The sequence below is a fragment of the Dokdonella koreensis DS-123 genome (assembly GCF_001632775.1).
Lineage (GTDB): Bacteria > Pseudomonadota > Gammaproteobacteria > Xanthomonadales > Rhodanobacteraceae > Dokdonella > Dokdonella koreensis.
The window spans coordinates 2,009,424-2,124,766 of record NZ_CP015249.1 but is presented as its reverse complement, the minus strand read 5'-3'; the positions used below and the strand labels follow the sequence as shown (position 1 = coordinate 2,124,766).

The 115,343-nt window shown below is 70.4% G+C and carries 91 protein-coding genes, 1 tRNA gene, 1 other RNA gene, 2 pseudogenes and 1 CRISPR repeat array (1 of these 96 only partly in view); of the genes and pseudogenes, 48 read left to right on the top strand and 47 right to left on the bottom strand.

The genetic code is table 11. From position 1 onward, the window contains the following. Window positions 1-78 precede the first annotated feature (78 nt). Window positions 79-786, top strand: coding sequence for a DUF3108 domain-containing protein (locus I596_RS08565; RefSeq protein WP_067646454.1), 708 nt, complete (start codon window positions 79-81; stop codon window positions 784-786). A gap of 36 nt (window positions 787-822) precedes the next feature. Here the strand turns inward: I596_RS08565 and zipA are convergent, their stop codons facing one another. The 5 genes from zipA to I596_RS08540 all read right to left on the bottom strand — a co-directional run bounded on the left by zipA (window position 823) and on the right by I596_RS08540 (window position 6,612). Further along, window positions 823-1,578: a cell division protein ZipA gene (zipA, locus tag I596_RS08560; RefSeq protein WP_067646451.1), complete on the bottom strand. Its 756-nt coding sequence runs from the start codon at window positions 1,576-1,578 to the stop codon at window positions 823-825. Window positions 1,579-1,604: 26 nt separating this feature from the next. Beyond that, on the bottom strand, window positions 1,605-5,108 hold the full coding sequence (smc, locus tag I596_RS08555) for a chromosome segregation protein SMC (protein WP_067646448.1): 3,504 nt from the start codon (window positions 5,106-5,108) through the stop codon (window positions 1,605-1,607). Between the two features lie 9 nt (window positions 5,109-5,117). Beyond that, window positions 5,118-5,921: a peptidylprolyl isomerase gene (locus I596_RS08550; protein ID WP_223303964.1), complete on the bottom strand. Its 804-nt coding sequence runs from the start codon at window positions 5,919-5,921 to the stop codon at window positions 5,118-5,120. A 110-nt stretch (window positions 5,922-6,031) separates the two neighbouring features. Next, window positions 6,032-6,316: a BolA family protein gene (locus tag I596_RS08545; RefSeq protein WP_067646442.1), complete on the bottom strand. Its 285-nt coding sequence runs from the start codon at window positions 6,314-6,316 to the stop codon at window positions 6,032-6,034. Further along, entirely contained in the window at window positions 6,313-6,612 is a 300-nt protein-coding gene (locus tag I596_RS08540) for a YciI family protein (protein ID WP_067646439.1), read from the bottom strand. The genes I596_RS08545 and I596_RS08540 overlap by 4 nt, the downstream gene beginning before the upstream one ends. Window positions 6,613-6,997: 385 nt before the next feature. Here I596_RS08540 and I596_RS08535 point away from each other — a divergent pair, with 385 nt between their 5' ends. From I596_RS08535 to I596_RS08525, 3 genes are all read left to right on the top strand, one after another. Continuing rightward, entirely contained in the window at window positions 6,998-7,852 is an 855-nt protein-coding gene (locus I596_RS08535; RefSeq protein WP_067646435.1) for a segregation and condensation protein A, read from the top strand. 73 nt (window positions 7,853-7,925) lie between these two features. Next, the gene (scpB, locus tag I596_RS08530; RefSeq protein WP_067646432.1) at window positions 7,926-8,768 is read left to right on the top strand and encodes an SMC-Scp complex subunit ScpB; all 843 of its coding nucleotides are present in this window, start codon (window positions 7,926-7,928) and stop codon (window positions 8,766-8,768) included. Continuing rightward, window positions 8,765-10,444, top strand: coding sequence for a pseudouridine synthase (locus tag I596_RS08525; protein ID WP_067646428.1), 1,680 nt, complete (start codon window positions 8,765-8,767; stop codon window positions 10,442-10,444). Before scpB ends, I596_RS08525 begins: the two co-directional genes overlap by 4 nt. Window positions 10,445-11,118: 674 nt before the next feature. On the opposite strand, the gene I596_RS08520 is transcribed toward I596_RS08525, so the two are convergent. Further along, a complete protein-coding gene (locus I596_RS08520) occupies window positions 11,119-11,841 on the bottom strand; it encodes a CsgG/HfaB family protein (RefSeq protein WP_067646425.1) in 723 nt (240 codons plus the stop codon). Between the two features lie 289 nt (window positions 11,842-12,130). Between I596_RS08520 and arsC the strand changes: the two genes are divergently transcribed. After that, window positions 12,131-12,481 carry an arsenate reductase (glutaredoxin) gene (gene arsC, locus I596_RS08515; protein WP_067646422.1) on the top strand — a complete coding sequence of 117 codons (351 nt, stop codon included), beginning with the start codon at window positions 12,131-12,133 and terminating at the stop codon, window positions 12,479-12,481. Further along, window positions 12,481-13,392 carry a LysR family transcriptional regulator gene (locus I596_RS08510; RefSeq protein ID WP_067646419.1) on the top strand — a complete coding sequence of 304 codons (912 nt, stop codon included), beginning with the start codon at window positions 12,481-12,483 and terminating at the stop codon, window positions 13,390-13,392. Before arsC ends, I596_RS08510 begins: the two co-directional genes overlap by 1 nt. 174 nt (window positions 13,393-13,566) lie before the next feature. Here the strand turns inward: I596_RS08510 and serS are convergent, their stop codons facing one another. Then, window positions 13,567-14,844, bottom strand: coding sequence for a serine--tRNA ligase (gene serS, locus I596_RS08505; protein ID WP_067646415.1), 1,278 nt, complete (start codon window positions 14,842-14,844; stop codon window positions 13,567-13,569). A gap of 193 nt (window positions 14,845-15,037) precedes the next feature. Between serS and I596_RS08500 the strand changes: the two genes are divergently transcribed. Next, entirely contained in the window at window positions 15,038-18,382 is a 3,345-nt protein-coding gene (locus I596_RS08500; protein ID WP_067646412.1) for a S8 family serine peptidase, read from the top strand. A 178-nt stretch (window positions 18,383-18,560) separates the two neighbouring features. On the opposite strand, the gene dacB is transcribed toward I596_RS08500, so the two are convergent. Together dacB and I596_RS08490 are read right to left on the bottom strand one after the other, a co-directional pair. Then, on the bottom strand, window positions 18,561-20,093 hold the full coding sequence (gene dacB, locus I596_RS08495; RefSeq protein ID WP_067646410.1) for a D-alanyl-D-alanine carboxypeptidase/D-alanyl-D-alanine endopeptidase: 1,533 nt from the start codon (window positions 20,091-20,093) through the stop codon (window positions 18,561-18,563). Beyond that, window positions 20,090-21,432, bottom strand: a pseudogene (locus tag I596_RS08490) (replication-associated recombination protein A). Before I596_RS08490 ends, dacB begins: the two are co-directional and overlap by 4 nt. 80 nt (window positions 21,433-21,512) lie before the next feature. On the opposite strand from I596_RS08490, the gene I596_RS08485 reads away from it, so the two are divergent. Both I596_RS08485 and I596_RS08480 read left to right on the top strand, forming a co-directional pair. Further along, window positions 21,513-22,286, top strand: coding sequence for a CsgG/HfaB family protein (locus tag I596_RS08485; protein WP_083965463.1), 774 nt, complete (start codon window positions 21,513-21,515; stop codon window positions 22,284-22,286). Beyond that, entirely contained in the window at window positions 22,283-23,263 is a 981-nt protein-coding gene (locus I596_RS08480) for a hypothetical protein (RefSeq protein WP_067646407.1), read from the top strand. Before I596_RS08485 ends, I596_RS08480 begins: the two co-directional genes overlap by 4 nt. Window positions 23,264-23,276: 13 nt before the next feature. Here the strand turns inward: I596_RS08480 and I596_RS08475 are convergent, their stop codons facing one another. Then, entirely contained in the window at window positions 23,277-23,690 is a 414-nt protein-coding gene (locus I596_RS08475) for a hypothetical protein (RefSeq protein WP_067646404.1), read from the bottom strand. Window positions 23,691-23,895: 205 nt separating this feature from the next. Here I596_RS08475 and I596_RS08470 point away from each other — a divergent pair, with 205 nt between their 5' ends. Then, the gene (locus tag I596_RS08470) at window positions 23,896-24,354 is read left to right on the top strand and encodes a hypothetical protein (protein ID WP_150132080.1); all 459 of its coding nucleotides are present in this window, start codon (window positions 23,896-23,898) and stop codon (window positions 24,352-24,354) included. Between the two features lie 16 nt (window positions 24,355-24,370). Here the strand turns inward: I596_RS08470 and I596_RS08465 are convergent, their stop codons facing one another. From I596_RS08465 to ald, 4 genes are all read right to left on the bottom strand, one after another. Beyond that, the gene (locus tag I596_RS08465; RefSeq protein ID WP_067646398.1) at window positions 24,371-26,557 is read right to left on the bottom strand and encodes a tetratricopeptide repeat protein; all 2,187 of its coding nucleotides are present in this window, start codon (window positions 26,555-26,557) and stop codon (window positions 24,371-24,373) included. 109 nt (window positions 26,558-26,666) lie between these two features. Continuing rightward, a complete protein-coding gene (lolA, locus tag I596_RS08460; RefSeq protein ID WP_067646395.1) occupies window positions 26,667-27,326 on the bottom strand; it encodes an outer membrane lipoprotein periplasmic chaperone LolA in 660 nt (219 codons plus the stop codon). Between the two features lie 91 nt (window positions 27,327-27,417). After that, window positions 27,418-29,739: a DNA translocase FtsK gene (locus tag I596_RS08455; protein ID WP_067646391.1), complete on the bottom strand. Its 2,322-nt coding sequence runs from the start codon at window positions 29,737-29,739 to the stop codon at window positions 27,418-27,420. 43 nt (window positions 29,740-29,782) lie between these two features. Beyond that, on the bottom strand, window positions 29,783-30,844 hold the full coding sequence (gene ald / locus I596_RS08450) for an alanine dehydrogenase (protein WP_067646387.1): 1,062 nt from the start codon (window positions 30,842-30,844) through the stop codon (window positions 29,783-29,785). A gap of 266 nt (window positions 30,845-31,110) precedes the next feature. On the opposite strand from ald, the gene trxB reads away from it, so the two are divergent. The 4 genes and pseudogenes from trxB (at window position 31,111) to infA (ending at window position 34,291) form a co-directional block, all read left to right on the top strand. Continuing rightward, window positions 31,111-32,073 (top strand): thioredoxin-disulfide reductase, encoded by a 963-nt coding sequence (trxB, locus tag I596_RS08445; protein WP_067646384.1) that lies wholly within the window; start codon window positions 31,111-31,113, stop codon window positions 32,071-32,073. Between the two features lie 29 nt (window positions 32,074-32,102). Continuing rightward, window positions 32,103-33,242: a GNAT family N-acetyltransferase gene (locus I596_RS08440; RefSeq protein WP_067646382.1), complete on the top strand. Its 1,140-nt coding sequence runs from the start codon at window positions 32,103-32,105 to the stop codon at window positions 33,240-33,242. Then, a complete protein-coding gene (aat, locus tag I596_RS08435; protein WP_067646379.1) occupies window positions 33,239-33,970 on the top strand; it encodes a leucyl/phenylalanyl-tRNA--protein transferase in 732 nt (243 codons plus the stop codon). Before I596_RS08440 ends, aat begins: the two co-directional genes overlap by 4 nt. Window positions 33,971-34,073: 103 nt before the next feature. After that, window positions 34,074-34,291 (top strand): annotated as a pseudogene (gene infA, locus I596_RS08430) (translation initiation factor IF-1). Between the two features lie 160 nt (window positions 34,292-34,451). Here infA and I596_RS08425 read toward each other — a convergent pair. Next, a complete protein-coding gene (locus tag I596_RS08425) occupies window positions 34,452-35,228 on the bottom strand; it encodes an AraC family transcriptional regulator (protein ID WP_067646376.1) in 777 nt (258 codons plus the stop codon). Between the two features lie 202 nt (window positions 35,229-35,430). On the opposite strand from I596_RS08425, the gene I596_RS08420 reads away from it, so the two are divergent. After that, on the top strand, window positions 35,431-36,669 hold the full coding sequence (locus I596_RS08420; protein WP_067646372.1) for an MFS transporter: 1,239 nt from the start codon (window positions 35,431-35,433) through the stop codon (window positions 36,667-36,669). Window positions 36,670-36,680: 11 nt separating this feature from the next. Here I596_RS08420 and I596_RS08415 read toward each other — a convergent pair whose 3' ends face one another. The 5 genes from I596_RS08415 to I596_RS08395 all read right to left on the bottom strand — a co-directional run bounded on the left by I596_RS08415 (window position 36,681) and on the right by I596_RS08395 (window position 40,854). After that, on the bottom strand, window positions 36,681-37,583 hold the full coding sequence (locus I596_RS08415) for a DMT family transporter (protein WP_067646369.1): 903 nt from the start codon (window positions 37,581-37,583) through the stop codon (window positions 36,681-36,683). After that, entirely contained in the window at window positions 37,584-38,366 is a 783-nt protein-coding gene (hutG, locus tag I596_RS08410; RefSeq protein WP_067646366.1) for an N-formylglutamate deformylase, read from the bottom strand. It lies immediately after the preceding gene. A 108-nt stretch (window positions 38,367-38,474) separates the two neighbouring features. Beyond that, entirely contained in the window at window positions 38,475-38,789 is a 315-nt protein-coding gene (locus tag I596_RS08405; RefSeq protein WP_067646363.1) for a DUF6587 family protein, read from the bottom strand. Continuing rightward, the gene (gene feoB / locus I596_RS08400; RefSeq protein WP_067646360.1) at window positions 38,786-40,600 is read right to left on the bottom strand and encodes a ferrous iron transport protein B; all 1,815 of its coding nucleotides are present in this window, start codon (window positions 40,598-40,600) and stop codon (window positions 38,786-38,788) included. Before feoB ends, I596_RS08405 begins: the two co-directional genes overlap by 4 nt. Further along, window positions 40,597-40,854, bottom strand: coding sequence for a FeoA family protein (locus tag I596_RS08395; RefSeq protein ID WP_067646357.1), 258 nt, complete (start codon window positions 40,852-40,854; stop codon window positions 40,597-40,599). The genes feoB and I596_RS08395 overlap by 4 nt, the downstream gene beginning before the upstream one ends. A gap of 325 nt (window positions 40,855-41,179) precedes the next feature. On the opposite strand from I596_RS08395, the gene I596_RS08390 reads away from it, so the two are divergent. The 4 genes from I596_RS08390 (at window position 41,180) to ffs (ending at window position 42,795) form a co-directional block, all read left to right on the top strand. Beyond that, window positions 41,180-41,506, top strand: coding sequence for a c-type cytochrome (locus tag I596_RS08390; protein ID WP_083965462.1), 327 nt, complete (start codon window positions 41,180-41,182; stop codon window positions 41,504-41,506). A 29-nt stretch (window positions 41,507-41,535) separates the two neighbouring features. Beyond that, window positions 41,536-41,904, top strand: coding sequence for a c-type cytochrome (locus tag I596_RS08385; RefSeq protein WP_067651637.1), 369 nt, complete (start codon window positions 41,536-41,538; stop codon window positions 41,902-41,904). A gap of 619 nt (window positions 41,905-42,523) precedes the next feature. Continuing rightward, a tRNA-Ser gene (locus I596_RS08380) sits at window positions 42,524-42,613 on the top strand. An 85-nt stretch (window positions 42,614-42,698) separates the two neighbouring features. Continuing rightward, an RNA gene (gene ffs / locus I596_RS08375) (signal recognition particle sRNA small type) lies at window positions 42,699-42,795 on the top strand. 34 nt (window positions 42,796-42,829) lie between these two features. Here ffs and I596_RS08370 read toward each other — a convergent pair. Then, the gene (locus I596_RS08370) at window positions 42,830-43,756 is read right to left on the bottom strand and encodes a LysR family transcriptional regulator (RefSeq protein ID WP_067646354.1); all 927 of its coding nucleotides are present in this window, start codon (window positions 43,754-43,756) and stop codon (window positions 42,830-42,832) included. A gap of 144 nt (window positions 43,757-43,900) precedes the next feature. Here I596_RS08370 and I596_RS08365 point away from each other — a divergent pair, with 144 nt between their 5' ends. Continuing rightward, window positions 43,901-45,073, top strand: coding sequence for an MFS transporter (locus I596_RS08365; RefSeq protein ID WP_067646351.1), 1,173 nt, complete (start codon window positions 43,901-43,903; stop codon window positions 45,071-45,073). Here I596_RS08365 and I596_RS08360 read toward each other — a convergent pair. Both I596_RS08360 and I596_RS08355 read right to left on the bottom strand, forming a co-directional pair. Continuing rightward, the gene (locus I596_RS08360) at window positions 45,070-45,408 is read right to left on the bottom strand and encodes a tRNA-binding protein (RefSeq protein WP_067646348.1); all 339 of its coding nucleotides are present in this window, start codon (window positions 45,406-45,408) and stop codon (window positions 45,070-45,072) included. The two genes, I596_RS08365 and I596_RS08360, sit on opposite strands and share 4 nt — an antisense overlap. Further along, on the bottom strand, window positions 45,405-46,313 hold the full coding sequence (locus I596_RS08355) for a hypothetical protein (protein WP_150132078.1): 909 nt from the start codon (window positions 46,311-46,313) through the stop codon (window positions 45,405-45,407). Before I596_RS08355 ends, I596_RS08360 begins: the two co-directional genes overlap by 4 nt. A gap of 155 nt (window positions 46,314-46,468) precedes the next feature. Between I596_RS08355 and I596_RS08350 the strand changes: the two genes are divergently transcribed. After that, entirely contained in the window at window positions 46,469-46,897 is a 429-nt protein-coding gene (locus I596_RS08350) for a hypothetical protein (protein WP_067646342.1), read from the top strand. A gap of 21 nt (window positions 46,898-46,918) precedes the next feature. On the opposite strand, the gene ftsY is transcribed toward I596_RS08350, so the two are convergent. After that, window positions 46,919-48,025, bottom strand: a complete 1,107-nt coding sequence (ftsY, locus tag I596_RS08345) for a signal recognition particle-docking protein FtsY (RefSeq protein ID WP_083965461.1) — start codon at window positions 48,023-48,025, stop codon at window positions 46,919-46,921. A 52-nt stretch (window positions 48,026-48,077) separates the two neighbouring features. On the opposite strand from ftsY, the gene rsmD reads away from it, so the two are divergent. The 12 genes from rsmD (at window position 48,078) to I596_RS08285 (ending at window position 59,884) form a co-directional block, all read left to right on the top strand. Then, a complete protein-coding gene (rsmD, locus tag I596_RS08340; RefSeq protein WP_067646340.1) occupies window positions 48,078-48,644 on the top strand; it encodes a 16S rRNA (guanine(966)-N(2))-methyltransferase RsmD in 567 nt (188 codons plus the stop codon). A gap of 89 nt (window positions 48,645-48,733) precedes the next feature. Further along, window positions 48,734-49,243 (top strand): pantetheine-phosphate adenylyltransferase, encoded by a 510-nt coding sequence (gene coaD, locus I596_RS08335; RefSeq protein ID WP_067646336.1) that lies wholly within the window; start codon window positions 48,734-48,736, stop codon window positions 49,241-49,243. A gap of 103 nt (window positions 49,244-49,346) precedes the next feature. Continuing rightward, entirely contained in the window at window positions 49,347-49,856 is a 510-nt protein-coding gene (locus I596_RS08330; RefSeq protein WP_067646333.1) for a hypothetical protein, read from the top strand. A 51-nt stretch (window positions 49,857-49,907) separates the two neighbouring features. Beyond that, window positions 49,908-50,165 (top strand): YfhL family 4Fe-4S dicluster ferredoxin, encoded by a 258-nt coding sequence (locus tag I596_RS08325; protein WP_067646330.1) that lies wholly within the window; start codon window positions 49,908-49,910, stop codon window positions 50,163-50,165. After that, a complete protein-coding gene (gene ggt / locus I596_RS08320; RefSeq protein ID WP_067646327.1) occupies window positions 50,162-51,874 on the top strand; it encodes a gamma-glutamyltransferase in 1,713 nt (570 codons plus the stop codon). The genes I596_RS08325 and ggt overlap by 4 nt, the downstream gene beginning before the upstream one ends. An 11-nt stretch (window positions 51,875-51,885) precedes the next feature. Continuing rightward, window positions 51,886-52,755, top strand: coding sequence for an MBL fold metallo-hydrolase (locus I596_RS08315; protein ID WP_067646324.1), 870 nt, complete (start codon window positions 51,886-51,888; stop codon window positions 52,753-52,755). 50 nt (window positions 52,756-52,805) lie between these two features. Next, entirely contained in the window at window positions 52,806-53,330 is a 525-nt protein-coding gene (locus tag I596_RS08310; protein ID WP_083965460.1) for a DUF4920 domain-containing protein, read from the top strand. Between the two features lie 8 nt (window positions 53,331-53,338). Continuing rightward, window positions 53,339-53,995, top strand: a complete 657-nt coding sequence (locus I596_RS08305) for a TMEM43 family protein (protein ID WP_067646318.1) — start codon at window positions 53,339-53,341, stop codon at window positions 53,993-53,995. Further along, window positions 53,992-54,828, top strand: a complete 837-nt coding sequence (locus I596_RS08300; protein ID WP_067646315.1) for a hypothetical protein — start codon at window positions 53,992-53,994, stop codon at window positions 54,826-54,828. Before I596_RS08305 ends, I596_RS08300 begins: the two co-directional genes overlap by 4 nt. Before the next feature lie 268 nt (window positions 54,829-55,096). Then, the gene (locus I596_RS08295) at window positions 55,097-55,984 is read left to right on the top strand and encodes a carbon-nitrogen hydrolase (RefSeq protein WP_067646312.1); all 888 of its coding nucleotides are present in this window, start codon (window positions 55,097-55,099) and stop codon (window positions 55,982-55,984) included. 97 nt (window positions 55,985-56,081) lie between these two features. Next, entirely contained in the window at window positions 56,082-57,242 is a 1,161-nt protein-coding gene (locus tag I596_RS08290) for a TraB/GumN family protein (protein WP_236886345.1), read from the top strand. Continuing rightward, complete coding sequence (locus I596_RS08285) at window positions 57,242-59,884, top strand: DUF349 domain-containing protein (protein WP_067646309.1); 2,643 nt, start codon at window positions 57,242-57,244, stop codon at window positions 59,882-59,884. The genes I596_RS08290 and I596_RS08285 overlap by 1 nt, the downstream gene beginning before the upstream one ends. A 157-nt stretch (window positions 59,885-60,041) precedes the next feature. Here I596_RS08285 and I596_RS08280 read toward each other — a convergent pair whose 3' ends face one another. Beyond that, window positions 60,042-61,184, bottom strand: coding sequence for an NAD-dependent epimerase/dehydratase family protein (locus I596_RS08280; RefSeq protein ID WP_067646306.1), 1,143 nt, complete (start codon window positions 61,182-61,184; stop codon window positions 60,042-60,044). A 304-nt stretch (window positions 61,185-61,488) separates the two neighbouring features. Here I596_RS08280 and I596_RS08275 point away from each other — a divergent pair, with 304 nt between their 5' ends. The 4 genes from I596_RS08275 to I596_RS08260 are packed head-to-tail and all read left to right on the top strand — an operon-like array spanning window position 61,489 to window position 65,341. Then, window positions 61,489-62,913, top strand: coding sequence for an aminotransferase-like domain-containing protein (locus I596_RS08275; RefSeq protein ID WP_067651632.1), 1,425 nt, complete (start codon window positions 61,489-61,491; stop codon window positions 62,911-62,913). Window positions 62,914-62,949: 36 nt separating this feature from the next. Beyond that, the gene (locus I596_RS08270) at window positions 62,950-63,702 is read left to right on the top strand and encodes a c-type cytochrome (RefSeq protein WP_223303938.1); all 753 of its coding nucleotides are present in this window, start codon (window positions 62,950-62,952) and stop codon (window positions 63,700-63,702) included. 16 nt (window positions 63,703-63,718) lie between these two features. Then, window positions 63,719-65,002, top strand: a complete 1,284-nt coding sequence (locus I596_RS08265) for a cytochrome c (RefSeq protein WP_190279017.1) — start codon at window positions 63,719-63,721, stop codon at window positions 65,000-65,002. Between the two features lie 33 nt (window positions 65,003-65,035). Continuing rightward, window positions 65,036-65,341, top strand: coding sequence for a hypothetical protein (locus I596_RS08260; RefSeq protein ID WP_067646300.1), 306 nt, complete (start codon window positions 65,036-65,038; stop codon window positions 65,339-65,341). 111 nt (window positions 65,342-65,452) lie between these two features. Here I596_RS08260 and I596_RS08255 read toward each other — a convergent pair whose 3' ends face one another. From I596_RS08255 to I596_RS08220, 8 genes are all read right to left on the bottom strand, one after another. Beyond that, a complete protein-coding gene (locus I596_RS08255; RefSeq protein WP_150132077.1) occupies window positions 65,453-67,639 on the bottom strand; it encodes a hypothetical protein in 2,187 nt (728 codons plus the stop codon). A 166-nt stretch (window positions 67,640-67,805) separates the two neighbouring features. Then, entirely contained in the window at window positions 67,806-70,967 is a 3,162-nt protein-coding gene (locus I596_RS08250) for an error-prone DNA polymerase (protein ID WP_425478803.1), read from the bottom strand. Beyond that, window positions 70,955-72,370 carry a Y-family DNA polymerase gene (locus I596_RS08245; protein ID WP_067646291.1) on the bottom strand — a complete coding sequence of 472 codons (1,416 nt, stop codon included), beginning with the start codon at window positions 72,368-72,370 and terminating at the stop codon, window positions 70,955-70,957. The genes I596_RS08250 and I596_RS08245 overlap by 13 nt, the downstream gene beginning before the upstream one ends. A 7-nt stretch (window positions 72,371-72,377) precedes the next feature. Then, a complete protein-coding gene (gene imuA, locus I596_RS08240; RefSeq protein ID WP_067646288.1) occupies window positions 72,378-72,995 on the bottom strand; it encodes a translesion DNA synthesis-associated protein ImuA in 618 nt (205 codons plus the stop codon). A 1-nt stretch (window position 72,996) separates the two neighbouring features. After that, window positions 72,997-73,605, bottom strand: coding sequence for a transcriptional repressor LexA (lexA, locus tag I596_RS08235; RefSeq protein WP_223303963.1), 609 nt, complete (start codon window positions 73,603-73,605; stop codon window positions 72,997-72,999). A gap of 229 nt (window positions 73,606-73,834) precedes the next feature. Next, a complete protein-coding gene (locus I596_RS08230) occupies window positions 73,835-76,183 on the bottom strand; it encodes a S8 family serine peptidase (protein ID WP_067646282.1) in 2,349 nt (782 codons plus the stop codon). 417 nt (window positions 76,184-76,600) lie between these two features. Continuing rightward, window positions 76,601-78,604 carry a hypothetical protein gene (locus I596_RS08225; protein ID WP_150132076.1) on the bottom strand — a complete coding sequence of 668 codons (2,004 nt, stop codon included), beginning with the start codon at window positions 78,602-78,604 and terminating at the stop codon, window positions 76,601-76,603. A 124-nt stretch (window positions 78,605-78,728) separates the two neighbouring features. Beyond that, on the bottom strand, window positions 78,729-79,433 hold the full coding sequence (locus tag I596_RS08220) for a TetR/AcrR family transcriptional regulator (RefSeq protein ID WP_083965457.1): 705 nt from the start codon (window positions 79,431-79,433) through the stop codon (window positions 78,729-78,731). Between the two features lie 628 nt (window positions 79,434-80,061). On the opposite strand from I596_RS08220, the gene I596_RS08215 reads away from it, so the two are divergent. The 10 genes from I596_RS08215 (at window position 80,062) to I596_RS08185 (ending at window position 95,916) form a co-directional block, all read left to right on the top strand. Continuing rightward, on the top strand, window positions 80,062-82,932 hold the full coding sequence (locus tag I596_RS08215) for a TonB-dependent receptor (protein WP_067646274.1): 2,871 nt from the start codon (window positions 80,062-80,064) through the stop codon (window positions 82,930-82,932). Window positions 82,933-83,119: 187 nt separating this feature from the next. Next, window positions 83,120-83,677 (top strand): RNA polymerase sigma factor, encoded by a 558-nt coding sequence (locus I596_RS08210; RefSeq protein WP_067646271.1) that lies wholly within the window; start codon window positions 83,120-83,122, stop codon window positions 83,675-83,677. After that, the gene (locus tag I596_RS08205) at window positions 83,674-84,672 is read left to right on the top strand and encodes a FecR family protein (protein ID WP_067646268.1); all 999 of its coding nucleotides are present in this window, start codon (window positions 83,674-83,676) and stop codon (window positions 84,670-84,672) included. The genes I596_RS08210 and I596_RS08205 overlap by 4 nt, the downstream gene beginning before the upstream one ends. A gap of 1,031 nt (window positions 84,673-85,703) precedes the next feature. After that, a complete protein-coding gene (locus I596_RS08200) occupies window positions 85,704-91,499 on the top strand; it encodes a Cys-Gln thioester bond-forming surface protein (protein WP_190279016.1) in 5,796 nt (1,931 codons plus the stop codon). A gap of 231 nt (window positions 91,500-91,730) precedes the next feature. After that, window positions 91,731-92,165 (top strand): hypothetical protein, encoded by a 435-nt coding sequence (locus tag I596_RS18455; protein ID WP_150132075.1) that lies wholly within the window; start codon window positions 91,731-91,733, stop codon window positions 92,163-92,165. Window positions 92,166-92,329: 164 nt separating this feature from the next. Beyond that, a complete protein-coding gene (locus tag I596_RS18750) occupies window positions 92,330-93,130 on the top strand; it encodes a hypothetical protein (protein ID WP_190279015.1) in 801 nt (266 codons plus the stop codon). Further along, the gene (locus I596_RS18065) at window positions 93,015-93,836 is read left to right on the top strand and encodes a M12 family metallo-peptidase (RefSeq protein ID WP_190279014.1); all 822 of its coding nucleotides are present in this window, start codon (window positions 93,015-93,017) and stop codon (window positions 93,834-93,836) included. The genes I596_RS18750 and I596_RS18065 overlap by 116 nt, the downstream gene beginning before the upstream one ends. A 10-nt stretch (window positions 93,837-93,846) precedes the next feature. Next, entirely contained in the window at window positions 93,847-94,491 is a 645-nt protein-coding gene (locus I596_RS08195; RefSeq protein ID WP_150132073.1) for a DUF11 domain-containing protein, read from the top strand. A 211-nt stretch (window positions 94,492-94,702) separates the two neighbouring features. Next, window positions 94,703-95,212, top strand: a complete 510-nt coding sequence (locus tag I596_RS08190) for a hypothetical protein (RefSeq protein WP_150132072.1) — start codon at window positions 94,703-94,705, stop codon at window positions 95,210-95,212. Window positions 95,213-95,292: 80 nt separating this feature from the next. Then, complete coding sequence (locus tag I596_RS08185) at window positions 95,293-95,916, top strand: COG1361 family protein (protein ID WP_150132071.1); 624 nt, start codon at window positions 95,293-95,295, stop codon at window positions 95,914-95,916. A gap of 181 nt (window positions 95,917-96,097) precedes the next feature. Here I596_RS08185 and I596_RS08180 read toward each other — a convergent pair whose 3' ends face one another. From I596_RS08180 to I596_RS08120, 13 genes are all read right to left on the bottom strand, one after another. Further along, entirely contained in the window at window positions 96,098-96,376 is a 279-nt protein-coding gene (locus I596_RS08180; protein WP_067646253.1) for an XAC0095 family protein, read from the bottom strand. Between the two features lie 193 nt (window positions 96,377-96,569). After that, the gene (locus tag I596_RS08175) at window positions 96,570-97,427 is read right to left on the bottom strand and encodes a bile acid:sodium symporter family protein (protein WP_067646250.1); all 858 of its coding nucleotides are present in this window, start codon (window positions 97,425-97,427) and stop codon (window positions 96,570-96,572) included. A gap of 260 nt (window positions 97,428-97,687) precedes the next feature. Further along, window positions 97,688-98,044 carry a hypothetical protein gene (locus I596_RS08170; protein WP_067646248.1) on the bottom strand — a complete coding sequence of 119 codons (357 nt, stop codon included), beginning with the start codon at window positions 98,042-98,044 and terminating at the stop codon, window positions 97,688-97,690. A 653-nt stretch (window positions 98,045-98,697) separates the two neighbouring features. Beyond that, window positions 98,698-100,348: a CRISPR direct-repeat array (repeat unit 28 nt; unit sequence TTTCTGAGCTGCCTGCGCGGCAGTGAGC). Window positions 100,349-100,478: 130 nt separating this feature from the next. Then, window positions 100,479-101,045, bottom strand: a complete 567-nt coding sequence (gene cas6f, locus I596_RS08165) for a type I-F CRISPR-associated endoribonuclease Cas6/Csy4 (RefSeq protein ID WP_067646245.1) — start codon at window positions 101,043-101,045, stop codon at window positions 100,479-100,481. 4 nt (window positions 101,046-101,049) lie between these two features. After that, entirely contained in the window at window positions 101,050-102,087 is a 1,038-nt protein-coding gene (gene csy3, locus I596_RS08160) for a type I-F CRISPR-associated protein Csy3 (protein ID WP_067646242.1), read from the bottom strand. Between the two features lie 26 nt (window positions 102,088-102,113). Further along, window positions 102,114-103,106 (bottom strand): type I-F CRISPR-associated protein Csy2, encoded by a 993-nt coding sequence (gene csy2, locus I596_RS08155; RefSeq protein ID WP_067646239.1) that lies wholly within the window; start codon window positions 103,104-103,106, stop codon window positions 102,114-102,116. Beyond that, window positions 103,103-104,461: a type I-F CRISPR-associated protein Csy1 gene (gene csy1 / locus I596_RS08150; RefSeq protein WP_067646235.1), complete on the bottom strand. Its 1,359-nt coding sequence runs from the start codon at window positions 104,459-104,461 to the stop codon at window positions 103,103-103,105. The genes csy2 and csy1 overlap by 4 nt, the downstream gene beginning before the upstream one ends. An 86-nt stretch (window positions 104,462-104,547) precedes the next feature. Then, on the bottom strand, window positions 104,548-107,928 hold the full coding sequence (gene cas3f, locus I596_RS08145; RefSeq protein ID WP_067646232.1) for a type I-F CRISPR-associated helicase Cas3f: 3,381 nt from the start codon (window positions 107,926-107,928) through the stop codon (window positions 104,548-104,550). Next, window positions 107,925-108,899, bottom strand: coding sequence for a type I-F CRISPR-associated endonuclease Cas1f (gene cas1f, locus I596_RS08140; protein ID WP_067651629.1), 975 nt, complete (start codon window positions 108,897-108,899; stop codon window positions 107,925-107,927). Before cas1f ends, cas3f begins: the two co-directional genes overlap by 4 nt. Before the next feature lie 445 nt (window positions 108,900-109,344). After that, on the bottom strand, window positions 109,345-109,863 hold the full coding sequence (locus tag I596_RS08135) for a hypothetical protein (protein WP_067646229.1): 519 nt from the start codon (window positions 109,861-109,863) through the stop codon (window positions 109,345-109,347). 158 nt (window positions 109,864-110,021) lie between these two features. Next, the gene (locus tag I596_RS08130; protein WP_067646226.1) at window positions 110,022-110,576 is read right to left on the bottom strand and encodes a DUF922 domain-containing Zn-dependent protease; all 555 of its coding nucleotides are present in this window, start codon (window positions 110,574-110,576) and stop codon (window positions 110,022-110,024) included. A gap of 65 nt (window positions 110,577-110,641) precedes the next feature. Then, window positions 110,642-111,916, bottom strand: a complete 1,275-nt coding sequence (locus tag I596_RS08125) for a type II toxin-antitoxin system HipA family toxin (protein ID WP_067646223.1) — start codon at window positions 111,914-111,916, stop codon at window positions 110,642-110,644. Further along, window positions 111,913-112,386 carry a helix-turn-helix domain-containing protein gene (locus I596_RS08120; RefSeq protein WP_067646220.1) on the bottom strand — a complete coding sequence of 158 codons (474 nt, stop codon included), beginning with the start codon at window positions 112,384-112,386 and terminating at the stop codon, window positions 111,913-111,915. The genes I596_RS08125 and I596_RS08120 overlap by 4 nt, the downstream gene beginning before the upstream one ends. 276 nt (window positions 112,387-112,662) lie before the next feature. Between I596_RS08120 and adhP the strand changes: the two genes are divergently transcribed. Continuing rightward, the gene (gene adhP / locus I596_RS08115; protein WP_067646218.1) at window positions 112,663-113,691 is read left to right on the top strand and encodes an alcohol dehydrogenase AdhP; all 1,029 of its coding nucleotides are present in this window, start codon (window positions 112,663-112,665) and stop codon (window positions 113,689-113,691) included. 45 nt (window positions 113,692-113,736) lie between these two features. On the opposite strand, the gene gyrA is transcribed toward adhP, so the two are convergent. Next, window positions 113,737-115,343 carry the 3' portion of a DNA gyrase subunit A gene (gyrA, locus tag I596_RS08110; protein WP_067646215.1) on the bottom strand. Its footprint extends 997 nt past the window's final position, so the window shows 1,607 of its 2,604 coding nt (coding positions 998-2,604); its start codon lies beyond the right edge, outside the window; its stop codon occupies window positions 113,737-113,739.

The following is a 115,343-nucleotide window of genomic DNA, read 5'->3' as shown; positions in this document are numbered from 1 at the left end:
GCAGGCGCCCCGGCAGGCTCCGCGCATCCGTTCAGCTGCGCTCGCGCAGACTGCCGCCCGTCATCTTCGGAGTCCCCCGTGAAACCTCTCTGCCTGATCGCTTCCCTGATCGCCGGATCGGCGCTGGCCGCGCCACCGGCGCCGCCGCTGCAGCCGTTCCACGCCGAGTACAGCGTCTCGCGCAATGGCAGCGAGCTCGGCAGCGCGACCCTGGACCTGGCCGCCGACGGCGATGGCGCCTGGGTGTTCCGCTCGCGTACGCAGGGGACGCAGGGATTGGCCAAGGTGGCCGGCCTGGACGTGACCGAGCAGTCGCGGCTGCGCTGGCGCGACGAGCGCCTGGAAAGCACCGCCTACGAGTACCAGCAGGACGCGCTGTTGAAGAAGCGCACGCGCCGCGGCGCGTTCGACTGGGATCGGGCCGAGGTCCAGATGAGCGACCAGGACGGCGCGAAGCGCTTCCCGCTGCAGGCCGGAACGCTCGACCGCCATGCCGTGACGCTGGCGATCGCCGCCGACCTGGCGCGCGGCACGCAGGCGCTCGACTACCCGGTCGCCGGCATGGACGGGATCGAGACCCTGCACTATGCGCGGCAGGGTGAAGAAGCGGTGCGCGTCCCGGCCGGCGAGTTCCGCGCGGTGCGCGTCACGCGCGAACGCGGACCGCGGGTATCGACCAGCTGGTTCGCTGCGTCCGCCGGCTGGCTGCCGGTGCAGATCGAGCAGAGCGACGGCAAGAAGAACGAGACCATCACGCTGCGGCTGAAGTCGTTCGGCCGCAACTGAGCGCCAGGCCCGGTCCGGGCCGGCAGGCGCCGCCCGCTACCAGCGCGGACGGATCTGGTTGCGCTCCTGCTCGCGGTCCCAGGCACGCAGCTCGTCGCGCAGGTGTGCCACGCGCTGGCGCCCGAGCGCGTTGCGCTGCTCGTCCAGCACCACGCCGCCGAGCAGCTCGGCCAGCCGCTGCGCGGCCGGCAGCATCGCCTCCCAGGCATCGAGCGCGGGCACCGGCCCGGGAAGGGTCATGAACAACGTGATGCCGGGCGTCTGCAACGTGTCGATCTGCGCCATGTCGAAACTGCCCGGGCGGGTCATCTGCGCCATGCTGAAGACCGGCCCCTGCTCCGCCTTGCCGGGCGCGAGGCGATGGAAGATGCCCATGTCGCCGAACTCCAGGCCGGCCTTCTCCGCGGCCACCACCAGGTCGGTTCCTCCGATCGTCCGGTCGGCGCGGGCCGCCACGTACAGCGTCACGATGCGTTCGATCTGGCCTTCCGGCCGCGCGCCGAGCGACGAACGCCGCGGCACGTGCACCGGCTTCTCGCCGGGATCGGCAACGGCGTCGACCGGCATCGGCAGCTCGCCCTGGCTCGGCGCGTGATCGGCGTCGGCCGCTTCGGCGCCGACTTCGCCGAGCACCGGCTCGACCCGCCCTGCCTCGCCGCTGCGCGGTGGCGTGCGCTTGCCCTGTTCCGGCTTGCGCGGCCGTCCGAACAGGTAGATCAGCATGAAGGCGATCACGCCGATCACGCCGATGATCACGCGCAACTCGGTGGCGCTCAAGGCTGTTTGCTCCATCACACCCTCCTCTCGTCGCGGTCCGCTCAGGCGGCTCCGGCCAGCTTCGCCGCTTCGGCCAGGTCGACCTGGACCAGACGCGAAACGCCGGGCTCACGCATGGTAACGCCGCACAACTGGCGAGCCGCTTCCATCGTGCTCTTGTTGTGGGTGACGAAGATGAATTGAACACGCTCGCTCATCTCGCCGACCATGTTCGAGAAGCGGCCGACGTTGGCCTCGTCCAGCGGCGCGTCGACCTCGTCGAGCAGGCAGAACGGCGCCGGATTGAGCCGGAAGATCGAGAACACCAGCGCCACCGCGGTCAGCGCCTTCTCGCCGCCGGACAGCAGCGAGATCGACGTGACGCGCTTGCCGGGCGGACGCGCCATGATCGAGACGCCGGTCGACAGGAGGTCCTCGCCGGTCAGTTCCAGGTAGGCGTGTCCGCCGCCGAACAGGCGCGGGAACAGTTCCTGCACGCCGGCGTTGACGCGCTCGAAGGTCTCGCGGAAGCGCTGGCGGGTTTCCTTGTCGATCTTCTGGATCGCCCCTTCGAGCGTTTCCAGTGCCGATGCCAGGTCCGCCAGCTGCGCGTCGAGGTAGTCCTTGCGCTGCGACTGTTCCTCGTATTCCTGGATCGCCGCCAGGTTGACCGGCTCCAGGCGTGCGATCTTCTGCCCCAGGTCCGCCAGCTCGGTCTGCCACAGCGCCAGGTCGGCCTGCTCGGGCAGGGTCGCGAGGATCTCCTCGATCGCGAACCCGGCCTCGCCGATCGCGGCGACCAGGGCCTGCGCACGGAGCTTGTTCTCCTGCTCGTTGAGCCGCAGGTTGGCCAGTTGCTCGCGCTGCTCGTTGAGCGTCTGCTCGTGCAGGTGCCGCTCCTGCTCGAGGCGCCGCAGCTCGACGTCGCAATCCTCCAGCGCCTTGCGTGCCTCCACCAGCTGGCGGTCCACCAGCAGGCGCTGGTCCAGGTAGGTCTGGCGCTCGGCGTCGAGCTCGGCCATCGGATCGTGGCTGGACTCCAGCTGCGCGGCGATCTCCGCCTTGCGCGCCTCCACCTGCGCCAGCTGTCCGTGCAGGCGCTGCAGCGCCTGCTCGAGCGAGGTGAGCTGCGAGCGCTTGGATTCGATCGACAACGCCAGCTGATGCGCCTGCTCGCGCGCCTCGCGCGCGTTCATGCGTGCTTCCTCGCGCGCCTCCAGCAGGCGCCGGCGCTCGCCGTCCAGCGCCTGGCGCTGCTGTTCCAGATCGCCCATGCGCGACAGCGCGGTCTCGAGGCGGCCGCGCGCCTCGCGTGCCTGCTCGCGGTCGTGGTCGAGCTTGCCGGCCAGCTCGCCCAGTTCGGTCTCGATGCGTCCGATGCGTTCCTGCGCGGTGCCCAGGCGCCCACGCTGGCTTTGCAGCTGCCCGGCCAGCTCGGCCAGGCGCCGGTGCGCTGTGTAGAGCTCGCGCTGGGCGTCGTCGCGCAGCCGCTCGGCCTCGATCCGCGCCAGCTTGCCGTCGTCGAGGCCGGCGGAGGTTTCCTCGATCTGGCGTTCCAGATCCTCCAGGCGCTGCTGCAGCACCTGGATCTCGCGTTCGCGCGCCAGCACGCCGACTTGGGCGCCGCCGCCGCGCGCGATGCGCGCGAAGCCCTGCCCCAGCCACTCGCCCTCCGGCGTGACGATCGATTCGCCGGGCGCCAGCTGCCCGAGCCGTACTCGCGCCGCCGGCAGCGTATCGGCCGTCTGCACGTCGGCCAGGCGCGCCAGCACCGCCGCCGGCCCGCGCACGTGCAGGGCCAGACCCCGCGCGAGGGTCGCCGACGACGTCCCGCCTTCGGCCAGCAGCGTCAGGTCGGCATCGGCCAGCCCGGCCAGCTCGCCGGCGAGCGCCTCGGGCGCCTCGACCAGGACCGCCTCGAGCCAGCCATCGAGCACGGTCTCGACCGCGCGTTCCCAGCCCGGATCGACATCCAGCGCCGCACCGAGCCGGCGCGCGTGGCCGATGCCGGCCTGGTCGAGCCAGTTCTTCAATGCGCCGTCGTGCTCGGCCAGGGCGGCCTGCTGCAAGGCTTCCAGCGATGCCAGCCGGCCGCGCGTCTTCTCCAGCTCGCCGCGGCGCCCGCTCAGCAGCGCCTGCGTGCCGCGCTCGTGCTCGAGCGCCTGCTCGAGCGCCATGCGGCGTTCGTCGAGCGTGCCGGTGAAGGTATCGACCTGCTCGCGCAGGCCGTCATGGTCGTCCTGCAGGCTCTCCAGCACGCGCCCCAGTTCGCCCAGGTCGGCGGCGGCGCGTTCGGACTGCAGCGCCTCGCGGCGCCTGTCCGCTTCCAGGCACTGGCGATCCAGGTAGTCCAGTCGCGTACGTTCGACCTCGGCCGCCTGCGCCGCCTCGGAACTGGAACCGGCGTACGCATCCCATTGGGACTGCCACTGGGTCAGTCGCAGTTCGGCCTCGCGCGCGGCCTCGGCCGTGCCCTCGTCGCTCTCGCGCAGGGCGGCCAGCTGCGGCTCGTGGTCGGACAGGGCGGCCCGCAGGCCCTCGATCTGCTCGACGTCGGCCGCGATGTGCTCGCTGATCTCATCGTGCGCACGCGCGGACTGCTCGCGGGCGCGGCCGAGCTGCTCGGCCATCTCGCGGTTGTGGCGGATCTGCTGCTCGACGCGGGCGATGTCGGCGCCGACGCGGTAGACCTCGCCCTGCACGGCGTTCAGGTGCTCGCTCGCCGCGGAATGCCGCTCGCGGCAGGTCTCGATCTTCGCCTCGCGCTCGCGCTGCCCGGCCAGCAGCCGCTCGATCTCCAGCTCCACCCCGCGCAGCGCACTGGAACGGCCTTCGAGCTCCGCCTGCGCCTCGCGCAGCGTCAGGGCCTTGAGTTCGGCTTCCTTCTTCTTCTGCTCGGTCTTGTATTCCTGCCAGCGTTCCGCGGCCCGTGCCTGGCGCTTGAGGTGCTCGAGCTGCTTGTCGACCTCGTCGCGGACGTCGCGCACGCGGTCGAGGTTCTCGCGCGTCGCCTTGATCCGGCTCTCGGTCTCCTTGCGGCGCTCCTTGTACTTGGAGATGCCGGCCGCCTCTTCCAGGTGGCTACGCAACTGCTCCGGATCGGCCTCGATGATCTGGCTGATCATGCCCTGCTCGATGATCGAGTAGCTGCGCGGCCCGAGGCCGGTGCCGAGGAAGACGTCGGTGATGTCGCGCCGCCGGCAGCGGCCGCCGTTGAGGAAGTACTGCGACTGGCCGTCGCGCGAGACGCTGCGCTTGATCGAGATCTCGTTGTATCCGGCGTACTCGCCCAGCAGCGTGCCGTCGCTGTTGTCGAAGATCAGCTCGACGGTGGCGCTGCCGACCGGCTTGCGGCCGGACGACCCGGAGAAGATCACGTCGGTCAGCGCGTCGCCGCGCAGCCGGCTGGCGGCGCTCTCGCCGAGCACCCAGCGGATCGCGTCGATGATGTTGGACTTGCCGCAGCCGTTCGGACCGACGATGCCGGTCATGTTGGTGGGCAGGTGCAGCGTGGTCGGATCGACGAACGACTTGAATCCGGACAGCTTGATCGCGCTCAGTCGCATCGGTGCGGGTCAGTCCTTCTTTTCGCCTGCGGCGGCGCCGTCCTTGGGTGCGGCCGCATCGGCCGCGGGCGCCGGCTCGGCCGCCTTCGGCGCCTGGCCGACGAGGTCGATCTTGGCTTCCTCGCGCAACTTGGCGAGCCGCTCGTCGACCAGCTGGCCGGCCATGCGCTCGCGGATCGCATCGCGGACGCGCTCGAATGGCGGCGGCACGAACGGCTCGATCTTGTCGACGTGGATCAGGTGCCAGCCGGCCTGGGTCTGGATCGGCACCTTGGTCGTCTCGCCGGCCTTGAGGTCCTGCAGCGCCGCGGCGACCGCCTGCGGCAGCTGCGGCAGGCGCATCTGCGCGAACGACCGCGCCTGCCGGGCCGAGCCGTTGTACTCGTTGAACACGGTGCCGAACGGCTTGCCGGCGACGACCTCGCCCGCGGCCTTGAGCGCTTCCTCTTCGGTGGCGAACACGAGCTGGGTCAGGTCGTAGTTGAACTTGCCGACCTTGGTCAGCTGGTCCTCGTACTCGGCCATCAGGATGCTCGGATCGATCTCGGCGCGGGCACGCAGCGCCAGCACGGACGCGTTGGCGACGGCCTGCAGCCGGCCGATCTCGACCTGGGCGCTGTAGGTGGAATCGGCGGTCAGGTTCTCGCGCTTGGCTTCCTGCGCCAGCAGCACGTACTCGGTCAGCTCCTTGAGCGCCTTCTCGTAGTCCTCGGAGCGGGTCAGGTCGAGCTGGCGCAGCTTGGCGAGCGCATCGAGCAAGGCCTGCGGCACCGGCTGCCCGTTGATGACGACCACGGCCGGCTCCGACGCCATCTGGATCACCGCGTCGGATCCCGACGACGACGAACCGCCGCCGCAAGCGGCCAAGCCGAGTGTGCAGAGAGTCAGGACCAGGAAACGATTGCGGTGTGCAGCAGCAAGCATCAGACCTCCTCGGGAGTTCGCGCGTCGATCGCCAGCGCGTGGATATCGGTTTGCATCAGCGCGCCCAGCGCCGCATATATTGCCCGATGGCGGGCGACCGCACCCTGCCCCGCGAAGACCGGGCTGACGATGCGGACGTGGAAATGACCGCGGCCGTCGCGCGCGCCGGGATGGCCGGCATGGCGATGGCTGTCGTCTCGGATGTCCAGCGCCACCGGCGCCAGCGCGTCGGTCAGGGCATGGCGGATGCGTTCGATGCGGTCGCTGCCGACCGTCGCGGTCACGGCAGCACCTGGCGGAACGGGCGCACGCTCACCTCGCGGTAGACGCCGGCCGCCAGGTACGGGTCGGCGTCGGCCCAGGCCCGGGCCGCAGCCAGATCGGGGAATTCGGCGACGATCAGGCTGCCGGTGAAGCCGGCCGGACCCGGATCGGCGGCGTCGATCGCCGGGAACGGACCCGCCAGCAACAGCCGGCCGGCTTCGTGCAGGGCGGTCAACCGCGCCAGGTGCGCCGGGCGCGCTTCCAGGCGCCGGCCGAGCGAATCGGCGACATCGGTACCGACGATGGCATACCACATGCTGGACAGGATCCTCTTGAAAAACGGGCAACGGCGCCGGGCGCCGGCCCGCGGCGCCACATGGTAGCCGATCGGCACGGGTCGCCATGCATGCGCGGACACTGGACTTGCGACCGGCAACAGCGTAACCTCGCGACAGCCTTCGGGATCGGATGTCGTCTCAAGCATCCGCACCAGCGCCGGACACGGTGCCGATTCGCCCGCTGGCCCATGAGTTCAAGAGCGTTGGCCATCGGCCGGACGAGGGGTCCGGACCGAGGCTGTTGCCGGCCTCGCGCGAACGACACGCCCTCGGGCGATGCCCGCGCCGCGCCGCAACTCGATCGACAGACGGGATCTGTGCTTCGTCCGCGCCGTGAGGCGACGAGGACGCGACGGATCGGGCATGAACATCCAGACAACCGAACCTTCCAGCCAGAACGAGCGCGAGAGCGCGTTCTCACCAGTTCCCCAGCAGCAGGAAATGCCGCTGGCGATCGTCCGCGGCCAGCCGGTGCTGGAGATGCCGCAGGACCTGTACATTCCGCCCGATGCGCTGGAAGTCATCCTGGACGCGTTCGAGGGCCCGCTCGACCTGCTGCTGTACCTGATCCGCCGGCAGAACCTGGACATCCTCGACATCCCGATCGCCGATATCACGCGCCAGTACGTCGACTACATTGAGATGATGCACGAGCTCAAGCTCGAGCTGGCGGCCGAATACCTCGTGATGGCCGCGATCCTGGCCGAGATCAAGTCGCGGCTGCTGCTGCCGCGCCCCCCGGCCGAGGAAGGCATCGAGCTGGACCCGCGCGCCGAACTGGTGCGCCGCCTGCAGGAGTACGAGCGGTTCAAGAAGGCCGCCGAGGACATCGACCGGCTGCCGCGCCTGGAGCGCGACACCGCCGTGGCGGCCGCGTACGTGCCCGACCGCAACGTCATCAAGCTGCCGCCGCCGGTCGAGCTGCGCGAACTGCTGCTGGCGCTCAAGGACGTCATCAAGCGGGCCGAGCTGTTCGGCCACCACGCGATCCAGCGCGAGGCGCTGTCGGTGCGCAACCGCATGAGCGACGTCCTCAACGCGCTCGGCGACGGCGCCTTCCACGCCTTCGACAGCCTCTTCAGCGCCGAGGAGGGGCGCCACGGCATCGTCGTCACGTTCCTGGCGATGCTGGAACTGGCCAAGGAGCGGCTGATCGAGATCCTCCAGGACGAGCCGCTCGCGCCGATCTACGTCAAGTCGCTGGCGACCGCCGATTGAAACCCCCGGCCCGGCGTCCGTCCTCGCGGAATACGCATACCGCTGCGCATGCGCAGCCCACACAACGATATAGATGAACGAACCCGACACTCTCAAACGCATCGTCGAGGCGGCGCTGCTGGCCACCTCGCACCCCCTCTCGGTGGTGCAGCTCGCCGCGCTGTTCAACGAGGGCGAAGCCCCCGGGCACGAGGACCTGGCCCGCGCGATCGAGTCGCTGCAGGCCGACTGCGCCGACCGCGGCGTCGAGCTGGTCGAAGTCAGCTCCGGCTTCCGCTACCAGGTGCGCCAGGACGTCCACCCCTGGATCTCCAGGCTGTGGACCGAGCGGCCGGCCCGCTATACCCGCGCTCTGCTGGAAACGCTGGCGCTGATCGCCTACCGGCAGCCGATCACCCGCGCCGAGATCGAGCAGATCCGCGGCGTCGCGGTGTCCAGTAACATCGTCCGCACGCTCGAGGAACGCGAGTGGATCCGCGTCGTCGGTCATCGCGACGTCCCCGGCCGGCCGGCGCTGTTCGGCACCACGCGCCTGTTCCTGGACTACTTCAACCTCAAGTCGCTGGACGAGCTGCCGCCGCTCAGCGACCTGCACGACATCGACGAGCTCGATCCGCAGCTGGCACTGGCCCCGATCGGCGCGGACGGCCCGCCGCCGCCCGATGCCGCCGCGCTGGCGGCCGCCGCGCAGGATGCGCTGGACGCAGCGGCCGACGACCACGACCCGGCCGGCGACGAAGCCGCGACCGAGCTGGCCGCCGGCCACGACGGTCCGCCGCCGGATGCCGCCCCGGCTGCACCGGTCACGGACGACGACGAGACCCCCCGCTCCTCCGTTCCTTCCGACGCCGGTTCCGACGGCGCCCCCTCCCCGGACGCGCCCGACCGCGCCGACTCTGCAGAGCAGACCGCATGACCACCCCCCGTTCCGTCCTTTCCCTCAAGCGCAACGACTCGACCGCCCCGGCACTCGAAGAGCGCCTGCACAAAGTGCTGGCGACCGCCGGACTCGGCTCGCGCCGCCTGCTTGAGCAGCGCATCGAATCCGGCGAGGTCCAGGTCAACGGCGGCGTCGCGACGCTCGGCTCGGGCGTGCGCATCGGCGACCGCGTCGAGATCGACGGCAAACGCTTCGTCGTCGTCAGCGACAGCGCCGAACAGGCCCAGGTCCTGGTCTACAACAAGCCCGAAGGTGTCGTCATCACGCGTGAGGATCCGGAAGGGCGCCCGACGGTGTTCGAGCAGCTGCCGCGCATCAAGGGCGCGCGCTGGATCGCCGTCGGCCGGCTCGACATCAACACCACCGGCCTGCTGCTGCTGACGACCGACGGCGACCTGGCCAACGCGCTGATGCATCCGCGCTCGGAGCTGGAACGCGAATACATCTGCCGCGTCCACGGCGAAGTGCCCGACGAGGTGATCGAGCGCCTGCGCAGCGGCATCGAGCTGGAGGACGGCCCGGCCCATTTCGACGATGTCGGCGTCATCAGCCGCAGCGGCAGCCATTCCTGGTTCCGCATCGTGATCCGCGAAGGCCGCAACCGCGAAGTGCGCCGCATGTGGGAATCGCAGGGGCTGATGGTCAGCCGCCTCAAGCGGGTCCGCTATGCCAACGTCGAACTGCCGCGCCTGCTCAAGCGCGGCCAGTCCGAGCCGCTCGACGCCCAGGCCGTGCGCAAGCTGCGCGACTCGGCCGGCGCGCCCGAATCGGCACCGCGGCTGACGCTGGCGCCGGTCATCGGCCAGCGCCGCGCGACGACGACCGAGTTCCGGCCGGACCCTAAGACCCAGCAGGCCTGGACCGCCGCCCGCAACGACGAGGCACGCGAGTTCGCCGCGTTCGACCGCATCCGTGACGACGGCTGGCGCGCGCCCTCCGGCAAGCCCGGCAAGAAGCGCCGTCCCGGCGCCGGCCCCGGTGCCGGCCCGCGCGGTCCCGGGGGGCCCGGCGGCCGCAATCCGAATCAACGCGGGCCCGGCGCACGTCCGGGCGGCCCGCGCAGCGGCAAGCCGGCCGGTGCCGGTGCGGGCAAGCCCCGGCGGGCGCCGCACGCGCCGCAGCCGCAGCATGCCAATGCCAATCCCGCCTTCGCCGAACCGGGCATCAATCCGGCCGTGCTGCGCAGCTGGTTCCCGGATGCCGGCAATGGCCCGGGCCGCAAGCCGCGCCGCGGCCCCGGACCGGGCCAGGCCGTACCGCACGGCAGCTTCGGTCATCAGGACGGCGGCAACCGTGGCAGCCGCGACGGCAATCGCGCCGTGGAGCCGCGTGCGGTCGACGGTAACAGCACCGCCTACTGGAACTCGGCGCCCGGCGCTTCGCCGTCGAGCCCGTACGGACGCGGCGCGCCGCGCGGAAAGGGGCGCGACGGCGCCCGCGGCGGCCCGCCGCGGCCCGATGGCGGTGGTCCGCGGCCGCCCGGACGCGGTGCGCGCCCCGGCGGCCCGGGTCCGCGCCCCGCCGGCGGCAATGGTCCACGTCCGGGTGGTGGCAACGGACCGCGCCCCGGTGGCGGCAACAACCGGCCGCGCCCGGGCGGCAATGCCTCGCGCGGCCGTGGTGGTGGCGGCGGCAACCGCGGGCCGCGCTGATCCGGCGCCGCCGGCCGGTAGCGCCCGGCGGCCTCTTATCCCTTAGCGGCCCGCTCGTAAAGTTCTTCGCCCATCGGTAATCGATCGGCTGTCACCCTCATCGTCGCTGTCGTTTCTGCTGTCGCTTTTGCTGTTGCCGTTGGCGCCTAAAGCGAGCCGAGCATCGCAGGACGGCCAGGCCGGAGAGCTGTCCCGTGTCTGAGCGAAGCGAGTTGGGGCAGCGCGCCTGGCTGGCCGAGAAGCGCAGGGGACCGGCGCGGCGCAGCCGTGCCGGCTCGCGCCGGCGACGGCGGTTTTGGTTACTTTTGCCAAGACAAAGAATTTCCTGGAGAAATTCTTGACGTCGCGCAGCGACGGCCCGAAGGGCGGCCGCCAGGGATGGCGGGCCGCAAAAGTGACCCGCGCGCGTAGCGTGCGGAAGCTGTTGCTCTTAGCTTTCGCTGTGGCTCTGATGAGGACGGAAAAGCAAGATCAAGAGCTTTCGTCCGCTGCCCGGCCGAGTCCCTTTTGCGGCAGCCATCCCTGGCCGCCGCCCTCCGATGCTCGGCTTGCTTTAGGGCGAAAAAGCGGAGCCGAAGCCAGAGCGGAGCCGCATGATTTGACGGGTGGTGGAAACCAAAAAAACGGCGGGGGATCGCTCCCCCGCCGTTCGTCCGTCCGCTCCGGAACGCGCCTCAGTCGAGCTTCAGCGCCTTCTTGTTGCTGTCCCGGCGCTTGCGCTCCTTGGCGCCGAACTCGGCCTCGCAGCCGTCCTGCTGGACCATCACGCAATCGAGGTAGTCGGTGATCTCGACCAGGGCCGCACGGATCGCCTTGCCGGCCGGCGTCTTCGACTCGTTCGCCAGCGCACCGCCGAAGCCGCCGCGGAACACGCCGACGCTGATGCCGCCGCCGGAGCTGCGGCCTTCGATCGTGCGCGAGTAGTCGATCTCGCCGGTGGTCGTGTTGACGACGCGGATGTCCACCGCGAGGTAGGCATCGCTCTTCTTGCCGCCGAGCGAGATGCCCTTGAAGCTGACGCCGCCGCCGGTGCTGGCGGTGTTCTCCTCATAGGATGTGACCGTCCCCATGACCAGGTACTCGGCGCCGGTGAGCTTGCCGATCTTGGCGCCGGTCCCCGAGCTGACCCGGCCGGACGCGGCCAGGTTCTGTTCCTCGAGCACCGATTCGAGCTTGGAGCGCTCCACCACGCGGAAGGAGCCGAGCGAGGAAAGCTCGTTGCTCAGCATGCCCGACAGCTCCCAGCCCACCCCGCCCCGCCACCAGCCGGCGCCGGACTCGTTCTTGAACTCGGCCACGCCGATGGACGGCTTGCCGCTGCGACCCTGCGCCAACGCGCCACCTGCCAGAGCGATGCCGCCCAACGCCAGCGCGACACCAAAAATTACTTTCTTCATGACGCCCACTCCCGAACGATGAGATTGCGAACCGTTGATCCCCAGACGGACAGCGCGATCGATCCCCCTGGCGCCCGCTCCGTTGCCCGCCCCGCTGCCTGGCAGCGTGAGCGGCGCGCATTGTAGCAGCGGCGCAGACGCCGACCTAAGCACCAATCGACGCTCGCCACCGGCACCGTTCCGCGGCACCAGTGCCAACCGCGTCACGTTCCGCCCGGCACTGCCGCGCTTGCCTCGACCGCGGTCCTCCCCGCAAAGTGCAGCCTCCGGTCCCGGTTTCCTGTTCCCCATGACGCGCCCGACCCTGTTCCACAATCCCCGCTGCAGCAAGTCCCGGCAGGCGCTGGCGCTGCTGGAGGCGCGCGGCCTCGCGCCGGTCGTCGTCGACTACCTTGCCGCCCCGCCCTCGCCCGCCCGCATCGAGGAGATCCTGGGCCTGCTCGGGATCGGGCCGCGCGAGCTGATGCGGCGCGACGAGCCGGAGTACCGGGCGCTCGGCCTGGACGCCCCCGACCTCGACCGGTCCGCCCTCGTGGCCGCCCTGGCGGCCCATCCGCGCCTGATCCAGCGCCCGATCCTGGTCAACGGCGGCCGGGCCGTGATAGGCCGCCCGCCCGAGGCGATCCTGGAGATCCTCTGATGGACAAGCTGCAGGCGATGCAGTTGTTCGTGCGCGTCGTCGACAGCGGCAGCTTCACCGCTGCCGCCGACCAGATGGACATCTCGCGCGCCCTGGCCAGCAAGCTGGTGCAGACCCTGGAGGAATCGCTCGGCGTGCGCCTGCTCAACCGCACCACGCGCCGGCTGAGCCTCACCGATCCCGGACGCAACTACTACCAGCGCGTCAGCGAGCTGCTGACCCAGCTCGCCGAAGCCGAGGCCGAGGCCGCCGAGCTGCAGGTCGAACCGCGCGGCAAGCTGCGTGTCACGGCGCCGATGTCCTTCGCGATCCGGCATCTGGCGGCGGCGGTGGCCGAGTTCCAGAAGCGCTACCCGTTCATCGAGCTGGACCTCAACCTCAACGACCGCCAGGTCGATCTGGTCGACGAAGGCTACGACCTGGCGATCCGCATCGCCCAGCTGGCCGATTCGCGCCTGGTCGCGCGGCGCATCGCGCCGTGCCATTTCGTCGCCGCCGCCTCGCCCGCCTACCTCGCCACGCACGGCGAGCCCGCCCATCCGTCCGAGCTGGCCGGCCACGAATGCCTGATCTACACGCTGCTGCCGCGCAACAGCGAGTGGTGCTTCGGGCGCAACGGCGAGCAGGTCAGCGTGCGCGTGAAGGGGCGGCTCGGCGTCAACAACGGCGACTTCCTGCTCAATGCCGCGGCCGCGGACCTGGGCATCGTGATCTCGCCGACCTTCATCGCCGCGGACGAGATACGCAGCGGCCGGCTGCGCTGCCTGCTGCCGGAATGGCAGATCGCCCCTTCGGCGATCCATGCCGTCTACCCGCAGGTGCGCAGCCTGCCGCGCAAGACCCGCCTGCTGATCGACTTCCTGGTCGAGCGCTTCGCGCCGGCCCCGTACTGGGACCAGGGCCTGCACTAGCGGGTCGAGAACGGCCTGTCCTGCCCTTCTCCAGGCGCACGGTCGCGGCAATGCCGCGCCACCGGTTGCGCCGATCGACCGCTTGCGCCTTCGACCTGCGGGCGATCCCACCCGGGATCGCGCGCGCCGACGGCGCCGTTTCGCGGGCGTCCGGCGTGCCGGTCCGCCCTTGCGTCAGGCGATGCGCGCGAGGCCGCCCATATACGGATGCAGCACCTCGGGCACCTCGATCGAGCCGTCGGCGTTCTGGTAGTTCTCGACGACCGCGATCAGCGCGCGGCCCACCGCCACGCCCGAGCCGTTGAGCGTGTGCACCAGCTCGGTCTTGCCGCCGTCGGGGTTGCGCCAGCGCGCCAGCATGCGTCGCGCCTGGAAGTCGGTGCAGTTGGAGCACGAGGAGATCTCGCGGTAGGTCTGCTGGCTCGGCAGCCAGACCTCCAGGTCGTAGGTGCGCGCCGCGGCGAAGCCCATGTCGCCGGTGCACAGCAACATGCGACGGTACGGCAGGCCCAGCTTCTCGAGCACCACCTCGGCGCAGCGCGTCATGCGCTCGTGCTCGGCCGCGCTCTCGGCCGGCTTGACGATGCTGACCAGCTCGACCTTCTCGAACTGGTGCTGGCGGATCATGCCGCGCATGTCGCGCCCGCCGGAACCGGCCTCGGCGCGGAAGCACATCGAGTGCGCCGTCATCCGCAGCGGCAGCTCGGCCGCGTCGAGGATGCCGTCGCGCACGGTGTTGGTCAGCGGCACCTCGGCGGTCGGGATCAGGTAGCGCCGGCTGTCGCCGACGGCGGTCGCGAACAGGTCGTCCTCGAACTTCGGCAGCTGGCCGGTGCCCTGCATCGCCTCGGCGTTGACCAGCAGCGGCACGTTGGTCTCGACGTAGCCGTGCTCGCCGCCGTGCAGGTCGAGCATGAACTGCGCGAGCGCCCGGTGCAGCCGCGCCAGTTCCCCGCGCAGCAGCGTGAACCGCGCGCCGGACAGCTTGGCGGCGGTCTCGGCATCGAGCCAGCCCTTGCGCGCGCCCAGCTCGACGTGGTCCTTCACCGGGAAATCGAACACGCGCGGCTCGCCCCAGCGATGCTGCTCGACGTTGCCGGCCTCGTCGGCGCCGTGCGGCACCTCCAGGTCCGGCAGGTTCGGCAGTTGCAGCGCGATTGCGCCCAGGCGCTGCTGCACCTCGGCCAGGCGCTGTTCGTTGTCGCTCAGCTGGCCGGCGATCGCGGCGACCTCGGCCATCAGCGCGGACGCGTCTTCGCCCTTGCCCTTGGCGATGCCGATCGCCTTCGAGCGGGTGTTGCGCAGATTCTGGAGCTCCTGCGTCGCCGACTGCACCGCCTTGCGCTCGCTTTCCAGCGATTCGATGGCGGCGACGTCGAGCGTGTAGCCGCGCGTGGCGAGACGGTCGGCCACGGTGGCGAGCTGGCCACGCAGCAAGGCAGGATCGAGCATGGGGGGTGTCCGGACGGCAGAGGAGTGACGGCCGGCGATTATCGGGCCCGGCACCGGCACCGCGCAAACCGTGCGCCCGCGCACGCCGGCGAGACTCGATCGCCACCGCAGCCGATGGTATGGTCGGGCCGTCCGCGGCGAAGGGATCGGCGACCGCTGGCGATACCGTTTTCCGACTGGGGCTCACCACATCATGCAGACCATTCACGTGACGCGGCTCGCCGCCGCGCTGGGCTTGATTTTGACCACGGCGGCCGCCGCAAGCGCCGCACCCGCCAGCGCGATCGGCGCAGGCCTGGCCGCCGGCACCGTCGCCGGCACCGCCGGCAGCGGCATCATCAGCTTCGGCGACCTGCGCTTCGATCCGCGCCACGGCGTCCCCGGCGACGACGGCAGCTACCGCAGCGAAAGCGATGGCCGCGGCCTGCGTTTCGTGCAGTTCGGCCGTGCGATCCAGGGCCAATGGCTCGACGAGCTGGCCGCCACCGGCATCCGCCCGCTGCAGTACTACCCCGACAACACCTACCTGGTCTGGGCCGAGGCCGCCGCCGTCGCGCGCTTCGCCAGCCATCCGCAGGTGCGCTGGCAGGGCAACTACCTGCCCGCCTGGAAGATCGCGCCGGACCTGGCCAAGCGCAGCGGCGCGATCCGCAACGTCGGCGTGTTCTTCTACAACGACGGCGACGTCGATGCCGTGCTCGCCGCGCTGGGCCAGGCCGGCGCGACGGTGGTCAACCACGGCCCGGCGCAGACCGACGGCGTGTTCCACAACGCCTGGATCGAGGCCGATGCCGCGCAGCTGCAGGCCCTGGCCGCGCTGCCGCAGGTGATCTGGCTGGAGCACGCCAGCCCGGCCGCGATTCTCGACGACGAGATGTCCGACCAGATCAGCGCCCGCAACTACGGCAGCGGCAACGTGCCGGTGACCGGCTACGCGCCCTGGCTCGACCTGATCGGCTATCGCGGCACCGGCGTGACCTGGGCGGTCATCGACTCGGGCGTGGACCTCACGCATCCGGATCTCGCCTCGCGCATCGCCGGCGGCAAGACCTACCCGGGCTGCCCCGCCGGCAACGGTCCCGGCGACGACAACACCAGCGGCGGCCACGGCACGCACGTGGCCGGCATCATCGCCGGCACGGCGGCCACCGGCCTGACCGATGCGCAGGGCTTCCTCTTCGGCCTGGGCATGGCGCCCGGCGTGCGCATCTTCGCGCAGAACCCGATCTGCACCGGCTCGGTGCCCTGGCCGCCGACCGGCGGCTGGCAGGTGCTGTCCAAGGACGCCCTGCTCGGCGGCGCCACCGGCGGCAACGGCAGCTGGACCTCCGGCGAAAGCGGCGGCACCAGCTATACCGCCGCCGCGCGCACCTGGGACCAGATCATCCGCGACGGCAACTTCGACACGCCGGCCGCCGAGCCGTTCGTCATGGTGTTCTCGGCCGGCAACAGCGGCCCCGGCGCCGGCACGCTGACCGCGCCGAAGGCGGCCAAGAACCCGATCGTCACGGCCAGCTCGCGCAACTACCGCGTCGGCGACATCGACGCGATCTCCAGCTTCTCCAGCCGCGGCCCGACCAACGACGGCCGCTTCGGCCCGACCATCGCCACGCCCGGCGAGCAGATCGCCTCGGCCCGTCGCGTCGCCGGCGCTGCGCAATGCGCGACCGCGATCGCCGGCACCAGCAACCAGTACGCCTACTGCTCCGGCACCAGCATGGCCTCGCCGCATGCCGCCGGCGCCGCCGCGCTGCTGACCGAATGGTGGCGCGACACCAACAGCGGCGCGACGCCCAGCCCGGCGATGATCAAGGCCCTGCTGATCAACGGCGCCAAGCCGGTCGGCAGCGCCAGCATCCCGAACACCAGCTTCGGCTGGGGCCGCGTCGACCTGCCCGGCAGCATGGGCCTGGACTACGCCGCCTCGACCTACGTCGACCAGAGCCAGGTGCTGACCTCGGTCGGCCAGTCCTGGCAGGCCATCTACGGCGTGCCCGATACCAGCAAGCCGCTGCGGATCTCGCTGGCCTGGACCGACGCCGCCGCGGCGACCGGCGCCAACCCGGCGCTGGTCAACAACCTCGACCTCGAGGTCGAGACCGGCGGCCAGCTCTACCGCGGCAACGTCATCGCCAACAATGTCTCGACCACCGGCGGTGCGGCCGACACGCGCAACAACACCGAAGGCGTCATCATCGCCAATCCCGGCGGCAGCGTGACCGTGCGCGTGATCGCCACCAATCTGCCCGGCGACGGCGTGCCCGGCGGCTCGGCCACCGACCAGGACTTCGCCCTGGTCTGCCGCAACTGCGCCTACGAGGCCGCCTTCACGCTGACGGCCTCGCCGGCCCAGCAGGCCGTCTGCGCGCCGGCGAACGCGCAGTACGCGATCGACATCGGCTCGATCCTCGGCTACGCCACGCCGGTCGCGCTGTCGGTCAGCGGCCAGCCGGCCGGCACGACCGCCACGTTCTCCCAGCCCAGCGTGACGCCACCGGGCAGCGCGACGCTGACGATCGGCAACACCGGCGCGGCGGCCGCCGGCGGCGCCACGCTGACGATCGCCGCCAGCAACGTCGACCGGACCTCGACCGTCGAACGCGGCCTGCTGATCGCCACGGCGGCGCCCGCCAGCCCGCAGCTGGTCGCGCCGGCCGACCAGGCGGTCGGCCAGACCCTGCTGCCGACGCTGATCTGGCAGGCCAGCCCGCAGGCGGCCGCCTACCGGCTGGAGATCGCCACCGACGCGGCGTTCGGCACGGTGATCCTCGACGAGACCGTCGAGGACACGCAGTACACGCCGGCGGCGGCACTCGCCTCGGCGACGACCTACTACTGGCGGATCACGCCCGACAACGTCTGCGGCACCGGCACGGCATCGGCCGTCTACCGGTTCCGGACGGCGGCGGCGCCGGGACAGTGCGATTTCGACCAGACCACGACGATGCTGTTCGAGGAAGCCTTCACCGCCGGTGCCGGCGGCTTCGTCACGACCGGCGGCAGCGGCGCCTCGAACTGGGCGCTGTCCACGCAACGTCCCAGCCCGCTGTCCGGCGGCAATGCGTTCAAGGCCACCGACGTCGCCACGGTCACCGATCAGCGGCTGACCTCGCCGGTCATCGCGCTGCCGGCCGGCCAGTCGCCGATCACGCTGCGCTACCAGAACTGGCGCGCGCTGGAGCCGGTCGCGGCGACGACGACCTGCTACGACGCCGGCATACTGGAGATCGCGGTCGACGGCGGCGCGTTCACGCAGGTCACCGGGGCACGCCTGATCAACGATCCGTACGTCGCACCGGTCAGCACCAGCTGGGGCAGTCCACTCGCTGGCCTCGACGGCTGGTGCGGCACGCGTGCCTACGCCGATACGCTGATCGATCTCAGCGAATGGGCCGATCGCTCGGTGCAGCTGCGCTGGCGCCTGGGCACCGACCAGTCGGCCGCGGCCGACGCCTGGTACGTCGACGACATCCGCATCGAAGGCTGCAGCAGCCGCGGTGAAGGCATCTTCACCGACGGCTTCGAAGTCCTGCCCTGACCCGCGCGGCCGGCGGCGAGGCTTCGCCGCCGGTTGCCGTCGCCATCGGCAGACGAGCGCGGCCGCCATCGGGCGGCCGCTTTCTCTTTATCGGGCCACGCCGCGGCGGCCCGCCGCTTCGACCGGCCGGCGCCGCGCAGCCTGCCGGTGCGACCCGGCGACGAAACCGCTGCCCCGGCTAGGGCCTTGCCGCGGAACTGCGCTCGTCGAGCGCGGCCAGCGCCAGCACGATGCGGTCGATCTCGCCGCTCGGCCGTGCCGTGGCCGCGTCCCCCGGCGGCTGGTAGTTGTTGAGCAGGATCGCGAACGCCAGCCGTTCGCCGGCGGCGGTGGTCAGGTAGCCGGCCAGGCCGCGAATGCCGTTCATCGCGCCGGTCTTGGCATGGACGCGGCCCTGCGCGGGCGTATCGCGCAGGCGGCCGGCGAGCGAGCCGTCGACGCCCGCCTGCGGCAGCGCCAACCGGAAGGCCGCGCCGTCGGGCGTGTCGCCCCAGCGTTGCAGCAGGGTGGCCAGCGCCGCGGCCGAGGTCAGGTTGCGCCGCGACAGGCCGGCCCCGTCCTCGATCGAAGCCTGCTGCGGTGTGATGCCGAGGCCCGACAAATAACGGCGCAGCGCATCGGCCGCCCGCTGATCGGTGCTGCGGAACGGCAGGGAGTCGGGCTGCAGCGCGCGCACCTTGTCCGCCTCCGCCGCGCCGACCAGCAGGAACAGATTCTGCAGGTACAGGTTCTGCGACACCTTGAGCCCGCGCCGTACCAGGTCGGCCAGCGGCGGCGAGTGCACCTCGGCGATGCGTTGCGGCGCATCGGCGGCCATCGCCACGGTGCGCTCCGGCCAGTAGACGCTGCGCAACCGCCCTTCCAGCGTCACGCCCTGCCGGGCCAGCGCGTCGCGCAGCTGGCCGGCCGCCGTCAGCGCCGGGTCCACCAGCGCCAGGCGGTAGCGCTGCTCGCCCGCATCGGCGGCGATGCTGCCGAACGCCTGCAGCGTGGCCTGTCCCGGTGCGCGGAACAGGCCGACATCGGTGGGCCGCCCGCGGGCGACCGTCAGCAGGCGATTGGCCAGGTCCGGCGCCGAGCCGGGCGGCTCGAAGCGCAGGCCGGCCATCGCCCCGACCTGCGGCGCCGGCCGGATGCGGACCGTCACCAGGTTCTCGTCCACGCTGAGCGCCGCCGCGGGCATGCCGAACCAGCTCTGCAGGTCCGCCGCTTCCCAGCCGGCGCCGAACAGCGGCGCCGCGAAGCGCGTGGCATCGCCGATCAGGTCGCCGTGCACGCGGGTAACGCCGCGCCGGCGCAGCGCGATCGCCAGCCGGTCGGCCCAGGACACGTCCGCATCGGCGCCGAGCGCCGGATCGCCGTAGCCGTAGAGGACCAGGTCGCCGTGCAGTTCACCGTCGCGAGCCGGTGCCGCCGTCGCGAACAGCGTCGTCGGTATCCGGTAGTCGCCGCCGAATGTCGCCAGCGCCAGCGCCGCGGTGTAGAGCTTGGCCGTCGAGGCCGGTACCAGCAGGCGCTCGGCCTGGTGGGCATAGACCGTGCGGCCGCTGTCGATCGACACCGCCTGGACGCCCCAGCTCGCCGCGGCGAAGCGCGGCTCGGCGAGGATCGCATCGATCTGCGCGCGGGTCGCGGCGGCACCGGCCGCCTGGACGGTGCCGCCGGCCGTGCCCAGCAGCAGCGCCGCCAGCCAGCACGCCGGCCGTTTCAATCGCCGGCCTCGCCGCGGGCCGCCTTGCGGGCCGCGCGCAGCGCATGCAGCTTCTCGGCGATCTTCAGCTCCATGCCGCGCGCCACCGGTGCGTAGAACACGCGGCCGGCCAGCGCGTCGGGCAGGCATTGCTGGTCGAGCGCGACACCGCCCTCGACATCGGGGTCGTACTGGTAGCCCTTGCCGTAGCCCAGGCCCTTCATCAGCCGCGTCGGCGCATTGCGCAGGTGCATCGGCACCTCCAGCGTGCCGCTCGCCGCGATCTCGGCCTTGACGGTGTTGAACGCGGCATAGGCGGCATTGCTCTTGGCGGCGATCGCCAGGTACAGCGCCGCTTCCGCCAGCGCCAGGTCGCCTTCCGGCGAACCGAGCCGGTCGTAGGTGTCCCAGGCTTCCAGCGTCATCGTCCAGGCCCGCGGATCGGCCAGCCCGACGTCCTCGATCGCCATTCGCGTCAGCCGCCGCGCCAGGTAGGCCGGGTCGACGCCGCCGTCGAGCATGCGCGTGCACCAGTACAGCGCCGCGTCCGGATCGGACGAGCGCACGGACTTGTGCAGGGCCGATATCTGGTCGTAGAACTGCTCGCCGCCCTTGTCGAAGCGCCGCGTGCGGTCGGCCAGCACCTGGGTCAGCGTGGTCTCGTCGATGCGGCCGTCCTCGGCCAGTTCCGCGGCGATCTCCAGCAGCGTCAGCGCGCGCCTGACGTCGCCGTCGGCCGCCTGCGCGATCAGGCCGAGCGAGGCGTCGTCGACGGACAGGCCGAGCTCGCCGAGCCCGCGCTCCGGATCGGCCAGCGCGCGCGCCAGCGCCCGGCGGATGTCCTCGACCGAGACCGCCTCGAGCACGTGCACGCGGCAGCGCGAGAGCAGCGCGGAGTTCAGCTCGAACGAGGGGTTCTCGGTCGTCGCGCCGACGAACAGGATCACGCCGCGCTCGATGTGCGGCAGGAAGGCGTCCTGCTGGGCCTTGTTGAAGCGGTGGACCTCGTCGACGAACAGCACCGTGCGGCGCCCCTGCTGGTAGCGCACCTCGGCCTCGGCCAGGGCCGCGCGCACCTCCGGCAACCCCGAGAGCACCGCCGAGATCGCGCGGAAATCGGCGTCGGCATAGCGTGCCAGCAGCAACGCGAGCGTGGTCTTGCCGCAGCCGGGGGACCCCACAGGATCATCGAGTGGACCTTGCCGGCCTCGATCGCGCGGCGCAGCGGCTTGCCCGCGGACAGCAGCCGGCTCTGGCCGACGATGTCGTCCAGGGTGCGCGGGCGCATGCGCTCGGCCAGCGGCTTGAGCGTGTCCGATTCGGTGAACAGGGCGGGTGCAGGGGGCGGTCGGCGAGGCATCGCCCGATGATACCCGCCCTGCCCGCGGCATCGGCCGGACCGCGTGATAGGAACCGCGGCGCCGCGTCGTCCTGGAAGGCATGAACGCGCCCCTTCCGACCGCTCCGGCCCGCCTGATGCGCCATGTCCTCACCGCCGCGCTGGCGATCGCCTGGACGGCGGCGCCGGCCGTGCAGGCCAGCGCCGCGGGGACGCCGGTGCTCGGCGTGGTCAAGTTCCAGGACGAGACCGGTGCGCTGCCGTTCCAGGGCGGCATCGGCCGCGTGCTGACCAACATCCTGACCAACGAGCTGGCGGCGCGCCCGGTCTTCACCGTCGTCGAGCGGCGCCGGCTGGCGGCGGTGCTCGAGGAGCAGGACCTCGGCACCTCCGGCCGGGTGCAGCCCGGCGACGGCCCGCGCATCGGCCAGCTGACCGGTGCCGACTACCTGGTCATGGGCACGGTGACCGCATTCCAGCCCGGCGTCGAGACCCGCGCCGTTCGCGGCGGCTTCGCCGGCATCGGCGGCTCGCGGCGATCGGAAACGGCGTACCTGGCGATCGACCTGCGCGTGGTCGACACCGAAAGCGGCGAGATCCGCTATGCGCGCTCGATCGAAGGGCGTACGACCCGGACCGCCACGTCGGTCCAGGTCGGTCTCGGCGGCGCGGGCCTCGGCTACGAAGCGTTCAAGAGCGAGGCCGATGCCCGCGTCGTGCGCGCCGCGGTGATCGAGGTCATCGACTACCTCGAATGCGCGATGGTCCGCCGCGACGGCTGCATGGCCGGGTACGCCGAGAAGGACCGGCGCCGCGTGGACGCGACGCGGCGCGCCATCGACCTCGACCACGACACCCGGAAACGATCGCGATGAACCATCACCGCCCCGCCCGCCTGCTCGTCCTGCTGCTCGCCGCCTCGGCCGGCGTCGACGCCGGGACGGTCATCGAGTACCGCCACGAAGGCGACTGCCCGACCGACTTCGACCGCATGACGATCAGCGGCCTGCGCGCGCGCATCGACATGCACGTGGACGGCACGCCGATGTCGACGATCGCCGACGACGGCGAACAGCTGATGACCCAGGTGCTGCACGAGCTCGGCACGTACATGACGATGGAGTCGGACGACGACGCGATCGATTTCCAGAGCGACGTCATGCGCAGCAGCCACATCCACGCCGGCAACGAGGCCGCCAAGGTGACCGGCATGGACCGTGCGACGTTGACGGCCCGCTTGCGCGCGCAGCAGGTGGCGTCCTGTCCCGAGATGGCCGATCTCGGCTTCGGCGATCCCGACTACGCCGAGGCCGCCGCGCGCTGCGCCGAAACGATGGCGAGCACCGTCCCGAGCGGTGACCGCCGGCAGGCGGTCGCCGCGGCGATGGCCGGTGGCCGGGCCTCGCAAGCGGCCCATCCGGTCGCACCGCAGGACGCCGCGGCGACGCCGTGGCGCAAGACCCGCACCGAACGCGGCGAGGAGGCCACGATCGACGGCCGCCGTTGCCGCGTCGAACGCACCGTCCGCGGCGAGACCGTGCTGCGCGAGGACTGCCTCAGTCCGATCGCGGACCTGGACCTGGAACCGGCGGCGCTGCGCCGGCTCAATCGCATCGCCACGGTCGGCGCGACCGTCGGCCGCGGGCTGGCCGAGCTGCACCCCGAGGCCGCCGACGAGGCCGGCCCGCCGAGCGTGCCACTACGCCGCCGCTGCTACCGCGACGGGCGCCCGACCGGTACGGCGACGCTGTCGTTCCGCAGCGGCGTCGACGTTCCGGAGGCAACGTTCGAGGTGCCGGCCGGCTACCGGCCGATGCAGGTCGGCGCGTCGGACGCGTCCGACGCGCCGTGAGCCGCCGCGGCGGTCAACGTCCGCGATGCAGTTCCTGGAGCTGGCGCTCGTACTCGTCGATCAGGTAGCGCTTGCGCAGGTCGTCCAGCCGCTGCTTGAAGTCCAGCGCCGGCCGGATGTCGCCGTTCTCGATCTCGACACTGAACAAGTCGTCGTTCCTCCGCAGGCACCACGGCAGCGCCGTACCGGTGCCGCGCAAGGCGCAGTAGGTGATCGAAGTCACGCTGGCACCGGTCGGCGGGTTGGCGGCGGCATCGGCGACGCGGACATTGCAGGCGTTGATGCTCTGGTAGTCGATGACGGTCCTGCCGCTGCCGTCGGAATAGCAGACCAGGCCGGCCCAGCCGCTCACGCCGTCATGCGTGGCATGGGCGAGCGGTGCCGCGCAAGCCAGGCCGAGTGCGAGCAGGTGCATGGTGATCTTCATCGGTGTCGTTCTCCGTCGTTGGGCTCCGGGCGGTCGCCCGGCAGCGCGACGACGCTAGCGGCGGGCCGCCGCCGGGCGCGAGGACGAAACCGGGATCAAATGGCGCCCGGCGGGTCTTTTTTCCCGGTTTCGTCCCGGCTCCGGCCTCGACAGCCTGGCGGCAGCGCCGCCAGACTCGGGCATCCCCACCGTGGAGCCGTTCGCGATGAAGCCGCTTGCCCCTATCGCCGCCCTCTGGGCACTGGCCGCCGCCGCGCTGCCGGCCGCCGCGCACGAGGAGCCCTACTCGACCACCTGGTGCAGCGGCGGCCAGGTCACGGAGCTGGGAACCTTCCAGATCCCCGGGCAGGTCCTGTCGAACTTCCGCCAGAGCCCCGCCTGCGCCTATGAGATCCACAACAGGGATTGCGGCGTGTTCGACGACGACTACCACGCCGCCCGCAGCTACTCGGCTGCCTACTGTGTGCTGCTGGCCTCGAACCTGCAGCAGGATACCGGCGCCGTGTCGATCATCCCGGTCGTCACCGGACCGGCCTCGTTCCTCGACGACGACCACCACCACAGCTACCAGGCATCCAGCGGGCTGAGTGGGGTGTGCCTGGTCTGCCGGCGGCCGCTGGGCCTGCCGACCTTGCCGACGCAGCCGAACAACCCGGTCCGATAGCCGCCGCGGGGGAGTATCAGCGGGCCAGCGCCTTGACGGCGTCGATGAGCCCGCGCAGCCGTTCGCGCTGCCCGGTGTCCAGCGGGCACTCGGCCAGCACGAAATAGGCCGTGCGCAGCACCTCGCGCCAGCGCGGCCGCTCCGGCATGCGCTCCATGCCGAGGTAGCGCTCCATCGTGCGGACCCGCAGGCGACCGTCGTCGATCGTGATCCGCCAGACGCCGCTGGCTTCGGCCAGGTCCAGGCGCGACTTGCGCGTACTCGATTCCCAGGCGTCCACCGCCGCCCGCATCAGGGCGACCAGGGCCCGGCGAAACGCCTCCGGTGCCGCGCCGGCGGGCGGCGGCGTGGCCGGCGCGAGCGTCGACTCGTCACGCGCATGGGCGTCGCGCAGGTCCTCCAGCAGGTGGCGGGTCTGCGCGTCGGGACCGGCGGCCGCGGAAAGGCCCAGCACGATCAGTTCCTCCTCCAGCGCCAGCGGCATCAGCCACATGCCGGCACCGGCAGCGTCGATCGCCACCGGTGCCCCGGGGGCGTCGTCCAGGCCCCGCAGCCAGTCGCCGATCCGCTGCGCCTGACCGGGCTCGATCCAATCGGCCAGTTGCTCCGGGCTGCCCGACGGTTCCGCGTCGGGACGGCCGAGCAGCGCGCGCGCGGCCCGGTTGGCCAGATAGACCTGCCCGGCGGCATCGACCAACAGCAGCGGCTCGCCGGCCCGGTCCAGCGCCAGCCGCAGCCGATGGCGGTCCGCGCGTAGGCGCGCGGCCGCCGCGCGGAACCGATCCAGCTCCTGCTCCAGCTGCACGCGGCTGCGCTCGGCCTGCAGCCGCAGCTGCCACACGCGGCGGCGATGCAGGGCCAGCAGGGCCAGCAGGATCGCCGCCGCCGCGGCCAGCAGTCCGTCGCGTGTGCGCCGCGCGTCCTTCAGCGCGCCCTGCTGGCGGCTGCTCTCCAGTTCCAGTTGCGCCAGCTCGCGCTCGCGCTCGGCGAGGCCGTAGCGGATGCGCAGGCGGTCCACCACCTCGCTGCGCTGGCGCTCGTCGAGCGCCTGCTGCGCCTCGAAGGCCCGGCGCTGCAAGGCCAGTGCCGGGCGCCAGTCGCCGAGCGCCTCCGCCCAGGCGGCCAGGCGTGCCAGCGCCTGCTGGCGTTCGGCCAACGCGTCGGACGGATCGTCGCGATCGAGCCGCGCCGAGAGGCGCCCGAAGGCCTCGCGCGGGCGGCCGGCCAAGGCGAGACGCTCGGCATCCAGGCGCACGTAGGCCAGCGGCTCGTTGCCGCCGAGCGCTTCGACCAGGGGGCCGGCCGCGGCCAGCCCCGCGGTCAGCGCCGCCGCGTCACCGGCACTCGACGCCAGGTCCGCCTGGCGCAGCACGACGCGCAACCGGTCCGGCGCCGCCTGGGCCTCGTCGAAGATCGCCGCGGCGGCCGCATAGGCCGTGGCGGCCGCCGCCGTGTCGCCGCGCGCCGCCGCCACCAGGCCGAGCGACTCGTGCGCATGCGCCGCCTTGAGCGGCACGCCGCCCTCGGTGTGCAGCTGGATCGCCTTGCGCAGGTAGGCCTCGGCCTGGTCGAGGTCGCCCGCCTCCCGGTAGACGTCGGCGATGTTCTGCAGGGCCGGGCCGACCTCCTGCTCCTGCCCGGCACGCGAGCGCAGCTCCAGGCTGGCGATGAAACTGGACAGCGCCGCCGGATAGTCGCCGAGCTTGCGCTGGACGATGCCGAGGTCGTTGAACGCGATCGCGCGCTCGCGATCGCCCAGCGGCCCGGCCAGGACGCGCGCACGCTCGAAGGCATGCAAGGCATCGGCGGGCCGGTCGCGGCGGAAGGCCAGCATGCCCGTGCGCCGCGCCAGCCGGAAGCGATCCTCCGCCGTGCCGTGCTCGCGCAGGGACCGTTCGATCTGCGCCAGCCAGCGCTCGGCCGCCTCGAACTCGCCCAGCGCCTGGGCCGCTTCGCTGGCATGGAACATCGCCTCGACCGCCTCGCTGGTGCGCCCCTGCGCCAATGCCCGATCCGCCGCGGCCGCGCAGACCGTGGCCGCACGGGCCGGCGACGGATGGCGCAGGGCGCGGCATTCGGACAACGGCTGCTCGTCGGCGCCGGGCGGATCCTGTCCCTGCGCGGCGCCCAGTTGCAGCGCACCGGCCAGCAGGATCAGCCACGCCAGGCCGGCAGCGGCACCGGCGGATGCGCGGCGGCTCATGGATCGATGCGTCGCCGGTTTCCCGACAGCGTTGTCGTCGGCACCCCTTTCCCCCTCGATCCGGACTCGCCGGCGCGATCCCAATCCCGGCCGCCGTCCGCGGCGGCCCTCAATCCCCGATCGGAATCACCTGCGGCCCCGGGCCGGTGTCGCCGATCACATCCACGCCCTTGGGCGGCGTGAACCGGAAGGTATCGGCCGGCAGGGCCGGATTGCGCTTCCAATCGGTGAAGCGCATCTCGGTCTCGTTGCCGAGCTGGTCCTTGAAGCGCATCCGCGCCAGGCCGCCGGCATCGAAGCCCAGCTCGGCGTACTCGAACTCCGGCTCCTCGGCGCGCGAGGTCAGGCGCAGCCAGATCAGGCCGTCGCGCTCGCCGGCTTCGCTGGCGACGAAATCGCGGTCGATCAGCGAGAGATCGGTCAGGACCGTCAGGGGGCTCTGCGCTTCCTCGGTGCTCTGGCTGCGCACGCTGACCTGCTCCAGGTCCGGATCGTAGATCCACACGCGCGTGCCGTCGGCGACGATCAGTTGCTCGAACGGTTCGGTCGTCTGCCAGCGGAACTGGCGCGGCGCCTGCAGCGCCAGCCGGCCGCGCGACGCGTCACCGCCGCCGGACTGGGCGGTGCGGACGGTCTGGCTGAAATCGGCGCTGACCGATTTGAGGTCCCTGGAGAACGCCTCCATCCGCGCACGGGCGGATTCGGCGGCCGCGGCGAGCGGCGACAGGACGGCGAGCAACAGGGTCAGGCAGGTCGCGATCGGGCGCACGCGGAACACTCTCTTGGGCTGAAGGACGCCGCGCAGTAGACGCCAGCGCGGATGAAGCGCGTTCGAACCGGACCTCGCGCGCGCATGCGGGTCAGTCCTTCGGCGGCGGCGGTGCCAGGACCGTGCGGTTGCCGTTGTGCTCGGGCGTGCTCACCACGCCGTCGCGCTCCATCTGCTCGATCAGCCGCGCGGCGCGGTTGTAGCCGATCCGCAGGTGGCGCTGCACGCCGGAGATCGATGCGCGGCGCGTCTCGGTGACGATGCGCACCGCGCGATCGTACAGCTGCGCGTCCTCGCCGCCCTCGCTTTCCTCCGCATCCAGCGGCAGGCCGATGTCGCTGATGACCTTGCCGTCGGCGAGCGTCTGCACTTCCTCGAGCACGCCATCGATGTAGTCCGGCTCGCCCTGCTGGCGCAGCCATTCGACCACCCGATGGACTTCGTGGTCGTCGACGAAGGCGCCGTGCACGCGCTCCGGGCTGGCGGTGCCCGGCGGCAGGAACAGCATGTCGCCGTGGCCGAGCAGGGTTTCGGCGCCGCTCTGGTCGAGGATCGTGCGCGAGTCGATCTTCGAGGACACCTGGAACGCGATGCGCGTGGGGATGTTGGCCTTGATCAGGCCGGTGATGACGTCCACCGACGGCCGCTGCGTGGCCAGGATCAGGTGCACGCCGGCGGCGCGCGCCTTCTGCGCCAGCCGGGCGATCAGCTCCTCGACCTTCTTGCCGACGATCATCATCATGTCGGCGAACTCGTCGATGATGACGACGATGTACGGCAGCGGCTGCAGCGGCTCGGCGACGCGCTGCGGCTGCGAGGCGTCCGGCCGGAACAGCGGGTCGAGCAGCGGCTGGCCCTTGGCCTCCTCCTCCTTGACCTTCTTGTTGAAGCCGGCGAGGTTGCGCACGCCGACCGCGGCCATCAGCTTGTAGCGCCGCTCCATCTCGGCCACGCACCAGCGCAGCGCGTTGGCCGCTTCCTTCATGTCGGTGACGACCGGCGCCAGCAGGTGCGGGATGCGCTCGTAGACCGAGAGCTCGAGCATCTTCGGGTCGATCATGATCATGCGCACGTCGGCGGCGGTGGCCTTGTACAGCAGGCTCAGCACCATCGCGTTGAGCGCCACCGACTTGCCCGAGCCGGTCGTGCCCGCGACCAGCAGGTGCGGCATCTTGGCGATGTCGGCCACGTGCGGCCGGCCGGCGATGTCCTTGCCCAGCGCCAGCGCCAGCGGCGACTTCATCGCGTCGTAGCGGTCCGAGCGCAGGATCTCGGACAGGTACACGATCTCGCGGTTGACGTTGGGGATCTCCAGGCCGATCACCGACTTGCCGGGAATCACGTCGACCACGCGCACGCTGACCACCGACAGGCCGCGGGCGATGTCCTTGTCGAGGCTGGAGATCTGGCTGCCCTTGATGCCCGGCGCCGGCTGCAGCTCGAAGCGCGTGACGACCGGCCCCGGGAACACGCCGACCACCTGCACCTCGATGCGGAAGTCGCGCAGCTTCAGCTCCACCTGGCGCGACAGCACCTCCAGCGTCTCGGGCGAATAGCCCTTGACCTGCTGCTTGGGCTCGTCCAGCAGGGACAGCGGCGGCAGCTCGCCCTCGGCGGCGGCGCCGGCGAACAGCGGGATCTGGTTCTCGCGCTGGGCACGCTCGCTCTTCTCGATCGGCGCCAGCACCGGCTCGATCTTGATCGGCTCGCGCTTGGCCTGGCGCACCGTCTCGACCTTGCGCGTCTCGGCGCGCTCGACCCGCGCCTCGCGCGCGGCGCTCCAGTCGTCGGCCTTGCGCAGGGTGCCGCCGAGCCAGCCGGCGGCATTGACCAGGTTGCGGCCGATCAGGTCCATCAGGGCGAACCACGACAGCCCGGTCGCCAGCGTCACCGCGATGAGGAACAGCGCCAGCAGGAACAGGTCCGCCCCGAGGACGCCGAAGGCATGCATCAGGCCGTCGCCGACCACCTGGCCGAGGATGCCGCCGGGGCCGGCCGGCAGGATCGTGGGGCCGCCGACGTTGAGATGGGTCAGGCCCGAACCGGCGACCAACACCGCCACGCAGCCGACCAGGCGCAGCATCGGCCCGAACGCCGTCCGCTGGCTGGCCGGGCCACCGCGCAGCACCGCCGCGCCGATCGCCAGCAACAGCAGCGGGAAGGCGTAGGCCAGGCGCCCGCAGAAATAGAACAGCAGGTCCGCGAACCACGCCCCGACCGCACCGCCGAAATTGCCGATGCGGTCGGGCTGGCCGGCATGCGACCAGCCCGGGTCCTGCGGGCTGTAGGTCAGCAGGCAGGCGAACAGGTAGATCGCCAGCGGCAGGAGCAGCAGGAAGCCGGCCTCGCGCACCAGGCGTTGCAGCCAGGCATTGGAGACAGGTCGGGGTTTACTGCCGGATTCGCGCGCCACCGAAACAATTTACCTGAGATTTTCCAGACAATCTATTGTTTTGTCAGGACTTCAAAGCCGGGTGAACGATCTCGCCCGCCGCGATGTTGATACCGGCCTTGAGCGCCGCCGACTCGCGCCACGCCGGCCCCTTCGCCAGCCGCTGCACGTACGGCAGGATCGCCGCCGAGATCGCCTGCGAGGAGGTCTGCGGCACCGCGCCGGGCATGTTGGTCACGGCGAAGTGCGTGACGCCGTCGACGACGTAGGTCGGCTCGGCCCAGGTGGTCGGCCGCGAGGTCTCGAAGCAGCCGCCCTGGTCGATCGAGATGTCGGCCAGCACGCTGCCCGGCTCCATCGACTTGACCATTTCGGCGGTGACCACGCGCGGCGCCTTGGCGCTCGGGATCAGCACCGCGCCGATCACCAGGTCCGCGTTGCGCACTTCGCGGGCGACGTATTCCTCGTACGGGTACAGCGCCGTGACGTTGCTGCCCAGCGCCATCATCTGCGCGAGCCGCTCGGGCTTCATGTCGAACACGACGACGTTGGCCCCGCCCGCGGCGGCCAGCGCCGCCGAGTTGCTGCCGGCCGCGCCCGCGCCCAGCACGACGACCTTGCCGCGCTCGGTCGACGGCAGGCCGCCGAGCAGCTTGCCCTTGCCGCCCGCCGGCTGGTGCAGCAGGTGCGTGCCGATCTGCACGGCGATGCGGCCGGCGATGACCGACATCGGTGCCAGCAGCGGCAGCGAGCCGTCCGCTTCCTGCACCGACTCGAACGCGACGCCGGTCAGGCCGATCTCGAGCAGGCGCGCGGTCAGCGCCGGCTCGGCCGCCAGGTGCAGGTAGCAGAACAGGAGGTGGTCCTTGCGCAGGCGCGCCAGGTCGCCGGCGATCGGCTCCTTGACCTTGACGATCAGCTCGCCCGCCGCATAGAGCGCGTCGGCATCGGCGACCACGTTGACGCCCACTCTCGCGAAGTCCTCGTCGGAGAAGCCGCTCTTGCGACCGGCACCGGACTCGATGAACACCTCGTGGCCATGCTTGACCAGATCGGCACAGGCCGCCGGCACCAGGGCAACACGGCCTTCGAGGGTCTTGGTTTCGGCAGGAATACCGATGCGCATCGTGATCTCCGCAAAAAGGATGATGTGAGTAGCCATTCTGAGCGGTGCGCCATCGCGACGCATCCCGCATTGCAACCTTGATTCGCCAGCCCCTTCGCCCCATCCTCCCGACTCCCCGCGATCGCCTGCGCGGCCGTCCGACGGACACCGCGAAGACGCAACGACGGGGGAGCATCCGGAGCCGGTCGCCGAGGTCGACGAACCTCGCGCCCGGCGTGGCAGAGAACCCAAGCGAACAGGGCCGGAAAAATCGGCCGGGATTATACATGACGACTCCGAAGCACACCCGCCTGCTGATCCTCGGATCCGGCCCGGCCGGCTACACGGCCGCGGTCTACGCGGCCCGCGCGAACCTCAAGCCGACCCTGATCACCGGTATCGCCCAGGGCGGCCAGCTGATGACGACGACCGACGTCGACAACTGGCCCGGCGACGTCGAGGGCCTGCAGGGACCGGCCCTGATGAAGCGCATGGCCGAGCACGCCGAGCGCTTCGAGACGCAGATGGTGTTCGACCACATCCACAGCGTGGACCTCAAGCAGCGCCCGTTCCGCCTGAAGGGCGATGCCGGCGAGTACACCTGCGACGCGCTGATCATCGCGACCGGCGCGACCGCGATGTACCTGGGCCTCGCCTCGGAGGAGAAGTACAAGGGCCAGGGCGTCTCCGCCTGCGCCACCTGCGACGGCTTCTTCTTCCGCGACCAGGAGGTCGCCGTGATCGGCGGCGGCAACACCGCCGTCGAGGAGGCGCTGTACCTGGCCAACATCGCGCGCAAGGTGACGCTGGTGCACCGCCGCGACAAGCTGCGCGCCGAGAAGATCATGCAGGACAAGCTGTTCGAGAAGGAGCGCGCCGGCAAGATCGAGGTCGTCTGGAACCATACCGTCGCCGAAGTGCTGGGCGACGCGACCGGCGTCAACGGCGTGCGGCTCAAGAGCACGCAGGACGGCACGACGCGCGACATCCCGGTCACCGGCATGTTCGTCGCGATCGGCCATACGCCCAACACCGGCATCTTCGAGGGCCAGCTGGACATGCGCAACGGCTACATCACGATCCGCACCGGCCTGGACGGCGGCGCCACGGCCACCAGCGTGCCGGGCGTGTTCGCGGCCGGCGACGTGGCCGACCAGGTCTATCGGCAGGCGGTGACCTCGGCCGGCTTCGGCTGCATGGCCGCGCTCGACGCCGAGCGCTACCTCGACTCGATCGGGCTGGCCGGCTGAGGGCACCGGGACCGCGCACCGGCCCGCCGATGCTGCAAGCGCGGTTCCATCCGCGCCTCGACGCGATCGAGGCCCACGCCTGGGACGCGCTGCGGCCCGACGACAACCCGTTCGTCGGCCACGCGTTCCTGGCCGGCCTCGAACGCCACGGCTGCCTGTCGCCCGAGTACGGCTGGCAGCCGCACCACCTGGGCCTCTACGCCGGCGACACGCTGGTCGCGGCCGCCCCGCTGTACCTCAAGGGCAACTCGCACGGCGAGTTCGTGTTCGACTGGAACTGGGCCGCCGCCTACGAGCGCCACGGCCTGCCCTACTACCCCAAGCTGCTGGTCGGCGTGCCGTATTCGCCGGTGACCGGCCCGCGGCTGCTGGCCGGTACCGGCGGGGACGCACCGGCCCTGCGCCGCGTGCTGGCCGGCCTGATCGAGCAGGAAGCCGGCCGGCTCGGCCTGTCCTCGGCACACGCCAACTTCGCGACGGCACCGGACGCGCAGGCCCTCGGCGAGGCCGGCTGGCTGGCACGGATGGACTGGCAGTTCCACTGGGAGAACCGCGGCTGGCAGGACTTCGACGCGTTCCTCGCCGCGCTCACCGCCAAGAAGCGCAAGAACATCCGCCACGAGCGCGCGCAGGTCGCGCGCGCCGGCATCGCCTGCAGCCTGGTGCCCGGCGGCGCGCTCGACGCGGCCACCTGGCGCGAGGTGCACCGGCTCTACCGGCAGACCTTCGACGCCCACGGCAACTTCCCGGCCCTGACGCCCGCCTTCTTCCGCTACCTCGGCAGCGCCCTGCCGGCGCAGACCCTGGTGGCGCTGTGCCGGCGCGGCGACACGCTGGTCGCGATGGCGTTGTTCCTGCGCTCGTCCGATACGCTCTACGGCCGCTACTGGGGCGCCGACGCCGAGGTGCCGGGCCTGCATTTCGAGGCGTGCTACTACCAGGGCATCGCCTACTGCCTGCGCGAGGGCCTGGCCCGCTTCGAGCCCGGCGCACAGGGTGAGCACAAGGTCGCACGCGGCTTCCTGCCGGTGGCGACGCATTCGTTCCACCACATCGCCGATGCGCGCTTCCGCGACGCGATCGGCGCCGCGCTGACGCGCGAGACGGCGCTGCTGCACGCCTATCGCGACGAGGTGCTGGCGCACAGCCCGTACGCGGCCACGCCATGATCCGCATACCGATCCTCTCGCCGCACCGGCGCGAGCCGTTCCCGCCGGCGCAGACCGCCCTGCGCGACCCGGATGGCCTGCTCGCCGCCGGTGGCGATCTGTCGCCCGAGCGCCTGCTCGATGCCTACGCACACGGGATCTTCCCGTGGTTCTCCGACGGCGAACCGATCCTGTGGTGGTCGCCCGATCCGCGCATGGTCTTCGCCACCGGCGCGATGCACGTGCCGCAGCGGCTGCGGCGCTGGCTGCGCGGCTGCCACTGGACGATCAGCGCCGACACCGCCTTCGCCGAGGTCATGCAGGCCTGCGCCGCACCGCGCGAGGGCCAGCCGGGCACCTGGATCGGCCCGGCGATGCTCGACGCCTACGTCGCGCTGCACGAACGCGGCCACGCCCATTCGGTCGAGGTCCGCGACGGCAACACCCTGGTCGGCGGCATCTACGGCGTCGCCGTCGGCCGCATGTTCTTCGGGGAATCGATGTTCAGCCGCGCCAGTGGCGGCTCCAAGGTCGCCCTGCTCGCCCTGGCCAGGGCGCTGGACGGCTGGTCCTGGCCGCTGCTCGATGCGCAGGTCCGTTCCGCCCACCTGGTCACGCTCGGGGCCCGCGCGCTGCCGCGGACGCAGTTCCTGGCCCAGGTGCGCCGGCTGGCCGGGGAGACCGGGCGGATCGGCGCCTGGACCGCGGCGTTCCCGCCGCTGGCGCCGCCGCAGCTGGCCGGCCGGTAAGGCCGCGAACGGCGCCGATCCGAACGAAAACGTTTCGTTCACGGCGCGTTCGTGGCAGAATCCCGCGCCTTTCCGCCTGCCGACCAAGGCTGCCTGCCCCCGAATGTCCAAAGACGACGTCATCGAAATGGAAGGCACGGTTCTCGAAACCCTGCCCAACACCATGTTCCGCGTGAAGCTCGAGAACGGCCACGTGGTCACCGCCCATATCTCCGGGCGCATGCGCAAGAACTACATCCGCATCCTGACCGGCGACAAGGTCAAGTGCGAGATGACCCCTACGACCTGACCAAGGGTCGCATCACCTACCGCATGAAGTAGTCGCGGCGACGGCGGATCGCCGTACCGGCCCGACGTTCCCGCGGCGCCCGCCCGGGACCCACGCGCTCTCTCCCTGCTCGACCCGACGACACGCCTCGTCGCCGTTCCCGTGCGCGGGATCCGGCCGTGCCGTCATGGCGCCGTTGCGCCCGGCGAGCGGTCAGGCCGCCGCGCCGGCCAGGAACCGGCTCGGCGCCGCGCCCAGCGTGCGGCGGAACATCGTCGCGAACGCCGAAGCGCTCTCGTAGCCGAGGTCGAAGGCGATCGTCGTGATCGGCACGCCGGCCGCCAGCCGCGGCAGCGCCGCCAGCAGGCAGGCCTGGCGGCACCAGGCCGCAAAGCCGAACCCGGTCTCGGCGCGGAAGCGGCGCGTGAACGAGCGCCGGCTCATGGCCAGTTCCTCGCACCAGTCGTCGATCGTCTGGTGCGGCGAGGGTTGTTCCAGGTAGCGGCGGCAGCGCGCGGCCAGGCGCGGGTCGCCCGGGAACGGCACCTTCAGCGGCAGCTCCGGGGCGCGGCCGATCTCCAGCAGCAGCAGCGAGAAGATCAGGTCCTCGCGCGAGCCGCTCGGATAGGCCGGCGGCAGCTCGACCGCCTCGCGCAGCAGGCCGCCTGCCAGCCTCGAAACACCCACGACCCGGCAGGCCACCGGCAACCCCGTGGCCGCATCGGGCGCGACATACAGGCTCAGCAGGTCCACCGGCGCCAGCATCGTCACCTCGTGCGCGACGCCGGCCGGAATCCAGACCGCGCGTTCCGGCGGCACCACCCAGTTGCCGAGGTCGGTATCGACCAGGGCGACGCCGTCGGCGGCATACAGGAACTGCGCGCGCCAATGCCGGTGGCGGGGCACGTGGTGGCCCGCCGGATAACAGCTGCCGACGGCGACGAACGGCCCCGGCGTAGCTTCGACCTCGTGCGGCTGGACGTTCTTCACGATGGCCCGATCGAAAGGATGATTGGCCTGGGCAATGATGCGTGGACCGCCCCCCGGGAGTCTACTGCCGCCTGGCCCTCGTCAGGCCCGTGCACTCCGCCAGCACCTCCCTCCCTACTGGCGGATGCGGGTGGGACGGCTCCCCGGCATCGCCGATGGAGCCGTCCTTCCCGGTTTGGCGCCCCTTCCCGCACCCGATCCGATGTCCACCTCCGCCAACGATCTTCCGCTGCCCGCACCGGCCGCACCGGCGCCGGCCGCCACCGCCTTCCCGATCCTGGCCAGCCTCAGCGTCTGCCACCTGCTGAACGACCTGATCCAGTCGCTGCTGCCGGCGCTGTATCCGTTGCTCAAGGCATCCTTCGCGCTCGATTTCGGCCAGATCGGCCTGATCACGCTGACGTTCCAGTTCACCGCCTCGCTGCTGCAGCCGGTGATCGGCCTCTACACCGACCGCCACCCGAAACCCTATTCGCTGGCCATCGGCATGGGCTCGACGCTGATCGGGCTGCTGCTGCTCTCGCAGGCGGCCAGCTTCACCGCGCTGCTGGTCGCCGCCGCGCTGATCGGCACCGGCTCCTCGGTCTTCCATCCCGAATCCTCGCGCATCGCACGCATGGCCTCCGGCGGCCGCCACGGCCTGGCGCAGTCGCTGTTCCAGGTCGGCGGCAACGTCGGTTCGGCGATCGGCCCGCTGCTGGCGGCCTGGATCGTCATGCCGCGCGGCCAGGGCAGCGTCGCCTGGTTCGCGCTGGCGGCACTGGTCGCGATCGTGCTGCTCGGCCGGATCGGCGGCTGGTACCGCGCGCACCTGTCCCGCGTGCCGCAGCGCGGCCAGCGTGGCGGCGAGCCCGTGCTCCCCCGGCGGACCGTGGCCGCCGCCCTGGCCGTGCTGGGCCTGCTGATCTTCTCCAAGTACTTCTACCTGGCCAGCCTGACCAGCTACTACACGTTCTACCTGATGGAAACCTTCGGCGTGGATGCGCAGCGCGCGCAGTTGCACCTGTTCGCGTTCCTCGGCGCGGTGGCGGTCGGCACCATCGCCGGCGGACCGATCGGCGACCGCATCGGCCGCCGCTACGTGATCTGGGGCTCGATCCTCGGCGTGCTGCCGTTCACGCTGCTGCTGCCGCACGCGAACCTGTTCTGGACCACCGTGCTGACGATCGTGATCGGCCTGATCCTGGCCTCGGCGTTCGCGGCGATCCTGGTCTATGCGCAGGACCTGGTCCCGGGCCGGACCGGCACGATCGCCGGCCTGTTCTTCGGCTTCGCGTTCGGCATGGGCGGCATCGGTGCGGCGGTCCTCGGCCAGCTCGCCGACCACATCGGCATCCAGGCCGTCTACCGCCTCTGCGCCTGGCTGCCGGCCATCGGCCTGCTCGCCTGGTTCCTGCCGGCGATGCGGCCGGGCGCGACACGCCCGGCACGCGCCGGCTGACCGCCGCGGCCTCAGGCCGGCGGCCGCGACACCACCAGCACACCGGCCAGCACCAGCACCGTCCCGGCCACCTGCCAGGGACCCATCGCCTCGCCCAGCACCAGCACGCTCAGCACGATCGTCGAGACCGGCCCGAGCATGCCGATCTGCGCGGCCAGCCCGGGACCGATCCGCTCGATCGCCATCATCACCGCCAGCACCGGGAACACCGTGCACAGCGTGCCGTTGAGCAGCGACAGCCACCACACCGGCGGCACGATGCCGGCGAACGCAGCCGGCCCGGCCAGGATGAAGGCCTGCGCGAGGCACAGCACGCAGGCCACCGTGCTGGCATAGGCGGTCAGCCGCAACGCACCGATGCGCGCGACCAGTTGCCCGCTGCCGACCAGGTAGATCGCATAGCTCAGCGCACTGGCGAACACCAGCGCGCCGCCGAGCGCCACGTCGGTGCCGCCGAGCGAAAGGTCGTGCCCGAAGGCCAGCGCCACGCCGGCATAGCTGATCGCCAGCGCCGCCAGTTGGCGGGTGCCGACCCGCCGCCGGTAGGCCAGGTAGCCGATCAGCAGGACCAGCGTCGGCGTCAGGTACAGGATCAGCCGTTCCAGCGTCGCCGTGATGTAGGACAGGCCGGCGAAATCCAGGAAGCTGGCGAGGTAGTACCCGAAGAAACCGAGCGCGGCGATGCGCAGCGCGTCGCCGCGGCCGATCGGCGGCCCGCCGCGCCGTTGCGCCCACAGCCCCATCACCACGAAGAACGGCAGCGCCACCAGCATCCGCAGTGCCAGCAGCGTGACCGCATCGACACCGTGCCGGTAGCCGAGCTTGACGATGATCGCCTTGCCGGAGAACGCCACCGCGCCGACCGCCGCCAGCACCACGCCGCCGAGCAGGCGCTCCGTCGCCGGCGGTGTCATTCAGTAGGGTTCCAGTGCCGCTTCCAGCAGGCGGCGGATCAGCGCCTGCGTCGGCCCGGCACGTTCCTCGACGTACGCGAACGTCGCCTCGTCCATGTAGCGCCGCTGGGCAAGCTCGAGCTGGACCGCATCGATGCCCTGCCCGGGCCGGCCGTAGTGGCGCGTGATGTAGCCGCCCTTGAAGCGGCCGTTGACGACGAAGCTGTACGCGTCCTGCCCCTCCAGCACGCCGGTCAGGCGCTGCTGCAGGCCGGTCGAGCAGCTGGCGCCATCGGCCGTGCCGAGATTGAAGTCCGGCAGTTGCCCCTCGAACAGGAACGGCACCGCGGCACGGATCGAATGCCCCTCCCACAGCACGGCGCGGCCGTGGGTGGCGTGCAGGCGGTCCAGTTCCCCGGCCAGCGCCGCGTGGTACGGGCGCCAGTAGGTATCCACGCGCGCGGCGACCTCGTCGGCCGACGGCGCCTGCCCCGGCAGGTACACCGGCTCGCCGCTGAACTGCACCAGCGGGCACAGGCCGGTGGTGTTCCGGCCCGGATACAGCGAGGTGTCGTCCGGCGGCCGGTTGAGGTCGACCACGTAGCGCGAGTGCCGCGGCGCCAGGATCGAGGCGCCCAGCGCGCGCGCGAACGCATACAGCTGCGAGACGTGCCAGTCGGTGTCGGGCACCTGCCGTGCCGAGGGTGTCAGCCGCGCCGCGATCGCGTCGGGCACCGCCGTACCGTCGTGCGGCAGGCTGACCAGGAGCGGCGCGCTGCCGCGATGCAGGGTGAAGATCGTCATTGCGTCACATCCATCGTCGCCGGCATGGCGAGGGCATGCTAGAGCGTATCGGCACCGTCGGGGCCACGCAGCGGGCACGGACGCAGCACCGCACCGGCGTCCTCTCGCTCAGCGCCCGCCGCCGGGAGGCCGCGGCGCCGGCGGGCGCCGCGGGTGGAACACCAGCGGCTGCGGTCCGGCCGGCGCCGGCCCGCAACTGCCACAGCTGCCGCAGCCGTCGCCGCAGGACCCGCCCGATGCCGCCAACGGACGCAGCACGCGGCCGCAGCGGCGCAGCCACGCCGGCCGGCCGGGCCGGTCGATGCGGTCGGCGATGCCCGCCTGCCAGCGCCGCGCCGTGCGCGGCGCCAGGCGGCGCAGCGCCGCGATCGCGGCCCAGCCGACGATCAGCACGACGAGGGCGAGTTCGAGCGCGGCGCTCATGCCAGCCACCGGCCGATCTGGTAGGTCGCCAGCGACGCCGCGTAGGCCAGGGCGAACAGGTAGCCGGCCATGATCCAGACCTGCCGCCAGCTGTTCGTCTCGCGGCGCACGGTGGCCAGCGTCGACAGGCACATCGGCGCGAACACGTACCAGGCCAGCAGCGACAGCGCGGTCGGCAGCGACCACTGCGTCGCGACGATCGCCGCGAGGCCTTCTTCGTGGCCGGACAGCGCATACACCGTCGCCAGCGACGAGACCGCGACCTCGCGCGCGGCCAGCCCGGGCACCAGGGCGATGCAGATCTGCCAGTTGAACCCGAGCGGCGCGAACACGATCTCCAGCAGGCCACCGATGCGGCCGGCCAGGCTGTACTGGATCGCCGGTCCGCTGGCGCCGTCCGGCGGTGCCGGGAAGCTGGACAGGAACCAGAGGATCACCGTCAGCGCGAGGATGATGCCGCCGACGCGCTTGAGGAAGATCATCGCGCGCTCCCACAGGCCGATCGCCACGTCGCGCACATGCGGCCAACGGTACGCGGGCAGCTCCATCAGCAGCGCGTGCTCGCCCTGGTCGCGGCGCAAGCGCTTGACGACCCAGGCCACGGCCATCGCGCTGAGGATGCCCGCCGCGTACAGCGCGAACAGCACGATGCCCTGCAGGTTGAACACGCCGGCCACGCTGCGCTGCGGGATGAAGGCAGCGATCAGCAGCGTGTAGACCGGCAGGCGCGCCGAGCAGGTCATCAGCGGCGCGATCAGGATCGTCGTCAGGCGGTCGCGCGGATCGGCGATGCTGCGCGTGGCCATGATGCCGGGGATCGCACAGGCGAAGCTCGACAGCAGCGGGATGAACGAGCGTCCGGTCAGGCCCACCCGCCGCATCAGCCGGTCGAGCAGGAACGCCGCGCGCGGCAGGTAGCCCGACTCCTCCAGCACCAGGATGAACAGGAACAGGATCAGGATCTGCGGCAGGAACACGACCACCCCGCCGACGCCGGCGACGATGCCGTCGACCAGCAGGCTGCGCAGCAGGCCGTCGGGCAGCAGCGCCGCCAGGCCCGCGCCGAGCGCGCCGAAGCCGGCCTCGATGCCGTCCATCAGCGGCTCGGCCCAGGCGAACACGGCCTGGAAGATCAGGAACATCACCGCGGCGAGGATCAGCGGGCCGGCCAGCGGATGCAGCACCACCCGGTCGATCGCCTGATCGGTCGCCGCGGTATCGCGCGGGCTGCCGACGGCGACCGCCAGGATGCGCCGCACCTCGGCGTGCACGTCCCCGACCGGCGCTGCCGACGGGGCCGCGACCGCCGCCGTGTCGATCCACTCGACCAGTGCCTGCGCGCCGTGCCGGCGGACCGCGACAGTGGCGACCACCGGGATGCCCAGCTCACGCGCCAGCGCCGCGGCATCGACGACGATGCCGCGCCGTTGTGCGGCGTCGACCATGTTGAGCGCGAGCACCAGCGGCCGCCCCAGCGCCTTGAGCTCCAGTACGAAGCGCAGGTGCAGGCGCAGGTTGGTCGCGTCGACGACGCACACGATCAGGTCCGGCACCGCCTCGCCCGGATGCCGGCCCAGGCACACGTCGCGCGTGATCGCCTCGTCCGGGCTGGTCGCCGCCAGGCTGTACGTGCCCGGCAGGTCCAGCACGCGCACCTGGCGGCCCGACGGCGCCGTGTAGTGGCCTTCCTTGCGTTCGATCGTGACGCCGGCGTAGTTGGCCACCTTCTGGCGCGCACCGGTCAGGCGATTGAACAGCGCGGTCTTGCCGCAGTTGGGATTGCCGACCAGGGCGATCTGCAGGACGCTCATGCGGGCACCTGCCCGGCCGTGCCGGCCGTCACCTCGACCCGCGCCGCCTCGCTCTGGCGCAACGCGAAACGCGTCGAGCCGATCTGCACCAGCACCGGGTCGCGCCCGAGCGGCGCCGATGCCACGATCCGGATCGGCTCGCCGGCGACGAAGCCCAGCTCGCGCAGTCGCCGCGCGATCGGATCATCGGCACCGGTGTCGACGACGCCCGTGACCACCGCGGGGATATTCTTCTGAAGCTCGGACAAGCGCACGGCAAACCTTCATCGATCGCGCATGCAGGGCCTCCGGGAGCGAAAGGACCTGCGGCGGCGGCCGCCGCGCCTCGCGGGCGGCGGCGAAAGCGGGAGTATAGCCCCAGATAGGGGCGAGACCCATTCGCATCCAGTGCCGCGCGGCACGTACCGCCGCCGGCCATCGGCCGCCGACATCCGACCGCCCGCGTGATCCGTGCCGGCGCCGCCTGCGTCGAATGGCCGCAAGGCCCCGCTCCGGCAGGCGCGTGATTGCCAGGCGACTGGGGCCACAGGCTATACTTCCGCCGATTTTTTCGCGTAGCCAGACGGATCCGAGCCCGACATGACCCGCGCTTTGCTGTTCGCCACGACGTTGCTCTTCGCCCTGCCCAGCCTTGGCCTTGCCGACACCGGCAAAGGCGATCCCGCCGCCGGCAAGCTCAAGGTCTACACCTGCACCGGCTGCCATGGCGTCACCGGCTGGCGCAACGCCTATCCGAGCTACCACGTGCCACGCATCGGCGGGCAGAACTACGACTACCTCGTCGCCGCCCTGAACGGCTACAAGAGCGGCGACCGCCAGCACCCGACGATGCAGGCGCAAGGCGAGAGCCTGTCCGCGGAGGACATCCGCGACATCGCCGCCTATCTGTCCACGATCCAGCCGTGAGCCGCCGGAGCCCGCCCCGCATGCACCCGATGAAGCCGATTCTCGCCACCCTCATCCTGTTCGCCAGCGCGCACGCCCTGCCGGTCTGGGCCGCCGAAGCGCGCGCCGGCAAGGGCAGCGTCGAGGCCGGCAAGGAAAAGTCGCTCGCCTGCCAGGCCTGCCACGGCCAGGACGGTGCCGCCAAGATCGACCCGCAGTATCCGCGCCTGGCCGGCCAGTACGCCGACTACCTGTCGCGCGCGCTGCACGAGTACCGCTCCGGTGCGCGCAAGAACCCGATCATGGCCGGCTTCGCGACCACGCTGTCGGACCAGGACATCAACGATCTCGCGGCGTTCTACGCCAGCCTGCCGGTCACGCTGGCCGACCTCAGCAAGCCGGTGGTCGCCCACGAGTGACGTTGCGCGACGGGCCTCGCGCCCGTCGGCCCCGCTGCCGTTCTTGTGCGTCCGCGATGCGTCCGCTATCCTGCGCGGCTCTTCGCGAAGGGCCTTTGACGAGGCTTCCGTTGTCGCTTTCCGCCGGCGATGCATCGCGCAAGAGTTGAGGCTTTGGATGCCGAACGGAATACGCTCCAGGATGGATCGAAGTTGTAGCTTTAGGTGTTACGTGGTGCGGAAAGGTGTCCGAGTGGTCGAGCGCGATGGCTTTCGCCGTCGCCTCCAGCGACGGCGCATCGCGCGAGGGCGAGGCAGGAGCCGAGCGGCTTGCGCTCCAGGGATGGATCGAAGTTGTAGCGTTACGTGAGCGCGGAGAGGTCGAGCGCGATAGCTTCGCTGCCGCCCTCAGGCGGCGGCGTATCGCGCGAGGGTGAGGCATGGATGCCGGACGGAATACGCTCCAGGATGGATCGAAGTTGTAGCTTTAGGTGTTACGTGGTGCGGAGAGGTGTCCGAGTGGTCGAGCGCGATGGCTTTCGCCGTCGCCTCCAGCGACGGCGCGTCGCGCGAGGGCGAGGCAGGAGCCGAGCGGCTTGCGCTCCAGGGATGGATCGAAGTTGTAGCGTTACGTGAGTGCGGAGAGGTGTCCGAGTGGTTGAAGGAGCACGCCTGGAAAGTGTGTAAACGGGTAACCGTTTCGCGGGTTCGAATCCCGCTCTCTCCGCCAGTAATGCCGTCGCATCGCCAGGGATTGCGTGCGAGCGAGACCCCCGGCCCGGTCCAGCGGTCCCGGAACAGTTCAATGGTGGCTCCGTCGGTTCTCCCGCGACGATAGCCTGCGAATTCCGCCAGGTCCGGAAGGAAGCAACGGTAGCAGGTGATTCGGGTGCCGGGATCAGGCTGGCGGAGCCGCCACCCCTCCAGGCGGTATCGGCGCCGCCGCTCAACGCGCGGCGCGCGGCACATCGGACCGTCCCCAGCGCCACGAGGCGCGCAGCCGCTCGCCGAGGAACTCGACGAACTGCCGCACCCGCGGCGCCAAGTGCCTCGCATGCGGATAGATCGCGTGCAGCGGTGCCGCCGGGATCGGATACGACGCCAGCACCTGCACCAGGCGGCCGGCCTCGATGTCCTCGCCCACGTCCCAGATCGACTTCATCGCGATGCCCGCGCCTTCCAGCGCCAGCATGTGGGTCATCTCGCCCTGGTTGCAGAGGAACGGGCCGCGCACGCGCACGACCAGTTCGTCCTCGCCGCTGCCGAAGCGCCAGTCGGCACCGGACGCGTCGCCCAGGACGATGCAGTCGTGTGCGGCCAGCTCCAGCGGATGGCCCGGATGGCCGCGGCGTTCGAGGTAGGCCGGCGCGGCGCACAGCACCCGGTAGCTCGGCGCCAATTCGCGCGCGATCATCGTCGAGTCGGCCAGGCGGCCGTAGCGGATGGCGATGTCCGCCCCGCTCTCGACCAGGTCGACCACCGTGTCGGTCAGCTCCACCTGGATGCGCAGGTCCGGATGGTTCCGGCCGAACGCCGCCACGATCGGCGCCAGCTGGCGCCGGCCGAACGCGCACGGCGCATTGAGGCGCAGCAGGCCGCTGACACTGTCGCGCGTACGCGAGATCGCCGCCTCGGCCTCGGCGACTTCGGCCAGAATGCGCAGGCAGTGTTCGTGGAACACGGCGCCTTCCTCGGTCAGCGCCAGGCGGCGCGTGGTGCGCTGGATCAGGCGCACGCCGAGCCGCTCCTCCATCTGCGCCAGGCGCTTGCTGACCACCGCCAGCGACAGGCCGAGTTCGCGCGCCGCCGCCGACAACGTCCCGGTGGCGACGATGCGGGTGAACAGCGACAGGTCCAGAAGATTGTCGATCATCGGAGGATTCTTGATGCAGGCGAAAGAGCGTATCGCGGCAGCGGCCGATTTTCGCGGGCCCCGGACCGCGGCATGCTGCTCTGATTGCCTCCGGCCGGGCAGGTTCCCGTCCGCACCCGCCCGTCCCCTCGTCCTCCGCCGCCGATGAAGCGCCCGCTGTTCGCTCTGGCCGCCGCCGCGTTCGGCATCGGCACCACCGAGTTCGTCATCATGGGCCTGCTGCCGGACGTCGCCGCGGACCTGGCGGTATCGACGCCCGAAGCCGGCCTGCTGGTCTCCGGCTACGCGATCGGCGTCGCCGTCGGCGCCCCGCTGCTGGCGATCGCCACGGCGCGCTGGCCGCGCAAGCGCGCCCTGGTCGCGCTGATGGTGCTGTTCGTGATCGGCAACCTGTGCTGCGCGCTCGCGCCCGGCTACGCCTGGCTGATGGCGGCCCGCGTCGTGACGGCGTTCTGCCACGCGGCGTTCTTCGGCATCGGCGCGGTGGTCGCGGCGCAGATCGTCGAGCCGCACCGGCGTGCGCAGGCGGTGGCGCTGATGTTCACCGGCCTCACCCTCGCCAACGTGCTCGGCGTGCCGTTCGGCACGGCGCTCGGCCATGCGGCCGGCTGGCGCTCCACGTTCTGGGTGGTCGCGGCGATCGGCGTCGCGGCGGTCGCCGCGCTGCAGGCGTGGCTGCCGCGCCAGCTGCCGATGCAGGGCGGCAGCATCCTGCGCGAGTTCCGCGCCCTGGTCGGCGCGCGCATCCAGCTCGCGCTGCTGATAAGCACCGTCAGCTCGGCCAGCCTCTTCAGCGTCTTCACCTACATCGCCTACATCCTGCGCGACGTCGGTGGCTTCGTGCCGCCGCAGGAAAGCTGGGCACTGCTGGTGTTCGGCGCCGGCATCACGCTGGGCGGCCTGATCGGCGGCCGCCTGGCGGACTGGAAGCTGCTGCCCGCGCTGGCCGCACTGTGCGCCGGCACGGTGCTGGTGTTGGCGCTGTTCGCCTGGACCAGCCACTACCGGCTGCCGACCCTGGTCACCCTGTTCGCCTGGGGCATCGTCTGCTTCGCGATCGTGCCGGGCGCACAGCTCAACGTGATCGAGCAGGCGCGCGCCGCACCGAACCTCGCCTCCACGCTCAACCAGGGCGCGTTCAACCTCGGCAACGCAATCGGCGCCTGGTTCGGCGGGCTGGCGATCGGCAGCGGCCTGCCGCTGGCCGCCCTGCCGTGGCTGGGCTCGGGCCTCGCCGCGGTCGCGCTGGCCGCCGTGCTCGGTGCCGGCCGGCTCCAGGCGCATGCCGCGCCGGGTACGCCGGATCGCCCGACCTAGGCCAGCCGCGTTCCGTTCGGGACCGGGCGCTCCAGCGCGGTGACGACCACGCCGTCCTCGGTCGGGAAGCCGGTCAGCAGGAACTGCGACCGGAACGGCCCGATCTGCTTCTCCGGGAAGTTGACCACGCCGACGATCTGCCGGCCGACCAGGTCCTGCGGCTGGTACAGCGCCGCCACCTGGGCGCTGGTCTTGCGCTCGCCGTACGGGCCGAAATCGACCCAGATCTTGTAGGCCGGCTTGCGCGCCTCCGGAAACGGTTCCACGCGCAGGACCGTGCCGGCGGCCAGCACCACCTTCTCGAAATCGGCCCAGGTGATCGTCGGTTCGCTCATCGGCTCGTCTCCTTCGTTTCGCGTTCGAGGCCGACCTGGATCCAGCCCAGGTTGATGCCGATGCGTTCGGCGCGCGGATCGGCCCAGGCGTAGGCCAGCACGCGGCCGTCGGCGTCGTCGATGATCGACAGCTTCAGCACCGGCGTCCCGCCTTCGCGGAAGGTCAGCCGCTCCAGCCCCAGCGACCAGCCGCTCGGCGTCCCGTCGCGCCAGTTCAATGCGCTGCGCCCGCCCTCGTTGCCCAGGCGCAGCTGCCGGTTCATGTGCCAGTCGCGGTTGTCCGCGCTGGCCTGCGGGCCGGCGCCGTTGACGGCGGCCCAGCCGCCGTACCAGTGCACGCGACGCACCTGCGCCTGCGCGTCGGGCCCGCGCGCCTGGTCGGCGTAGACACGCAGCTGGATGCCTTCGTCGGCCCGCGTGACCGCGATCGGCAGGAACGCGATCGCCGCGCCGATTCCCGGCGCGATCGTCGCGCAGGCGGCCGCATCGGCGGCCAGGCGCGCGCCGGACTGCGACGGGCGTTCCGGTGACAGGCGACAGGCATCGAGTGCCGTCCATTCGTTCGGGTCGGGGGCCGGATCGAGCTTCGGCGCCGCGACGCGCGCACGATACGGCGTCATCTGCTGCCCGCCATCGGCCGTCGCCGCGACCTGCATCAGCCAGGTCGCCGGCGCGCCGCCTTCCGGCTCGATACGCCAGGTCTGCCAACCGCCCTTGTACGAGCGCACCTGCAGGCGCAATCGCGGCGGCGCCAGCGCCGCCGCGTCGCCGGCGGCACGCCAGACCTGCTCGTGGTTGTCGTAGAGCCCGTCGGGCACGCCGGCCGCAGCCGGCGCCGGCGCCACGGCCGTCGGCCGCAGGCTGTGACAGGCCGCCAGCGGCAGCAGGAGAATCATCGAAAGCACGCGCTTCATCCGCCGAAGCATAGCAGCCGCGACCAGCGTGGCGATTGGGCGACGGGCGGCACGTCGCACGCGCGAGGGCCGCTTATCCTGCGACGTCCGCCTGCCTGTCACCCCGACCGTGCGAGGCACCGCCAGCCGGTCGAGGGAGGCCTGCGATGAGCCGCGAGATTCATCCCGCCGATCCGCGCCTGCGGCGCACCACGCTCGCGGCGCTCAGCGGCGCCGTGCTCGCGGCGGTCCTCGTCACGCTCGGGTTTCGTCACTGGCTCGCCGGTGCGGCGGACATGATGTCGATCGAGCAACTGATCGCCGTGGTCCGCCAGCTGACCGGCGCGCTGACGATGATCGGCGGCGCCTGCGTGCTGGTGCTCGCCCTGCATGCCCTGCGCGTCGCCGCCGGCGTCAGCCGCCAGCAGCGCTGGCCGCGGGCCGAGGCACGCACGCTGCGCGACGTACCGGTCCGCCGCGGCGCCGACGCGCTGCGGGTCGCCACGGCGACCCGCATCGGTGCCGTGCTGCTGATCGCGCTCGCCGCGGTGGCGGCGCTGTCGGCATGGCGCCTGCTGGGTTTTCCCGAGCCCTGACCGGGCCGCGCGAAACGCCGGTCAGCCCAGCGAAGCGGGCAGCAGGCCTTCGACGAAGGCCGTCGCATCGAACACGCGCAGGTCCTCGCTGCTTTCGCCGAGCCCGACGAACCGGATCGGCAGGCCGAACTCGCGTGCCAGCGCGAACACCACGCCGCCCTTGGCGGTACCGTCGAGCTTGGTCACGACCAGGCCGGTGACGCCGATCGCCTCGCGGAACTGGCGCGCCTGGTTGACCGCATTCTGGCCGGTGGTGCCGTCGATGACCAGCAGCACCTCGTGCGGCGCAGCGGCGTCGAGCTTGCCGAGCACGCGGCGGATCTTCGCCAGCTCGTCCATCAGGCCCGACTGCGTGTGCAGGCGCCCGGCGGTGTCGGCGATCAGGAGGTCCGCGCCGCGCGCGCGCGCCGTCTGCAGCGCATCGAAGATCACGCTGGCCGAGTCGGCACCGGTGCCCTGGGCGATCACCGGCACTTGGTTGCGCTCGCCCCAGGTCGTCAGCTGTTCCACCGCGGCGGCACGGAACGTATCGCCGGCGGCCAGGATCACGTTGCGGCCTTCGCCCCGATAGCGCCGCGCCAGCTTGCCGATCGTCGTCGTCTTGCCGACGCCGTTGACGCCGACGACCAGCACGACGTACGGCCGGGCGCCGTCCACCTGCAGCGGCCGCGCCACCGGTTCGAGCAGCGCGACCAGGTCGGCGCGCAGCGCCGCCAGCAGCGCGCCGGCGTCGGCGAACTCACGCTTGGCGACGCGCCGGCGCAGGCCGTCGACCAGGTCGGTCGCGGCGGCGACGCCGACGTCGGCCGTGATCAGCGCCGTCTCCAGCTCGTCGAGCAGCGCATCGTCCAGCTTCGGGTTGCGCACGAACAAGGCGCCGAGGTTGCGCGCGAACGCGCTGCCGGCCAGGCGGTCGCGCCAGCTGCGGCGCGCCGGCGCGCCGGCCTCGGACGCCGCTGCGGCGGAAGCGGCGAGATCGGCCTCCGTCTCCTCGGTGGCGGCCTCGTCCACCGGGGCGTCCGGCGGCGATGCCGGTGCCTCGACCGGCGGCACGGCGTCGTCGGCCACCGCCGGTACCGCCGCCTGCACGTCCTCGGCCGGCGGTTTCTTCTTCCAGAACTTGAGCATTGCGTGCGTATTGGGGCCAAAATGCGGGCGCCCATCCTATCATCGCCCTTTCATGCCCGACCCCCGATTCCCGCCGGGCCGCCTGCGCATCATCGCCGGCCACCTGCGCGGATCACGGCTGCAGATCCCCGCCGCGCCGGGGCTGCGCCCCACGCCCGAACGCGTGCGCGAGACCCTGTTCAACTGGCTGGCGCCGCTGATCGAGGGCGCCCGCTGCCTGGACCTGTTCGCCGGCACCGGCGCGCTCGGCATCGAGGCGCTCTCGCGCGGCGCGGCGCACTGCCTCTTCGTCGAACGCGATCCGGCGCTGGCCCGCGCGCTCACCCAGAACCTCGCGCGGCTCAAGGTCGGCAACGGCGAGGTGCTGTGCACCGACGCGGCGGACTGGCTGAGCCGCCCCGACGGCGAAGCCTTCGACATCGCCTTCGTCGATCCGCCGTTCGCCGACCAGCGGTGGGACACGACGCTGGCACGCCTGGAAAGCGCAGGCCGCCTGAAGCCGGCGGCCTGGATTCATGTCGAGGCACCGGCCACCCAGGCGTTCGCGGTCCCGCCGTCGTGGCAGCTGCACCGGGAAGGACGCGCCGGTGCCGTGCGCCACGCGCTCTACCGGCGCTAGAGCGGGCCGCGAAACAGGTCGCCGGAGCGCATCGCGAAACGCCGGGCTGCTAAGCTAACGCAGCCCGTCCCCCGCACGGTCTCTATCCGATGCCGACCTCCCCGCAGCGCTCACGCCTGGCGATCTATCCCGGCACGTTCGATCCGATCACCAACGGCCACATCGACCTGGTGCACCGCGCCAGTCCGCTGTTCGAGCGGCTGGTGGTGGCCGTCGCCGAAAGCCCCAGCAAGGGACCCGGCTTCAGCCTGGAGGAGCGCATCGAGCTGGCCCGGATCGCGCTGCAGGACCTGCCCAACGTCGAGGTGCAGGGCTTCTCCTCGCTGCTCGCCCACTTCGTCGAGCAGACCGGCGCCGGCGTGATCCTGCGCGGCCTGCGCGCGGTGTCGGATTTCGAGTACGAGTTCCAGCTCGCCAGCATGAACCGGCACCTGATCCCGAAGGCCGAGACGTTGTTCCTGACGCCGGCCGAGAAGTACAGTTTCATTTCCTCCTCGCTGGTCCGCGAGGTCGCGCGACTCGGCGGCGACGTGTCCGGCTTCGTCCACCCGGTGGTCCAGGAGGCGCTGCGCCGGCGCTGGGCCACCCCCGCCGCCTGACGTGCCGCTGCCGTCGCCGGCGGCCGACATCACCGGCGCCGGCGCAAGCTGGTACTCTTGATCCGTTTTCTTACGCTCCTTCGATCCTCCAGGAATCCCTCCCATGCGCAAGATCCTGATTCCCCTCGCCCTCGCCGTGGCCTCGACCTTCGTCCTGAGCGCCTGCGACAAGGCCGCCGAGACCTCGGCGCAGCAGGCCGCCCCGACCGTCGAGACCGTGCCTCTGCCGACCGACCCGGCCGACACCGCGGCGTGGAAGAAGTACCTCGCCAACGTCGTCACCAACAACATGCAGGGCGTGACCACCACCCGTCCGTACATGTACTACATCCCCGGTGGCGAGGACGAGAAGGCCCTCGACGACCGCAGCAACCAGCTGGAGAACGTGCGCGGCGTCGTCGGCCGCGGCGTGCTGCCCGGCAACATGATGGCCTTCGGCGGTCCGGACTCCAAGATCACCGCCGACTTCGTCATCGAGGCCTTCGGCGGCGCCCAGTCCGGTTCGTTCAAGGACGTCGTCGTGCTGGTCGTCGGCACGCCGGACGACACCACCCGCGTCAAGGAAGCGCTGGCACCGAGCGGCGCCAACGTGCGCGCCGCCGAACTGAAGTAGGCCCCGTACTCAGCACGGCCGGCGGCACGTCCGCCGGCCGGCCGATCCGCCATGTCGCTCAAGATCACCGAAGACTGCATCAACTGCGACGTCTGCGAGCCGGTCTGCCCCAACACGGCGATCTCGCTGGGCGCCGAGATCTACGAGATCGCGCTCAGCCGCTGCACCGAATGCGTGGGCCATTTCGACCTTCCGCAATGCGTGGAGGTCTGCCCGGTGGAGTGCATCGTCGTCGAGGACGCACACCCCGAGTCGCGCGAGCAGCTGTTCGCCAAGTACCAGGCACTGATCGCGAAGAACGCCGCATGAGATCACCCCGTTTCCGCCACGGCCTGCCGCGCGCCGTGCTCCTGCTGCTGGCCGTGCTGCTGGCCGTCCCGTGCCTGGCCGCCCCGGCCGGTGCCGAGCGTCCCGGCAAGGCGGCGATCGCCAGCGCGCACCCGCTGGCGACCGCCGCAGGCTTCGAGGTACTGGCCCGCGGCGGCAACGCCTTCGACGCCGCGATCGCCGTCGGCGCCGCCCTGTCGGTGGTCGAGCCGCAGAGTTCGGGCATCGGTGGCGGCGGTTTCTTCCTGCTGCACAGCGTTGCCGACGGCAAGGACGTGTTCCTCGACGCACGCGAGACCGCGCCGGCCGCGACGCGCGGCGAACTGTGGATCGGCACCGACGGCAAGCTCGACCGCGACAAGTCGGTCAACGGACCGCTGTCCGCCGGCATCCCGGGCGAGCCGGCCGCGTTCACCTGGCTCGCCGCCCAGCGCGGCAAGCTGCCGCTCAAGGTCTCGCTGGCACCGGCGATCCGGCTGGCGCGCGAAGGGTTCCCGGCCTACCCGCGCCTGGTCGCGGCGATCGGCCAGCGCCGCGCCGTGCTCGAGCGCTGGCCGGCGGCCGCCGGCCTCTATCTCGTCGACGGCGCCGTGCCGGCCGAAGGCCAGCGCCTGCGCTTCCCGGACCTGGCCGCCACGCTCGAGCGCATCGCCGAGTCCGGTGATGCCGGCTTCTACCAGGGCGCCTTCGCGCAGCGCATGGTCGAGGCCGTGCGTGCCGCTGGCGGCACCTGGAGCGCCGAGGACCTGGCCGGCTACCGCGTGAAGCTGCGCGAGCCGCTGACGGTGGCGTATCGCGACTGGCGCATCGTCACCGCGCCGCCGCCGTCCTCCGGCGGCATCGCGGTGGCCGAGATGCTCAACATCCTTTCCGGCTACGAGCTCGGCCGGCTCGACCGCGTGCAGCGCACCCACCTGACGATCGAAGCGATGCGCCGCGCCTACCGCGACCGCGCCGAGTACCTGGGCGATCCGGACTACGTCCAGATGCCCGTCGCCGAGCTGACCAGCCCGCTCTACGCCGCCGGCCTGCGCGCCTCGATCCATCCGCAGAAGGCCACGCCGAGCGCCCTGCTGCCCGGCTACGGCGCGCCGGCCGAGTCCACCCATACCACGCACTATTCGATCATCGACGCCGACGGCAACCTCGCGTCGGTCACCAAGACGGTCAACCTCACGCTCGGCTCGGGCTTCGTCGTGCCGGGCACCGGCTTCGTGCTCAACAACGAGATGGACGACTTCGCGCTGCGGCCCGGCGAGCCCAATGCCTTCGGCCTGGTCGGCGGCGACGCCAACGCGCCGCGGCCCGGCCATCGCCCGCTGTCGTCGATGACGCCGAGCTTCGTGATCGGAAAGGATCGCGTCGGCGTGATCGGCACGCCCGGCGGCAGCCGCATCATCACGATGGTGCTCGAAGGCATCCTGGCCTTCATCGACGGCGAGGCGCCGGCCAAGGTCGCCGCCAACCCGCGCTTCCACCACCAGTACCTGCCCGACGTCGTGTCCGCCGAACCGGACGCCTTCTCCGCCGAGGAAACCCGCGCGCTCGAAGCGATGGGCCACGTCGTCAACCGCGGCGAGCGCACCTGGGGCCTGATGAACGTCGTCAGTTGGGAACGCACGACCGGCACCGTGCAGGCCGGCTCGGACCCGCGCGGCGGCGGCGGTGCCGGCGCGGCCGCCGTGAAATAGAGGACTCCGCGATGAAGCTCTGGTCGATCCTCGGCAACTCGCAGCGCCTCGACGGCGGCGCGATGTTCGGCAACGCGCCGCGCGCGGTCTGGCAGACCTGGATCGCGCCCGACGCCGGCAACGGCATTCCCCTCGCCTGCCGCTGCCTGCTGGCCGAAGGCCTGGCCGGCAAGACCGTGCTGTTCGAGACCGGCATCGGCGCGTTCTTCGAGCCGAAGCTGCGCGAACGCTACGGCGTGGTCGAGGAGCGCCACGTGCTGCTCGACTCGCTGGCCGCCGCCGGCTTCAGCCACGAGGACATCGACGTCGTCGTGCTCTCGCACCTGCATTTCGACCATGCAGGCGGCCTGCTGGCCGCCTGGGAAGCCGGGCAGCCGCCACGCCTGCTGTTTCCCAACGCCACCTATGTCGTCGGCGCGGCGCACTGGCAGCGCGCGCTGGCGCCGCATCCGCGCGATCGCGCCTCGTTCATCCCGGAACTGCCGCAGCTGCTGCTCGACAGCGGGCGGCTGGAACGGGTCGAGGGCGCGCAGGCGCAGGCACTCGGCGACGCGGTGCGGTTCGAGGTGTCCGACGGCCACACGCCGGGCCTGCTGCTGGCGGAGATCGTCGCACCGGGCGGCGGGGTGGTTTTCTGCGCGGATCTGATCCCCGGCCGTCCCTGGGTGCACTTGCCGATCACCATGGGCTACGATCGTTACCCGGAGCTGCTGATCGACGAGAAGCGGGCTTTCCTCGAAGACAAGCTCGCCCGTGACGTCAAGCTGTTCTTCACGCACGATGCCGGCTGCGCGCTGGCCGCCATCGAACGTGACGCCAAGGGCCGCTACGGCACCCGCGACGAGCGCGACCGCCTCGACGCCTGGCCGCTGGCCGCCTGACACCGATCACCGGCCGCGGCCGACCGCGTGCCTCATCAAGGAGAGTCCCGATGCGCACCCCCTTTGCACTCGTGTTGTCCCTGTTGCTGGCCGGCGGCGCCTGCGCCCACGAAGGCGCGCACGACGGTGCCGGCCACGGCGGCGGCGTCGACCACGACCGCACGCCGGCCGGCGCGACGCCGGTACAGCAGACCGAAGCCGGCGCCGTCTACGGCGCACCGCTCGCCGCGGCGCCGGCCACGGCCGTTTCGATCGACGATGCCCACGCGAACCTGACGGCACAGGCCGGCAAGGACGGTGCCTGGAGCGGCCGCATCACCCAGGTCTGCCAGAAGATGGGCTGCTGGCTGGTGCTGACTGGCGAAGGCGACCGCCACGCGCGCGTGTTCATGCACGACCATGCCTACAGCGTCCCGAAGGACGCCAGCGGCCAGGCGATCGTCTACGGCACGCTCAGCGAGAAGAAGCTCGACGCCAAGGAGGTCCAGCACCTCAAGGACGACGGCGCCAAGGCACCGGCCGAGCGCGAGCTGCAGATCGACGCCCGTTCGGTGCTGATCCTCAAGGCGGCCTGACGGCCGCAATGAAGCGCCCGCTCGTCCTGGGTCTGGCACTGGCCGCGATCGCGGCCGGTGCCGGCTGGTGGCTGCTGCGCACGCCGGAGGCGCCGCCGTCGGCGCCCGGTTCGATCGCCATCGATCCCGCCCACCCCGATCCCGCCGACGAAGGCCGCACGGTCAGCCTGACCGGCGAGCTGGTGGTCGAGGGCGCGGCGCACGACGACCCGCTCGGCATCGGCACGCGGGCACCCGGCCTGCTGCGCGAGGTCGCGATGTACCAGTGGCGCGAGCACTGCGATGGCGACCGCTGCCGCTACGACACCGGCTGGGAAGACGGCGCGATCGACTCGGCCGCATTCCGCCAACCCGAAGGGCACGCCAATCCGGGCGAGCAGCCGTTCGACGATGCCGCCTTCTACGCCGACCGCGTGCGGATCGGTGCGCTGACCGTCGTGCCGGCGCTGCTGCGCACGCTGCCGACCGAGCCGCTCCCGGCCACGCTCGGCCAGCTGCCGCCCAACCTCGCCGCCAGCTTCTCCGAGCGCGACGGCGTGCTCTACAGCGGCGATCCGGACGCACCGGCCGTGGGCGACCTGCGCATCCGTTATCGCCAGCTTCAGGCCGGCACGGTCACGCTGTCGGGCCTGCAACGGGGAAGCGAGCTGCAGCCGATTCCATGACCCACACCGGCCGCATCGCGGCGCCGCCCCGGGCGACGACCCGCCCACGTTCCGCCGGCCGCCGCCTGGCGCCGATCCTCGCACTGGCGGTCGCATCGGCGGCGCAGGCCGACGAGGACCGTTTCTCGCTGACGATCTCCGGTTTCCGCCCGACCTCCACCACCGAATTCCAGGGCAGTTCCTCGGCCGTGCCCGGCGAGACGCTCAACCTGGAAGAGGACTTCGACCTGGCGCGCAAGGCCACGCGCACGCGCATCGAGGGCATGGTGCGCCTGAGCGAACGCCAGCGGCTGACCTTCGTCTACTACAACATCAACCGCAAGCGCAGCCTGGCCGTCGACGAGGAGTTCTCGTGGAACGGCCAGCACTACGACATCGACACGCTGATCACCACGCGCTTCGAGTTCTCGCTGGCCACGCTCTCCTACGAGTACGCCTTCCTGGAGACGCCGCAGTGGCTCGTCGCCGGCTCGATCGGCGCCCACTGGGCCGAGGCCCAGGCCAGCATCGTCGCCGCCGACACCTCCCTGATCGACGTCAAGGAGCGGACCAGCGGCGGCTCGCCGGCGCTCGGCCTGCGCGTGCTCGCCACGCCGGTGCCGCGGCTGCGGCTCAGCGGCTACGGGCAGGCGTTCAAGGCGCGCGTGGACGGCATCGACGCGCGCTTCACCCGCGCCGGGCTCGCGGTCGAGTACCGCGTGCACGACCACCTGGGCCTGCAGGTCGGCTACGACTGGTTCAAGCTCAGCGCCGACTACGCGCAGACCTACTGGTCGGGCAAGCTCGACATCAACATCCACGGCCCCACCGCCGGCGTCACGTTCGCGTTCTAGCCGGCGGTCGGGAAACCGCCTGCCGGCGCGATCCTCGGCAAGGATCGCTCGCGCGACGGCGGCGCAGGCCGTCGATCCGCCGCACCGGCGGCGCGGCGTTGCCGCGACCGTATCCGTCGAGAACGGCGCGACGGCCCCTGCTCGACGACCTGGCAGCAGCCGGACAACGGCGCGACCGGCGCGCACACGCGGCCGGCGCTGTGACCGCATGCGCCAAACCGCGGTACCATCCGCGGCCTTCCGTCCTTCCGCCTTTCCCAGGACACCGATGACGACCAAGACCCTCAAGGTCGCGCTGCTGCAGGAGTCCGACCGCGGCAGCCGCGACGCCAATCTCGCCGCGATCGAGACCGGGCTGCGCGAGGCCGCCGCCGCCGGCGTGCAGCTGGTCCTGCTGCAGGAACTGCACAACGGCCCGTACTTCTGCCAGCACGAGAACGTCGACGAGTTCGACCGTGCCGAGGCGATTCCCGGCTACAGCACCGAGCGCCTGGGCGCGCTCGCCGCGGAACTGAAGCTGGTCCTGGTCGCCTCGCTGTTCGAGCGGCGCGCCGGCGGGCTGTACCACAACACCGCGGTGGTGTTCGACCGCTCCGCGGCGATCGCCGGCAAGTACCGCAAGATGCACATTCCCGACGATCCGGCGTTCTACGAGAAGTTCTACTTCACGCCCGGCGACCTCGGCTTCAATCCGGTCGAGACCTCGGTCGGCCGGCTCGGCGTGCTGGTGTGCTGGGACCAGTGGTACCCGGAAGCGGCGCGCATGATGGCCCTGGCCGGCGCCGACCTACTGCTGTACCCCACGGCGATCGGCTGGGACCCGGCCGACGAGCCGGCCGAGAAGGAGCGCCAGCGCGATGCCTGGATCACCGTGCAGCGCGCCCATTCGGTCGCCAACGGCATTCCGCTATTGGCCTGCAACCGCTACGGTTTCGAGGCGGCGCCCGACGGCGGCCGCGGCATCCAGTTCTGGGGCAACAGCTTCGTCAGCGGCCCGCAGGGCGAGTTCATCGCGCAGGCCACCAGCGACCGGCGCGAACTGCTGATCACCGATATCGATCTCGCCCGCAGCGAGTCGGTGCGGCGGATCTGGCCGTTCCTGCGCGACCGCCGGATCGACGCCTATGCGGACCTCCTCAAGCGCTACCGCGACTGAACACAGCCTCGTCCATGTCCTCGCCTTCCGAAGCATCCCCCCACCGGCCGTCGTCCCCGAGCCCGCCACGCCACTCGCCGGTCAGCCGATCGCGCGCGTGCAGCGCGACGGCGTCGAGTACGTCGTGCTCGGCACCGCCCACGTCTCGCGTGCCAGCGTCGAGGCCGTGCACGCGATCGTACGCAGCGAAGCCTTCGACGCCATCGCGGTCGAGCTGTGCGAGCCGCGCCTGCGCTCGATCAAGGACCCCGATGCGCTGCGCAACCTGGACCTGTTCCAGGTGATCCGCCAGCGCAAGGTGGGCCTGGTCGCCGCCAATCTCGCGCTCGGCGCGTTCCAGCGCCGCATCGCCGAGCAGTTCGGCATCGAGCCCGGCGCCGAGATGAAGGCCGCGATCGACGAGGCCGAGGCGCGCGGGCTACCGCTGTGGCTGATCGACCGCGAGGTCGCCATCACGCTGCGCCGGGCCATCCGCAGCGTCGGCTTCGTCGAGCGCATGGGCCTGATGGCCGGCCTCGCCGGCAGCCTGTTCTCGCGCGAAGAAGTGGAGGAAAGCGAGATCGAGAAGCTCAAGCAGGGCGACATGCTCGGCAGCATGTTCGGCGAGTTCGCCAAGGAATCGCCGCCGCTGTACGAGGCGCTGATCGCCGAGCGCGACCGCTACATGACCGCGCACCTGCGCGAACAGGCCGCCCAGGCACCGGTCCGGCGCGTGCTGGTGGTCGTCGGCGCCGGCCACATGGCGGGCATCGAGCGCGAGCTGGTCGGCCAGAACGAGCCGCCGCAGGCGCTGCAGCAGCGCCTGGCCGAGTCGCCGCCGCCCTCGCCGTGGCCCAAGGTGATCGGCATCGCGGTCTTCGCGGCGATCGCGCTGGCGATCGCGGTACTGTTCACGCGCGGCGCCGGCTTCGGTACCGACGCGCTGCTGGTCTGGGTGCTGTGCACCGGCATCGGTGCCGCGCTCGGCGCCTTCGCCGGCGGCGGCCATCCGCTGAGCGCCCTGGCCGCGTTCATCGTCGCGCCGCTCAAGCCGTTCCGGCCCGGCGTCCCGTCGGGTGCCGCCAGCGCCGCGGTGGAGGTGTGGTTCCACCGCCCGCGCGTGGCCGACTTCGACAGCCTGCGCGACGACGTCGTGCACTGGACCGGCTGGTGGAAGAACCGCGTCTCGCGCACGCTGCTGGTCTTCATGTTCACGAACATCGGCATGATGTTCGGTACCTGGGTCGCCGGTTTCAGGATCTTCGGGAAGCTGATCTAGTGAATTTCGTACGCCGCTTGTTCAAACCCCGCTGGCAGTCGGCCGACGCCGCCGTACGGCTCGCCGCCGTCATCGGTGAAAGCGCCCCCGAGCTGGAGGCCGCCCTGCCGCAGATCGCACGCACCGACGCCGACGCCGCGGTGCGCCTGGCGGCGCTCCGGCGCCTGGCCGATCCGGGCCTGGCCCAGGCGCTGGCGCACGACGACGCCGATGCCGGCAACCGCGAGACCGCGCGCCTGCTGTGGTTCGAGCTGCTGGCCGGCCGCCATGCCAAGGCGCCGGCCCTGGCCGAGCGGCAGCGCCTGCTGGAAGCGCAGGACGAGCCGCGGCTGATCGAGCACCTCGCCCAGCACGCCGCCGAGCCGGCGCTGCGCGCCAGCGCGCTGGCACGCGTGACGCGTGCGACGCTCCTGGTCGAGCGCGCGACCGGCGAGCCCGACCCGGCCCTGCGCCTGGCCGTGGTCGAGCGGATCGAGGACGAGACGCTGCTGGAGCGCATCGCCGAACGCAGCCGCAAGAGCGACAAGCAGGTCTATCGCCGCGCACGCGAGAAGATCGACGCGGCCCGCCTGGCCCGCGGCGACGACACCGCGATCGCCGCCGAGGCTCGCCAGCTCTGCGAGCGGCTCGAACAGCGCCTGCGCCACGGCGACACCGATACCGACGACGAACAGGCCCTGCGCGCGCGCTGGCAGGCGATCGCCGATCGCGCGCCGGCCGCGTTCCGCACCCGCTTCCAGGCCGCCGGCGAGCTGCTCGCGCTGCGCCGCGATCCGGAGCAGATGGCCGCCCTGCGCCGGCGCACCGGCGAGATCGACGCCATCGGCCAGGAGATCGAGGCGATCGAGCACGCGCTCGGCGCCGCCGACGCGCTGCAGCAGCGCGAGGCGATCGCCGCCCGCGTCGACGCCCTGGCCGAGCGCTGGGCCGCCGTCGCCGAAGCCGGCGGCAGCCTGCGCGAAGCCAATGAACGGCGGCTCTCGGCCGTCGTCGCACGCCTGGGCGAACTGGCCTCCGCGCCGCTGCCGCCACTGGTGGTCGCCGCGCCTGCGCCCGCCCCTGCTCCGAAGCCGGCGGCCACCCCGGCCGACGGCGAGCGCCGCCGGGCCGAACGGCAGCAGCGCCAGGACGCGCTCGCGGCGGCGCTCGCGGAACTGGAAACCGCGCTCGAGGCCGGCCACAGCGGGCCGGCCCACCAGGCGCATGCGCGCGTGGCTGAGGCACGCAAGGCCCTTTCCGAGGCCCCCGCGCGCGAACTCGCGCAGCGGCTGGCCGATGCCGAGGGCCGCTATGCGCAGATCGCGCGCTGGCAGCGCTGGAGCGACGACCAGCGCCGCGAGGCGCTGTGCGCCGACATCGAGGCCCTGGCCGGCAGCGGCCTGCATCCGGACGCCGTCGCCACCCGCGTGCGCGAGGCCCAGGCCGAATGGTCCCGGCTCGACGCGCTCGAAGGCGGCCGCGGCGGCAGCGGCGGCCTGGGCCGTCGCTTCCACGCCGCCTGCCGCGAGGCGATCAAGCCCACCCGCGCCTATTTCGAGAAGCGCGATGCGCTGCGCCAGTCGCACGCGCAGGCGATCGGCGCCGTGCTCGGACGCATCACCGGCACCGGCGAAGCCCCGGCCGACGTGCGCACGCTCGCCGCGCAGCGGCGTGAAGTGGTCGAGGCGCTGCGTGCGCTCGATCGCGTCGATCCGCGCGAGCGCAAGCGCCTGGCCGAGCAGCTGCGCGGCGCCCTGACCACGCTCGATACGCAGATCGCCGCCCACGATGCTGGCATCGAGGCCGGCAAGCAGCGCCTGATCGCCGAGGCCGCCGCCCTGGCCGCCGAGGCCGACCTGCGCAGCGCGATCGCCAGCGCCAAGGACCTGCAGCGGCGCTGGCAGGCCGCCGGCAGCGGACGGCGCGCGCGCGACCAGCAGCAGTGGACCGAATTCCGCACCACGATCGACGCCGTCTTCGCGCGTGCCGACGGCGAACGCGCCGCCCGCGACGCCCAGAGCCAGGCCGCACGGCAGGCCGCCGAGGCCCTCTGCGCCGAGCTGGAAGCCCTGGCCGCCGCCGACAGCGTCGAGCGCGGCGCACAGCAGCGCATCGACCAGGCCTGGCTGGCGCTCGGCATCCGCGACGAGGACCTGCGCGCGCGCTACCGTGCCGCGCAGGGGGCCCTGCGCGATGCCGCCGAGCAGGCCGCCCGCCTGCGCCGGCGTGCCGGCTTCGACGCCTGGCTGGCGCTGCATGCGGCCTGCCGTGCGGTCGAACGCGGCGAGCTCGATACCGATGCCGCGCGCCTGCGTATCGACGCCATCGGTGCCGATGCGGTGGCCGCGACGGCACTGCACGCGCGCATCGACCGCGCGCTGGCCGGCGATCCCGCCGCCGGCGCCGACGAGGACGCCGTGCGCGACTGCCTGGTCGAGCTCGAAGCCCTCGCCGCCATCGACTCGCCCGACGAGGACCGCCAGCGACGCCTGGACCTGCAGGTCGGCCGGTTGTCGGCGCGCCTGCGCGGCGGCGACGCCGACGGAAGTCCCCAGGAAACCCTCGTGCGCCTGCTCGAACGCTGGGCCGCACTCGGTCCGGCGCCGGTGTTCGAGTCCCGCCTGGAGCGCGCCGTCAGGCAGCTGGTCGGGGCGCTGGCCTGATCACGGACCGCATCGCCCGCCTCGGCCACCGGCCGGGCCGGGCCTCGTCCGCTCCGGGTGAGGCCGCCCGTCCTGCGCAATGAAGCCTCGGCCGGCCGCCGGCCGGCGCCGTAGCCTCGCTACGCCGCCGCCCGTGTCACGGCGGCGTGCCGGAAACTCAGCCCGTGGCCTTCGCCTGCCAGGCCTTCAGCACCTCCGCCTCGCGCTCCTTGGTCAGGCCGGCGCCGAGCTTGGCCTGCCGCTCGGCCGGCTGCTGGCGGAACCAGGCCAGCGTATCGGCCGCGGTGGCGGCCAGCGGACGGAAGGTCAGGCCCGCACCGACGGCCCGCGCATTGCTGCGGCGGGCGAAGCCGGCGGTCTCGCCGGTGCCGGGCAGCCAGACCGGCATGTCGCGCCACGGGGCGACCTTCTGTGCTTCGAGGAAATCGGCCGGCAACCAGTGCAGGCGGGCGCCGGCCGTGGTGGTCGCGCGGATGCCGTAGAGCATGGCATCGGTCCGCATCGTGTAGTCCGGGCCGGTGGCGTTGTAGACGCCGGTGCCTTTCGCCTCGACCAGCCGGATCATCCATTCGGCGAGGTCGCGCGCATCGATGAACTGCACCGGGTCGCTGCCATCGCCCGGCGCCACGACGTCGCCGCCGGCGGCCAGGCGCACCGGCCAGTAGGTGAAGCGGTCGCTCTCGTCGCCGGGGCCGACGATCAGGCCCGGCCGCACGATCGTCGCGCGATCGCCGAACCGCTTCTGCGCTTCGCGCTCGCAGGCCGCCTTGAGCGGCCCGTAGAGGCCCATGTTCGCGCGCAGCGAGGCCTGCGTCTCCTTCATGACGTCCTTGCCCTCGTAGGTGGCCAGCGGCGCCGACTCGTCCGCGTCCACGGCGGTGCTGGCGGCGTAGACCGAGATCGTCGAGACGAACACGTACTGGCCGACCTTGCCCTTGAGCACCTTGCCGACGTCGCGCACCCAGAACGGGATGCTGGTCGGGTTGTCGATGCACACGTCCCACTCGCGGCCCTTGAGCGCATCGAGCGCGCCCTCGTTGCGGTCGCCGGTCAGCTGCTCCACCTCGGCCGGCCACTCCTGCGGACGGCGGCCGCGGTTGAACAGCGTCACCGTATGGCCGCGCGACAGCGCATAGCGCACCTGATGCGGCCCGAGGAAGCCGGTGCCGCCGAGGATCAGGATGCGCAGCGGCCGCGCCGCCGCCGGAGCCGGCGGTGCGGCGCCGAGCACGTGGGTGGACAGCGCGGCGGCGCCGGCCAGTGCACCGAGACGAAACAGATCGCGACGCGTGATCGACATGGGGTAGGTGCCTCCGGGCGGGCCTGGCGATGGACGGGGAAGTCCGCATTGGAGCCTGCGTGAAAACGCCGCAGCAGGGCCGAAGGTCATGACCGTGTCCGAAGTCATGGCACCGGACCCGCGAACGCGCAGCATCCGCACCATCAACGGCTTGCGTGCATCCGGCCCGGCCGGCCCTGCGGCGGCGCCGCAACTGATATGGTGTTTTCTCGTTCGACTGGATCTGTTGCTCCGCACCGGCCGCCACCACAATCCGTGGCGTGCCATTCCCGGACGCCCTGCCTTCTTCCTGCCGAAGGCCGCCATGAAACGCTACGAAGCCCTCGCCGAAGCCATCGCCGAATCGATCCGCAGCGGCGTGCTGCGCCCGGGCGACCGGATGCCGTCCGTGCGCCAGGCCAGCATCAGCCGCGAGGTCAGCCCGTCGACCGTCTTCCAGGCCTACTACCTGCTGGAGGCGCGCGGGTTGATCCGTGCGCGCGACCGCTCGGGCTACTACGTCACGGCCGGCTCGCAGGCGCTGCTGCCCGAGGCGCAGCAGGCTTCGCTGCCGGAGCCCGAGTCGGCACCGGTCGCGGTCAGCGAGCGCGTGTTCGAGGTGCTCGAATCGACCGCCGAGCGCGACGTGGTGCCGCTCGGCTCGGCCTTCCCGAGCCCGCACCTGTTCCCGCTGCAGCGGCTGGCACGCGTGATGGCGGCCACCGTGCCGCGGCTCGATCCGTGGAGCAGCGTCGACGACCTCGGCCCGGGCAATGCGCGGCTGCGCCGGCAGATCGCGCTGCGCTACCTGACCGACGGCCTGCACGTGCGCACCGAAGACATCGTCGTCACCAACGGCGCGCTGGAAGCGCTCAACCTGTGCCTCGGCGCGGTCACGCGGCCCGGCGACGCGGTGGTGGTCGAGTCGCCGGCCTTCTACGCCGCGCTGCAGGCGCTCGAACGCAACGGCCTGCACGCGATCGAGGTACCCACGCACCCGCGCGAAGGCGTGGACCTGGCCGCACTGGCCCAGGTGCTCGAACGCCACCGGCCCAAGGCCTGCTGGCTGATGACCAACTTCCAGAACCCGCTCGGCAGCCTGATGCCGGACGCCAAGAAGCGCGACCTGGTCGCGCTGGTGACGCGCCACCAAGTGCCGCTGATCGAGGACGACGTCTACGGCGAGCTCTACTTCGGCGCGCGCCGGCCGGTGCCGGCCAAGGCCTACGACAGCGAGGGCTGGGTCATGCACTGCGCCTCGTTCTCCAAGTGCCTGGCGCCCGGCTACCGGATCGGCTGGACCGTGCCGGGTCGCTTCGGGCGCGCGGTGACCCGGCTCAAGCTCAGCACCAGCCTGGGCGCGTCGATCCCGGCCCAGGCGACGCTCGCCGCCTACCTGGAGAAAGGCGGCTACGACAAGCACCTGCGCCAGCTGCGGCATGCACTGTCGGTGCAGCAGAACGCGATGCTGCAATCGGTGGCGCGCCATTTCCCCGAGGACACCCGCACCACGCGGCCCGACGGCGGCTACTTCCTGTGGGTGGAGCTGCCGCCGCACGTGCGTGCGCTCGACATCCACCGCTACGCGCTCTCGCACGGCATCAGCGTCGCGCCCGGGCCGATCTTCTCCGCGCGCGGCGACTACGGCCACTGCCTGCGGCTGAACTACGGCCACGCCTGGGACGCGCGCAGCGAAGCGGCGATGGCGACGCTCGGCCGGCTGGTGCGTGCCTTCCGCGATCCCGCCTGAACCCGTTCCTCTTCCGCCTCTCTCCGGACTCCGCTCATGACAGCCCCCTGCTCCGCTCCACTGCCCCGCCGACGCCTGCGCCCGATGGCGCTGCGCCTGGCACTGGCGTCGGCGGCGGTCTGCGCCAGCGCCGCCGCGCAGCCGCCCGCCGACCTGCGCGAACGCCTCGCGGCCTGCGCCGCCTGCCACGGCGAGCGCGGCGAAGGCGTCGACGGATCGATCTACTACCCGCACCTGGCCGGCAAGCCCGCCGGCTACCTGGTCGAACAGCTGCAGGCCTTCCGCGACGGCCACCGCCACTACTGGCAGATGGTCTGGCTGGCGCAGTACATGGACGATGCCTACATCGCCGAGATCGCCGCCTACTACGCGGCGCAGCCGCCGCACACGCGCGCCGCCGACGTCACCGCGGCGCCGCTGCCGCCGGCCGTGCAGGCGCGTGCAGAACACTTGGTCCGCCACGGCGACGCCCAGGCCGGCATTCCCGCCTGCACCGCCTGCCACGGAGCGGCCCTGACCGGCCTGGAGCCGGCCGTCCCTGCCCTGGTCGGGCTGCCGCAGGACTACATCGTGTCGCAGATCGGCAGCTGGCGTGACGGCACGCGCCGCTCCAAGGCACCCGATTGCATGGCCGGGATCGCCGCCAAGCTGGCGCCGGCCGACATCCGCATCCTCGCCCAGTGGCTGTCGCACCAGTCGCCCGGGGCGCACGACCGGCCGGCGCCGGCCGGCAGCTTCGTGCCGCCGCTGGCCTGCGGTGACCTGCCCCACGCGGAGGTGCAGCCATGATCCGCCGCATCGCGCTGTGGGCCGCGGCACTGGTGCTGCCGCTGGTGCTGCTGGCCGCTGCTGCCGGCGGTTTCCTGCTGCTGCAACAGGGCGGGCTGGCGCCCTATCGCGTGCCGGTCGCGGACGCCACCACGCCCCCGCCGGCGACGCCTCCGAGGGCGCCTACCTCGCGCGCATCGGCAACTGCCTCACCTGCCATACCGTTCGCGGCGGCGCGCCGTTCGCCGGCGGGCGGCCGTTCCGCACGGCCTACGGCACGATCTACAGCACCAACCTCACGTCCGATCCGCAGACCGGGCTGGGCGACTGGTCGGCGGCCGAGTTCCGCCACGCGATGCGAAACGGCGTCAGCCGCCACGGCGTGCTCTATCCGGCGTTCCCGTACGCCAACTTCGCCCACCTGACCGACACCGACATCGACGCGCTGTTCGCCTACCTGCGCGGCCTGCCGCCGGTCCAGGCGCCGGCGCCCGCCAATGACCTCGTCTGGCCCGCCAACTGGCGGCCGGCGCTGGTCGGCTGGCGCATGCTGCACTACCGCCCGGCACCGTTGGCGGCACCCGCCGACGCCTCGCCGGCCTGGCTGCGCGGACGCTACCTGGTCGACGGGCTCGGCCACTGCGCGATGTGCCACGGCACCCGCGGCCCGCGCGGCTCGCTGCCGGCCGACGGGTATCTCGCCGGCGGCCGCATCCCCGGCCAGGGCTGGTATGCGCCGCCGCTCGACAGCCGCCAGCTGGCGCGCTACAGCGTCGACCAGCTGGCCGACTACCTGCGCAACGGCGCCACCGAGCACGGCGCCGCCTACGGCTCGATGGCCGAAGTGGTCTACACCAGCCTGCGCCACCTGCGCCCCACCGATGCACAGGCGATGGCGACGTACCTCAAGAGCGTCCCGCCGCACGGCGGCGACGAAGCGCCCGACGCCAGCCGCTTCCTGTACGCCGGCGCGCAGCCGACGTCCAATCCCCACAACGGCGGCCGCCTGTACCAGGACCACTGCGCCAGTTGCCACGGCGACACCGGCGAAGGTCGCGGCCGCGACTACCCGCCGCTGCGCGACGCGGTCTCGGTCACCGCGCCCGATCCGATCAACGCCGTGCGCATGGTGCTCTACGGTGGCATGCCACCGACCACCGAAGGCAATCCGCGGCCGCATTCGATGCCGCCGTATGCCGGCCGCCTCGACAACGCCGAGATCGCCGCCATCGTCACCCACATCCGCAGCAACTGGGGCGAGCAGAGCCGGCCGGTCAGCCCGGCCGACGTCGCCGCCTACTACGGCATCCGCGGCGACTGACGCGATGCCCGGTTCCGCACGAGGACGTCACCCATGAACCCGACCGTCGAGATCGGCCTGTCGTTCATCCTGTTCCTGCCGTGGTTCGCGATCCTCGGCGCGCTGTACTGGCTGTTCCCGCGCCAGCCGCGCGGCATCGGCCGCCGCCTGTTCGATCTCGCCGTGCTGGCCGTGTCCGTCTGGCTCAGCATCGCCGGCATGCGCTGGGGTTTCCTGACCGCCGACGCCAGCGCCGGCGCGATCTGGAAGCAGGTACTGGCGACCCTGGTCGCCTACGGCATCTTCCTCGCCGTGCTGACCGTGGCCGTTCCGCTGCGGCACCTGTTGTTCCGGCGCTGAAGCCTGCGCACGCCACGCTGGCCGGCACGGCAGCGCGGTTGCGGCCGCGGCTCCGCGCCCGTCGGCGGACATGACCGGCCGGCGCGCAGTGGCCGGCAGCGCCGCCGGCGGCTACCGGCCGGCGGCCTCGGGCGGATCGGCGCCTTCGAATCCGTCGGCGAACAGCGCATCGGCGTCGGCCGTACAGGCCGGCCGCTGGCCGCAGGCGATGCCGTGCGCGTTCATCGCATCCCAGATGCGGCAGGCGTTGGGCGTGCCATTGGCGAGGTCGCCGTCGTCGTCGTCGACCGCCAGGAACACCGTGTACCAGTTGTCCGCGCCGCACCCGTCCACGCTGGCGTTCACGTTGCACTGGCCGCCGGCGGTGATCTGGTAGGCGCTGCCTTTCGAGGCCAGGCTGCCGTACCAGATCTTTTCCATCTGCGCATAGCCGGCGTCCTCGCCGTAGCGGCGCACCAGCGCCTGGGTCAGGTCCCAGTTGGCCGAGCTGGCGATGAGGCTCTCGCAGTGGCCCTCGTAGCCCATCACGCCCTCGTACGGCACGCCCATCTGCGGGTGGATGTACGGGCAGGTGACGCCGCCCTGGCCGAGCAGGCGGCCGCAGTTCATGCCCTTCGCCGCCGTCACGTTGGCCGGCGAGGCGATCGGGCGCGCAGTGCCCCGCGCGAAGACGCTGGTGTCGCGCACGCCGGTGCAGGTGGTGCAGTTGTGGCAGATGCTGTTCGGGCCGGTGAAGAAGCCCGGCCCCACGCAGGCATTGCGCGTACTGAGTACGGCGAAGGTGTCGCCGACGGCCTCGCCGCTGCCGTATTCCATGACGAACGGACCGCCGCCGTTCTCGTCCATGCCGTGTCCCCATTCGTGCAGGAACACGCCGAGGATCTCGCCGGTGTTGGCGCAGCGTGCGCTGGACTTGTAGAAATTCACGCCCCAGCCGTCCCAGTAGGCGTTGCAGGCGGCGTTGATGTTGACCACCGCATCCAGCGGCTGCTGCAGCCAGGCATTGTCCGGCAGGTAGCGGCGCGCGGTTTCGTTGATCTGGTTCAGGTGGTAGTAGCCGGTACGCGCCGCCCGCGTATTGCCTGTGCCGCCGACGCCCGAGGTCGCGCAGTCGGTACCCGGGCTGGTCCCGAAATCCAGATGGCCGTCGGTACTGCTGGTCAACGCGCTCGCCCCGCACTCGTCGCGCATCGTGACGTACTTGCCGGCGAGCGCGGCCGAGGCCGTACCCCCGGTGTAGTCGTAGCGGCCGAGCAGGTCGGTGAAGGTCTCGGTGCCCGGCGCACTGCCCTGGCGCACGCCGACGTACGGCAAGGGCATGACCACTTCCGGCTCGGTGTTGGTGGTCAGGAAGACGCCGCCCTCCACCGTCGCGTCGGCGTACGCATTGCGGTCGCGGACTTCCAGGATGCGGTTGGCATGCGCGTCGAACAGCAGCTCGTAGGTGGCGCGGATGCCGGCCAGCCGGTAGACGTAGCGCCATACCAGCCGATGCGCGTAGCCGCTGCCCGCCGCGCCGCGAAACGCCGTGCCGGCGCCGGCGCCATCCGCCGAGACCGGGTACAGCACCCGTTCTCCCGGCTCGATGATTTCCTCGATGCGGGCGCCCGGTTCCAGTTGAAGCTGCGCCACGGCCGCATCCCAGGCGGCCTCACGCGACAGCGCCGGCGTCACGCCGATGCCGACCTCGGCGATGCGCTGGCTCCCGAACTGGACGAGGTTGCCGTGGGAGACGCGAAAGAACGCATAGGCGCCCTCGACCCGCACGCCGTCGTGGTACTGCGCGAACTGGACGAACCAATGGGTCCGGCTTTCGCCGTACGGAAGGCTGCGCTGCCGGTCCAGGCGCAGGTCGATGCCGTCGAGCCGCAGCAGCGGCTGCACCTCGTCGATGAAGCGCGTCAGCGCCTGCGCCACGGTATCCAGCTCGACCGCCGCGCCGGCCGCCACGCCGAACGCCTGCGCGTCCAGTCCGCTCGCGCTGCCCGGCAAGACGGCGATGCCGCTACCCTGGACCAGGTTCGGGCGATCCGACCGGTGGTCCCAGCGCACTTCCCAGGTCCCCTTGAAGCGTCCCTGGAATGCGCTCAGCACCTGTTGCTCGCGTGCCGGCAGCGAAGCGGCCGATTCCAGCTGCGGCGTCACCCGCAAGGAGGCATCGACGAACGCACGCGTCATGCCCGGCGCGCCCGGCTGCGCATCGGACACCTCGACGACGGCCTGCGCGGCGCCGGCCAGCAGCGCCAGCGCCATCACCAGCGCCATCAGGAACACACGACCGGACCTTGCTCGTTCCATACCTGCCTCGCGGAGAATTGAACGCGGGTGACGCCGCGCCGCGGGAAGGTGTCGTCCGGTGAAGGCCGGCATCCGCCCGGCACGATGCTAGAGGCTCGCGCGCGCCGGCGGGACTGGACAAACGCACACGCCCGCACAGCCCCGGCGTGCCCGCGACCGGTGCCGCCTACTGGAAATCCCGGCTGCGCACGTCCAGGCCGCTCAGCAGCGGCGTGAGGTCGGTCAGCTGCGTGGCGATCAGGTGATGGACGCCGCTCTCCGCTTCGAGCCGGCCGTCGACCTCGAGCAGGCGCGATTCGATCAGCACGCGACGCTGGCGCTCGACCAGGTGGTTCCAGACGACGACGTTGATCTGGCCGAACTCGTCTTCCAGCGTGACGAAGATGACGCCGCTGGCGGTCTGCGGACGCTGGCGGCCGGTGACCAGGCCGGCGGCACGCAGCCGGCGGCCGTGGCCGAGCGCCGCGACCTCGCGCGAGCTGCGGCAGCGGCGCGCGGCGAGCCGGCTTCTCAGCAGCGTCAGCGGGTGCGGGCCCAGCGTGGTGCCGACGGTGGCGTAGTCGGCGTGCAGGTCCTGGCCGACCGTCGGCAGCGGCAGGGCGACCTGGACCTCGGCGGTGGCCGGCAGCGCCGCGAACAGCGGCCGCTGCGCCTCGACGCCGGCCGCGGCCCAGCGCGCGCGGTGACGATGGCCGGCCAGGCCGCGCAAGGCGCCGGCATCGGCCAGCCGTGTACGCGCACGCGCATCGAGCCCAGCACGGTCGCTGAGGTCGCCGACGTCGGCGAAGGCGCGATCACGGCGTGCCGCCTCGATGCGGCGCGCATCGGCCTCGGCCAGGCCGCGCACCAGGCGCAGGCCCAGCCGCAGTGCCGGCTGGCCGGCGCCGGTGACCGGCTCCAGGCTGCAATCCCAGTCGCTGTAGCGCACGTCGACCGGCCGTATCGCGATGCCCGGCCGGTGGCTGGCCTCCCCGTCGGCGCCGACGTCGCGCCGCGGCCGGCGCACGTCCTGCAGGATCTGGTCCGGGCTGTAGAACCCCATCGGCCAGCTGTTGATCAGCGCGCAGGCATAGGCGGCCGGCTCGTGGCGCTTGAGCCAGCAGCTGGCATAGGTCAGCAGTGCGAAGCTGGCCGCGTGCGACTCGGGGAAGCCGTAGTTTCCGAAGCCCTTGATCTGCTCGAAGATGCGCTCGGCGAAGTCGCGGCTGTAGTCGTTCGCGAGCATGCCGTCGATCAGCCGCTGGCGATGCGGCTCCAGGCCGCCGTGGCGCTTCCAGGCCGCCATCGAACGGCGCAGCTCGTCGGCGTCACCGGGCGTGTAGCCGGCCGCGACCATCGCGATCTCCATGACCTGCTCCTGGAACAGCGGCACACCGAGCGTGCGCTCGAGCACCTCGCGCAGTTGCTCCGAGGGATACTTCACCTCCTCATCGCCGCGGCGGCGGCGCAGGTAGGGGTGCACCATGTCGCCCTGGATCGGCCCGGGCCGGACGATCGCCACTTCGATCACCAGGTCGTAGAAGGTCCTGGGCTGCAGCCGCGGCAGCATCGCCATCTGCGCACGCGACTCGATCTGGAACACGCCGACGGTATCGGCCCGGCCGATCATCGCGTAGGTGGCCGCGTCGTCGGCCGGGATCGTCGCCAGGGTCAGGTCACGGCCGCGATGCGTGCGCAGCAGGTCGAAGCAGCGGCGCAGCGCGCTCAGCATGCCGAGCGCGAGCACGTCCACCTTGAGCAGGCCGGCCAGGTCCAGGTCGTCCTTGTCCCACTGCACGATCGTGCGGTCGGCCATCGCCGCGTTCTCGACCGGCACCAGCGTGTCCAGCGGATGCTCGCTGATGACGAAGCCGCCCGGATGCTGGGAGAGGTGCCGTGGAAAGCCGATCAGCTCGCCGGTCAGCGCCAGCACGCGCCGCAGCACCGGGCTGTCCGGATCGAAGCCAGCCTCGCGCAGGCGCTCGGGCGGTGGCGCCTCGTCGCTCCAATGGCCACAGCAGCCGGCCAGCGCGTCGACCTGATCGGCCGGCAGGCCCAGCGCCTTGGCGACGTCGCGCACCGCGCCGGCGCCGTGGTAGGTGCTCGCCACCGCGGTCAGCGCTGCGCGACCGCGGCCGTAGCGCGCGAACACGTACTGCAGCACTTCCTCGCGACGCTCGTGTTCGAAGTCGACGTCGATGTCCGGCGGCTCGCCGCGCTCGCGCGAGAGGAAGCGCCCGAACAGCATCTTCATCGTCGTCTGCGCCGGATCGATCTCGGTGATGCCCAGCGCAAAACACACCGCCGAGTTGGCCGCCGAGCCGCGCCCCTGGCACAGGATGCCCTTGTCGCGCGCGAAGCGGACGATGTCGTGCACGGTCAGGAAATAGCTCTCGTAGCCGAGATCGGCGATCACCGCCAGTTCGGTGTCGATCTGTGCGCGCGCCTTGGCCACATCCGCCGCGCGGGATGGCGGCTTCTGCGACCAGCGCCAGTGCAGCCCCTGCTCGACCAGGGTGCGCAGCCACGTCGTCGGCGTGTGGCCGGCCGGCACCAGTTCGTGCGGATACTGGTACAGCGCGCGCAACTGATGGAGGTCGAACGCGCAGCGCTCGGCGATGCGCACGGTCTCGGCCAGCAGCGCCGGCGGGTACAGCGCCGCCAGCGCCGGACGCGGACGCAGGTGGCGCTCGCCGTTCGGGAACAGGCGGTGGCCGGCCTCGGCCACCGTCACGTGGTGACGGATCGCGGTCATCGTGTCCTGCAGCGCGCGCCGGCCGCGTGCGTGCATGTGCACGTCGCCGGCCGCCACCACCGGAATTCCCACGGCCGCCGCCAGCGTCTCCAGCGCCGTCAAGCGCGCCGCGTCGTCCGGGCCTCGATGCAGTTCCACCGCCAGCCAGAGCCGCTCGGGAAACCGCGTGCGCAGCCACTGCCCGGTCACCTGGTCGTCCGGCACGTCGGGCACCCACAAGGCCAGCAGGCCGTCCAATGCCGCGTCGAAATCGGCACGCAGCAACCGGTAGTCGCCTTTCTTCGCGCGCCGCCGGCCGGCGGTAATCAGCCGGCACAGTGCCTGGTAGCCGGCCAGGTTCTCGGCCAGCAGCACCAGCGTGGGGCCGTCCTCGATCCGCACCTCGCTGCCGACGATCAGCTTCACGTCGTGCGCCTTGGCGGCCTGCCAGGCGCGCACGATGCCCGCCAGCGTGCACTCGTCGGTGATCGCCAGCGCGCGGTAGCCCAGCTGGTGCGCGCGCGCGAACAGTTCCTGCGCGCTGGAGGCCCCGCGCTGGAAGCTGAAGTTGGACAGGCAGTGCAGCTCGGCATAGTCCGCGCTCATGCGAACCATCCGTGCAGCATCAGCGGCCCGTCCTCGCCGGCCGGCCGCCAGGCCCAGGCCTGCGGGCCGGCCGCGGTCGCGACGCGGTAGTAGTCGCGGCGCACGTCGCCGCCGTCCCACCAGCCCGACTCGATGCGCTCGGGCCCCGCCAGGATCGCGGCCACCGCCTCGCGCAGCGGGAGCGGCCGCGCCAGCAGCCAGCCCGGCCGCGGCGATGCCGCCGCCGGCGGCGTGCGTCCCGCCTCGTCCTCCGGTTGCCAGGCGCGTTCGGGACGGTGATCGGCCCGGCTGCGCAGGCCGTGCACGGCCGCATCGCCCAACCGTGCGCGCAGGCGCTCGCGCAACTGCGGCCAGGGCAGCGTCTGCTGCGGCCGCTCGTCGAACAGCTCGCGATGCGCCGGCACGAACGCCGGCAGTTCGTGCGCGACCAGGCGCAGCGCCTGGACCGGCGCCAGCGCCGGCACCCGTTCCAGGCGGACGCGCGCCATCTCCAGCAGCATCGCCGCATCACGTTCGGTACTGAGCAGGCCCACCGGCACTTCGGTGGCGGCCGCGCCCGCGTGCTCCAGCTGCAGCACGAAGCGCTGCACGCCACCGTCGCGACCGGCCAGGAAGGCGGCCAGGTCCGCCGTCAGGCGCTTGAGCGGGAACGCCAGCGCCGGCGTCGCGGTCACCTCGAAGCCGAACTCGATCCGCGCATCGAACCGGTCCGGCGGCGCATAGCTCTCCAGTGCCGGCACGCGATCGCCGGTCACGGCGTCCAGATGCCGCAGCACCTCGGCCGGGAAGCGCCGCGCGATCGATTCGCGCGGCAGCGCCAGCACCTGCCCCAGCCGCACCAGGCCCATGCGGGCACATGCCGTCGCCACCTCGCGCGGCAGCCCCGCCCGCTCCACCGGCATCTGCGCCAGCGCCCGGCGCATCGCCTCCACGCCAGGCAGCGCCAGCCCGTCGTGGGCGTTGGCCAGCACGCGCGCCGCCGCCGGCTGCGGCGCCGCGACGATGCGGTGCCGAAAGCCGAGCGCGGTCAGCTCGCGGCGCAGGCGCGCCTCCAGGCGCGGCCACGGGCCGAGCAGGCTCAGGCTCGCGCCGATCTCGACCAGCAGCGCGCCCGGGTATTGCAGGCTGACCTGCGAGCTGAAGCCATAGGCCCAGGCACCGAGGAAGCGATGCCAGCCGGCCGCCTCGGCCGGGTCGTGGTCGATCGCCACGAAATCCCGGCTGATCGCCTGCGCCGCGGCCAGCGGCTGGCCGGCGCGCAGGCCGCGCGCGCGCGCCGCCGGATTGGCCGCCAGCAGCACGCGCCGCTGCGCCGGCCCGCCGACCAGCACCAGCGGTGCCGCCGGGTCGGCACGGCTGCGCAGGACGCCGTCCAGCGCCAGGTGCGGCAACAGGATGCAGATCCAGCGCATCGCCGCCTCAGGCCGGTGCGAACGGCAGCGGCTGTGCCGGCGCGTTGCCGCCGCGGCACTTGAGCACGCGCAACTGCGCCGGCCGGGCGTCGATCGCGATGCGCAGCGCCGCCGGCGAAGGATTGCAGGCCGCCGCCGGCGGCCGGAACGCGAACGCCAGCGCCTGGCCGGTCTCGGCCGCCAGCTGCACGCGCCGCAGTGCGCGGTCGTCCGCCTGCGCCGGCCAGCCGAGCACGGCCGCACAGCTGCCCGAGCGCAGGCACTGCTCGGCGGCCCACAGCGCATCGCGCGGGGTCGCCGCCTGCACCACCTGCACCTGGCGCAGGACCACCCCGGCTGCCTGCCAGGCCGGCGCGAACGGCACGTACGGCGGCGCCACCAGCACCACGCGGCCACCGGCCTGCGTCAACCGCGCCAGGGTCGGCCAGACCAGGCGCAGCTCGCCGCAGCCATCCGCCGCCGGCAGCACCTCGGTCATCGCCGCCTCCGGCCAGCCGTGTGCCGGCAGCACCGCGTCCAGCGCCGGGTACCCGGTCGGCTGCCGGCCGGCCGGCAGCGACGCCGGCTGGCCGCGCCAGACCCGGCGTTCGTGCAGCAGTGCGTCCAGAGCGACGACCGCGCCCATGTCAGCCGCGCCGCACCAGCCCGCAGAACACGCCCTCGATCGCGAAGTCCCGGTCCGCGCTGACCTCGATCGGCCGGTAGGCCGGGTTGCGCGGCAACAGGCGCACGCCGTCGGCGTGCCGCTCGAAGCGCTTGATCGTCAATTCGCCGTCCAGGCGCGCCACCACCACCTGGCCGGTACGGGCCTCGGCCGCGCGCGCCACGCCGACCAGGTCGCCGTCGAGGATGCCGTCCTCGATCATCGAGTCGCCCTGCACGCGCAGCAGGTAGTCCGGCGTCCGCGCGAACGTGCCGCGATCCAGCAGCAGCCGGTCGTGCAGGCCGGCGTCCGCCCCGATCGGCGCTCCCGCCGCCACGCGGCCGAGCACCGGCAGGGCCAGCAGCTCCGTGCGCGGCACCGGCTCCAGCGGCCGGATGCCGCGCGCCTGGTACGGCGTGACCTGCAGCAGGCCGGCCGCCGCCAGCGCCTGCACGTGCTTGCGCGCGACGCTGCGCGAGGCGAAACCGAAGGCCGCGGCGATCTCGGCCAGGCTCGGCGGCTGGCCCTGCGCCGCGATCCGGTCGCGGATGAAGGTCAGGATCGCGGTACGGCGGGGACTGAGCGGCGTCATGGAGTACATTTGTACTCCGATCCGCTGCGCTTGCCTATCTGTCCCGGCATCGAAGGTCCTGTCCCGGGCGCGCAGGCCCCGGACCGGCGTCCGCTAACGGCCCCGGGCGGACCGGGCGGCTGCCCGGCGGTGCGATCGGACCGGCAGCCCTCGCCCGGCTCCGGTCTCCCGTCCGATCGATCCCGCCCGCAGACGCGGGCGGGATCGGTAGGCACCTGTCCCGCCCACGCTACGGATCGAAGCCGTCCGTGAAGAGGTGGTCGCGCACGCCGCGCACGGCGACGCTCAGATGCTCCGGCGGCGACAGCCCGCCGGCCTCGGTCAGCACGATCGCGCCGAAGCCCGGCATGCTCGGTGCCATCAGGGACCGCCCGGACGCATCGACGCTGACCGTGATCTGGAGCGTCTGCGTCGCACCGGGCGCCAGCGTGAAGCTGGCCGGCGTCACCACGGCGGTGATGTCCGCCGCGGTCTCGAAGGTCACGGCCCAGTTCGATGCCGTGGCCAGCGTGCTCCTGACCGTGCGCGTGAACGTGCACGAGGGCGTGCAGGCCACGTTGCGCATCGACGGCAGGTTCAGCTGCTTGATGTTGAGCGTGCCGCCGCTCGGGTTGGCCGCGACGAAATTGGCATAGGTCTCGTCCATCACCAGGCCCGCCCGCTCCGCCAGCGAGACATCGATGCGGCCGTTGCCGAGGCCGTCGCCGTCCCACCAGGCACCGCCCGGACGGACCGCCGTCATCTGCAGCGCCGACTTGACCTCCATCGGCGTCCAGGTCGGGTGGATCGCCCGCAGCAGCGCGCCGGACCCGGCCACGTGCGGAGACGCCATCGAGGTGCCGGACATGTAGTCGTAGCTGCCATCGGCCGTGCGCATCGGCGCATAGATGTCGGTGCCCGGCGCCGCGGCATCGGGCTTGGTCAGATCCGCCAGCGTCCCCGGCGTCGGCCCGCGCAGGCTGCCCGGGGACAGCATGTCGGTCAGCTCGGCGTTCACGTCCAGGCGACCGGTGACGGCGCCCGCCCGGATCAGCGCGATCAGGCGATCGCCCTGGGGCTGGTCGGCCAGGCTGTAGGACGGCGCGGTGGTCGGCGCGCCGGCCGTGTTCATGCTGAGGGCGCCGTATTGGTTGTTGACGACGAGCACCGCCGTCGCACCGGCATTGACCGCATTGGTGACCTTCTCGGCGAAGCCGCAGGCCTCGGTCGCGGGCGTGTTGGCGCCACGCCGGACCACGGCGACCGCGCCGGTGAAGTAGCCGGCAGCGAAACCGCCGGTATTGGTGCAGCCGGCCAGATTGGCCGGATCGATGCGCAGCGGCTGCGCGGTGAAGGCGCTGCCGACCGGCGTCGTGCTGCCCTTGAGGACCGGCAGGTCCTCGAGCCCGTCCACCGCCGCCGGGCCGTCCACCGAGAAGCGGCCGCCCAGCGGACGCACGGTGGCGTAGGTGTTGGCCACCGACAGCACCCACGGTCCGCGGTGGTTGACCTGCCCGACCGGATCGGGCGTCTCGGTGCGCGTATTACCCGCTGCCGCGGCCACGAAGATGCCGGCGTTGACCGCGTCGAGGAACCGGCGATCGTTGTCGCTGCTCGACCACGGCGAGGTACCGCCGCTGATCGAGAAGTTGATCACGCGCACGCCGTCGGCCACCGCCGCGATCGCGCCGTTGATCGCCGCCGCCGAATCGGCACCCGCGCAACGTCCATCGGGCTCATTGCAGACCTTGTAGCTGTTGACGCCCGCGCACGGCGCCATGCCGGACAGCTGCGTATACGGCGCCGGCAGCGTCGGCGCCGGCGTCGTCGAGGCGGCCACCAGCACATTGCCGGCAGCAGTGCCGGCCACGTGCACGCCGTGGCTGGACGAGGTCGCGTCGGCCTCCGGGTTCGGGCCGTTGCAGGCGCCGCCAGGACCGGTAGCGGTCGCGCAACTGATCGCGACCAGCTTCGGGTTGGCGACCGAGAAGCCACAGGCGGCATCGTTGGCGAACGCCGGATGCTGCGAGTTGGCGCCCGAATCGAGCACGGCGATGCGCACGCCGGCACCGCGGTTGGTGGTACCGCCCGGCGACGGCAGGCTCCACACCGTTTCCGCGCCGATCAGCGCCGGCGTGCGGTAGGTGGCCAGCACGTCCGGCTCGCGCGTGGTGACGGACTTGACGCCCGGCACGCGCGCCGCCTCGGCGGCTTCCTCTTCGGTCAAGGCCGCGGCGATGCCGCTGTGCGTGTAGAAGTACTTGTGCGTGACCGTCAGGCTGCGGCCCAGCGCCGCGCCGATCGCCGCCGTGTGCATCGCCGCCGTGTTCTCCAGGTGGCTCACGTAGGCGCGCGCCTCGGCGCTGCGCGCGTCGAACACCTGCGCGCCGGTCGTGCGCGGCGCGGTAGCCGACAGCGAACCCATGCCGCCGTCGTAGTACAGGGTGCCGGGTTCGTCGAACTCGATGAGATAGGTCTTGCGGGTTGCCGCCGGTACGGCGTCACCGGCCGGCTGCGAGACGGCCGGTACCGCGACCAGCCCGCCCAGGCTGAGGGCAATCACCGCGGCCAGCGGCTTGAAGGGAATCGATGTGCGCATGGAACCTCCCGATCGGAAAGAGCAGATCCCCGGCGGGCACGGCCGTTCCGATCGCCGGCACGCGCGAACGGTGGAACGGGTGTCACTCGTGCCGGGGCACCTGGGTTCTGAAAACGCGATCGGCGTGCATCCCCCTACCCCGGCGGACGGATGACGCTTCGTGCGGCTTCGCGTGCGGCGTCGACTTCGGGCGGAATGCGAAGGCGCATCGGGCCAGGCCGGCGCATAGCGGCAGGTCTTCCCGTCAGGCGCGGCAACGCGCCTGCGTGCCGAAGGCGGCAAGCGTGCTGTTCACGGAATACATCGCCATGAATGGACGTCCATACGTCCATTCATGGCGATGAGGCGCATCCACGCCAGCGCATGCGCGCGGCGTGAGCAGCCGGACCGGCGTTGCGCCGGCCCGGCCGCGGCGTTTCACTCGAAGCCGCTGTCGAAGATCGCGTCCGGCCGGGCGCCCGGCACCGGCACGGCCACGTCGAACGCCGCCGGCGTGCCGGCCTGGGCCACGCCCAGCTGGCTGGAGCCCGCCGACGGCGGCGCATCCACCGTGACCGAGAACAGGTACAACGTGCCCCAGTCCAGCGAGCCGCCGGCCGGCGCGGTCCAGCTCAGGCGATTGCCGGCCGTGCTGAACGTCCAGTCGTTGCCGGCATCCAGGTCGCCGTCGCTGAAGCGATTGGCGCTGACCACGGCGCCCGCCTGCAGCGGCACGCTGAAGCCGTTGAAGCCCTTGTTGCTGACCACGCGCAGGTTCGGCTCGCTGCCTTCGGTCACGGCCCGTGCGAAATCGAGGTTGTGCACGGCGTAGTGGTAGGTCCAGCGGCCGTCGCCGAGGTCCACCACGCGCACGGCCACCTTCGCATGCCCTTCGCTGACCGCCAGTTCGGTATTGGCGACCGTGGTGCCGGCCGGCGCGCCCTCGACCCAGCGGTCGGTGACCGAGCCGAGCCGGTAGTTCGCCTGGTTGGCGAACGACCAGTTGGTGCCGCTGTAGGTCGGCGTACCGGTGACCGAGGCCATCGAGTTGTAGATGTTGATGTCCTCGCGTGCGAGGTACCAGGAGTCGAACAGGAACGTGGCGCCCGGATGCCGCGTCGCGCTGATCTGTTCCTCGTTGACCACCAGGCGGCGGCCGTACTGGTCGTCCGGCGGCGTCCAGTTGGTGTTGCTGCCGACGCAGCCCGGATCGAACAGCGAGCCGCAGCGGCCCCACTGCCCGGTCGCCGGGATGATCTCCGAACGGAACGACAGATCCTGGTTGGCGTCGTTGTTGAACGTGCTGTAGGTGTCGCTGCACGAGCGCCCGAGGATCTGGCCGCTGATGTTCTCGCCGGGCGCGCAGCCGAAGTTGGTCGTCAGCCAGGCGTGCTTGACGCCCGAGCGGCCGATCTGCTCGATGCCGCCGTCGGCGTTGATCCGGTACATGTTCCAGATCAGGAACGGATGCTGGTCGTTGTTGTACGGGGCGAAATTGCCGCTGAACTTGCCGTACCAGGGAATGCGCGCGGTCCACAGCGCCGCGCTGGTGCCGAGCGCGCCCTGCCCCGACACCGTCGGCTGGGCGGTGCCGTTGTTGACATTGTTCTTGAGCGTGGAATCGGGTGCGAAGACGACGCGGCCGCTGCCTTCCGGCCCCGTGGCGGCGGACTGGCGCATGCGCGTCACGTTGATGTCGAGCATGAACAGGTCGGCCTGGTAGACGGTGCCGGCCGGCTGGCCGGCCACCTGCTCGCCGTGCCAGTGGCCGCCGGTGCCCTGCGGGTCGTACACGCCACCGCTGCCCTGGCTGTAGATCTCGGCGAGGATCTCCACGTCGCCGACCGGATGGCCGGCCAGCGCCGGCCGGCCGACCCGGGCCGCCAGCGCGGCCGAGGCGCGCATGTCGGCGGTGTAGACCGCCAGCACGCGGTTGTCCTTGACCAGCTCATACATCAGGTTGTCGATGGTGAACCACACCGTGCCGTCGCTGCCGGCGACGTCGAGCTTGCGCGGATCACCGGGATTGGGCTGCAGGCGGAAATCGGTCAGGTCCAGCTGCTGGCCGTCCGGCAGCGTGAACACATAGCCACCGCGCGCCTGCACCGAGCCGCCGGAGAAGCCGGCCAGCGTGCCGCGCTCGGCGCGGAACGCGATGCTGGCCGTGCTGCGCAGCGCGAACAGTTCCACCGTCTGCGACTGGCGCACGCCGAGGCCGTCGGTGAGCCGTGCACTGCGGGCCGGCAGCACGTCACTGCGGCGCTCGATCGACAACCCCAGGTCGCCGATCAGGTCCGGATAGAGGTTGAGGCCCACGGTGCCGCCCCAGGCGGACCAGGCGGCCGGCGTAGCCGGCTCGGGCTCGGCGGCCTGCACCGGCAACGGGAACAACGGCAGCGCCGCCGCCAGGCAGGCGGCCAATGCGAGCATGCGTGGTTTCATCGGGATCTCCCTGCGAGCAAGAACGGGACCGCGCACGGCGGCGGATTCAGGGTGGCGCATACAGCCGGGCGCCCGTGGCGGGCAAACACCACCGGCACGGGCACGGCGAAGACAGGTCTTATCGCTACAAGGCCACCAGCCGGCTCGACGGCGACACGCCGGCATCAATATACCGCGGCAGCCGGTGCACCAGCGTCGGGGGCGGCCAGGACGCCACGCCCTGCGAGCGCAGGGCCTCACCCGCCGTGCCGCCCGTCGTCTCCCATTCGGCCACCAGCGCCTCGTTGCGCTGCAGCGCCGATTCCAGCACCAGCGGCCCGAAGACGTGCACGAACACCCGCGCCGTCCAGCGCCGCAGTTCCTGCGGGTCCGCCGGCCGCGACACGCTGTCCGCGCCGCGCAGGAGCTGCTGCGTCTGCGCCAGGAACAGCGCGATCACCTGCCCCTCCCCGCGCGCATCGTCGAGCACCGCCCGCCGCAGGTACGCCCGGCTGTCCGGCTCCACCGCCAGCACGGCCTCGTAGCCGCTCGCCAGTTGCATGGCCGCTTCCGACAACGGCGCGCGCGGGTCCAGCCCCGGCACCGCCGCCTCGGTGAGGGTGCGCAGCAGCCAGCCGTCCACCGCCTCGCGCAGCAGCACCTTGCTGCCGAAATGGTGACCGATCAACGCCAGCGAGACGCCGGCACGCTGGGCGATGCGCCGCAGCGATGCCTGCGCATAGCCCTTGCTCGCGAACAGTTGCAGGGCCGCCTGGCGGATCCGCGCCTTTCCGGTCAGGTCACAGGACATCGGACGGGGAGCGGACGGGACGGCGCGCGGGGTGGACATGGCGGACTCTCGTGGTGGCGGGCACGGGATACGGAACGCGAACGGCGTCCACCCCCCTACCTCGCCGTCCTCGCGTGCTCCGCGACCGGCCCCTGGACGGCCCCGCGAACACGCTCCCAGGCACCACAGGCAGTCCCGCTCCACCGCGAGCTTGCTGGTGCGCCGTCCGCGTTTCGTGCAGTTCCCGCTCCCCGCGAGCCGCGCTATAGATGGGCTGCCGGACAGTGCCTCTCCCCGGGGCGAAGGAACACGGCGGACACCAGGCGCCTCGCATGGGCGCCGCCAGAGTGGCCGCTCTGTCCGGCCTCGGCCATCCACCCCCCTGGTCAGGCCATCGGAGCCCCCTCCCACGAGGGGGCTCCTTCTTTCGCGCGTCCGCGCCTGCCCGCAGACCCCATCGGCCGCTCCCGCCGCATCCCACCGCTGGCGCGCGCTCCCCGTCGCGTTCAGGCTGCCGCATCAAAACCTCGGCGTATCAGTTGTTTACTAACGGGTGCGCGACGATCTGTAGCGATCGGACCGAAGACCATGCCAGCATTAGGGCTGGGTCCTTGCGCGCGAACGTTTCGCGACGCCCGCCGGCACGCCGGCGGAGCGGACCGAACCAATACCTCCTCTCGGGCGGGCGATGAAGGGTATTTGCGGTGTTTTCGCGGTGCTGCTCGGCTGTGCCGGCCTTCCGGCCGGTGCCGCCGCAGACGCTGCGCACGCCGTCGACTACCGCATCGAGGACGGCGACCTCGGCGACGCGCTCAATGCCTGGGCCAGCCAGAGCGAAGTCCAGATCGTCTATCCGCCGCAGCTGGTGTCGCACCGCACGACGCGCGGGCTGCAGGGCAGCCATGCCCCGCAGGAGGCGCTGGACCGGCTGCTGGAAGCCACCGATATCGAAGCCCTGCCGCTCGGCACGGGCTCCTACCTGCTGCGGCGGGCCCCCGCCCGCGCCGAGCCGGCTTCCACCACACCGCTGGCGGTGCCGGCGGAACCGGCCCACCGGCTGCTGCCGCAGGTGGACGTGCGCAGCCGGCCGCTGCACCGGATCGCCGCCGCCTCCTCGCTGCAGGTCACGACGATCACGCGCGAGCAGATCCAGTCCAGCGGCTACCTGTCGCTGTTCGAGCTGCTGCGCTCCCAGCCGGGCATCCAGGTCACCAGCCAGCCCGAGGTCATGGGCGGCAACAGCGCCGGCCTGTTCCGCGCCGGCGCCTCCGGTGCCGCAGCCGTCGCCCTGCGCCGCCTCGGCGCCAAGGCCACGCTGATGCTGGTCGACGGCCGCCGCCTGTCCGACTACGGGCTGGCCGCCGACCAGACCGGCGGCGTCGCCGACATCGGCGCGATCCCGCTGGCGATGGTCGAGCGCATCGACATCGTCCGCGACGGTGCCGCCACGCTGTACGGTTCCGAGGCGATGGCCGGCGTCATCGACATCACGCTGCGCCAGCGGCTGGACGGCGGCGAGCTGTCCACGCTGCAAGGCATTTCCAGCCGCGGCGACGCGCGCCACCGGCAGGTCTCCGCCGCGCTCGGCGAGCATTTCGCCGGCGGCACCGACCTGCTGCTGATGTTCGACGCGCTCGACCAGGACCCGCTGCCCGGCGACCAGCGCGACTGGTACACCCTGGACCGGCGCAAGGACGGCCTGCTCGACGCACGCAGCGTCTTCTCGTTCCCCGGCAACTACGTCGGCGTGCTGCCCAACGGCTCCACCGTGCTGCGCGCCCGCCCCGGCTGCCCCAAGGAGAACCTCAACGAGGACGGCGTCTGCCTCGACGACAGCGCCAAGGCCACCACGCTGCGCACCGCCAAGGAGTCGCGCTCGCTGCTCGGCCACGTGCGCACCCCGCTCAGCGGCAACCTGGAAGCCTATGCGGACCTGCGCATCGCGCAGATGGAACAGCACCAGCAGTCGGCCCCGTCCGCCGGCATCATCACCAACCCCAACGGCCCTGCCACCACGGCCAGCACCGCGCTGCTCTACTACGCGTTCTGGGACATCGGCCCGATCCGGCAGGCCACCCGCTCGAACATCTTCAGCACCAACCTCGGGCTCAAGCGCGACGGCCCCACCTGGAAGGTGGACTCCACCCTCGGCGTGGAGGAAAGCCGCGTCCGCGAGCGCACCACCGGCCTGGTCAACCGCGAGGCCTTCGCGGATCTGGCCAACCGCCTGGGCTACCAGTTCGACAAGCGCACCCTCAGTCCGGAGATCGCCGAGGCGCTGGCGCCGCCGCTGGCCACCACCGGCCGCACGCGCCTGCTGCGGGTCAGCAGCGTCGCCAGCGGCCGCCTCGCCGGCTGGGCCACCGGCGACCTCACGCTCGACGCCGGCGCGCAATGGCGCCGCGAGAGCCTGCGCTACAAGCCCGACACCTCGCTGACCTCCGACGCGCTGCTGATCGACCGCCTGGCCGGCCGCTTCTCCGCGGCGCGCTCGGTCGGCGCCGGCTACGCGCGCCTGGGCGTGCCGCTGCTGCACGACCTGCAGATGGACCTGGGCTGGCGCACCGAGCACGACAGCCGCTTCGGCACGCATGCCAGCCCCTCGGTCAACCTGCTGTGGACCCCGGTGCGCAGCCTGCTGGTGCGCGCCGGCGCCACGCAGGGCTGGCGCACGCCGACCCTGCTGGAACAGCGGCCCGACGTCACCCACGACGGCGGCTTCTCCTACGTGCTGGTGCCGGCCTCGCTGCTGCCCTGCGCCCAGCCCTACCACGGCGGCGGCGCCGCCAACCTGTGCCTGCTCGAGCAGCGCGCCACGCAGAACCCCGCCCTGCGCCCGGAAACCTCGCGCGGCGTCAGCGCCGGCGTGATCTGGGAACCCAGCGAGCATTTCAGCGTGGGGCTGGACGTCTACCGGCTGCGCCGCAAGAACGAGATCGGCACGATCCCGCCCAGCTATGCGCTGCAGCACCCGGAAGCGTTCCCCGGTTTCCTGGCGCGCGACGACCAGGGCCGGCTGACCGGCCTCAACCTGTTTCGCGTCAACCTGGGCCAGACCCGCACCAGCGGCGCGGACCTGGACCTGCGCTGGACGCTGCCGCCGACGCGCTACGGCACCTTCGGCCTGGACCTGATGGCCAACTGGCTGGACGAGCTGAGCTTCCGCGCCACGCCCGAGAGCCCGGCCTACGAACGCGCCGGCTACGCCAACCAGCCGCGCCTCACGGCGATGGCGGCGCTGCGCTGGAGCGCCGGCCCCTGGGCCAGCACGCTGCTGCTGCGCCACACCGGCAGCTACCAGTACCGCCAGTACGAAGGCGACACCCTGGACTGCCCTGCCTACCGCGCCGCCGTGGGCAAGTGCTCCACGCCGGCCTTCACCCTGGTCAATGCCAGCGTCGCCTACACCGGCTGGACCGACTGGCGGCTGGCGCTCGGCATCGCCAACCTGCTGGACCACGAGCCGGAGTACTACACCGAGGCCAGCGGCGGCTACAACCCGCAGTTCGACGACCCGGTGGGGCGCTACTACTGGCTGTCGGCCACATGGCGGTTCTGACCGTCCCGGCGCCCGCCCCGCGGGCGCGGCCCGCCCCGCCGCCGGCCTTCGCGCGGCACCGAGGTAGGGGGGCCGCCGCCGATTGCGTTGGAGTGGGCAGGTGGCGATCGGCCACGCCGTCCGGTGAACCGTGCTGCACGCATGTCCCACACTGCGCAGACCCGAAACCTCGCCCTATGATGGGCGGATGAGTCGCGAGCCTTCCACGCCAGTCGGCGCCGCTTCCCGGGTGCCGTTCGACCGCTTCGTGGACGAGCGCCGCGGCCCGTTGCAGCGCTTTCTGGTCAATCTCGGCGTCGGCAGCGAAGACGCCAAGGACCTGGTGCAGGAGGGGTTCCTGCGCCTGCTGCGCTACCGCGACACCACGCCACCCGACGAATGGACACCCCTGGCCTACCGGATCGTCCTCAACCTGCACCGTGACCGGCAGCGCCAGGCCGCCACCCGCGAAACCCCGCTGTTCGACACCGACGACGACCTGTCCACCCACGCCTCTCCCGAGCCTTCACCCGAACACCTCGCCACCGACCAGCAGCACCTCATGCTCGCCCGCCAAGCCATCCTGGAACTCCCGCCACGCTGCCGCGAGGTGTACCTGCTCAACCGCGTCGACGCGCTGAGCTACCCCGCCATCGCCGCCCGCTGCGGAATCTCCGTGAAGGCCGTGGAAAAGCACATCTCGCGCGCCCTGCGCGAGCTGCGCGGCAAGGTCGATCGTCTGCTCGCCTCGCGAGGCACGCCATGACCCCATCCGTCACCCCTAGCGCCCTGCCGTCCCTCCTCGTGCACCGCGCCGCCGACTGGCAGGCCCGGCTGCAGGCGCCCGACTGCACGGCCGAAGACCGCGAGGCGTTCGAGCGCTGGTGCGCCGCCGACCCCGCCCACATCGACGCCTGGCTGGACCTGGCCACGCTGCACGCCCAGGCCGCCGGCCTGCGCGAGGACCCCGCCATCGCCGACGCCGCGCGCCCCGCCCGCCGCGCCGCCGTGCACGCGCGGCAGCGGCACTGGCGCAATGGCCTGTCGCTGGCCGCCGCCGCCGCGCTGGTGCTGGTGGCCGGCCTGGCCGGCTGGCTGCACGAGCTGCGCAGCCCGGCCATCGCGCACTACGCCACCCCCATCGGCCAGCAGCAGGTGGTGACGCTGGCCGACGGCAGTCGCGTGCTGCTGGACACCGACTCCGCCATCCGCGCCGAGATCGCCGGCGCCCACCGCGTGCTGCACGTGGAGCGCGGCCGCGTGGACATCACCGTCGCCGCCGACACCCGCCCGTTCGAGGTGCACGCCGGCCGCGGCCGCCTGCGCGACATCGGCACGCGCTTCCAGGTGGCGCACGCCGCCGGCCAGGTGCGCGTGGCCGTGCTGGAAGGCGCCGTCGGCGTCCGCCTGGCCGACGCCGGCCCCGGCGAGACGCCGCTGTCCCCCGGACAGCAACTGGACTACGGCCCCGAGGGCCCGCTGCAAGCCGTCGAGCCCGCCGACCTCGACGCCGCCGACAGCTGGACCCGCGGCGAGCTGGTCTACGCCAACCGCCGCCTGGACGAGGTGCTGGCCGAGCTCAACCGCTATTCCACCGTCAAGCTGCGCCTGGCCGATCCCGCCATCGGTGCCGAGCGCATCAGCGGCGTGTTCCACGCCGGTGACGCCGACGCCGTGCTGGCCGCCCTCGGGGCCGGCTGGGGCCTGATCGCGCAGGAGACCGCCGACGGCGAGATCGTCCTCTCGCGCGGCGCGCACTGATTCATCGGGAGCTGGCCTCCTGTGCGCCCGTGTCCGTCAGGGCGTGCCACCCTGGCGGGTCGGCGAGCGAAGCGGCATCGCCTGCTTGATATCGGCAACAGATTCGACGTGACGCACCGGCACGGCCGCTGGCCTTCGCGGCCGTAGCTCGACTATCCGTCCCTGCGCCTCCTGCGCTTCTCCGGTCCGGCGCTGACCGAAGGCGTCGAGGCCCACGTCATCGATGGCGTGACGGTGCGCGCCACCCACGTCGCCAAGACGGTGGCCGACTGCTCAAGTTCCGCAACGAGATCGGCCTCGACGTCGCCATCGAAGCGCTGCACGAGGCGTGGAATGGCCGGCGCACGACCCGCGACGAGATCTGGCACTACGCGAAGATCGATCGCGTGACCCGCGTGATGCGTCCTTACCTCGATAGCCTGGCGTGAACACGCGCAACATCGCCGCATCCGTTCGCGCGCGGCTGCTCACTAGGGCACGTGCGGAAAGAATCGACTTCAGTCTGCTTGAGGGACGGCCGGGATCTGCCGGAAAACGCCCCGGATAAGTCGCTGTTTCTGGATGATGGAACGCCCTGACCGCCCCCTGTCGAGGCGTCCACCACCCCGTCAACGCGTGGTCGGCGTCGCCCTCTGGGGACGCGGGTCTCGAAGGGAAGGCGCGCTTGAGGGCCATGTCCGGATTCATCGCTCTTTTGCGAGATAGGGAAGCCAGCGAGGAGCAGGCACGAGCGGTGCCTCTTTGACCTTTCGATCGATGCGTCGTTCGTCAACGTCTGCCGGACAGGCGGTGATGGCGTCGTGACATTTTTTTGCGCCGGACCTTTGCATGAGCCATGCAAACGCATGCGGTTGCGCTGCTCACGCGGCTTCTACACGGGCAAGGCACTCCGACCCCGTTTCTGTCTTTCTGCTTGCTACACATCTAAGGGGATGATCGCTATGAACACTGCTGTATTGCGTTGGCGTAAGCGGCTGGCCTCGGCTGCCGCTTGGGTCGCAGTGACGATGGCGGTCGCACCGTTGTTGTCGTTGAGCACGGCTTCCGCCGAGCCCGTCGTGGGCGAATCGGTCTATGTTGCAAACAAGATGCAGGGCTACGGCGGGACCGCCTTGGTAGGCATCTTCGCCAACACGCCGCCTGACATCGGCAATCTCGGCACTCCAGAGTACTGGAGCTACTGTGTCGAGCACGACATCCCCGTAGGGACCTTTCGGATTGCGACGCTCGAAGCGCCGCCGTCGTACCTGGGCAGCAACTACTTCACCAGTGCCACGATCCAGGCAAAGGTGCTCTGGGTGTTGGCGCACAGCTATCCCCACCTGAGCCTGTCCGACTTCGGTACCGCTGCCGGTGTTCCGGGGATCTCGGCGAGTGACGCCATCGAGGCGGCTCAGTACGCGATCTGGCGTTACACCGACCTGGACTTCGACGCTGCCTGGAACTGGGAGACGCCGGACTCGGAGACGGCCTACTGGTACCTCGTCAACGGGGCGAACGCCAGCAGCGGCATGACCCTTGCTGAGCTTCAGAGTACGGCCGCGATCGTTGCGCCGGGTGGCACGCAGGTCGCAGGCACCTTGGTCGGCCCGTTCACGGTCAGCACCAACCAGCCGATTGCCAGTGTTTCGGTGACGGGCGGCTACACGCTGACCGATGCCAGCGGCACGGCGATCGACACCTCGGCGGTCACCGACGGGGATGAGATCTACATCGATCTCACCGGGGTCACCGCGGCGGGGTCGGCAACCGTCACGGTCTCTGCTGCGGGATCGAGCGTCTCCGGAAACATCGTCTCCGTTCCGGAGACTGCGGGCGGTGTCGCCACCGCCGACAGCCACGCCCAGACCCTGATGATCGTCGCTCCGAGCACGTTCCGTACCACCGACTCCGCCGCGGTTTCGTGGGTTTCTGGCACCCCGCCGCCGGCATTCTGTCCGGCGGCTGGCGACCCGACGCAGGTCTTCAGCCTCGTCAACGGCGTCGACATCTACGGCTACACGCCGCCAGGCACGTCCGACGCGCTCCTGCCGCTGCTTCCGGCCACGGTATCCGGCAACCTCAACGCACTCATGCTCGATCCGCTGCGCAACCGGCTGCTGATGATCCAGCGGTCGAGCGGTACCGCATCCACTCTGTGGGCCTACGACTCCGCCAACGGCGGCTGGTACGTAGCATTCGGTCCCTTCGTTTCGCCCGATTTCCCGCGTGGTGGATTCAACGCGAGCGGCACCGGCTACCTGCTGGGTGGCGGGTCGAATCCGGAAGTGTGGGAAGTGGAGTCATCCTCGGCCTTCGGCTACACCGTGACCTCGATCGGTGTGATGAACTACGACCATGCGCCGACCGACTTCAGCTCCGGGGACATCGCATTCGACGGCAGCGACAGGGCCTGGCTGGCGGTCGGACAGGATCTCTACCACCTCGACCTGAGCGGCAGCTCGCCGTTCCCGGCCGTGCGCCAGACACGCCCGCTGCTCGGCGGTTCGCCGAGCACGATCGGCTGGGCCGGCATCGCGTTCGCCGAGGACGGCACGCTGATTCTCGCCAACAACGCGCCCTCGCCGAGCGCCTACTACCAATACGATCCGGCAACGGGCGTCATCGTCCATCTGTCCAACACCACGGCGAACGCGTCCCGCGATCTCGCCTCCTGCGCCTTCCCGGCGCGGTCGGATCCCGCACTGTCGGTCGCAAAGACCCTGACCGCCGTGAATGGCGCGCCGTATGTGCCGCCGACCGCCGTGTCGGCCGGCGACACGCTGACCTATACCCTGACGGTCACCAACTCGGGCGGCGCCGTGGCAACCCTGTTCGCCGGCGACGTGGTCGAAACCGTACCGGCCGAGACCACCCACGTGAGTGGCGACAGCTTCACCTGCGCCGCCGCCACAGCCGGATCCTCGTGCGGCAATACCTCGACGTTCAACGTCGCGGCCGGCGCCAGCGCTGACCTGAGCTTCACGGTCCAGGTGGGCGCGACGCCCACCGGCGCCTCGATCACCAATACCGTCGCCATTCCGGGCGAAGTCGACTGCGCGATCGCGCCGAACGATTGCGAGGAAGCGACACCGGTGCTCACGCCGGCGAACGTCACGCTGGCCAAGACCCTGAGTGGGGAGAGTGGCAGCCTGTCCGGCCAGGCCGAAGCGGGCGAGCAGCTGACCTACACGATCACGCTGACCAACAGCGGTGGCACGCCGGCACTGAACTACGGCGTGACGGACACGCTGGACCCGAACGTCACGTTCGTGTCCGCCGACAACGGCGGCGCGGCCGCCGGCGGCGCGGTGACCTGGAGCGGCCTGACCGTGCCGGCGAACGGCACGCTGACCCTGACCGTGGTCGTGCAGGTGGTCGATCCGATCCCGGCCGGCGTGACGCAGATCGGCAACGTCGCCTACGAGACCGGCACCACGCCGCCGCCGTGTCCTCCGGCCGGCGGGCAGTGCGTCGTCGTGCCGACCGCGCCGCAGGTGTCCATCGTCAAGTCGGCCGGCATGCCGGCGCCGACCGGCGTGCCGAACCAGTACGCGCTGACCTACGTGGTCACCGTGCACAACGCGGGCGGCAGCGTCGGCGCCTACGATCTGGCCGATACGCTGACGTTCAACGGCGCCGCGGTCACCGCAGTGACGACGCCGGTCCATGCCTCGTCGAGCGGCGAGGTGCAGGACGGCGTGCCCGGCGTGTTCACGCCTCCGGCCGGCGGCTCGATCGTGACCGGCGAGCGCATCGGTGCACAGGGTTCGGAGACCTGGACCTACACCGTGACCTACACGGTGGACGACGCCGACCTCGCGGCGGATTGCATATCGCCGTCCGGCGGCCTGCGCAACCATGCGCTGCTCGGGGGCGCGTCCGCCGGCCCCCCGGCGGCCGACACCTGCACCGGCGCGCCGAGCGTCAGCATCGTCAAGACCGCGGCCGCACCGGTACCGACCGGCATGCCGAACCAGTTCGCGCTGACCTACACGGCCGAGGTGGCCAACACCGGCACGCTGCCGGGCGCCTATGATCTGACCGACGCGCTGACGTTCAACGGCGCCACGGTCGACGCGATCAGCGCGCCGGCGTACACCTCGTCGACCGACACGCAGGACGGCACGCTCGGTGCGTTCACCGCGCCGGCCGGCGGCACGATCGTCAGCGGCGAGTCGATCTCGGCCGACGGCACGGAGACCTGGACCTACACGGTCACCTACACCGTGACCGATGCGGCGGCAGCGCAGGACTGTGCCGATCCGTCCCGCGGCCTGCGCAATCGGGCCGAACTCGGCGGCTCGCTGGGCGGGCAGTCGACCACCTGCACCGGCGCGCCGGCGGTGAACATCGGCAAGAGCGCCAGCGGTCCGGTGCCGACCGGCAACCCGGACGAGTACCGCCTGACCTATCGGGTCAACGTGCAGAACGACGGCAGCCTGCCGGGCACCTACGATCTCGCCGACACGTTCACCTTCGGCGGCGTCACGGTCGTCTCGGTCGGCGCCGTGCAGCACGGTGGCAGCGATCCGCTGGCGACGCCCCTGGGCACGCTGACGGCGACCGGCGGCACGATCGTGACCGGCGAGACGATCGCCGCGGGCGCGAGCGAGAGCTACACCTACACGGTGACGTTCACGATCGACGACGTGAACGCGGTCGGCACGTGCGCGACCGACGGCGGATTGAAGAACCAGGCCGAGCTCGGCGGCAGCGCCAGCGGCCAGGTCGGCACCTGCAGCGACGTGCCGGACATCGCGGTGACCAAGACCGCGACCGGTCCGGCACCGGCCGGCGCGGCGAACCAGTACGCAATCACCTACACGGTGGCGATCAGCAACACCGGCGCCGCCGCCGGCAGCTACGACCTGTCGGACGCGTTCACCTTCGCCGGTGCCACGGTGGACACGGTCAGTGCGGTCACGCACGCCGGCCCCGATCCGCTGGCGACGACCCTGGGCACGCTGACGGCAACGGGCGGCACGATCGTGACCGGCGAGACGATCGCCGCGGCGGGCGTGGAGACCTACACCTACACGGTGACGTTCACGCTGACCGATCCGGCGCTCGCCGACGACTGCGCGAACCCGGCCGGCGGCCTGCGCAACGTCGCCGTGCTCGGCGGCAGCGCCAGCGGCGATGCGGCCACCTGCACCGGCACGCCGCGGGTGACGATCGCCAAGGCGCTGACCGGCGAAAGCGGCAGCGCGGCCGGCGTGGCCGAGCCGGGCGAGCAGCTGACCTATACGATCACGCTGACCAACACCGGCACGATGCCGGCGCTGGACCAGCACGTCGCCGACCGCCTCGATCCGAACGTCACCTTCGTCTCCGCGGACAACGGCGGCACCCAGGTCGGCGGCAACGTCGAATGGAACGGCCTCACCGTGCCGGCCGGCGGCAGCCTGACGTTGACCGTGACGGTGCGCGTGGCCGATCCGCTCCCGGCCGGCGTGATCGCGATCGGCAACGTCGCCTACGACCCGGCCATCGGCCCGCCGACGGATTGCAACGTCACGCCGCTGCCGCCGAACTGCACGACCACGCCGACGCCGGCAGTGGTGGCGATCGTCAAGGCGCTGGCCGGCGAGAGCGGCACGCTGCCGGGCGTGGCCGAATCGGGCGAGCAATTGACCTATACGATCACGCTGACCAACACCGGCGGCAGCGACGCCACCGGCTACGGCGTCACCGACGCGCTCGATCCGAACACCGTGTTCGTCTCGGCCGACAACGGCGGCGTCGGCGCCGGCGGCACGGTCACCTGGAGCGGCCTCACCGTGCCGGCGAACGGCTCGCTGGTGCTGACGGTGGTCGTACGGGTCGCCGATCCGCTGCCGGCCGGCGTCACGCAGGTCGCCAACGTCGCCTACGAGACCGGCACGCCGCCGCCGCCGTGTCCGCCGGCGGGCGGGCAATGCGTGGTGGTGCCGACCGCCGGCGCGGTGACCATCGCCAAGTCGGTGCAGGACGCGAACGGCGACGGCCTGGCCGCCCCGGGCGAGCAACTGACCTACAGGATCGTGCTGACCAATACCGGCGGCAGCGACGCGACCAGCTATGGCGTCACCGATCCGCTCGACGCCAATACCGTGTTCGTGTCGGCGGACAACGGCGGCACGTTCGCCGCCGGCGTGGTGAGCTGGAGCGGACTGACGGTGCCTGCGAACGGCACGCTGGCCCTGACCGTCGTCGTGCGCGTCGTCGATCCGGTGCCGCCGGGCGTGACGCAGATCGACAACGTCGCCTACGAGACCGGCACCCCGCCGCCGGACTGCGAGGCGACGCCGCGGCCGGCGAACTGCACCTCGATCGAGGTACCGCCACCGACCGGTACGCCGCAGCTGCTGATCACCAAGACGGCGGGCTCTGCGACCCTGCGACCCGGCGGCACGGTGGTCTACACGATCACGGTGAGCAACGTCGGCAACGCCGACGCGATCGGCGCGGTGGTCAACGATCCGATCCCGGCCGGCATCGACACGTTCGCCTGGACCTGTGCGGCCTCCGGCGGCGTCGCCTGCCCGAACGCCAGCGGCAGCGGCGCGATCGCCGAGACGGTGGCGACGTTCCCGGTCGGCGCGACGCTGGTGTACACGGTCACGGCGACCGTGTCGGCGAATCCGCCGGCGACCGTCGTCAACACCGCCACGGTCACGCCGGGCGGCCTCGCCACCTGCGCGCCGGCCGGAACGCAGCCGCCCTGCCCGGCGACGGTGATCGGCACGGTGACGCCGGCGCAGCCGCCGCTGCCGGTACCCGCTGTGAACAAATGGGCCCAGTTGCTGATCGCCCTCAGCCTGTTCGGCCTGGCCTGGCGCAGCTGGCGCCGGGTCGGGGAGTAGCCCGCAACGGCTGCGCTCGATCTCGCCGCCTGAAAGATCGAGTGGTTTGCACTACCGGGCGTTCTGCCGCGGCTAGCGAAAACAGCCGCGGCGTCTTCTTCACGTCAAGCGCTTGCATGCGCGACGTGGTGGCACTCCTGAGCCAGAGCGGCTTTGCAAGCCGCTCTGGCTTTCGCTCGTTCGAGCCCTGTGAGCCGTCGATGGCGCCAGTCACCGCAAACGAGGTCACCGATGAGCGCGATCTTGGTGGCGGTGCGCGCTTTCACCGCGGCGACGCGTCGACCGATTCGCCGCTACGTGATCCCAGTCCGCACGGCGGCCGATCTGCACCGCACGCCATGCAAGCACCGCGCCGCCGATCTTGATCCTGGCATGGCGCGAGACGGGCCATTCCCGATTTCAATGCATGCCTACACCACGCGGCTTCCCCGTCCGTGCCGACAGCCAGGTTGCCTCATCCAGGCACACGTCCATCCGTGCCTCACGCGTGCCGAAGCACTGCGCCAGCGCCCGCGGCGCCAGGTGGCAATGCCCTACACCGGAGACTCGCTCGATAACCAGGGAACTGCTGGCGACGATGAAGGCTGGCAGCTCCGGACATCCACATCTATGCAGGCCGATGCGATGTTCGAGCGGACAGAGTCGCCCCGCAACTTGGGCATCTGACGCAGGAAGCTGTAGGGTATAGCGCACCTGTATTGACGGGCATACTCTTTGGCCAAGCTGACCGGAAGCTCGAGTACAAATCGGTCGCGCAAGAGAGGGAATCTGATCGTTCCAACGCCGGACTGAAACGATAGCAGGTCTACATTCCAGTCCGCCGCTTCGCGGTGAACGAAGGCCAGGGAGATATCATGCAAACAAAAATAGTCGCGCTCATCACGCTGTGTTTTTTCTTTGGCCTGCCTGTTGTGCAGGCAGCGCCACTGTCTCTTTTCACGCATATCACGCACTCGGGATCGAACAACTCGCCTCCTCCGCCGGATTCCCTTGCGGTGTACGATTCGACGCTCGACGTCGTGGGCCTGGCAGGCATGCCGAGCGAAGTGCTGGTACAGATTCCGCGCGAGCTCGGTGATGTCGTAGCCACCTTGACGCTTGAACGCATGATCCGCCGCGAAGGCTTCGCCGAGCGCGACGCCTGGGCCTGCAGCCAGGGCGACGTCAGCGCTTGCGAGCTGATTCCCTACCCGGGGCTGCCAGCGAACAAGTTCTCCTACACCTGGATCGGAAAGGGCAACGACTACTTCTTGCGCCTGACGGTGCATCTCGGCCATGCGGTCGGCGTCATCTGGGGGCCCAAGGGACGCTTTGAGATCCAATGGAGCCAGATGAAGGAGCTCCGCATGGCGTACTTCCGCAGCGACGAAGGCTTCGAGAGACGCGGAGATTCTCGCCCCCCAGCAGGACCTGGCTCGCCCCGTTCCGGCGCTCAGCGCCGCGGAGGCTCAGGACGCTACATTGATGCGCATCGAGCCCCAGCAGCCGGCTGGCGCTGGCGTTGCGGACCTGGACATGCTTTTCCTGTTCAACGAGGAAGCGCGTCGGCGCGCCGGTGGAAATCCGGCCGACTGTCGGGATACCGCGGGCATCGTGGCCGCAATCCACCAGCGCATAGAGGATACGAATGATGCGTTCGCCAACAGTGGGATTCCCGCGCGAATCGGCGTGGCGACGGTGACGCGGCTGAACGGGTACACGCTGATCCCTTACAACGGCGATGGTCGAAACCCCCTCCTGAATCTTGACAACATTACTTCCAGTCTCAACATAAGGGCATATCGAAACGCAGTCGGTGCGGATGTCGTTTCCACCCTATTCGACACGCAGACGAACCTCGGCCCTTGCGGCATTGCCAATGTTCAGCGGTACGGCTGTACCTATCCGGACGCCACGTCCGGTTGCGACATTGGCGCCCAGTTCTCCGAATGGGCGACCTACCTGGATACCGTCGAATGCACAGCGGTGCAGATCGCTACGCACGAGCTTGGGCATGTGCTGGGCGCCGAACACCACTTCAGCGATGTGATTCCGCGGGATGTGGCCTCGTATCCATACTCCTTTGGTTATGGCTTCTCGTCGACAACGAATGGCTTCGAGACCATCATGGCGCAAAGGTTCTACTCCGATCCCACTCACTATCCGATTCGGCTGCTTCAGTTCTCGAATCCGAACATCAACTACAACGGCGTTCCTACCGGTAACGCAGCCACTGCCGATAACGCGCGTACGCTGCGCAACCTGATACCGGGAACCGCTGCATTCCGTACACGGCCCGAGCGCATCTTTGCAAGCGGCTTCGATGAGCCGTCGGTTTGTCCGGGAATCACCTACTAGGCGACGCGCAATGATGGCTCCCTCGGTCAAAGTGTGTGCTCGCCTCGGGGCTTTCCTTGCCTGCGTGGCCTCGGTCTCGGCGATCGCCGGGGCACGTCCCAAGGTCGATCTTTCCGTCAGTGTCACGACATCACCTGTGCCGTTCGAGCCGGGCGGCATCGTCACCGTCACGATGACCGTGCACAATGCCGGGCCGGACGCTGCGGGAGCGACGCTCCCCAACGAACGATCGGTCATCGTGCGCGAAAAGCCGTACGGCATCGTGGAGCGTCCCCCGCCCTTTGTGCTCTTCGAGCCGGCCACGGGGTGTTCGGCGTACGCTCAAGAGAGCGAACCGATTCCTGGCCTTCCCGGAGGGGGACTTACGTATTTGTTCTCGTACTACTTCGACACGGTGGGTTCTGGAGAGTCCAGAACGTGCGTCTATCGGGTCAGGTTCTTGCCATCGACCCAGGCAGACTTCGCCACTAACTGGCGTATCTCCAGCGCCAACGACGATGACACCAACCCGAACAACAATCAGTTCGACTACACGTTCATCGCAGCGGAGCCGCCAGCGCCGGTTGCGGTTCCCGCGCTGTCATTGACCGGCTGGCTCCTGCTTGGCTTGGGCCTGCTGCTGACGCCCGTCCTTGTCCGAACTTACCGGGCGTGACGGAAGGCCCCCCGCGTTTGCGAGGACGATCTGCAATCAGCTTGCCCAAGCAGCACCGACTATAGGCGGACGTGTAGCGATGGCTTCGTCAATCTCAGTATGCGCTCGCCTGGGCGCTGTCCTTACCTGCGTGGCCTCGGTCTCGGCGATAGCTGGGGCACGTCCCCAGGTCGATCTTTCCGTCAGCGTCACGACGTCTCCCGAGCCATTCGTGCCGGGAGGTATCGTCACCGTCACGATGACCGTGCACAACGCCGGGCCGGACACCGCGGGAGCAACGCTACCTGATCAACAGTCGATCATTGTTCTCGAGAGGGGCTACGACATCGTGGACCGCCCCCCGCCCTTTGTGCTCTTCGAGCCAGCCACGGGATGTAACGCGTATGCGCGGGAAACCGAGCCGATCCCTGGTCTTCCTGGCGGAGGACTTGCCTACTTGTTCTTGTACTACTTCGACGCCATCGGTCCTGGGGAATCCAGGACGTGCGTCTATCGGGTCCGGTTCTTGCCATCGACACAGGAAGACTTCGCCACAGACTGGCTGACCACCAGTCCCAACGACGATGACATCAACCCGAGCAACAATCGCTTCGACTACACGTTCGTCGCAGCGGAGCCGCCAGCGCCGGTTGCGGTTCCGGCGCTGTCTCCGGCCAGTTGGTTCCTGCTTGGATTCGGCCTTCTGCTAACGCCCGTCTTTCTCCGAACTTACCGGGCGTGACGGAAGGCCCCCGCGTTTACGAGGACGATCTGCAGTCGGCTGGCCCAAGAGCTCCTACTACGCAGACGCCGACCACCACAATGTACGTTCGCCTGGTGGCTGTCCTTGCCTGCATGGCTTCGGTCCCGGCGGTCGCTGGCGCGCGCCCCCAGGTTGATCTTTCGGTTAGCGTCACGACATCTCCCGAGCCGTTCGTTCCGGGCGGCATCGTCACCGTCACGATGACCGTGCACAACGCCGGGCCGGAAACCGCTGGAGCGATGCTGCCCAATCAACAGTCAATCGTTATCCTCGAAAAGCCGTACGACCTCGTGGATCGTCCTGCACCTTTTGTGCTCTTCGAGCCGGCCACCGGATGCACCGCGTATGCGCATGTAACCGAGCCTATTCCCGGCGTTCCCGGCGGTGGAATCGCATTTTTGTTCACGTACTATTTCGATGCCATCGGTCCCGGGGAATCGCGGACGTGCGTCTATCGGCTCCGGATCCTGCCGTCGACACAAGCGGACTTCGCCACCTACTGGGAGACCCTCAACCCCAACGAGGATGACATCAACCCGAGCAACAATCGCTTCGACTACACGTTCATCGCAGCGGAGCCGCCAGCGCCGGTTGCGGTTCCGGCGCTGTCTCCGACCGGTTGGTTCCTCCTCGGAATCGGTCTGCTGCTGACGCCCATCCTTGTCCGAACTTACAGGGCATGACGGGAGGCCCGTACGTGTACGAGGACGGTCTGCAGTGTGGAATGTCCCTGGAGACTCCTGACTCAGCCGTGCCCCGACGATCCCAGTTCGCATGGCGGCCGACTTGCACGCCACGCCATGCAAGTACCGCGCGCCGCCGATCTTGATCCTGGCATGGCGCGAGACGGGCCATTCCGCAATTTCAATGCGCGCCCTCACCCCGCGGCTGCCCCGTCCGCGCCGACAACGAGGTCGCCTCGTCCAGGCACGCGTCCACCCGTGCCGCCAGCGTGCCGAAGCACTGCGCCAGCGCCCGCGGCGCGAGCGCCAGCGTGGCGTCCGGCCCGTCGTCCGCCGCCGCGCGCGGACGGGTCAGCGTTTCCAGCAGCCGCAGCTCGTCGCGCAGCTGGCCCAGCCTCACATAGGCATCCTCGGAAAGCCGGTAGTGGCCCGCCACCACCGGCGTCGTCGTCCTGTTCATGGCCCTTGCTCCTCAAGCGGGCAGCACCGGCCGCACACGCCGGCGTGCACATGGCACCTGCTCGAAGCCCGTCGCGCGCGCAGCCGGCGGCACGGGAGGGACGCGAAAAGCGCAGTGCCCGTGCCGGCACCTGCGCATTTCGAGCGCCGCATGCGCGCCGGAAGGCGCGCGCAGCACGACGTTGAACGGGGTTTCAGTCCCTGCGGCGGTTCAGCCAGAACGCAAACACGCCCGCCGTGAGGAACATCATCAGGCTGTACAGCGCAGCCGGGATCGACATCGTGGCATTGCCCAGCACATTGAGCGCGATGTAGATCGCCAGCGTGCCGTTGTGGATGCCGATCTCCATCGCGATCGCCGTGGCCTGCCGGCGCGGCAGCTTCAGGGCCAGCGGCGCCAGGTAGCCACTGCCCATGCTGACCAGGTTGAACAGCAGGCAGGCCACACCGACCGCCGCGAAGAACGACAGCAGCGTCTGCCACTCGCCGGCCACCGCGGCCACGATCAGCAGCGCCAGCACCAGCACCGACAGCAGCCGGATGGGTTTCTCCATGCGCTCGGCAAAGGCCGGTGCACGCGAGCGGACCAGCATGCCGATCGCGACCGGCAACAGGATGATGACCGCGACCTCGACGATCTTCTGCACTGGCGGCGGCACGTACTGGCCGGCGCCGAGGAAGTACTCCAGGGCGAGGTTGAGGATGATCGGCAGCGTCAGCAGGCACAGCACGCTGTTGACCGCCGTCAGCGTGATGTTCAGCGCCACGTCGCCGCGCGCCAGGTGGCTGTAGATGTTCGCCGTGGCGCCGCCCGGCGACGCCGCCAGCAGCATCAGCCCCACCGCCAGTTCCGGTGGCAGCTTGAACAGCAGCGCCAGCGCGAAGGCCGCCCACGGCAGCACGCCAATCTGCAGGACCAGGCCGATCAGCACCGCCCGCGGATAACGCGCGACGCGCTTGAAATCGTCGATCGTCAGGCCCAGCCCCAACCCCAGCATGATCACGCCCAGGGCCAGCGGCAGCAGCAGGTTCGTCAACAGCGAAGCATTCATCCAGCCCCTCCCCCACGGATGTGATGCGCGAGCGTACCAGTTCCGCCGGCGCAGACGCCGACCCGGCCTGCATCGCCCCTCCAGAGGCGACGCATCGATGCCCGCCCCTTCGCGGCACGCCCCTGCCCCAGGCCTGCCGCAAGCGCAGCCCGATGGCGCGCGCGGGAGCGAGAAATGCCCCGTGTACGCGCGGGGATGCGTGCATTACGAACACCGCATCCGCGTCGGATGGCGCGTGCATCGTGGCGGTACACCGGCGCCTACACATGCCTGCGCCCCTTGGCCCGGCGCGGACGCCCCTCCACCGCGCGGAACACCGTCAGCAGCCGCTGGTAGGCGCAATCCGCATAGCCCGCCTCCGACCATACCTCGTTGCGATACGCCAGCACCGCGTCCAGCCATTCGCCGAGTTCACCCACCAGCGCACGCCGGTCGAAGCGCCCCAGCAGCTCCGTGCGCGATTCCAGGAACGTTTGCATCATTCGCCGCCGCAGCACCGCAATGTCGCCCTCGCCCACGTGGTGCGCCTCGTGCTCCTCCAGCAGCGCCGGTGTCATGGTGGCGATGAAATCGTCCAGCGACAGCGGCACCAGCCGCACCACCATGTCCTCGCTCATCGCCCACCGCCCGGCCGGCGCAGCACGGCGAAACCATCGATCCCCTGCATGCACTCCCGTACGGCAGCCCGCCGCCCATCGGGCGCATTCGTGGCCCCCCTGTGCCGCCGGCAGCGAATGACCACCAGCCACGTGCCGATTGCGCACGGCGCCTTGCGCAGCGGCAACGCCGGCCACGGTGCCGGCGCCGCCGGCGGAGGAGGACTCAAACGAACGTTGTCTTTCATGGCGATCACCTCTCCTTGGATGCCTGAAGGAATCCACCGGAATCGCGTGCATCCGCAATCCGGCGGAACGCACGGCCCACCGGCGCGTAGAGGCGCCGGGGATGCCGGGAGGCTAGAACCGCACAGAGACGGCGGGCGTATTTCCCCTTGCGGGGTGTTGTATTAGCCGCCCTCCCGGCGCACGAACGCCGAGAGTGACCGCGCGAGGCGCGGGCACAAAAAACCCACCGGACTTTCGGAGGTGGGTACCGCTCTGTGAAGGAGGTTCTAGGCTCCGTGGTCGAGTCTGCGCGGGGGGGAGAGAGGTGTCAAGGTGAGAGCGGCTTGGAGGGGTGATTTCTTACAAGTGCACATCCTGAATTCGGACGGCAGGCTGCTTGTGCAACAGTGAGCTATCGCAAAGATGCCTCCGCTGCTGTTTCCACTCGTCTGAACTGCCTGTGCGGCAGCGAGCGCCCTGCCGATGGTGCTGGTGATGCTCAAAATTTTCTGAGCTGCCTGTGCGGCAGTGAGCAAGGCCAGCGAGGCCGGGCGCGACTACCTGTCTTTCTGAGCTGCCTGCGCGGCAGTGAGCGCATCGTCTCGTAGAGCTGCGTCGATTCCATCTTTCTGAGCTGCCTGCGCGGCAGTGAGCGTAGAGGTTGTCGGCGTTGAGGACCGAGGTCGTTTTCTGAGCTGCCTGCGCGGCAGTGAGCGGCGATCGCCGTGCCGGCGGTGACGTTGAACATTTCTGAGCTGCCTGCGCGGCAGTGAGCAGTCCCATCCGTGGGACGACGACCGCATTCGTTTTCTGAGCTGCCTGCGCGGCAGTGAGCGGCGATGGCTGTCAAGTGCACGTCGGCTTGAGTTTCTGAGCTGCCTGCGCGGCAGTGAGCATGGGGTGGGAGGTTCGCCAGCCGTCCGGGAATTTCTGAGCTGCCTGCGCGGCAGTGAGCCCGGTCTACTTGTCGGTTAAGCGACCTCTTGATTTCTGAGCTGCCTGCGCGGCAGTGAGCCGCACGGTCAGCGGTCGAACACATCCTGGATCTTTCTGAGCTGCCTGCGCGGCAGTGAGCGGCGCGCCCGTCAGGTCAGCGTAGGCCCCTGATTTCTGAGCTGCCTGCGCGGCAGTGAGCGAGCCGAAGAAGTACGGCGACAAGGTGCAGCATTTCTGAGCTGCCTGCGCGGCAGTGAGCGCGAAGACGTCAGGGTTCGTGATATCGCGTGTTTTCTGAGCTGCCTGCGCGGCAGTGAGCCAGCGTGGTTAACCTGAACCAGCGCACGGAGATTTCTGAGCTGCCTGCGCGGCAGTGAGCGCCAAGCTGACGCTCGGCGAGGGCTGACCCCATTTTCTGAGCTGCCTGCGCGGCAGTGAGCATGGCTACAGCCCTCCTCATCACCGGATTCCTTTTCTGAGCTGCCTGCGCGGCAGTGAGCTCCCCAGCGAGACCCGCGGGTCGAGCTGATCGTTTCTGAGCTGCCTGCGCGGCAGTGAGCCAGAAGAAGCCGGTGGATGTCGAGGCGCTTCTTTTCTGAGCTGCCTGCGCGGCAGTGAGCTCCAGCGCCGGCATCGAGAAGCTGCTTCGGCATTTCTGAGCTGCCTGCGCGGCAGTGAGCGAGGACGTCACCGACCCGGAGCGGTTCATCCATTTCTGAGCTGCCTGCGCGGCAGTGAGCGGCACTGCCTCTCGAAGACCTCTATCGCGCCTTTTCTGAGCTGCCTGCGCGGCAGTGAGCTGCTCGGCCGGGTCTCAAGTGCCCGGGGGTGCTTTCTGAGCTGCCTGCGCGGCAGTGAGCGTCGAGCCGTGGCTTCAGCAAGTCCTCCCACATTTCTGAGCTGCCTGCGCGGCAGTGAGCGGCATCCTGGTGCATCCCGTCTCGCTCGGTGTATTTCTGAGCTGCCTGCGCGGCAGTGAGCCACCGCACTACGGGGAGGTGGATCCGCCGGAATTTCTGAGCTGCCTGCGCGGCAGTGAGCCAGGGGTTAGCGACCTGATCGATGCCACCGACTTTCTGAGCTGCCTGCGCGGCAGTGAGCCGTACTTCACGCCCATGCTTAGGCCACCTTCTTTTCTGAGCTGCCTGCGCGGCAGTGAGCTAGAGCGATCGACGCGGAAGTCTATGATTTCAAAAAGCAGAAAACCACTTGCGAGCGTTCTCCTCAAATTTCTCGAGGGCTCGCAAGTGGTTGATCGGAAAAGCAAGCGTGACTGCGGTCCGAAAAAGGGTCAGAACCAGGGAATCGTCGCCTCGCGGCTGAGGCCATAGCTGTTGAAACGGCCAGAAACGGGTTGCTGCTCGATCGGACCGTGCTCGATGAACAGCGGGAAGGACAGCTGTCCGGTACTGCGGCTGCTCAACTGGACAAACGGGAGCTTCAGCGTCCTTCCGGCGGCTTCCGGAATCCGCGCTCGCGCATCGTCCTCGCTGAGCCCGTGGCGTCGCATCGCGCGCCGCCGTAGGCGTTCAGGACTGCTCTGAGCCTGGACCCGAAACACGCGGCGATGCCCTGCTCCGCCGGGAATCGCCTGGATGTCGGTCACGGAGGCGTGATCACGCATGCCGAGCAGCCAGTTGGTCTCCATCAGCGTCCGCAAAGAAGACAACGATCCGTGCAGGCGAAGGTGCATCCCGATACTGACCGGCGTGGTGTTGAATCCGGGAAAACTAACACCGATGCAGTCCGTGTAGAGATTCACCAATGCGCGATGCAGCTTGGCGTACAGCGCGCTCATCAACTGGTGAGCAGGAAACTCCGGATCGGGCCTGATCGTAAGGTCGATGTAGTGGTCCATGACGTCAACCTGCCTCTCCGAACACGCCGCCTCGGATCAGCGTGGCTACGACGAAATGCTGCTGCTCCACCCCTGGCACCTTGTCCTTGAGGACCCATCCGTCGAGCAGGTTGTAGAAGTCCTGCTTTTCCTTCGGCTGCCGATAGGCCTTGCCCTGCGTGGTGACTGAGCCATAAGGCTCCACGGCGATAGGACCGTTCTCCTCGGCGCCGGGATACCAGGTATCGATGGTGCGCAGGGCGTTGCCGATTTTCTGCGAATGGATGGCCGCGATCGCCTTGTCGCCTTCGCCTACGGCGTAGAGCGTCTTGCTCTTGTCGCTGCGTCCACGATCGAGGATCAGCTCCTGCGAGGGGAAAACCTCCTGCCCTGCTCCCATGCGTACGAAGGCCGTGATCTGCAACAGGACATGCGAGGCGCTCGACAAGCCGGATTCGATCAGCGATGCAAGCGCTTCCAGATCAGCCGATTCAGCAACAGGTGGCGACGGATCGCGCAGGGAATAGGTGTGCGCCTGAAACGTCCACTGCATGGCAGGCTTGCCGCCTTGAAGATGCGCCACGTGCACTTCCACCTGCTCGGCTCCGATGCGGTTGCGCCACAGAAAGCGCCCGTTGGCCAGATTGGCTGCGTACCGTCGCGCCAGCTCGCTGAAGCCATGCTGCTGAACATAGCTGCTGACCGTGGCCAGCAACTTCTTGCGATAGTCTGCGTCGTTGCAGGCGGAAGGCTCGCCGGCACCACCCAGCACGCGCAGCGTGAACTGCACCTTCAACGTGTCCTCATCCAGCGGAAGCGCCGCCACGTCCACGGTTTGCAGATTGGGGTTCTCGATGGCCGCGTCGAGCTTGGCCGGGTCTTGATCCTTGGTCTTGAGCCGGTTGGAAATGGTGCCGCGCACGGATTTCGCGCGATTTTTCACCGGCTGCCAGCGCAACGATTCACCGCGCGACGCCCAATCACCAGAAAAGAACAGCGCGTCGGACGGGTCGAGCTTGCGTTCGAAAGCGAGGACGGAAGCAGTCTTGAGTTCTTTGGACATGATGGAATTCCTTATCGTAGGGTCTGTCAGTCGAAGTCGTAGAGCTGCTCGTCGGCAGCGGCGCGATAGTCGTTGCGGCAGCGGTAGAGTCCGTCGTCGGGCTGACTGTCGGAATACCAAAGCAACTGTTGGGGCGATTGCAGCCGGTGCGGGCTGATCCACTCACCGATTGAGTAGAGGCTCTCGACGAAGCGGAACGGCGTGCTCGCATCGCGTGCATTGGCAACGCTGCCCGGCTCATGCACGTCGCCAAGTGCGCCATAGCCGACCGGGATCGGCACGATCCAGCCCTGGCCCTTACGGTCGTTGAGCCATTCCCCCTTGCCGTCATTTCCGGCCGGCTGATAACGCCAGTTGATACGGAACAGCGATAGCCAGGCATCGAGCCGGGTAGCGGAAGCATGCTCGGCCTGCAGCTCGGCCAAGCGCGCTTCCAGACGATCTTCGCGCGATACCAGCGCGAAGCCCGGCAGCAAGCGCATGCGCGCTTTGCGGAATTCGGCCTGCTGATCGTCTTCGTTGCCGGTCAGGTCGATGACCCAGGGACGGTAGCGAAGCCGACCTGGTTGCGCCGGTGGCAGCAGGGTGCCACCGGCGATCCGCATGCCGGCAAGCAGCCCGGCCACAGCTACGATATCGGCGTCCCGGGTTTGCGGCTCCCACTTCCAGCGTTTGCTGCGGATTGCGAACATCAGGCTCAAATCCAGATGGATGCGGCCTTCCTCGACGATGGCGGCGGCGCTGCCATCCTTGCCGGACGGATTCCGAGTCAGGCAGAACACTTTCTCGAAACCGTTCTTGACGGCCTGTTCCTGGTGATCGTGGCACACTGTGCCTACCGCCTCGAATGCGAGGTCGAGACCGTTGGTGCGTGCCTTGCGTTGCAGTGCCCACATCAAGCCCTGGAAAGCCGTCACCGACGGGAAGCCGTGGGTCAGGGGGCTGGAAACGGCATTGGCGTTCTGAACCCGCAGACGCGGCAGAACCAGCAAATGGTCGAATTGAGGACAGGCGCTCATGTCTGGCCTCCTGGTGGCGCGCGCCGTTGCAGCGACACCGGCCAGGCTGCGTCGACGATGGCCTGCTTGGCCCAGTGCTTGTACTCCGCATCGCCAACCGCGGTCAGCCCAGCTTCGCGCAGCTGCGCGTTGACCCAGTTGGCAAAGCGGCCGGCGACCTGATCCGGCCAGTCCCCAAACTCGTAAGCAGCATTGAATTCAAGATCCTGCTGCGTCCACTCGGGGCTTTCCGGGTGCTCGCGTATCGGCAGCCCGGCGCGTTCGGGGTCAAGCCAGAGCTGCTCGCAGAGGGGAAGCCGGCACTCGGGATCACGCGTCCAGCCGGGCTCAAGACTGGCCTGGATACTGGCGGCAAACACCGGCAGTTGGAAACCTAGCGCCTGTTCGATGTCTTCGCGCCTGTCATTGATCTTCCTATTGCGTTGCCGGCTTGCTACTGACTGCAAAAAGCCAGCAAGCGACTGGACCAAGGACTGTACGCCTTCGAAGTAGGTGAACCTCTCCAGAACCGATTCCAGGTGGAGCAGGTTGCGCGGCAACTCGCGGGCCCACGTCGGCGGCAACGAGGCTAACAGGTAATTCATGCCACCACGCACCTTATTCTGCGGACTTATATTTTGTGCGTTGGAGCCCCCTAAGGCCCGACCCAGTAGCCCAGAGTAGGTTGAGTGATCGGCGAATGTTGGCTTTTGCTTCTTCGTGCCACGCGCCGCAAAAGCAAACTCTCGCACAGCCCGTATGTCCGCATTAACAACATGCTCCAAGCTACTAGAAAACATAGGCTGGAGAAGATGATAGTGAGCGTTATCAGCCGGGCTCGCATCTTTTAGCCAATAGATCTGCTTAGCCAGCGGGTGAGATACTACCTCATAATCTTGCCGTAGAACTTTATTTAATGAATCAGCCAACGCAGCGGCCTTCACAGGATCACTGCTCAAGACACTGATGAAATCGGCATCGTCTTCACGCAACCAGTCCAATAGCGACCTCCCATCCACAACCTCTTTGAGCAGGGAGTACACATCAAGGTGCTTGGAATCACTTATGGCAAAGTCTTCCTTTAACTCATCAATGCTATGCGTTCCTATTTCGCGATGCACGAATATTCTTTTTGTTCTGGCATGAATACTACTTGCTCCCTTTATGGAGCCATGAGTGAATTTTATCGGATGGGTAACCACCTGCAAGTTGTGCGCTCGCGAAGCCGCATCGGCCAACCAAGTATCGTAATCGTATTTCGAAGCAGCCTTGGCTTTGTCGTGCTTAGCTTTTTTCCTGTCGACCTCGCGCCGCGCCTCGATGAAGGTGGTGACGGCCGAGCGGAACGCTTTTCCCCTGTCAGTCAGTTCTGTCATTTGCCTTCCCCATGGTCATGCACGTGAGAACTAATTGATTTCATACTGACTCTTTGTCGCATCCGTTGAGACGCTTCCTATACACGTCAACGCTCTTTTGCGAAACCCAGCCACGGGTGGTATCGCCAACCTTGCTTGTTCTCCCGCACTTCCACCGTCGCCAGCTTCTCGGCGCAAGCGCGCAGCGACAGGCCAAGTACGTCAGCCTGCTCGGCGAGCAGAGCCATCAGGTCGAATCCGCCCCATGCGCCGATGCGTTCACCAAATTCCAGCTTCACGTCGTGGCGCTGGCTGCGGTCGATGGGGACGTAGAGGTTCTTTCCTCGCCGGGCGGTGTCGTCCTCGACGCGATGCAGGACGAGGCTGTCCTCGTCATCGTCAGGCAGGAACACCAGCGTTACGGTCGGCATGGTGTCATCGCGGAAGGGCTGCTGTTGCGGCAACACACCCGTCAAGGCCGCCTGCGAATGCTGCCAGCCACTGGCCGCGTTCAGCCCTGCTCGCACGTCTTCGGCGTCGCCCGCGGGCGGCAGCATGCAATCGGCCATGCGCGCCTGCTCCAGGTCGACGATGCGTTGCTTGGATCGCCACTCGCCCATCGCCCGTGGACGGATGCGCGGCAGCGCGGTGAGCACTTGGTATTCCTCCGGCGTCATCAACTTGTCCAGCCGGTGCGCGACTAGCCGGAATGGATGATCGGCTGCCACATGTTCCTTCTCGAAGCCGGGCCGCAAGAAGATGGCGGGTGCCCGCCCGTCTGTCCCGGTGCCGGGCAGGAAATGGCGAAGGTTGGTGTCGAACACCAGTACATTCGGCGCATCCGGATGCACGCCGCGATGACGTTGCACGCGGCCGGCGAGCTGGATCAGCGAACGCATCGATGACGGCTCGGCCACGGCCCAATCGGCGTCCCAATCGCGACCCACCTCGCAGACGGGCGACGCGAGAACGACGAACAGGTGGTTGCGCTCTGGGTGGCTGTCCAGTATCCCGCAGATGGCAGGTAGACAGTACACACCCTGTCCATCACCGCGCCGGTTGAATGCAGTATCGAGTTGATGCTCGATCGCCGAGCGCAGCGCCAATGGGAAACGGGCGTGATAAACGCACAGGTGGATACGCGTGTCCTCGGGTGCGCCGAGCTCGAACAGCGCCTGCGCCACATCAAACAGCGGGTCGATGTTGGCCATGCGAACCAGCCCGAAGCTGACCCGCTTGCCGCTGACGGGATCGGTTTCGGCATGCCAGTTGTGCAGTCGCGTGCACGCTTCGAGTACGTGCCGGGCGAACTCGGCGCGGACCTTCGTTTCCGGCAGGTTTTTGGCGATATCCAGCCGAACCAGCGCAGCCCGGCGCAGGGGCTCCGCCTTCCCCAGCTTTGCCGCGCGCTTGCCGACGAACTGCCCGTGCTGGCTCGAAAAGGCTGGCGCATCGGCGCAGGTCGCCGTCTGCGCTCCGAACTCGTCGGCCCACAAGCAGGGCACGTCGACCTGCCCGACGTGCCGATCTGCGCCGCTGCCATGGTTGCGGTCATACTGGATGCGTCCGGCGCGGTAGGCCATGAACATGCCTTCGAGCAGCGCCGGGGGTAGCGTCGCCGAGGACAGCACCACGCGCGTACCGAGCATGCCTGCCCAGTGCACCAGCCGGGTCAGCGCGGGCAGATCGTCGAGGTCGTAGTCGTCCAGCTCGTCCAGCACCAGATCAGCGCTCATCAGTCGCAGCATCGGTGCGATCTGGCGCCCAGCGCGCACCGATTCGGTGGCGGGAACGAGATGGTCCACGGTGCAGACCAGCATCGGCGCGGACAGCAGGTTGCGGATATCCGTATCGTGCAGGGCGCGAGACAGCAGCGGATGATCGGCGACGACGCCTTCGTAGAGGATGTGGCTGTCTTCCTCGATCAGGTCCTGTACCGAAGCGGAGCCATGCGCCTCCGCCTTGCGCTCGTAGTACTCGAACAGGGCGCGGCTCGCCGAGCCGCCGACACGGATCGCCAGTTCGTCCTCACCCAGGTGCAAGTCGGTGCGGTAGCTGCGCCCGGTCTGCAACGTCAGCGTGCGCAGGCCCAGGGCATAGGTCGCCCGCAGGCCCTGCTGGGGATCGGCCAGCGCATAAAGGATGCGGGCATTGGCGAGGGTCTTTCCGCAGCCCGTGGAAGCCATGTTGACGATGAAAGCCCCCTGTATGCGCGCCGCCTCACGCAGCGAGAGGGCCGCGTCGGCCGCCTTGTCCTGCCACGAGAATCTCGGGTCGGCGCTGCGCTTGCGTAGGCCACGGTGATTGGCCAGCCGTGGCAGGTGGCGCTCGAAGCCCGGCAACGCATGCGCGACCATTCCGGCTCCCCGGGCCACCCCCAGCAAATGCTCGTCCAGCGGCTGCTTTAAACTGCCGTCGCGGTCGGTATTGGCGTACAGATGGGTCTTGCCATCGCCGCTCACGCGTTGCGACGAATCCTTCGGCAGGCTGGAATAGTGGTGATCGGCCAGCATCAGGCTGAGCCGGGCCAGATGCATGACGTAAGCGTTGTCCAGCCAGTTTCCGCTACGTCGTGATCGCAGTGCCAGGAGGCGCGTCGCCAAGCGTGCGGCCTGCGCCCGCCATCTCGGCTCGATCACGGGCAGCGGCCCGGCAAGCGCCCAGTAGGGCTCGGCCTGCACGCGCTCAGCCGGCCGGCTTGCTTCGTTCCAGTCGTGCGCGACGTTCTCCAACGGCTGCTCCAACCAGGCTGGATTGAAACTGCGCGAGCGTTTGCCGAGCCATTGCTGCGCGCCGTCCTCGTTCTTGACCGGCACCAATGGGAGGCGGTGATGGGTCACGATCAACCAGGCTACGGCAGCAGCCAGCGGCGGGAGGCCACGGAACGGATACCTGTCAGTGGCGTCCAGCCCATCACGCTGGTAGCGCCCAGGGGCGGTCCAGAGCTGTTCGTCGAAGGCGTCCGGATCGGCCAGCCGTCCCAGCCAGCCTTCGTCATCGTCACCATGGACGAACGCCAGAAACAGACGCAGCGAAACCCATTCGTGCCGGTACAGATTCCTTTCCTGCCACCGTCCTCGCAGGCGCTCCTGAAAGGCGATGATGGCCTTGCCGAGATCGTGCAACAGCGCGGCCAACTGCGCGAGTAGACGAATGTCCTCCAGCGTGTGCCAATCGTTCTCATCAGCGCGCCTGAGCACGTTACGTACGGTGGTATCGGTCGGCACAGCCCCTTCCGCGTTGAAGCGGCCGGCATCGCCGACGATCCACATCAGTTCGCTGTGGTCGATCCCGCGAATCCAATGACAGGCAACCGCGGTATTCTTGCGTGCCGTTTTGCGCAGCAACTTGCGCAAGGTATCCAGTCCGGCCTGCGTGATCGGTGTCTGCCACGTGCGATCGCCGCGACGCTCGGCGAACTGGTCGAGAATGCGCCGCGTCTCGGTCAGGGCGCGCTTTTCGCACTGGGAGATCAGCAGGACGTTCATTCCACCCGGCTCGCCGTCTCCAAGGCTATCGCCTTGACGGTATCGATCATGAAATCCAGTGATTCACCACGCGTCAGCGCTTCGATACAGCCACGCCGGAACGCCTGCTCGTCATCGCCACCCATCGCCGAAAGAAAAGCGCGTGGAAGGATGGAGGCATCCTTGACGAGATCGGCGATGTCGAATACCAAGCCGCCACGGCGGGTCTTGCCGTGCAGCACTGCCAAACCATGCGGCAGACCCAGCACCCAGGCGGCCGTGGCGCCCAGGCCATAGGCCAGGTAGTTGCCATGGTCGAGAAAGCGGTTGGCCGGATCGGTGCCGCTGCCCCGCTTGGCACGCGTGAAATCGCCATAGCCCACCGCGTCGACGGCGAGTTTGAACAGTGCCTTGGTTAGGCGCGCCTCTTCCGTCAGCAACGCAACCGTGTCCTGAGCCAGATCGATCTGCCGCCGGGTGCGATCGAGCATTTCGAGCAAGCGCTCCACATCCGGTGCGAAACCCGCATCCCTCAAAGCGCGGCGCTGCCATTCGCTCGCGATGTGCTGTGTGCGTGCTTGCTGGAACGCTTTGGCTGCGGCCAGGCGCAGATCATCGTCGAACCAGAAACGGACCCATGCCTGGAGATACTCCGTTGGACGGTACTCGCTCTGCGGCGAAAACCAGGCGACATCAACGTCCATCTCGTTGGCTGAAAACAGCGGTGCGCCGCCACCACCGCAGAAGCCGACCATTACGCCGGCCTTGGCAAGCTCGCGTATCGCCGCCTGCGTGATCGACGTGCCGGTGCCAAGCAGCAGCGTGGTGGTGTTGGCGATCGGGATATTCCAGTACAGCGAGCGCTTGCCGGCGTCAGTGACATACTCGACGCGGCCGCCGTTGACCAGTACACGGCAATGCTGCAGGTAGTAGATATTGGCCCGCTTGGAATGCAGGATGGTCTTGAGATCGCTGGGGGAGAGATCATCCATGAAGGCCACCCGCTCTTCGTGCGCAAGGAACGAATCCGCGCGTCTTGGACCTTCTTGCGGTAACGACAATGCCTGTCACGAAAGTGACAATCACAGGTCGATCGGGACAGACATGTGCACAGCAGCCCCGCTCATATCCGGGCCGCGAAATGCGTTCACCCTGCCCACTGCTGTCGTCCATTGACCTCCCCCTGCGTAAGACCGGTATACAAAACACCCTGCCCGTCTCAAATCATGAGACCGGTTTTGGTCCAAGCAATATCGGAGCCAGCGGATAGTCTGTTACGGCGAGCTGCATCAGCCGCAAAGCTCAGCATGTGATGCGGATGCAGCAGAAAGCGCCGGGAAGTGCAGCGTCCTGCACTATGCCAGAGGACAGAACCCATCAGCGGCCCGACCAATACCCTGCTAGATTTCAGGAAATCCTTGTCCCGCTGCGAAGACCCTAATCAGGGGTTGGTCTATCGCTGTAATCGGACCCGCCTATGGGCTCTTCGAGCGCAATGGCACCCAGTAGCCGATGCTCCTGGTTATAGACGTGCACTTCACGACCATCCGCCCCAACCGACCGCGCATAGACAAACATCAGTTCGCCGGCCTTGGTACTACCGCCCGGCAGCAGCAGCGACGGCGTGAAGCCGAGCAGCACCGAATCATTGTCGGTCGCCTCGGATGGGAAGCCAGCGGCGACGAAGAAGCGGTCGATGTCGGCGGCGGCACCGAACAGGCCCTTGGGCAGCACCAGCGGCTGGTCGCGGTAGTGCACCTCGTAGTAGGCGAACCGCCCGCGTGCGAAATCGCGGTCCTGCACGTAGTAGATCTTCCACGGATGGACGCGGCTCTCGAACAGCAGTTGCTTCTTGCCGGGCAAGGGGGTTGCGCCGGGAAGCGCGACCGCCAGCAGCCATGCGACCGCCACCAGCGGAAGTAGCCATCGGGACAGGACGCTGGCGTAGACGGGCATGGCGGCAGGAAATCGGCTCAGGGCGAGACATTCTAGTCCGCGGCCACAGCCTGCGATTGGCAGGGCGCCGGTCCGTGTACGGCTTACAAGCTGCCGTCGCCTGTTCGACCACGGATGCAACGCCCTGCCCCGGTCTACCGCGGCGCTGACGCTTCGTATCAGGGTCGCTGCACACCCTCGTTGCGGCCGTGCGCGGTCTGCACGTCGAAATCGCGCTGCCGTGCCTTGTAGTCCTCCATCAGCGCCTCGGCACGCGCGTTGACGCGCGCTTCCAGCGTCGCGCAATCCGGCGTGCGATCGATCGCGCTCACCTCGCGCTCGATCGTCTCGGCGGCCTCGACGGCGATCGCTTCGTGTTGTTGCTCGTGGCGGTCGAGCGCATCGACGTAGGCGTTCCAGCGGGCCTCGAGGTCCGCGGCGGCTCCGGGCGGCGCCTGCCAGCGCGGCAGGTGGATCGTGGTGCGCAGCGTGACCTTGAACGAGGCCAGCCGGCAGGCGTCACGCGTCTCCCGGTACATGTAGCGCCACTCCAGCCGCCAGCGTGTGTAGGCGTCGTAGCGGCCGCCGTCGTCGCCGCGCGGCCGCAGTTGTTCGATCTGGTCGCGCAGCGCGCGGGCGGTGGTGCCGGTGACGTCGTAGTAGGTGGTCTGGCGCGTGTGCCGGACCTCGGCCAGGGACGGGGTGCTGGCCACGCCGATCGACACGGCCAGCATGCACTGGCATGCCCTGCGGACAGCACGCACGACTGCGGGTCTCCCGCGCTGGCCGCTGCGGACGTTCACGAGGCGCGCCGGAACGCATCGGCCATGCGCTTCTGCTCGCGGGCGGGAATCGCGAGCGAATCGGCGATCACGCGCCATTGCGCCACCACCTGGCGCTGACGCGCGATGATCGCCTCGGCGTCGACGGCAGCCACGCGGAAATACGGCGCCACCGACCGCGCAATGTCCAGGTCCAGCGCATTGTCGGCTTCGCTGATGTTGAGCGTGAGGCCGTGCGCATCGGGGAGCGGGTTCATGTCGAACGCGGGCGCCAGCGTCCAGCCGCGACCGGGTTCCAGCAGAAAGCCGTGGTTGCGCAGGTGGTCGTCGGCATTGGACACCAGTACGTTGAACACGATGCGGGACCACAGCTCGCGCAGGTCTGCATCCGGGTGGGCGCCGTCGGTCATCAGCACCTGCGCGATCTCCAGGTAGCTGGCGCCGGTGCTGGCGTCGTCGCCGTCCTGATGGCCGGTGAGGTTCATCGCGGAAGCGAAATGCAGGCGCCGGCCGGCCGGCGTGCGGTCGAAGCGGCGAACCAGGAAGGTGTGGTGCGCACTGCCGAAGCGCCGCGCCAGCGCGTCGGGCACGCGTAGCCCGCAGGCGCGGGCCAGCGTCTGCACGACGATTTCCCAGGCGCCGACGTCGTGCGCGTCGCGGATGCTCGGAAACTTGGCGATCCACGGGCGGCCCTCGGGATCGGCCACGCTGGCCTTGGGGCGCGCACCGCCGAGCGAGCCGCCCGGGGCGATCAGCAGGCGCAGCCAGTCGTCGGCCTGGGCGGCGGTGTTGTCCTCGTCGCGCTCCAGCGCCAGGCTGGCCGCCTCCAGCGCGCGCAACTGCACGAACGGCGGCGCGGCGGCATCGTGCCGGTCGTCGAGGAAGGCGCCCTGGTCGTCGCGGCGCAGGCGCAGCGCGCCGACGCGATAGGCGTCGTGCACGCCCAGCAGGTAGTCGGACTCGAACAGGCGCGCTTTCGGGTCGGCGCGGCCGGCGCGCTGGTCGCGCTCCAGGCGGCGGCGCATCAGCAGCCGGCCCCAGCGATCGGGGCTGGCGTCGGCGAACACGCCGAAGGTTTCCTGCCCCTGCGGCGGGTACTGGCGGCCCGGATAGGCACCCAGGCGCGGGTCGAGCTTCACGCCGGCCAGGTCCGACCGCGCCAGCGCGGCGGGGTCGAACGCGAACTCGAACAGCTCGCGGGCGGCGCTGCGCCGGGCCTCCAGCCGCCCCAGCCGCAGCGGCGCAGCCAGGCCGTCCCAATCGGCGTAGACGGCGATGAAGGGCTCGCTCATGCGCGCGGCGTGCGCTTAGGTCGCGGCGGGGCGATCAGGGCCGCCAGCGCGTCGGCGCTGGCGAAATCGCCGTCGGCGATCCAGTCCGGCTCGGCCACATGGGATGTCGCCGCTGGTGGTACCGGTGCGCCCGCAGGCCGCCGGCGCGGCCGCGCACCGGCCTCGCGGGCGGCGGACCGTGCGGGTGGCAGGCGGGCGTCCTGCAACTGGCGCCCCTGCGTATCGGCCGCGGCCAGCAGCGCGAGATCGGCTTCGATGCCGAGCACCTGCATGACGGCCAGGTAGGCGCCGATCGTCACGCCGGCATTGCCGCGCTCGAGGTTGCGCAGCGTGGCTGGGGTCATCCCGGCGCGCTCGGCCACCTGCCGGGCGGTCAGCCGGCGCCGCAGGCGCGCCAGGCGCAACCGTTCCGCGAACGCCTGCAGCCGGCGTTCGGTAGCGGGCAGCAATGGGGCAGTCTTCTTGGCCATAGTGTCGTTATTCTATCTCTATCTTCAATAAAAGGAAATAATAACGACACTATCGAGTATCGCCTGGACGGCCGCCGAACCCTGCCGCAGCGCACCGAGGCTGGATCGCCCGCCCTGCCGGCCTGGGAACGCGCCCCACCACCCGCTCCGTTGACCTGCATCAAGGCACCGCCAGCGCCGTAGCGCGAGGCTGGCCGCACGGGCCGCCGCTCCGCGCACGCACCGCGCCGTGCGGAGCGGCGAGCCGACGCCTCCCCCTACGCCCAGGAGCTACCCATGCCCAAGATGATGAAAGCCGCCGTCGTGCGCGCGTTCGGCCAGCCGCTGTCGATCGAGGACGTGCCGGTCCCGACACCGGGTGCCGGCGAGATCCTCGTGAAGATCGCCGCCTGCGGCGTCTGCCATACCGACCTGCACGCGGCCGAGGGCGACTGGCCGGTGAAGCCGGCACCGCCGTTCATCCCGGGCCACGAGGGCGTGGGCCATGTCGTGGCGGTGGGCGCCGGTGTCCGCCACGTGCGCGAGGGCGATCGCGTCGGCATCCCGTGGCTGTACTCGGCCTGCGGCACCTGCCCGCACTGCCTCGGCGGCTGGGAGACGCTGTGCGAGAGCCAGCGCAACACCGGCTATTCGGTCAACGGCGGCTTCGCCGAATACGCGCTGGCGGATGCGGCCTACGTCGGCCACCTGCCGGATGGGCTGGACTTCGTCGCGGCGGCACCGGTGCTGTGCGCGGGGGTCACGGTCTACAAGGGCCTCAAGGTCACCGACACGAAGCCCGGCCAGTGGGTGGTGGTCTCCGGCGTCGGCGGCCTGGGCCACATGGCGGTGCAGTACGCACGCGCGATGGGCCTGCAGGTGGCGGCGGTGGACGTGGACGATGCCAAGCTGGCGCTGGCGCGCACGCTGGGCGCGACGGTGACGGTCAACGCGCGGACGACCGATCCGGCGGCGTACCTGAAGCAGACGATCGGCGGCGCGCACGGCGCGCTGGTGACGGCGGTGTCGCCCAAGGCCTTCGAGCAGGCGCTGGGCATGGTCCGCCGCGGCGGCACGGTGTCGCTCAACGGCCTGCCGCCGGGCGACTTCCCGCTGTCGATCTTCGACATGGTGCTCAACGGCATCACCGTGCGCGGCTCGATCGTCGGCACGCGGCTGGACCTGGAGGAATCGCTCGCGTTCGCGGCGCGCGGCGCGGTCAAGGCCACGGTGACGACCGACCGGCTCGATAACATCAACGAGGTGTTCGACCGGATGCGCCAGGGGCGCATCGAAGGCCGCGTGGTGCTGGACCTGGCGGCCTGACGCCGATGGCCGATCGCGCCCCGGAAGGCGCGATCGGCCGGTCCGTCACTCGGCCGGTGCGGCGGGCGGGGTGTCGCCCTCGGCGGTATCCGCCGCGGCCTCGGCTTCGGCGTCCTCGTCGAGCGGATCGAGTGCGACCACGCCGATCAGGTTCTCGTTCTCCGGCAGCCGGATCAGCGTGACGCCCTGTGTATTGCGGCCCACGCGCGCGATCTCGGCGGCGCGCGTGCGCACCAGGGTGCCGAGGTTGGAGATCAGCATCAGCTCGCTGGTGTCGTCGAGCTGGGCGGCACCGACGAGGGAGCCGTTGCGCTCGGAGCACTGGATCGCGATGACACCCTGCGTGCCGCGGCCCTTCTTCGGGTACTCGGCCAGCTCGGTGCGCTTGCCGTAGCCGCGCTCGGTGGCGGTCAGGATGTCGCCATCGCCGTCGGCCACGATCAGGCTGACCACGCGCTCGCCGTCGGCCAGGCGCATGCCGCGCACGCCGCCGGCGGTACGGCCCATCGAGCGGACCGAGCCTTCGTCGAAGCGCACGGCCTTGCCGTTGGAGGCGAACAGCAGGATGTCGCGCTGGCCGTCGGTGATCTGCACGTCGACCAGGGCATCGCCCTCGTCCAGGCCGATCGCGATCTTGCCGCGCTGCAGCTGGTAGGCGAACTCGGTCAGCGGCGTCTTCTTCACGGTGCCGTTGGCGGTGGCGAAGAACACGTAGCGGTTCTCGTCGTACTCGCGCACGGCCTGGATCGCCTGCACCTTCTCGTCGGGGCCCAGCGGCAGCAGGTTGACGATCGGCTTGCCGCGCGCATTGGGGCCGGCGTCGGGCATCTGGTAGACCTTCAGCCAGTAGACGCGGCCGGTGCTGGTGAAGGCCAGCAGCGTGTCGTGCGTGTTGGCGATCCACAGCCGCTCGACGAAATCCTCGTCCTTGAGCGCGGAGGCCGAGCGCCCCTTGCCGCCGCGCCGCTGCGCGCGGTAGGTGCTGACCGGCTGGCGCTTGGCGTAGCCGGCGTGCGAGAGCGTGACGACCACGTCCTCCGGCTCGATCAGGTCGAGGATGTCGATGTCGTCCTGGCTGGCCTGGATCACGGTGCGGCGGGCATCGCCGTACTGGTCGCGGATCGCGATCAGTTCCTCGCGGATCACCGCCAGCAGGCGCGCGGGGTCTTCCAGGATCTCGATCAGGCCGGCGATCGTGCGCAGCAGGTCCTTGTACTCGTCGGTGAGCTTCTCCTGCTCCAGGCCGGTCAGGCGGGCCAGGCGCATCTCCAGGATCTGCTGGGCCTGGATCTCCGAGAGCTGGTAGCCGCGCTCGGACAGGCCCACGCCGGGCGCGAGGTTCTCCGGCTTGGAGGCGTCGGCGCCGGCGGCGTCGAGCAGCGCGCGCACCAGGCCCGGCTCCCAGCGGCGGGCCAGCATGCGCTCCTTGGCCTCGTCGCTGGATGGCGAGGTCTTGATCAGCTCGATCATCTCGTCGATGTTGGCCAGCGCGACGGTCAGGCCTTCCAGGATGTGGGCCCGGTCGCGCGCCTTGCGCAGCTCGAAGATCGTGCGGCGGGTGACCACCTCGCGGCGGTGGCGGATGAAGGCGTCCAGGATCTCGCGCAGGCCCAGCGTGCGCGGCTGGCCGTCCACCAGGGCCACCATGTTGA

Coding starts and splice junctions, on each gene's coding strand:
- I596_RS08525 (WP_067646428.1), top strand. CDS start 8,765: ATGACCACCCCCCGTTCCGTCCTTTCCCTCAAGCGCAACGACTCGACC.
- I596_RS08520 (WP_067646425.1), bottom strand. CDS start 11,841: ATGAAGAAAGTAATTTTTGGTGTCGCGCTGGCGTTGGGCGGCATCGCT.
- I596_RS18455 (WP_150132075.1), top strand. CDS start 91,731: ATGAGCGCGATCTTGGTGGCGGTGCGCGCTTTCACCGCGGCGACGCGT.
- imuA (WP_067646288.1), bottom strand. CDS start 72,995: ATGGGCGCGGTCGTCGCTCTGGACGCACTGCTGCACGAACGCCGGGTC.
- I596_RS08330 (WP_067646333.1), top strand. CDS start 49,347: ATGCGCAAGATCCTGATTCCCCTCGCCCTCGCCGTGGCCTCGACCTTC.
- I596_RS08255 (WP_150132077.1), bottom strand. CDS start 67,639: ATGGAACGAGCAAGGTCCGGTCGTGTGTTCCTGATGGCGCTGGTGATG.
- I596_RS08135 (WP_067646229.1), bottom strand. CDS start 109,863: ATGCCCGTCTACGCCAGCGTCCTGTCCCGATGGCTACTTCCGCTGGTG.
- I596_RS08125 (WP_067646223.1), bottom strand. CDS start 111,916: ATGAGCGAGCCCTTCATCGCCGTCTACGCCGATTGGGACGGCCTGGCT.
- rsmD (WP_067646340.1), top strand. CDS start 48,078: ATGCCCGACCCCCGATTCCCGCCGGGCCGCCTGCGCATCATCGCCGGC.
- I596_RS08385 (WP_067651637.1), top strand. CDS start 41,536: ATGAAGCCGATTCTCGCCACCCTCATCCTGTTCGCCAGCGCGCACGCC.
- I596_RS08540 (WP_067646439.1), bottom strand. CDS start 6,612: ATGTGGTATGCCATCGTCGGTACCGATGTCGCCGATTCGCTCGGCCGG.
- I596_RS08195 (WP_150132073.1), top strand. CDS start 93,847: ATGATGGCTCCCTCGGTCAAAGTGTGTGCTCGCCTCGGGGCTTTCCTT.
- lexA (WP_223303963.1), bottom strand. CDS start 73,605: ATGACGCCGCTCAGTCCCCGCCGTACCGCGATCCTGACCTTCATCCGC.
- I596_RS08485 (WP_083965463.1), top strand. CDS start 21,513: ATGAACGCGCCCCTTCCGACCGCTCCGGCCCGCCTGATGCGCCATGTC.
- csy2 (WP_067646239.1), bottom strand. CDS start 103,106: ATGAGCGCCTGTCCTCAATTCGACCATTTGCTGGTTCTGCCGCGTCTG.
- I596_RS08415 (WP_067646369.1), bottom strand. CDS start 37,583: ATGACACCGCCGGCGACGGAGCGCCTGCTCGGCGGCGTGGTGCTGGCG.
- I596_RS08470 (WP_150132080.1), top strand. CDS start 23,896: ATGAAGCCGCTTGCCCCTATCGCCGCCCTCTGGGCACTGGCCGCCGCC.
- feoB (WP_067646360.1), bottom strand. CDS start 40,600: ATGAGCGTCCTGCAGATCGCCCTGGTCGGCAATCCCAACTGCGGCAAG.
- I596_RS08480 (WP_067646407.1), top strand. CDS start 22,283: ATGAACCATCACCGCCCCGCCCGCCTGCTCGTCCTGCTGCTCGCCGCC.
- cas3f (WP_067646232.1), bottom strand. CDS start 107,928: ATGAACGTCCTGCTGATCTCCCAGTGCGAAAAGCGCGCCCTGACCGAG.
- I596_RS08130 (WP_067646226.1), bottom strand. CDS start 110,576: ATGCTGGCCGTGTCGATCGGCGTGGCCAGCACCCCGTCCCTGGCCGAG.
- I596_RS08405 (WP_067646363.1), bottom strand. CDS start 38,789: ATGAGCGCCGCGCTCGAACTCGCCCTCGTCGTGCTGATCGTCGGCTGG.
- I596_RS08275 (WP_067651632.1), top strand. CDS start 61,489: ATGAAACGCTACGAAGCCCTCGCCGAAGCCATCGCCGAATCGATCCGC.
- I596_RS18065 (WP_190279014.1), top strand. CDS start 93,015: ATGCTTTTCCTGTTCAACGAGGAAGCGCGTCGGCGCGCCGGTGGAAAT.
- I596_RS08420 (WP_067646372.1), top strand. CDS start 35,431: ATGTCCACCTCCGCCAACGATCTTCCGCTGCCCGCACCGGCCGCACCG.
- I596_RS08270 (WP_223303938.1), top strand. CDS start 62,950: ATGACAGCCCCCTGCTCCGCTCCACTGCCCCGCCGACGCCTGCGCCCG.
- scpB (WP_067646432.1), top strand. CDS start 7,926: ATGAACGAACCCGACACTCTCAAACGCATCGTCGAGGCGGCGCTGCTG.
- ald (WP_067646387.1), bottom strand. CDS start 30,844: ATGCGCATCGGTATTCCTGCCGAAACCAAGACCCTCGAAGGCCGTGTT.
- I596_RS08550 (WP_223303964.1), bottom strand. CDS start 5,921: ATGGCGTCGGAGCCGGCCGTGGTCGTCATCAACGGGCAGCCGGTGCCG.
- zipA (WP_067646451.1), bottom strand. CDS start 1,578: ATGGAGCAAACAGCCTTGAGCGCCACCGAGTTGCGCGTGATCATCGGC.
- I596_RS08310 (WP_083965460.1), top strand. CDS start 52,806: ATGCGCACCCCCTTTGCACTCGTGTTGTCCCTGTTGCTGGCCGGCGGC.
- csy3 (WP_067646242.1), bottom strand. CDS start 102,087: ATGTCCAAAGAACTCAAGACTGCTTCCGTCCTCGCTTTCGAACGCAAG.
- I596_RS08245 (WP_067646291.1), bottom strand. CDS start 72,370: ATGCGCTGGATCTGCATCCTGTTGCCGCACCTGGCGCTGGACGGCGTC.
- I596_RS08250 (WP_425478803.1), bottom strand. CDS start 70,967: ATGGTTCGCATGAGCGCGGACTATGCCGAGCTGCACTGCCTGTCCAAC.
- hutG (WP_067646366.1), bottom strand. CDS start 38,366: ATGACGATCTTCACCCTGCATCGCGGCAGCGCGCCGCTCCTGGTCAGC.
- trxB (WP_067646384.1), top strand. CDS start 31,111: ATGACGACTCCGAAGCACACCCGCCTGCTGATCCTCGGATCCGGCCCG.
- I596_RS08180 (WP_067646253.1), bottom strand. CDS start 96,376: ATGAACAGGACGACGACGCCGGTGGTGGCGGGCCACTACCGGCTTTCC.
- I596_RS08305 (WP_067646318.1), top strand. CDS start 53,339: ATGAAGCGCCCGCTCGTCCTGGGTCTGGCACTGGCCGCGATCGCGGCC.
- I596_RS08500 (WP_067646412.1), top strand. CDS start 15,038: ATGCAGACCATTCACGTGACGCGGCTCGCCGCCGCGCTGGGCTTGATT.
- I596_RS08295 (WP_067646312.1), top strand. CDS start 55,097: ATGACGACCAAGACCCTCAAGGTCGCGCTGCTGCAGGAGTCCGACCGC.
- I596_RS08360 (WP_067646348.1), bottom strand. CDS start 45,408: ATGAGCGAACCGACGATCACCTGGGCCGATTTCGAGAAGGTGGTGCTG.
- coaD (WP_067646336.1), top strand. CDS start 48,734: ATGCCGACCTCCCCGCAGCGCTCACGCCTGGCGATCTATCCCGGCACG.
- I596_RS08225 (WP_150132076.1), bottom strand. CDS start 78,604: ATGAAACCACGCATGCTCGCATTGGCCGCCTGCCTGGCGGCGGCGCTG.
- I596_RS08120 (WP_067646220.1), bottom strand. CDS start 112,386: ATGGCCAAGAAGACTGCCCCATTGCTGCCCGCTACCGAACGCCGGCTG.
- serS (WP_067646415.1), bottom strand. CDS start 14,844: ATGCTCGATCCTGCCTTGCTGCGTGGCCAGCTCGCCACCGTGGCCGAC.
- I596_RS08475 (WP_067646404.1), bottom strand. CDS start 23,690: ATGAAGATCACCATGCACCTGCTCGCACTCGGCCTGGCTTGCGCGGCA.
- ftsY (WP_083965461.1), bottom strand. CDS start 48,025: ATGCTCAAGTTCTGGAAGAAGAAACCGCCGGCCGAGGACGTGCAGGCG.
- I596_RS08175 (WP_067646250.1), bottom strand. CDS start 97,427: ATGAATGCTTCGCTGTTGACGAACCTGCTGCTGCCGCTGGCCCTGGGC.
- cas6f (WP_067646245.1), bottom strand. CDS start 101,045: ATGGACCACTACATCGACCTTACGATCAGGCCCGATCCGGAGTTTCCT.
- I596_RS08390 (WP_083965462.1), top strand. CDS start 41,180: ATGACCCGCGCTTTGCTGTTCGCCACGACGTTGCTCTTCGCCCTGCCC.
- ggt (WP_067646327.1), top strand. CDS start 50,162: ATGAGATCACCCCGTTTCCGCCACGGCCTGCCGCGCGCCGTGCTCCTG.
- I596_RS08280 (WP_067646306.1), bottom strand. CDS start 61,184: ATGTCGATCACGCGTCGCGATCTGTTTCGTCTCGGTGCACTGGCCGGC.
- I596_RS08220 (WP_083965457.1), bottom strand. CDS start 79,433: ATGTCCACCCCGCGCGCCGTCCCGTCCGCTCCCCGTCCGATGTCCTGT.
- I596_RS08260 (WP_067646300.1), top strand. CDS start 65,036: ATGAACCCGACCGTCGAGATCGGCCTGTCGTTCATCCTGTTCCTGCCG.
- arsC (WP_067646422.1), top strand. CDS start 12,131: ATGACGCGCCCGACCCTGTTCCACAATCCCCGCTGCAGCAAGTCCCGG.
- I596_RS08365 (WP_067646351.1), top strand. CDS start 43,901: ATGAAGCGCCCGCTGTTCGCTCTGGCCGCCGCCGCGTTCGGCATCGGC.
- adhP (WP_067646218.1), top strand. CDS start 112,663: ATGCCCAAGATGATGAAAGCCGCCGTCGTGCGCGCGTTCGGCCAGCCG.
- smc (WP_067646448.1), bottom strand. CDS start 5,108: ATGCGACTGAGCGCGATCAAGCTGTCCGGATTCAAGTCGTTCGTCGAT.
- csy1 (WP_067646235.1), bottom strand. CDS start 104,461: ATGACAGAACTGACTGACAGGGGAAAAGCGTTCCGCTCGGCCGTCACC.
- I596_RS08215 (WP_067646274.1), top strand. CDS start 80,062: ATGAAGGGTATTTGCGGTGTTTTCGCGGTGCTGCTCGGCTGTGCCGGC.
- I596_RS08465 (WP_067646398.1), bottom strand. CDS start 26,557: ATGAGCCGCCGCGCATCCGCCGGTGCCGCTGCCGGCCTGGCGTGGCTG.
- I596_RS08210 (WP_067646271.1), top strand. CDS start 83,120: ATGAGTCGCGAGCCTTCCACGCCAGTCGGCGCCGCTTCCCGGGTGCCG.
- I596_RS08300 (WP_067646315.1), top strand. CDS start 53,992: ATGACCCACACCGGCCGCATCGCGGCGCCGCCCCGGGCGACGACCCGC.
- cas1f (WP_067651629.1), bottom strand. CDS start 108,899: ATGGATGATCTCTCCCCCAGCGATCTCAAGACCATCCTGCATTCCAAG.
- I596_RS08170 (WP_067646248.1), bottom strand. CDS start 98,044: ATGAGCGAGGACATGGTGGTGCGGCTGGTGCCGCTGTCGCTGGACGAT.
- I596_RS08370 (WP_067646354.1), bottom strand. CDS start 43,756: ATGATCGACAATCTTCTGGACCTGTCGCTGTTCACCCGCATCGTCGCC.
- I596_RS08185 (WP_150132071.1), top strand. CDS start 95,293: ATGTACGTTCGCCTGGTGGCTGTCCTTGCCTGCATGGCTTCGGTCCCG.
- I596_RS08325 (WP_067646330.1), top strand. CDS start 49,908: ATGTCGCTCAAGATCACCGAAGACTGCATCAACTGCGACGTCTGCGAG.
- I596_RS08350 (WP_067646342.1), top strand. CDS start 46,469: ATGAGCCGCGAGATTCATCCCGCCGATCCGCGCCTGCGGCGCACCACG.
- I596_RS08205 (WP_067646268.1), top strand. CDS start 83,674: ATGACCCCATCCGTCACCCCTAGCGCCCTGCCGTCCCTCCTCGTGCAC.
- I596_RS08315 (WP_067646324.1), top strand. CDS start 51,886: ATGAAGCTCTGGTCGATCCTCGGCAACTCGCAGCGCCTCGACGGCGGC.
- I596_RS08535 (WP_067646435.1), top strand. CDS start 6,998: ATGAACATCCAGACAACCGAACCTTCCAGCCAGAACGAGCGCGAGAGC.
- aat (WP_067646379.1), top strand. CDS start 33,239: ATGATCCGCATACCGATCCTCTCGCCGCACCGGCGCGAGCCGTTCCCG.
- I596_RS08440 (WP_067646382.1), top strand. CDS start 32,103: ATGCTGCAAGCGCGGTTCCATCCGCGCCTCGACGCGATCGAGGCCCAC.
- I596_RS08510 (WP_067646419.1), top strand. CDS start 12,481: ATGGACAAGCTGCAGGCGATGCAGTTGTTCGTGCGCGTCGTCGACAGC.
- I596_RS08230 (WP_067646282.1), bottom strand. CDS start 76,183: ATGCGCACATCGATTCCCTTCAAGCCGCTGGCCGCGGTGATTGCCCTC.